109 protein-coding genes, 5 tRNA genes and 1 pseudogene (1 of these 115 only partly in view) are annotated in these 111153 nt (G+C 65.8%); 52 read left to right on the top strand and 63 right to left on the bottom strand.

Going from position 1 to position 111153, the window contains the following annotated elements; translation table 11 throughout:
• The 4 genes from metH to ACGTN6_RS08520 form a co-directional block, all read left to right on the top strand.
• Positions 1-1450, top strand: partial view of a methionine synthase gene (gene metH, locus ACGTN6_RS08535; RefSeq protein WP_394590962.1) — the 3' portion only. 2252 nt of this gene lie to the left of the window's left edge; the window shows 1450 of its 3702 coding nt (coding positions 2253-3702); the start codon falls outside the window, past its left edge; its stop codon occupies positions 1448-1450.
• A 63-nt stretch (positions 1451-1513) separates the two neighbouring features.
• The gene (locus tag ACGTN6_RS08530; protein ID WP_394590961.1) at positions 1514-2842 is read left to right on the top strand and encodes an MATE family efflux transporter; all 1329 of its coding nucleotides are present in this window, start codon (positions 1514-1516) and stop codon (positions 2840-2842) included.
• Positions 2843-2982: 140 nt separating this feature from the next.
• Complete coding sequence (locus ACGTN6_RS08525; RefSeq protein ID WP_394590960.1) at positions 2983-4635, top strand: nitrite/sulfite reductase; 1653 nt, start codon at positions 2983-2985, stop codon at positions 4633-4635.
• Positions 4628-5146, top strand: a complete 519-nt coding sequence (locus tag ACGTN6_RS08520; protein WP_394590959.1) for a DUF934 domain-containing protein — start codon at positions 4628-4630, stop codon at positions 5144-5146. Before ACGTN6_RS08525 ends, ACGTN6_RS08520 begins: the two co-directional genes overlap by 8 nt.
• A 233-nt stretch (positions 5147-5379) precedes the next feature.
• Here ACGTN6_RS08520 and smrA read toward each other — a convergent pair whose 3' ends face one another.
• Positions 5380-5970 carry a DNA endonuclease SmrA gene (gene smrA, locus ACGTN6_RS08515; protein WP_394590958.1) on the bottom strand — a complete coding sequence of 197 codons (591 nt, stop codon included), beginning with the start codon at positions 5968-5970 and terminating at the stop codon, positions 5380-5382.
• Positions 5971-6126: 156 nt separating this feature from the next.
• On the opposite strand from smrA, the gene ACGTN6_RS08510 reads away from it, so the two are divergent.
• From ACGTN6_RS08510 to pdxH, 7 genes are all read left to right on the top strand, one after another.
• Positions 6127-6387: a helix-turn-helix domain-containing protein gene (locus ACGTN6_RS08510; protein ID WP_394590956.1), complete on the top strand. Its 261-nt coding sequence runs from the start codon at positions 6127-6129 to the stop codon at positions 6385-6387.
• 3 nt (positions 6388-6390) lie between these two features.
• A complete protein-coding gene (locus ACGTN6_RS08505; protein ID WP_394590954.1) occupies positions 6391-7695 on the top strand; it encodes a type II toxin-antitoxin system HipA family toxin in 1305 nt (434 codons plus the stop codon).
• Between the two features lie 95 nt (positions 7696-7790).
• Positions 7791-8216, top strand: a complete 426-nt coding sequence (locus tag ACGTN6_RS08500; protein WP_394590953.1) for a gamma-glutamylcyclotransferase family protein — start codon at positions 7791-7793, stop codon at positions 8214-8216.
• A gap of 162 nt (positions 8217-8378) precedes the next feature.
• Positions 8379-8720 carry an arsenate reductase (glutaredoxin) gene (gene arsC, locus ACGTN6_RS08495; RefSeq protein WP_394590952.1) on the top strand — a complete coding sequence of 114 codons (342 nt, stop codon included), beginning with the start codon at positions 8379-8381 and terminating at the stop codon, positions 8718-8720.
• A 29-nt stretch (positions 8721-8749) separates the two neighbouring features.
• Positions 8750-9370, top strand: a complete 621-nt coding sequence (gene wrbA / locus ACGTN6_RS08490; RefSeq protein ID WP_394590950.1) for an NAD(P)H:quinone oxidoreductase — start codon at positions 8750-8752, stop codon at positions 9368-9370.
• The gene (locus ACGTN6_RS08485) at positions 9367-9759 is read left to right on the top strand and encodes a DUF2069 domain-containing protein (RefSeq protein ID WP_394590949.1); all 393 of its coding nucleotides are present in this window, start codon (positions 9367-9369) and stop codon (positions 9757-9759) included. The genes wrbA and ACGTN6_RS08485 overlap by 4 nt, the downstream gene beginning before the upstream one ends.
• 207 nt (positions 9760-9966) lie before the next feature.
• The gene (pdxH, locus tag ACGTN6_RS08480; RefSeq protein ID WP_394590948.1) at positions 9967-10608 is read left to right on the top strand and encodes a pyridoxamine 5'-phosphate oxidase; all 642 of its coding nucleotides are present in this window, start codon (positions 9967-9969) and stop codon (positions 10606-10608) included.
• A 33-nt stretch (positions 10609-10641) separates the two neighbouring features.
• On the opposite strand, the gene ACGTN6_RS08475 is transcribed toward pdxH, so the two are convergent.
• On the bottom strand, positions 10642-13389 hold the full coding sequence (locus ACGTN6_RS08475; protein ID WP_394590947.1) for a bifunctional acetate--CoA ligase family protein/GNAT family N-acetyltransferase: 2748 nt from the start codon (positions 13387-13389) through the stop codon (positions 10642-10644).
• Between the two features lie 106 nt (positions 13390-13495).
• Between ACGTN6_RS08475 and ACGTN6_RS08470 the strand changes: the two genes are divergently transcribed.
• Positions 13496-14428, top strand: coding sequence for a histone deacetylase family protein (locus tag ACGTN6_RS08470; RefSeq protein ID WP_394590946.1), 933 nt, complete (start codon positions 13496-13498; stop codon positions 14426-14428).
• Between the two features lie 171 nt (positions 14429-14599).
• Positions 14600-15232 carry a helix-turn-helix domain-containing protein gene (locus ACGTN6_RS08465; RefSeq protein WP_183387274.1) on the top strand — a complete coding sequence of 211 codons (633 nt, stop codon included), beginning with the start codon at positions 14600-14602 and terminating at the stop codon, positions 15230-15232.
• Positions 15233-15238: 6 nt separating this feature from the next.
• On the opposite strand, the gene ACGTN6_RS08460 is transcribed toward ACGTN6_RS08465, so the two are convergent.
• The gene (locus ACGTN6_RS08460) at positions 15239-16081 is read right to left on the bottom strand and encodes a formate dehydrogenase accessory sulfurtransferase FdhD (RefSeq protein ID WP_394590945.1); all 843 of its coding nucleotides are present in this window, start codon (positions 16079-16081) and stop codon (positions 15239-15241) included.
• Positions 16082-16227: 146 nt separating this feature from the next.
• Between ACGTN6_RS08460 and ACGTN6_RS08455 the strand changes: the two genes are divergently transcribed.
• The 3 genes from ACGTN6_RS08455 to ACGTN6_RS08445 all read left to right on the top strand — a co-directional run bounded on the left by ACGTN6_RS08455 (position 16228) and on the right by ACGTN6_RS08445 (position 18361).
• Positions 16228-16560 (top strand): DUF1244 domain-containing protein, encoded by a 333-nt coding sequence (locus tag ACGTN6_RS08455; RefSeq protein WP_394591068.1) that lies wholly within the window; start codon positions 16228-16230, stop codon positions 16558-16560.
• Positions 16557-17078: a molybdenum cofactor biosynthesis protein B gene (gene moaB, locus ACGTN6_RS08450; protein ID WP_394590944.1), complete on the top strand. Its 522-nt coding sequence runs from the start codon at positions 16557-16559 to the stop codon at positions 17076-17078. The genes ACGTN6_RS08455 and moaB overlap by 4 nt, the downstream gene beginning before the upstream one ends.
• A gap of 77 nt (positions 17079-17155) precedes the next feature.
• Complete coding sequence (locus tag ACGTN6_RS08445; protein WP_394590943.1) at positions 17156-18361, top strand: molybdopterin molybdotransferase MoeA; 1206 nt, start codon at positions 17156-17158, stop codon at positions 18359-18361.
• Here ACGTN6_RS08445 and ACGTN6_RS08440 read toward each other — a convergent pair.
• The 7 genes from ACGTN6_RS08440 to ACGTN6_RS08410 all read right to left on the bottom strand — a co-directional run bounded on the left by ACGTN6_RS08440 (position 18341) and on the right by ACGTN6_RS08410 (position 21438).
• Complete coding sequence (locus ACGTN6_RS08440; protein ID WP_394590942.1) at positions 18341-18925, bottom strand: acyl carrier protein phosphodiesterase; 585 nt, start codon at positions 18923-18925, stop codon at positions 18341-18343. The two genes, ACGTN6_RS08445 and ACGTN6_RS08440, sit on opposite strands and share 21 nt — an antisense overlap.
• 1 nt (position 18926) lies before the next feature.
• Positions 18927-19280 (bottom strand): TusE/DsrC/DsvC family sulfur relay protein, encoded by a 354-nt coding sequence (locus tag ACGTN6_RS08435; protein WP_394590941.1) that lies wholly within the window; start codon positions 19278-19280, stop codon positions 18927-18929.
• 3 nt (positions 19281-19283) lie between these two features.
• Positions 19284-19574: a sulfurtransferase complex subunit TusB gene (gene tusB / locus ACGTN6_RS08430; protein ID WP_394590940.1), complete on the bottom strand. Its 291-nt coding sequence runs from the start codon at positions 19572-19574 to the stop codon at positions 19284-19286.
• A gap of 23 nt (positions 19575-19597) precedes the next feature.
• Positions 19598-19978, bottom strand: coding sequence for a sulfurtransferase complex subunit TusC (tusC, locus tag ACGTN6_RS08425; RefSeq protein WP_394590939.1), 381 nt, complete (start codon positions 19976-19978; stop codon positions 19598-19600).
• Between the two features lie 11 nt (positions 19979-19989).
• Positions 19990-20382: a sulfurtransferase complex subunit TusD gene (gene tusD, locus ACGTN6_RS08420; RefSeq protein WP_394590937.1), complete on the bottom strand. Its 393-nt coding sequence runs from the start codon at positions 20380-20382 to the stop codon at positions 19990-19992.
• 67 nt (positions 20383-20449) lie between these two features.
• A complete protein-coding gene (locus ACGTN6_RS08415) occupies positions 20450-21118 on the bottom strand; it encodes a Bax inhibitor-1/YccA family protein (RefSeq protein WP_394590936.1) in 669 nt (222 codons plus the stop codon).
• 89 nt (positions 21119-21207) lie between these two features.
• Complete coding sequence (locus ACGTN6_RS08410) at positions 21208-21438, bottom strand: NUDIX hydrolase (protein WP_394590935.1); 231 nt, start codon at positions 21436-21438, stop codon at positions 21208-21210.
• 278 nt (positions 21439-21716) lie between these two features.
• Between ACGTN6_RS08410 and ACGTN6_RS08405 the strand changes: the two genes are divergently transcribed.
• The 4 genes from ACGTN6_RS08405 to ACGTN6_RS08390 all read left to right on the top strand — a co-directional run bounded on the left by ACGTN6_RS08405 (position 21717) and on the right by ACGTN6_RS08390 (position 24240).
• Positions 21717-21806, top strand: a tRNA-Ser gene (locus ACGTN6_RS08405).
• 199 nt (positions 21807-22005) lie between these two features.
• On the top strand, positions 22006-22479 hold the full coding sequence (locus tag ACGTN6_RS08400) for an NUDIX hydrolase (protein ID WP_394590934.1): 474 nt from the start codon (positions 22006-22008) through the stop codon (positions 22477-22479).
• A gap of 148 nt (positions 22480-22627) precedes the next feature.
• Positions 22628-23386: a class I SAM-dependent methyltransferase gene (locus ACGTN6_RS08395; protein ID WP_394590933.1), complete on the top strand. Its 759-nt coding sequence runs from the start codon at positions 22628-22630 to the stop codon at positions 23384-23386.
• 269 nt (positions 23387-23655) lie between these two features.
• Positions 23656-24240: a 4'-phosphopantetheinyl transferase family protein gene (locus ACGTN6_RS08390; protein WP_394590932.1), complete on the top strand. Its 585-nt coding sequence runs from the start codon at positions 23656-23658 to the stop codon at positions 24238-24240.
• 119 nt (positions 24241-24359) lie between these two features.
• Here ACGTN6_RS08390 and ACGTN6_RS08385 read toward each other — a convergent pair whose 3' ends face one another.
• From ACGTN6_RS08385 to ACGTN6_RS08365, 5 genes and pseudogenes are all read right to left on the bottom strand, one after another.
• Complete coding sequence (locus ACGTN6_RS08385) at positions 24360-27359, bottom strand: amino acid adenylation domain-containing protein (RefSeq protein ID WP_394590931.1); 3000 nt, start codon at positions 27357-27359, stop codon at positions 24360-24362.
• 332 nt (positions 27360-27691) lie between these two features.
• A pseudogene (locus ACGTN6_RS08380) lies at positions 27692-27904 on the bottom strand (IS5/IS1182 family transposase); the annotation flags it as partial.
• A gap of 108 nt (positions 27905-28012) precedes the next feature.
• Positions 28013-28210, bottom strand: a complete 198-nt coding sequence (locus tag ACGTN6_RS08375; RefSeq protein ID WP_394590930.1) for a hypothetical protein — start codon at positions 28208-28210, stop codon at positions 28013-28015.
• 113 nt (positions 28211-28323) lie between these two features.
• A complete protein-coding gene (locus ACGTN6_RS08370; protein ID WP_394590928.1) occupies positions 28324-28974 on the bottom strand; it encodes a metallophosphoesterase in 651 nt (216 codons plus the stop codon).
• A 105-nt stretch (positions 28975-29079) separates the two neighbouring features.
• On the bottom strand, positions 29080-30786 hold the full coding sequence (locus ACGTN6_RS08365) for a potassium/proton antiporter (protein ID WP_394590925.1): 1707 nt from the start codon (positions 30784-30786) through the stop codon (positions 29080-29082).
• A gap of 178 nt (positions 30787-30964) precedes the next feature.
• Here ACGTN6_RS08365 and ACGTN6_RS08360 point away from each other — a divergent pair, with 178 nt between their 5' ends.
• The gene (locus ACGTN6_RS08360) at positions 30965-32143 is read left to right on the top strand and encodes an ABC transporter substrate-binding protein (protein ID WP_394590924.1); all 1179 of its coding nucleotides are present in this window, start codon (positions 30965-30967) and stop codon (positions 32141-32143) included.
• Positions 32144-32165: 22 nt separating this feature from the next.
• On the opposite strand, the gene ACGTN6_RS08355 is transcribed toward ACGTN6_RS08360, so the two are convergent.
• The 3 genes from ACGTN6_RS08355 to ACGTN6_RS08345 all read right to left on the bottom strand — a co-directional run bounded on the left by ACGTN6_RS08355 (position 32166) and on the right by ACGTN6_RS08345 (position 35711).
• Entirely contained in the window at positions 32166-32942 is a 777-nt protein-coding gene (locus ACGTN6_RS08355) for an alpha/beta fold hydrolase (protein WP_394590923.1), read from the bottom strand.
• Positions 32943-32960: 18 nt separating this feature from the next.
• Complete coding sequence (locus ACGTN6_RS08350) at positions 32961-33641, bottom strand: 7-cyano-7-deazaguanine/7-aminomethyl-7-deazaguanine transporter (RefSeq protein WP_394590922.1); 681 nt, start codon at positions 33639-33641, stop codon at positions 32961-32963.
• 159 nt (positions 33642-33800) lie between these two features.
• Positions 33801-35711 carry a propionyl-CoA synthetase gene (locus ACGTN6_RS08345; protein ID WP_394590921.1) on the bottom strand — a complete coding sequence of 637 codons (1911 nt, stop codon included), beginning with the start codon at positions 35709-35711 and terminating at the stop codon, positions 33801-33803.
• A 319-nt stretch (positions 35712-36030) separates the two neighbouring features.
• Here ACGTN6_RS08345 and ACGTN6_RS08340 point away from each other — a divergent pair, with 319 nt between their 5' ends.
• On the top strand, positions 36031-36357 hold the full coding sequence (locus ACGTN6_RS08340) for an ArsR/SmtB family transcription factor (RefSeq protein WP_394590920.1): 327 nt from the start codon (positions 36031-36033) through the stop codon (positions 36355-36357).
• Between the two features lie 4 nt (positions 36358-36361).
• Here the strand turns inward: ACGTN6_RS08340 and sohB are convergent, their stop codons facing one another.
• Positions 36362-37396, bottom strand: a complete 1035-nt coding sequence (gene sohB, locus ACGTN6_RS08335; RefSeq protein WP_394590919.1) for a protease SohB — start codon at positions 37394-37396, stop codon at positions 36362-36364.
• Between the two features lie 133 nt (positions 37397-37529).
• Here sohB and ACGTN6_RS08330 point away from each other — a divergent pair, with 133 nt between their 5' ends.
• Positions 37530-37844 carry an SCP2 sterol-binding domain-containing protein gene (locus ACGTN6_RS08330; RefSeq protein ID WP_183387255.1) on the top strand — a complete coding sequence of 105 codons (315 nt, stop codon included), beginning with the start codon at positions 37530-37532 and terminating at the stop codon, positions 37842-37844.
• 61 nt (positions 37845-37905) lie between these two features.
• Here ACGTN6_RS08330 and nudC read toward each other — a convergent pair whose 3' ends face one another.
• Genes nudC through ACGTN6_RS08310 form a run of 4 tightly spaced genes read right to left on the bottom strand, consistent with a single transcriptional unit; the run spans position 37906 to position 40715 of the window.
• The gene (gene nudC, locus ACGTN6_RS08325) at positions 37906-38676 is read right to left on the bottom strand and encodes an NAD(+) diphosphatase (RefSeq protein WP_394590917.1); all 771 of its coding nucleotides are present in this window, start codon (positions 38674-38676) and stop codon (positions 37906-37908) included.
• Positions 38676-39440: a DNA polymerase III subunit epsilon gene (gene dnaQ / locus ACGTN6_RS08320; RefSeq protein ID WP_394590916.1), complete on the bottom strand. Its 765-nt coding sequence runs from the start codon at positions 39438-39440 to the stop codon at positions 38676-38678. The genes nudC and dnaQ overlap by 1 nt, the downstream gene beginning before the upstream one ends.
• A 40-nt stretch (positions 39441-39480) precedes the next feature.
• A complete protein-coding gene (gene rnhA / locus ACGTN6_RS08315) occupies positions 39481-39924 on the bottom strand; it encodes a ribonuclease HI (protein WP_394591066.1) in 444 nt (147 codons plus the stop codon).
• A gap of 23 nt (positions 39925-39947) precedes the next feature.
• Entirely contained in the window at positions 39948-40715 is a 768-nt protein-coding gene (locus ACGTN6_RS08310) for a methyltransferase domain-containing protein (protein ID WP_394590915.1), read from the bottom strand.
• A gap of 100 nt (positions 40716-40815) precedes the next feature.
• Here ACGTN6_RS08310 and gloB point away from each other — a divergent pair, with 100 nt between their 5' ends.
• From gloB to ACGTN6_RS08275, 7 genes are all read left to right on the top strand, one after another.
• A complete protein-coding gene (gene gloB / locus ACGTN6_RS08305; RefSeq protein WP_394590914.1) occupies positions 40816-41583 on the top strand; it encodes a hydroxyacylglutathione hydrolase in 768 nt (255 codons plus the stop codon).
• Positions 41584-41652: 69 nt separating this feature from the next.
• Positions 41653-42843 carry a transglycosylase SLT domain-containing protein gene (locus ACGTN6_RS08300; protein ID WP_394590913.1) on the top strand — a complete coding sequence of 397 codons (1191 nt, stop codon included), beginning with the start codon at positions 41653-41655 and terminating at the stop codon, positions 42841-42843.
• A 44-nt stretch (positions 42844-42887) separates the two neighbouring features.
• A complete protein-coding gene (locus ACGTN6_RS08295; RefSeq protein ID WP_394590912.1) occupies positions 42888-44708 on the top strand; it encodes an extracellular solute-binding protein in 1821 nt (606 codons plus the stop codon).
• A 148-nt stretch (positions 44709-44856) separates the two neighbouring features.
• A complete protein-coding gene (locus tag ACGTN6_RS08290) occupies positions 44857-45930 on the top strand; it encodes a microcin C ABC transporter permease YejB (RefSeq protein ID WP_394590910.1) in 1074 nt (357 codons plus the stop codon).
• Between the two features lie 2 nt (positions 45931-45932).
• The gene (locus tag ACGTN6_RS08285) at positions 45933-47030 is read left to right on the top strand and encodes an ABC transporter permease (RefSeq protein ID WP_394590909.1); all 1098 of its coding nucleotides are present in this window, start codon (positions 45933-45935) and stop codon (positions 47028-47030) included.
• A complete protein-coding gene (locus tag ACGTN6_RS08280) occupies positions 47027-48619 on the top strand; it encodes an ABC transporter ATP-binding protein (RefSeq protein ID WP_394590908.1) in 1593 nt (530 codons plus the stop codon). The genes ACGTN6_RS08285 and ACGTN6_RS08280 overlap by 4 nt, the downstream gene beginning before the upstream one ends.
• 211 nt (positions 48620-48830) lie before the next feature.
• On the top strand, positions 48831-50537 hold the full coding sequence (locus ACGTN6_RS08275; RefSeq protein WP_394590906.1) for a GGDEF domain-containing protein: 1707 nt from the start codon (positions 48831-48833) through the stop codon (positions 50535-50537).
• 63 nt (positions 50538-50600) lie between these two features.
• Here ACGTN6_RS08275 and ACGTN6_RS08270 read toward each other — a convergent pair whose 3' ends face one another.
• Positions 50601-51305 carry a pseudouridine synthase gene (locus ACGTN6_RS08270; protein ID WP_394590905.1) on the bottom strand — a complete coding sequence of 235 codons (705 nt, stop codon included), beginning with the start codon at positions 51303-51305 and terminating at the stop codon, positions 50601-50603.
• Positions 51305-52120 carry an amidohydrolase gene (locus ACGTN6_RS08265; RefSeq protein ID WP_394590903.1) on the bottom strand — a complete coding sequence of 272 codons (816 nt, stop codon included), beginning with the start codon at positions 52118-52120 and terminating at the stop codon, positions 51305-51307. The genes ACGTN6_RS08270 and ACGTN6_RS08265 overlap by 1 nt, the downstream gene beginning before the upstream one ends.
• Positions 52121-52247: 127 nt before the next feature.
• Here ACGTN6_RS08265 and rarD point away from each other — a divergent pair, with 127 nt between their 5' ends.
• Both rarD and ACGTN6_RS08255 read left to right on the top strand, forming a co-directional pair.
• Positions 52248-53153, top strand: coding sequence for an EamA family transporter RarD (rarD, locus tag ACGTN6_RS08260; RefSeq protein WP_394590902.1), 906 nt, complete (start codon positions 52248-52250; stop codon positions 53151-53153).
• 88 nt (positions 53154-53241) lie between these two features.
• Complete coding sequence (locus ACGTN6_RS08255; RefSeq protein ID WP_394590901.1) at positions 53242-54387, top strand: NAD(P)/FAD-dependent oxidoreductase; 1146 nt, start codon at positions 53242-53244, stop codon at positions 54385-54387.
• Between the two features lie 9 nt (positions 54388-54396).
• Here the strand turns inward: ACGTN6_RS08255 and ACGTN6_RS08250 are convergent, their stop codons facing one another.
• Entirely contained in the window at positions 54397-55668 is a 1272-nt protein-coding gene (locus ACGTN6_RS08250) for an O-acetylhomoserine aminocarboxypropyltransferase/cysteine synthase family protein (protein ID WP_394590899.1), read from the bottom strand.
• A gap of 124 nt (positions 55669-55792) precedes the next feature.
• Here ACGTN6_RS08250 and ACGTN6_RS08245 point away from each other — a divergent pair, with 124 nt between their 5' ends.
• The 3 genes from ACGTN6_RS08245 to ACGTN6_RS08235 all read left to right on the top strand — a co-directional run bounded on the left by ACGTN6_RS08245 (position 55793) and on the right by ACGTN6_RS08235 (position 58721).
• Complete coding sequence (locus ACGTN6_RS08245) at positions 55793-57505, top strand: SulP family inorganic anion transporter (protein WP_394590898.1); 1713 nt, start codon at positions 55793-55795, stop codon at positions 57503-57505.
• Between the two features lie 171 nt (positions 57506-57676).
• On the top strand, positions 57677-58363 hold the full coding sequence (gene csiR / locus ACGTN6_RS08240; RefSeq protein WP_394590897.1) for a DNA-binding transcriptional regulator CsiR: 687 nt from the start codon (positions 57677-57679) through the stop codon (positions 58361-58363).
• A gap of 139 nt (positions 58364-58502) precedes the next feature.
• Entirely contained in the window at positions 58503-58721 is a 219-nt protein-coding gene (locus ACGTN6_RS08235) for a hypothetical protein (protein ID WP_394590896.1), read from the top strand.
• 24 nt (positions 58722-58745) lie between these two features.
• Here the strand turns inward: ACGTN6_RS08235 and ACGTN6_RS08230 are convergent, their stop codons facing one another.
• The 3 genes from ACGTN6_RS08230 to ACGTN6_RS08220 are packed head-to-tail and all read right to left on the bottom strand — an operon-like array spanning position 58746 to position 61155.
• Entirely contained in the window at positions 58746-59684 is a 939-nt protein-coding gene (locus ACGTN6_RS08230; RefSeq protein ID WP_394590895.1) for a 5-oxoprolinase subunit C family protein, read from the bottom strand.
• Positions 59681-60403 (bottom strand): 5-oxoprolinase subunit PxpB, encoded by a 723-nt coding sequence (gene pxpB / locus ACGTN6_RS08225; RefSeq protein ID WP_394590894.1) that lies wholly within the window; start codon positions 60401-60403, stop codon positions 59681-59683. The genes ACGTN6_RS08230 and pxpB overlap by 4 nt, the downstream gene beginning before the upstream one ends.
• Positions 60403-61155, bottom strand: a complete 753-nt coding sequence (locus ACGTN6_RS08220) for a 5-oxoprolinase subunit PxpA (protein WP_394591065.1) — start codon at positions 61153-61155, stop codon at positions 60403-60405. Before ACGTN6_RS08220 ends, pxpB begins: the two co-directional genes overlap by 1 nt.
• A gap of 223 nt (positions 61156-61378) precedes the next feature.
• Between ACGTN6_RS08220 and ACGTN6_RS08215 the strand changes: the two genes are divergently transcribed.
• The 3 genes from ACGTN6_RS08215 (at position 61379) to ACGTN6_RS08205 (ending at position 64342) form a co-directional block, all read left to right on the top strand.
• Entirely contained in the window at positions 61379-62380 is a 1002-nt protein-coding gene (locus tag ACGTN6_RS08215; RefSeq protein WP_394590893.1) for a TRAP transporter substrate-binding protein, read from the top strand.
• A gap of 105 nt (positions 62381-62485) precedes the next feature.
• On the top strand, positions 62486-63034 hold the full coding sequence (locus tag ACGTN6_RS08210; protein ID WP_394590892.1) for a TRAP transporter small permease: 549 nt from the start codon (positions 62486-62488) through the stop codon (positions 63032-63034).
• A 9-nt stretch (positions 63035-63043) separates the two neighbouring features.
• Positions 63044-64342, top strand: a complete 1299-nt coding sequence (locus ACGTN6_RS08205) for a TRAP transporter large permease (protein WP_394590891.1) — start codon at positions 63044-63046, stop codon at positions 64340-64342.
• A gap of 9 nt (positions 64343-64351) precedes the next feature.
• On the opposite strand, the gene ACGTN6_RS08200 is transcribed toward ACGTN6_RS08205, so the two are convergent.
• The 8 genes from ACGTN6_RS08200 to osmF all read right to left on the bottom strand — a co-directional run bounded on the left by ACGTN6_RS08200 (position 64352) and on the right by osmF (position 74111).
• A complete protein-coding gene (locus tag ACGTN6_RS08200) occupies positions 64352-66211 on the bottom strand; it encodes a protein kinase domain-containing protein (protein WP_394590889.1) in 1860 nt (619 codons plus the stop codon).
• Between the two features lie 88 nt (positions 66212-66299).
• Complete coding sequence (locus tag ACGTN6_RS08195; protein WP_394590888.1) at positions 66300-67919, bottom strand: dihydrolipoyllysine-residue acetyltransferase; 1620 nt, start codon at positions 67917-67919, stop codon at positions 66300-66302.
• Positions 67920-67947: 28 nt separating this feature from the next.
• The gene (locus tag ACGTN6_RS08190; RefSeq protein ID WP_394590887.1) at positions 67948-68925 is read right to left on the bottom strand and encodes an alpha-ketoacid dehydrogenase subunit beta; all 978 of its coding nucleotides are present in this window, start codon (positions 68923-68925) and stop codon (positions 67948-67950) included.
• Position 68926: 1 nt separating this feature from the next.
• Positions 68927-70144 (bottom strand): thiamine pyrophosphate-dependent dehydrogenase E1 component subunit alpha, encoded by a 1218-nt coding sequence (locus ACGTN6_RS08185; RefSeq protein WP_394590886.1) that lies wholly within the window; start codon positions 70142-70144, stop codon positions 68927-68929.
• A gap of 155 nt (positions 70145-70299) precedes the next feature.
• Positions 70300-71064, bottom strand: coding sequence for an ABC transporter permease (locus tag ACGTN6_RS08180; RefSeq protein WP_394590885.1), 765 nt, complete (start codon positions 71062-71064; stop codon positions 70300-70302).
• Entirely contained in the window at positions 71057-72001 is a 945-nt protein-coding gene (locus ACGTN6_RS08175) for an ABC transporter ATP-binding protein (RefSeq protein ID WP_394590883.1), read from the bottom strand. The genes ACGTN6_RS08180 and ACGTN6_RS08175 overlap by 8 nt, the downstream gene beginning before the upstream one ends.
• Positions 71998-73191: an ABC transporter permease gene (locus ACGTN6_RS08170; protein ID WP_394590882.1), complete on the bottom strand. Its 1194-nt coding sequence runs from the start codon at positions 73189-73191 to the stop codon at positions 71998-72000. Before ACGTN6_RS08170 ends, ACGTN6_RS08175 begins: the two co-directional genes overlap by 4 nt.
• Positions 73188-74111, bottom strand: coding sequence for a glycine betaine ABC transporter substrate-binding protein OsmF (gene osmF, locus ACGTN6_RS08165; protein ID WP_394590881.1), 924 nt, complete (start codon positions 74109-74111; stop codon positions 73188-73190). Before osmF ends, ACGTN6_RS08170 begins: the two co-directional genes overlap by 4 nt.
• 95 nt (positions 74112-74206) lie before the next feature.
• Between osmF and ACGTN6_RS08160 the strand changes: the two genes are divergently transcribed.
• Positions 74207-75169: a DUF1853 family protein gene (locus ACGTN6_RS08160; RefSeq protein ID WP_394590880.1), complete on the top strand. Its 963-nt coding sequence runs from the start codon at positions 74207-74209 to the stop codon at positions 75167-75169.
• A 63-nt stretch (positions 75170-75232) separates the two neighbouring features.
• Here ACGTN6_RS08160 and ACGTN6_RS08155 read toward each other — a convergent pair whose 3' ends face one another.
• The 4 genes from ACGTN6_RS08155 to ACGTN6_RS08140 are packed head-to-tail and all read right to left on the bottom strand — an operon-like array spanning position 75233 to position 78357.
• Positions 75233-76012 carry an ABC transporter permease gene (locus tag ACGTN6_RS08155; RefSeq protein WP_394590879.1) on the bottom strand — a complete coding sequence of 260 codons (780 nt, stop codon included), beginning with the start codon at positions 76010-76012 and terminating at the stop codon, positions 75233-75235.
• Complete coding sequence (locus ACGTN6_RS08150) at positions 76005-76727, bottom strand: ABC transporter permease (protein WP_394590878.1); 723 nt, start codon at positions 76725-76727, stop codon at positions 76005-76007. Before ACGTN6_RS08150 ends, ACGTN6_RS08155 begins: the two co-directional genes overlap by 8 nt.
• 44 nt (positions 76728-76771) lie before the next feature.
• The gene (locus tag ACGTN6_RS08145) at positions 76772-77545 is read right to left on the bottom strand and encodes a transporter substrate-binding domain-containing protein (protein ID WP_394590877.1); all 774 of its coding nucleotides are present in this window, start codon (positions 77543-77545) and stop codon (positions 76772-76774) included.
• Between the two features lie 2 nt (positions 77546-77547).
• Positions 77548-78357, bottom strand: coding sequence for an ATP-binding cassette domain-containing protein (locus tag ACGTN6_RS08140; RefSeq protein ID WP_394590875.1), 810 nt, complete (start codon positions 78355-78357; stop codon positions 77548-77550).
• Positions 78358-78456: 99 nt separating this feature from the next.
• On the opposite strand from ACGTN6_RS08140, the gene ACGTN6_RS08135 reads away from it, so the two are divergent.
• Both ACGTN6_RS08135 and ACGTN6_RS08130 read left to right on the top strand, forming a co-directional pair.
• On the top strand, positions 78457-79332 hold the full coding sequence (locus tag ACGTN6_RS08135; protein WP_394590874.1) for a dimethylarginine dimethylaminohydrolase family protein: 876 nt from the start codon (positions 78457-78459) through the stop codon (positions 79330-79332).
• 3 nt (positions 79333-79335) lie between these two features.
• On the top strand, positions 79336-79962 hold the full coding sequence (locus ACGTN6_RS08130; protein ID WP_394590873.1) for a TetR/AcrR family transcriptional regulator: 627 nt from the start codon (positions 79336-79338) through the stop codon (positions 79960-79962).
• A 10-nt stretch (positions 79963-79972) separates the two neighbouring features.
• Here ACGTN6_RS08130 and ACGTN6_RS08125 read toward each other — a convergent pair whose 3' ends face one another.
• Genes ACGTN6_RS08125 through ACGTN6_RS08100 form a run of 6 tightly spaced genes read right to left on the bottom strand, consistent with a single transcriptional unit; the run spans position 79973 to position 85819 of the window.
• The gene (locus ACGTN6_RS08125) at positions 79973-80914 is read right to left on the bottom strand and encodes a CobW family GTP-binding protein (RefSeq protein WP_394590872.1); all 942 of its coding nucleotides are present in this window, start codon (positions 80912-80914) and stop codon (positions 79973-79975) included.
• 4 nt (positions 80915-80918) lie between these two features.
• Complete coding sequence (locus ACGTN6_RS08120) at positions 80919-81227, bottom strand: cupin domain-containing protein (protein WP_394590871.1); 309 nt, start codon at positions 81225-81227, stop codon at positions 80919-80921.
• Positions 81228-81243: 16 nt separating this feature from the next.
• Positions 81244-82566, bottom strand: coding sequence for a TRAP transporter large permease (locus ACGTN6_RS08115; protein WP_394590870.1), 1323 nt, complete (start codon positions 82564-82566; stop codon positions 81244-81246).
• Positions 82553-83122 (bottom strand): TRAP transporter small permease subunit, encoded by a 570-nt coding sequence (locus ACGTN6_RS08110; RefSeq protein WP_394590869.1) that lies wholly within the window; start codon positions 83120-83122, stop codon positions 82553-82555. The genes ACGTN6_RS08115 and ACGTN6_RS08110 overlap by 14 nt, the downstream gene beginning before the upstream one ends.
• 13 nt (positions 83123-83135) lie before the next feature.
• A complete protein-coding gene (gene dctP / locus ACGTN6_RS08105) occupies positions 83136-84179 on the bottom strand; it encodes a TRAP transporter substrate-binding protein DctP (RefSeq protein ID WP_394590868.1) in 1044 nt (347 codons plus the stop codon).
• A gap of 26 nt (positions 84180-84205) precedes the next feature.
• The gene (locus ACGTN6_RS08100; protein ID WP_394590867.1) at positions 84206-85819 is read right to left on the bottom strand and encodes a zinc-binding metallopeptidase family protein; all 1614 of its coding nucleotides are present in this window, start codon (positions 85817-85819) and stop codon (positions 84206-84208) included.
• Positions 85820-85912: 93 nt separating this feature from the next.
• On the opposite strand from ACGTN6_RS08100, the gene ACGTN6_RS08095 reads away from it, so the two are divergent.
• The 4 genes from ACGTN6_RS08095 to ACGTN6_RS08080 all read left to right on the top strand — a co-directional run bounded on the left by ACGTN6_RS08095 (position 85913) and on the right by ACGTN6_RS08080 (position 89377).
• Complete coding sequence (locus tag ACGTN6_RS08095) at positions 85913-86839, top strand: LysR substrate-binding domain-containing protein (RefSeq protein WP_394590866.1); 927 nt, start codon at positions 85913-85915, stop codon at positions 86837-86839.
• Between the two features lie 107 nt (positions 86840-86946).
• On the top strand, positions 86947-88671 hold the full coding sequence (locus ACGTN6_RS08090) for an amidohydrolase (RefSeq protein WP_394590865.1): 1725 nt from the start codon (positions 86947-86949) through the stop codon (positions 88669-88671).
• A 168-nt stretch (positions 88672-88839) separates the two neighbouring features.
• A complete protein-coding gene (locus tag ACGTN6_RS08085) occupies positions 88840-89106 on the top strand; it encodes a hypothetical protein (protein WP_394590864.1) in 267 nt (88 codons plus the stop codon).
• A 40-nt stretch (positions 89107-89146) separates the two neighbouring features.
• Positions 89147-89377 carry a hypothetical protein gene (locus ACGTN6_RS08080; RefSeq protein ID WP_394590863.1) on the top strand — a complete coding sequence of 77 codons (231 nt, stop codon included), beginning with the start codon at positions 89147-89149 and terminating at the stop codon, positions 89375-89377.
• Positions 89378-89522: 145 nt separating this feature from the next.
• Here the strand turns inward: ACGTN6_RS08080 and cysS are convergent, their stop codons facing one another.
• Both cysS and ACGTN6_RS08070 read right to left on the bottom strand, forming a co-directional pair.
• The gene (gene cysS, locus ACGTN6_RS08075; protein WP_394590862.1) at positions 89523-90929 is read right to left on the bottom strand and encodes a cysteine--tRNA ligase; all 1407 of its coding nucleotides are present in this window, start codon (positions 90927-90929) and stop codon (positions 89523-89525) included.
• Between the two features lies 1 nt (position 90930).
• Positions 90931-92610 carry a glutamine--tRNA ligase/YqeY domain fusion protein gene (locus ACGTN6_RS08070; protein ID WP_394590861.1) on the bottom strand — a complete coding sequence of 560 codons (1680 nt, stop codon included), beginning with the start codon at positions 92608-92610 and terminating at the stop codon, positions 90931-90933.
• A 152-nt stretch (positions 92611-92762) separates the two neighbouring features.
• Between ACGTN6_RS08070 and ACGTN6_RS08065 the strand changes: the two genes are divergently transcribed.
• Together ACGTN6_RS08065 and ACGTN6_RS08060 are read left to right on the top strand one after the other, a co-directional pair.
• Positions 92763-93269: a peptidylprolyl isomerase gene (locus ACGTN6_RS08065; protein ID WP_394590860.1), complete on the top strand. Its 507-nt coding sequence runs from the start codon at positions 92763-92765 to the stop codon at positions 93267-93269.
• A 79-nt stretch (positions 93270-93348) separates the two neighbouring features.
• Positions 93349-94113: a UDP-2,3-diacylglucosamine diphosphatase gene (locus ACGTN6_RS08060; protein ID WP_394590858.1), complete on the top strand. Its 765-nt coding sequence runs from the start codon at positions 93349-93351 to the stop codon at positions 94111-94113.
• 128 nt (positions 94114-94241) lie between these two features.
• Here the strand turns inward: ACGTN6_RS08060 and ACGTN6_RS08055 are convergent, their stop codons facing one another.
• Positions 94242-95309 carry a methylenetetrahydrofolate reductase gene (locus ACGTN6_RS08055; RefSeq protein ID WP_394590857.1) on the bottom strand — a complete coding sequence of 356 codons (1068 nt, stop codon included), beginning with the start codon at positions 95307-95309 and terminating at the stop codon, positions 94242-94244.
• A complete protein-coding gene (locus ACGTN6_RS08050) occupies positions 95306-95773 on the bottom strand; it encodes a methylenetetrahydrofolate reductase C-terminal domain-containing protein (RefSeq protein ID WP_394590856.1) in 468 nt (155 codons plus the stop codon). Before ACGTN6_RS08050 ends, ACGTN6_RS08055 begins: the two co-directional genes overlap by 4 nt.
• 229 nt (positions 95774-96002) lie before the next feature.
• On the opposite strand from ACGTN6_RS08050, the gene folD (ACGTN6_RS08045) reads away from it, so the two are divergent.
• Entirely contained in the window at positions 96003-96923 is a 921-nt protein-coding gene (folD, locus tag ACGTN6_RS08045; RefSeq protein ID WP_394590855.1) for a bifunctional methylenetetrahydrofolate dehydrogenase/methenyltetrahydrofolate cyclohydrolase FolD, read from the top strand.
• Positions 96924-96938: 15 nt separating this feature from the next.
• On the opposite strand, the gene ACGTN6_RS08040 is transcribed toward folD (ACGTN6_RS08045), so the two are convergent.
• The 11 genes from ACGTN6_RS08040 to ACGTN6_RS07990 all read right to left on the bottom strand — a co-directional run bounded on the left by ACGTN6_RS08040 (position 96939) and on the right by ACGTN6_RS07990 (position 107342).
• Entirely contained in the window at positions 96939-97958 is a 1020-nt protein-coding gene (locus ACGTN6_RS08040) for a CobW family GTP-binding protein (RefSeq protein WP_394590854.1), read from the bottom strand.
• Positions 97959-98163: 205 nt separating this feature from the next.
• Positions 98164-99984: a SurA N-terminal domain-containing protein gene (locus ACGTN6_RS08035; protein WP_394590853.1), complete on the bottom strand. Its 1821-nt coding sequence runs from the start codon at positions 99982-99984 to the stop codon at positions 98164-98166.
• A 173-nt stretch (positions 99985-100157) separates the two neighbouring features.
• Entirely contained in the window at positions 100158-100430 is a 273-nt protein-coding gene (locus tag ACGTN6_RS08030) for an HU family DNA-binding protein (RefSeq protein ID WP_013332105.1), read from the bottom strand.
• Between the two features lie 177 nt (positions 100431-100607).
• On the bottom strand, positions 100608-103016 hold the full coding sequence (gene lon, locus ACGTN6_RS08025; protein ID WP_394590852.1) for an endopeptidase La: 2409 nt from the start codon (positions 103014-103016) through the stop codon (positions 100608-100610).
• 183 nt (positions 103017-103199) lie between these two features.
• Positions 103200-104477, bottom strand: a complete 1278-nt coding sequence (gene clpX, locus ACGTN6_RS08020) for an ATP-dependent Clp protease ATP-binding subunit ClpX (protein ID WP_394590851.1) — start codon at positions 104475-104477, stop codon at positions 103200-103202.
• Positions 104478-104549: 72 nt separating this feature from the next.
• Complete coding sequence (gene clpP, locus ACGTN6_RS08015) at positions 104550-105170, bottom strand: ATP-dependent Clp endopeptidase proteolytic subunit ClpP (RefSeq protein ID WP_394590850.1); 621 nt, start codon at positions 105168-105170, stop codon at positions 104550-104552.
• Between the two features lie 87 nt (positions 105171-105257).
• Entirely contained in the window at positions 105258-106610 is a 1353-nt protein-coding gene (gene tig, locus ACGTN6_RS08010; RefSeq protein WP_394590849.1) for a trigger factor, read from the bottom strand.
• A 286-nt stretch (positions 106611-106896) separates the two neighbouring features.
• Positions 106897-106971, bottom strand: a tRNA-His gene (locus tag ACGTN6_RS08005).
• A 23-nt stretch (positions 106972-106994) separates the two neighbouring features.
• Positions 106995-107069: transfer RNA gene (locus ACGTN6_RS08000), tRNA-His, on the bottom strand.
• Between the two features lie 51 nt (positions 107070-107120).
• A tRNA-Arg gene (locus tag ACGTN6_RS07995) sits at positions 107121-107197 on the bottom strand.
• Between the two features lie 68 nt (positions 107198-107265).
• Positions 107266-107342 (bottom strand) — tRNA-Pro (locus ACGTN6_RS07990).
• A gap of 265 nt (positions 107343-107607) precedes the next feature.
• On the opposite strand from ACGTN6_RS07990, the gene folD (ACGTN6_RS07985) reads away from it, so the two are divergent.
• The 4 genes from folD (ACGTN6_RS07985) (at position 107608) to ACGTN6_RS07970 (ending at position 110866) form a co-directional block, all read left to right on the top strand.
• Positions 107608-108468 carry a bifunctional methylenetetrahydrofolate dehydrogenase/methenyltetrahydrofolate cyclohydrolase FolD gene (gene folD / locus ACGTN6_RS07985; RefSeq protein WP_394590847.1) on the top strand — a complete coding sequence of 287 codons (861 nt, stop codon included), beginning with the start codon at positions 107608-107610 and terminating at the stop codon, positions 108466-108468.
• Positions 108469-108617: 149 nt separating this feature from the next.
• The gene (locus ACGTN6_RS07980; protein ID WP_394590845.1) at positions 108618-109091 is read left to right on the top strand and encodes an S-ribosylhomocysteine lyase; all 474 of its coding nucleotides are present in this window, start codon (positions 108618-108620) and stop codon (positions 109089-109091) included.
• A gap of 107 nt (positions 109092-109198) precedes the next feature.
• Positions 109199-109933, top strand: a complete 735-nt coding sequence (mtnN, locus tag ACGTN6_RS07975) for a 5'-methylthioadenosine/S-adenosylhomocysteine nucleosidase (RefSeq protein WP_394590843.1) — start codon at positions 109199-109201, stop codon at positions 109931-109933.
• Between the two features lie 3 nt (positions 109934-109936).
• The gene (locus ACGTN6_RS07970; protein ID WP_394590841.1) at positions 109937-110866 is read left to right on the top strand and encodes an alpha/beta hydrolase fold domain-containing protein; all 930 of its coding nucleotides are present in this window, start codon (positions 109937-109939) and stop codon (positions 110864-110866) included.
• Between the two features lie 93 nt (positions 110867-110959).
• Here the strand turns inward: ACGTN6_RS07970 and ACGTN6_RS07965 are convergent.
• A partial coding sequence (locus ACGTN6_RS07965; protein ID WP_394589429.1) for an integrase core domain-containing protein occupies positions 110960-111153 on the bottom strand: 194 nt, incomplete at its 5' end.

Genomic DNA, 111153 nt, shown 5'->3' with positions numbered 1-111153 from the left:
GATCGTCATGGCCACGGTCAAGGGCGATGTCCACGACATCGGCAAGAACATCGTCGGCGTGGTCCTGCAGTGCAACAACTACGAGGTCATCGACCTCGGCGTGATGGTCCCGGCGGAGAAGATCCTGCAAACCGCCCGCGAAGAGAACGCCGACATCATCGGGCTCTCCGGGCTGATCACCCCGTCGCTGGACGAGATGGTCCACGTCGCCAAGGAGATGCAGCGCCAGGGCTTCGAGCTCCCGCTGCTGATCGGCGGCGCCACTACCTCCAAGGCCCACACCGCGGTGAAGATCGAGCCGGGCTACGAGCATCCGGTGATCTACGTCACCGACGCCTCCCGGGCCGTGGGCGTGGCGGGCAAGCTGCTGTCGCCCGCCCAGAAGCCGGCGTACGTGGCCGAGATCCGCGCCGAGTACGAGAAGGTCCGCGAGCGCAACGCCAAGCGCCGCCCCAAGGCGGCGGATCTGTCCTACGCCGAGGCCCGTGCGCGAAAGCCGGTCTACGACTGGAGCGACTATACGCCGCCGGCGCCATGCTTCACCGGCCTCAAGGTGTTCGACGACTACGACCTGAGCACGCTGGTCGAGCGCATCGACTGGACGCCGTTCTTCATGAGCTGGGAGCTGGCCGGCAAGTATCCGAAGATCCTCGACGACGAGGTGGTCGGCGAGGCGGCCAGGAGCCTGTTCGCCGACGCCAAGGCGATGCTCGCCAAGCTGATCGACGAGCATCTCGTCCAGGCCCGCGGGGTGATCGGTCAGTGGCCGGCCAATGTCATCGATGACGATGTCGTCGAGGTCTATGCCGACGAGTCGCGCACTACGGTGATCGAGCGGCTGCATCACATCCGCCAGCAGACCACCAAGAACCGTGAGGGCGTCTGCTACAGCCTGGCCGACTTCATCGCCCCCAAGGATTCGGGCAAACCCGACTGGATCGGCGGCTTTGCCGTCACCACCGGTCATGGCGTCGAGGAACTCGCCAACCGCTACAAGGCGGCCGGCGACGACTACAACGCCATCATGGTCCAGGCACTGGCCGACCGCCTGGCCGAAGCCTTCGCCGAGCATATGCACGAGCGGGTGCGCAAGGAATTCTGGGGCTATGCCGCCGACGAGACCCTCGACAACGAGGCGCTGATCGCCGAGAAGTATCGCGGCATCCGCCCGGCACCGGGCTATCCGGCCTGCCCCGACCACACCGAGAAAGCCACCCTGTTCCGGCTGCTCGATGCCGAGGCCAACACCGGCCTCGAACTCACCGACAGCTTCGCCATGTGGCCCGCCGCCGCGGTCTCCGGCTGGTACTTCGCCCATCCCCAGTCGAAGTACTTCTCGACCGGCAAGATCACCCGCGACCAGGTCGAGGCGCTGGCCAGCCGCAAGGGCATGACGCTGGCCGAGCTGGAGCGCTGGCTGTCGCCGGTGCTGTCCTACGACCCGAGCTGATCGTGGCCGCTCTCGCCCCGGGCCCGCTTGACGGGCCCGGCTTCATCATCGCTGGAAGCCGGCATGCTGCCTGAGTCCTCACGTCGCCAGACCATCCTGCGCCTCGCCCTGCCGATCATCGGCGGCATGCTCACCCAGAGCCTGCTCAATCTCGTCGATGCCGCCCTGGTAGGCTCCCTCGGCGAGGTCCCGCTGGCCGCCGTGGGGATCGGCGGCTATGCCATCTTCCTGATCACCGCGGTCGTGTTCGGGCTGTCATCCGGCGTCCAGGCCCAGGCGGCGCGCCGTCATGGCGAGCAGGACTGGGAGAACCGCGCCGTGTCGCTCAACGCCGGTCTCTTGATCGCGCTGACCGTGGCCGGCCCGTTGACGCTGCTGTGCCTGTGGCAGGCACCGGCCCTGCTGGCGCTGATCAACCAGGACCCGGCGGTGAACGCCGAGGCGGTCGGCTATTTCCAGTGGCGAGTCATCTCGCTTGTGCCGGTGGCCATGATCCTGTGCTTCCGCGGCTACTGGAACGGCATCCAGCAGACCGGCCTCTACCTGCGCATCATCCTGGTCATGCACCTGATCAACGTGGTCACCAGCATCGGGCTGATCTTCGGGCTCGCCGGCCTGCCCGCCATGGGCGCGGCCGGCGCCGGCGCCGGCACCACCCTGTCGCTGTTCGCCGGCCTCGCGCTGTGGGCACTGCACAGCCTGCGCCAGGCACGCAGCAGCGGTTTCCTGACGCGTCGCCCCTGCGCAGTGACCTTCGCCACCACCTTGCGCCTGGCCGTACCGCACTCCTTCCAGCAGATCTGGTTCGCCGCCGGCTATGCGGTGCTGTTCTGGATCCTGGGACAGATCGGTACCGCCAGCGTGGCGGTCGGCCACGTGCTGGTGAATCTCTCGCTGCTGCTGATCCTGCCCGGCGTCGGCATGGGCATGGCGGCGATGAGCCTGGTCGGACAGTCGCTGGGACGCCAGGATCATCTGGACGCCCATCGCTGGGGCTGGGATGTGGTGCGCCTGGCCTGGCCGTGCCTGGCGCTGATCGCGCTGCCGATGGTGCTGTTCCCCGACGCCGTGCTGGGGCTGTTCCTCCACGACGCGCAACTGATTGACCTGGGTCGCCTGCCACTGCAGTTGACGGCGGCCATGATCGTGCTCGACGCTGCGGCCCTGGTATTCGCTCAAGCGCTGCTGGGCGCCGGCGCGCAGCGTACGGTGATGACCACCACCCTGACGCTGCAGTGGCTGGTCTTCCTGCCGCTGGCCTGGTGGGTCGGCGTTTACCAGGACGCCGGCCTGCTCGGTATCTGGTGGGTCCAGCTCGGGTATCGCTGCCTGAATTCCGCCGGCTTCATGCTGATCTGGCAGCGCCGCGGCTGGCAGCGGCTCGCGGTGTGAGGCGGAAAGATCATGCGCGAACGCCCAGCCTCATTCCATTTCGAATATAAACTATGAAGATTTATTCTTTTATAGAATAATTGCGGCCCGTTAAGGTAGTCGCCAAGCTTCACCACTCTCCTGTTGCAGGTAAGCGCTGAATGTATCGCTACGACACCCATGACCAGACCCTGGTCGACGAACGCGTCGCCCAGTTCCGCGACCAGATGCGTCGCTACCTCGAGGGCAAGATCAGCGACGAGGAATTTCTGCCGCTGCGCGTGCAGAACGGTCTTTATATCCAGCGCTATGCGCCGATGCTGCGCATCGCCATTCCCTACGGCATGCTGGCCTCCTACCAGCTGCGCAAGTTGGGAGAGATCGCTGCCCGCTACGACCGCGGCTACGGTCACTTCACCACGCGTACCAATCTGCAGTTGAACTGGCCGAAGCTCGAGGATGTTCCCGACATCCTGGCCGATCTGGCCAGCGTGCAGATGCACGCCATCCAGACCAGCGGCAACGACATCCGCAACACCTCCACCGACCAGTTCTCCGGCATCGCCGCCGACGAACAGGTCGACCCGCGGCCCTGGTGCGAGCTGATTCGTCAGTGGTCCACCTTCCACCCCGAATTCGCCTACCTGCCGCGCAAGTTCAAGATCGCGGTGACCGGCGCCGAGGACGATCGTGCGGCGATCCAGGTTCACGACGTGGGCCTGCGCTTCTGGCGCGACGATGCTGGCGAGGTGCGCGTCAGCGTGCTGGCCGGCGGTGGCCTGGGCCGTACGCCGATGATCGGCAGCGTGGTCTGCGAGGACCTTCCCTGGCAGCACCTGCTGACCTATCTCGAGGCGATCCTGCGGGTCTACAACCAGTTTGGCCGCCGCGACAACAAGTTCAAGGCGCGCATCAAGATCCTGGTCAAGGCGCTGGGCGTCGACGAGTTCCGTCGCCGCGTCGAGGAAGAGTGGGCGCATCTCAAGGATGGCCCCCAGACCCTCACCGACGAGGCCGTGGCCGCCGTGACCGAGCACTTCGTCGACCCCGAGCGTCGCGAGATCGGTGCCGAGGCGATCGAGGCCTATGAGGCATTGCGCGCCGACAACCGCGCCTTCGCCCGCTTCGTGACCAACAACGTCACCGACCACAAGGTTGCTGGCTACAAGGCCGTGACCCTGTCGCTGAAGCGTCGCGAGCACTCGCCGGGCGACGTCACCTCCGAGCAGATGGGCGCCATCGCCGACCTGGCCGACGAGTTCAGCTACGGCGAGCTGCGCGTGACCCACGAGCAGAACCTGGTGCTGACCGATGTGCCGGTAGACCACATCGAGGAGCTCTGGCAGCGTCTCGACGAGCTGGGCCTGGCCAATCCCACCGTGGGCACCCTGGCCGATCTGATCTGCTGCCCCGGTGGCGACTACTGCGGCCTGGCCAACGCCAAGTCGATCCCGGTCGCCCATGCCATCCAGGAGCGCTTCGAGGACCTCGACTTCCTCTACGACCTGGGCCCGCTGGAGCTCAACATCTCCGGCTGCATGAATGCCTGCGGACACCACCACGTCGGCAACATCGGGATCCTGGGCGTCGACAAGAAGGGCGAGGAGTACTATCAGATCTCGCTGGGCGGCAGCCAGGGCAATGCGTCCTCGCTTGGCAAGATCCTCGGCCCCTCCTTCTATCGCGAGGACGTGCCGGGCGTGATCGACAAGCTGCTGCAGGTCTACGTCGGCGAGCGCACCCCCGACGAGACCTTCCTCGACACCTACCGCCGCATCGGCCTCAAACCCTTCAAGGAGCGTGTCTATGCCTGAGCAGATTTCCCGCCCCCTGATCGTCGACCGGCGCGTCGTGACCGATGAGTGGGTCCTCTGCGAGGATGCCGCTCAGCGTCCCGAGGGCCAGCCGGCCCTGCTGCCGCTTGCCGACTGGCAGGCATCGGCCAAGGGCGACGACGTCGCGCCCTGGCTGCCCAGCGACACCGAGATGACCGCTGAACTGGCGCGTGAACTTGAAGCCGCCCCGCTGGTGGCCATCGACTTCCCGAAGTTCACCGACGGCCGCGGCTACAGCATCGCCCGCCTGCTGCGCGAGCGGCACGGCTACAAGGGCCAGATCCGCGCCATCGGCGACGTGCTGATCGACCAGCTGTTCTACATGTCGCGCTGCGGCTTCGACGCCTTCTCGCTGCGCGAGGACCAGGTCGTCGAGGACGCCCTCAACGCTCTGAGCACCTTCAGCCGTAGCTACCAGCCCGGCACCGACGACCCGGAACCGCTATTCCGACGCCGCCTGCGCGAGGCCCACAAGGGCGAAGTTGCCTGACGCGATCGCCTCCCCAGAATGCACGAAGCCGGCCCAAGGGCCGGCTTCGTCGTTTCCAGCAAACAAGATCGGGTGCTGAGCCTGCGAGGCCTCGGGTCCGGCCTCCAGCACGATACTTCGCCGCCTCGCTGCGCATACTTGGGCGCCTGACGGCGCCATTCGTCGAGGCGTCGAACCGGCAGAAGATCTACGCCGCCACTTACATTGGCGGGAGCGCAGCCACGTTGCCGAGCCTAACCCCGGCGCTTCTGCTGGCGCTCGCGATTGGCCGCCCTTGCCCGCTCGCTCTTGCGCAGCATCACCCAGGTGGCGCCCAAGCCACCGTCGGCCTGCGTTGCCGAAGCGAACGCCTGAACCTCGTCAAAGGCAGGCAGCCACTTTGCCAGGTAGGAGCGCAGCACGTTGGCGGGGCTATCGATCTCGCGCCCGCGGCCGTGGACGATCATCACCGAGCGCAGGTCGTGCTCGACGGCCTCGCGCAGGAAAGCCGGCAGCGCCTTGCGGGCCTCCTCCACCGGGCGGCGCAGCAGGTGCAGGCTGGCCTGCATCGGATAGCCGCCCTGGCGCAGTCGCTCCGCTACCCCGCGCTGGATGCCGTCGCGACGGAAATCGAGCGGATCGAAGGGCGGCACCAGATCGACGAAATCGTCGGAGAGGATATCGCGACCCGAGTCGCCGCCGGCGGCGCTTTCGCGCTTGGCGATCTGCGCCTCGGTAGGCACGCGGCGGGTCTGACCGGTATGCGCCCGGCCTTGGCCGCGCGACAGGGGTTTCACGTCGCCCATCAGGGCCTGGAAATCGGCATCGTCGTGAAGGTCCGTCATGGCACACCTCCTGGCCAGCTGGGTAGAACGCTCATCCTAGCAAATGGCTCAGTGCCATCACATGTCGGGATGACGCCATAATATCCGCTATAGAGGATATTGTGCTAATATCCTCTATAGCGGATAAACACACTTTTATCCTCTATAGGGGATATCATGAAAATCACCTCACCCGAGATGCTCGCGCACTCGCTGAAAAACGCGCGCAAGCGTCGCCACCTGACGCAGCAGGCCACCGCCGAGCAGATCGGCATCAAGCAGGCGACCGTCTCCGGCTTCGAACACCACCCGGAGCGCAGCCGGCTCGAGACGCTGTTCAAGCTGCTGTCGGCGCTCGAACTGGAACTGCACGTCACCGAACGCGACCGGCCCGAGAACGCAACCGGCGGCGAGGCGCGCTGGGACCAGGAGTGGTAGGCCATGGCGAACCTCACCGTCGCGATGAATGGTATCGACATCGGCACGCTGGGCATGGCGCGGTCCGGCGCCATGACATTCCAGTACCGGCCGGAATGGGTCGAGCGGCCAGGTGCCCGGGCTATTTCGCTGTCGCTCCCCCTCACCACAGCACCATATCGCGGCCAGGTCGTCTTCAACTTCTTCGACAATCTGCTGCCAGATTCGGAGGCGATACGCGCCCGCATGCAGGCCCGCTTCCGGGTAGCGACGCGGCATCCCTTCGACCTGCTGGCCAGCATCGGCCGCGACTGCGTCGGCGCGATACAGCTCTACCCCGAAGACGCCGCGACCGGCGACGTCCATGCCGTCACCGCCGCACCGCTCGATGAGCGGGCCATAGAGGCGCTGCTATCCGGCTACCAGGACGCCCCTCTGGGCATGGCCGAGGGTCAGGATTTCCGCATCTCGCTGGCTGGCGCCCAGGAAAAGACGGCTCTGCTCTGGCACCAGGGCCAATGGCAGCGCCCCACCGGCAGTACGCCCACCAGCCACATCTTCAAGCTCCCGATCGGTTTTCTGGAACACAGCAACATCGACCTGCGCCAGAGCAACGCCAACGAGTGGCTATGCCTGCACCTGCTGGAGGCCTTCGGACTACCGGTGGCTCGTACCGAACTCGCCCGCTTCGGTGGCCAGGAAGTGCTCGTCGTCGAGCGCTTCGACCGGCGCTGGTCGCGGGACGGCTCCTGGCTGATGCGCCTGCCCCAGGAAGACTTCTGCCAGGCACTGGGGATCGCCCCGGCGCTGAAGTATGAAAGCGATGGCGGCCCGGGTATCGCGCAGGCCATGCGCCTGCTGCGCGGCTCCCAGCAGGCCGGCCTGGACCGGGACCGGTTCTTCAAGGCACAGCTCCTCTTCTGGCTCCTGGCCGCCATCGATGGACATGCCAAGAACTTCAGCCTGTTCCTCGAGCCGGGAAGCGCCTATCGCATGACGCCGATGTATGACGTGATATCGGCCTATCCCCTGATGCGCCAAGGCAGCATGGCCCCTGAACGGGCCAAGATGGCCATGGCATTGAAGGGCAAGAACCGCCACTACCGATGGGCGAGAATGGCGCCACGTCACTTCATCGCCACCGCGACACAGGTCGATTATTCCCCCGAGCGCGTCAGCATGCTGATGGGCGAGATCGCCGGCGCCGCCGAACGCGTCGTCAACGATCTGGCGACTCGCCTTCCCAGCGATTTCCCGACCGCCACCAGCGAGCCCATCTTCGAGGGTGTCCTCCGTCAGGCCGCCGGATTGGCGGCATTCCTCGACTGAGCAATGGGTCGCCGTGTCGGACCGAACAGCGCTGTCGTGCGAACCGCCGGGTATGGCAGCATGGGCGGCGTCATGCCGCCCCGGAGCCCACGCCCATGCCCTCCCCGCGCCTGCTGATCGGCCTACCGTTGCTGGCCTCCCCGCTGGCGGTCGCCGCCTGGCTATGGCTGACGCTGCTCAGCCCCTGGACCTATGAGCGGCCCGATCACCTGGCACCGATCGGCGAGGGTCCGCATGCCCTCTTCGTCTACGGCACCCTGACCCATGCTCCGGTACGCTGGTTGGTCTATGGCCGCACCGGAGAGCCGACAGCGGCAACGTTGGAAGGCTACCGGCGAACCGGCCTCGACCTGACCCCGAGCCCTGGGGATCGAGTGGATGGCTTGCGCCTGACGGTCAGTGCCGACGAACTGGCCCGACTCGATCGCTACGAGCGGCTGGGCGTGCGTTATCGCCGGGTACGGGTGACGCTGTCCGATGGCGATGATGTCTGGGTCTACCGACGACTGCTATCACATTAGCGGAGAGAGCCGTAGCTTAGTTGCCACAAGAAGATAACGGTATAATTTAGTATTTCCATCCCCCTTGTCCCAGTGTCAGTGGGCCTGACCAGCACGGTTGTGGGGGCGTTATGCCGCGGCCTACAATGAGCCGCGTTCATACCAGCAAAACAAGGACCGCCCATGATCACCCTCCTCCATAATCCGCGCTGTTCCAAGTCGCGCCAGGCCTTGGCCCTGCTGGAGGAACGCGGCGTCGATGTCACGGTTCGCCGCTATCTCGACACGCCCCTCGACGGTGCCGAGCTGCGCGCCCTGCTGTCACGCCTGACGGCCGAGCCGCGAGCCCTGGTGCGCTCCAGCGAGGCCGAGTGGAAGGCCCTCGGTGCCGATGCCGACGACCCCGACCAGGTGGTGGATGCCATCGTGGCCCACCCCAAGATCATGCAGCGTCCCATCGCCGACGACGGCAGCCGGGCGATCATCGGCCGCCCGCCGGAAGATATTCTCGCCCTGCTCGACTGAGCTTTCCCGCCCCGGTATCAGGAAGTGACATGACTGCCTCCCTGCCTTATGTACTGATCCTCTACTATTCGCGCCACGGCGCCACCCGGGCCATGGCCGAGCGCCTGGCCGCCGGGGTCGAATCCTGCCGCGGCATCGAGGCACGGCTGCGCACCGTGCCACCGGTCTCGCCGACCTGCGAGGCGGTGGATCCAGAGATCCCCGAGGAGGGCGCGATCTACGCCGATCTCGACGACCTACGCCACTGCGCAGGCCTGGCGCTAGGAAGCCCCACGCGTTTCGGCAACATGGCCGCCCCGCTCAAGCATTTCATCGATACCACCAGCGAGCTGTGGCTGGGCGGCGCCCTGGTGGACAAACCCGCCACCGCCTTCACGTCCACGTCGAGCCTACACGGGGGCCAGGAAACCACCCTGATCAGCATGCTGCTGCCGCTGCTGCACCACGGCATGGTCTATGCCGGGCTGCCCTACAGCGAGACTGTGCTGATGGAGACCCAGGCCGGCGGCACCCCCTATGGCGCCAGCCATCTGGCCGGAAAGCGCAGCGATCGGCCGCTCGACGAGTCGGAGCGCCAGCTGGCCCATGCCCAAGGCCAGCGGATCGCCAGACTGGCCCTGAGCCTGGCCCATACCGGAGGTCGCCCATGAGGCGCTGGTTGGAAGACCTCGAGGCTCGCCGTGGGCTGGATACCCTGACGGCCGAATCGCGACGCCTGGTCATCGTCAGCTATGCCGTACTGATCGCCCTGATGCTCTATCGCGGGGTCGCGGTGCAAAGCGACGGCAGTGCCGTCGGACCTCTGATCGCGTTCGTGCTGCCGCTGGTGCTGTTCCTGCCGTCGATCCTGGCTCGCCGGGCCCGCGGCCATGCCTGGCTGTCCTTCGTCAGCCTGCTCTACTTCGCCCAGGGGGTCATGGTCGCCACCCTGCCCGGCGAGGGGCTGCGCGGTGCCCTGGAGGCGCTGGTCTCGCTAGCGTTGTTCACCGGTTGCATGGGCTATGCGCGTTTTCGCAGCCGACAGGTCAAGGTGAGCTGAGGTCATGGGCTCAGCCCAGTCCCGCGAGGCATCGCAAGGCGATCGTTACAGGCTCTCCGTCGGCGTGAGGCGCCGACCGGGCAACGGCGATGATCCAGCTCAAGGGAATACCCCCCGTCTGGCGTAAGATAATCCCATGCATCCCCACCAACGGTTGAGCTCTCACCGGCAACCGGCGACCATGAGGGGACATTCTAGGAGAACACCATGACACGCAATATCGCCGACATCAGGCGCGACTACGAGGGCGGCCGCCTGGATGAGACCCAGCTGCCCGACCATCCCTTGGCGCTGTTCGACGACTGGCTGGCCCTGGCGCTCGACGCCGAAGGCGAAGACGGCAACGCCATGACGCTGGCCACTGTCGACAGCCAGGGACGCCCCCATGCTCGAGTGGTACTGCTCAAGGCCGCCGATGAACAGGGCCTGGTCTTCTACAGCAACTACCACAGCCACAAGGGCAGCGAGCTGGCCAATGTGCCTTATGCGGCCCTGGTCTTCTGGTGGCCGTCGCTGTCGCGACAGGTTCGCGTGGAAGGGCCGGTCGAGCAGGTGGGGGAAACGGAGTCTGACGCCTACTTCGCCAGCCGCCCTCGCGCCAGCCAGCTGGGTGCCTGGGTCGCCACCCAGAGCGTGGTGATTCCCGACAGGAACTGGCTCGAGGAGCGCGAGGCTCGCTTCGAGCAGGCCTACGAAGGGCAAGAAATCCCGCGCCCCGTGCATTGGGGTGGCTATCGCCTCGTCCCCGAGATGATCGAGTTCTGGCAGGGTCAGCCGAGCCGTCTGCATGATCGCATCCGCTTCGAGCGCCGCGATGACCACTGGCAGCGCTTCCGCCTGGCACCGTGATGGTCTTGGCGTTCCCCGCCGAGGCGGGGAACGTCAGTCCGGCAGACTGTCGAGCCGGTGCCGCTGCCAATCGCTCGCTGGCTCGTTGAGGCGCAGGACCGCATCCACGACCTGCTCTTCCATATTGAAGCGCAGAGTGAAACCGAGCTGTTTCATCAGCGCACGCATCGGCTGGTTATCGATCATGATCTTGCCGATCATCTCCAGCGTCCCCACGCTTCGACAATAGCGGATCATCTTGTCCATCAGCAGGCTACCGATGCCGAGCCCGTGCAGGTCATCACGCACGATGATCGAGAACTCGGTGCGGATGTTGTCCGGGTCATTCCATACCCGCACCACCCCCAGCATCTCCTTGCCGCCCTGGGCCAGAGGATGCTCGGCGATGAAGGCCATCTGGCGATCGTAGTTGATGTGCGAGAGCATCGATAGATCGCGCTGGCTTAGGTCGGCCTTGTTGTGGAAGTAGCGAAAGCGAATGCTCTCCTCGGATAGCTGGCGATGAAAGCCCTCGATCAGCGGGGCATCCTCGGCGCGAATCGGCCGCACCTCGACCTCCCAGCCGTTGTTCAGCGTCACCCACTCACGCAGTTCCTCCGGATAGGGCATGATCGCGAAGCGCGCCGGCGTTCCCAGATCCATGGCGAAATCCACCGCCAGCATGCCGTCACGGTTGAGGACCAGCGGGTTCAGTTCCAGCCCCCGCAGCTCGGTGAGATCGGTGGCTATCTGCGACAGCGTCACCAGCAGCTCACCGATGCGCTCGAGGTCCCGCGACGGATGCCGCGAATGCTCGCGGATCAGCCGCGCGGCATGGGTCCTGTCGACGAGATCCGCCGCCAGGCTCATGTTCAGCGGCGGCAGGGCCACCTGACGATCGGCCAGGATATTGACCTTGTATCCGCCGATCCCGAACACGATCAGCGGGCCGAACACCGGATCCCGGGTGATGCCGGCGCACAGCTGCATCGAGTGCTTGCCACGTTGCATCGACTGCAGGCAATACTCGCGCACCCGAAACTCGGGAAACTTCTCCGCCACCTTGTCACCCAGCCGACGGATGCCGTCGGCTACCCGCTCCGCATCTTCCAGGTCCTGCAACAGCCCGGCAGACAGCTTGTGAGGATGCTGCCGGTAGCGAAAGGGCCGGCAGTTGCCGTCGTGGACCACCTTGAGCGCCAGGGGCCCCTCCAGCTCGCCGGCCGCCTCCGCCGCCTGTTCGGGCGTCGTCACATAGCGGCTGGTCGCCACCGGGATGCCGTACGCCTCGAGCACGCGCGCCGTCTCGGAGTGGTCCAGGCACTCACGCCCTGCGGCTTTCGCTTCATCGATCAGCGCCCGCGACGCCGCCCGGCTCTCGCTAGTGGTCGCAAACGGCAGGCTCGGCGGCGTCTCCTGCAGAAGCGCCTGCACGCGCTGATAATCGACCATGTGCATGAAGGCCTTGACCGCCTTCTCCGGCGAGATATAGGTGGGAATGCCGGCCTCGTTGCAGGCATGACGTGCCGTCAACGCCTCCTCCAGCCCCATCCAGCTGGTCAGCAGGTTACGCCGGAAGCGCTTGCGCGCCTCGATCACCGCACGGGCCGTTTCACCGGAAGGCGCCAACCGAGTCGGCGCATGCACCACCAGCACAGCATCCACGCCGGGATCGGCAGCGACCAGCTCAATGGCCTCGACGAAACGCTCGGGGGTGGCGTTGCCGCCCAGGTCCACCGGATTCTCGCCGGGCTTGCTGACGTCCACGTCATCGCGACACAGCGCGTCGCGGGTCGCCTCAGAGAAACTCGCCAGCCGACCACCGGCGCTGATCAGCTTGTCGATTGCCAGCATCGCCGGGCCCAGGCCATTGGAGACCACTGCAAGACGATCGCGCTTCAGCGGTCTCATGCGCGACAGGGTTTCCAGGGCATCGAACAGTTCATCGGAATCGTCGACCCGGACTACGCCGGCCCGGGCAAAGGCGGCATCGAAGACCTGGTCGCGGTTGGCGACGCCCGGGGTGGGAGGCAGGTTGGAAATGTCCGAGGCAGCGGTACGGCCGCTCTTGATCGCCAGCACCAGGCGATGCCGCGAGGCCTCACGCACCGCGGTCATGAAGTGCTGAGCATCGAGAATGCGCTCCAGGTGCAGCAGCAGTGCCTGGGTCGGAGCATACTGGTTGAGGTAGTCGATCAGGTCGGGCAACAGCACATCGACGCTGTCGCCAACGGTCACCAGATGCGAGAAGCCGATGCCTCGCCCGGCGGCCCAGTCGATCATGGCATTGCCGAGCATGCCCGATTGACCCAGGTAAGCCACCCGCCCCCTGCCGATCGGCTGGCTGGCGTAGGAAGCATTGAGATGCCGCCCAGGCACGATCAAGCCCATGCATTCCGGCCCCAGCACCCGAATGCCGGATTCACGCGCCGCCGTAAGCATGCGTCCGCGAATCGATCCCTTGCCGTCGCGCTCGTCGTCCAGGTGGGCGCCGCCCGATAGCACCAGGGCCGCCCGAACCCCGAAGCGCCCCAGCTCGCCGATCAACCGCGGCACGCGTATGACCGGCGCACAGATGACCGCCAGGTCCGGCACCTGAGGTAGACGTCCCACGCCGGTGACGCAAGGCACGCCGTAGACGGCATCATAGCCCTTGGGATTGACCGCCCACAGCTCACCGCGAAACCCACCCTCCTGCAGGTTACGGATCACCAGCCCACCCATCGAGTGGGGCTTTTCCGAAGCGCCCACGACGGCAATGGTGCACGGTTCGAAGAAATGATGCAGAAAGCGGGTGCTCATCGGGCGACTCCGTGGCGGGCAAACAGTCTCCTGTGTACGACTTATGGCCACTGTTCCGCAAGGCCCCGGCGCGCTTAGGGTAAGGTAACCTGGACGGAGCGCTAGCATGATTACGGCCTATCTTACCCACCCTGACTGCCAACGCCATCACATGGGCCCCGACCACCCCGAAAGCCCGCTACGCCTGGAGGCCATCCATGCTCGGCTGATGCGCGACGGCCTCCTCCAGCAGACCATGCAGGGCGACGCCCCCCTGGCCACCGACGAGCAGCTCTCACGGGTGCATCCCCCCCGCCACCTGAGAGCCCTGGAAGAGTGCCTGCCCGAACGCGGCCTGATGCCGCTCGACGGCGATACCCTGATGAACCCGGACAGCCTGCTGGCCGCACGCCATGCCGCCGGTGCCGTGGTCCGCGGAGTCGACCAGGTATTCCGCCACCAGGCCGACAATGTGTTCTGCGCGGTGCGCCCGCCCGGCCATCACGCCGAAGCGACCGACGCCATGGGCTTTTGCTTCTATAACAACGTGGCGGTGGGCGCAGCCCATGCCAGGGCCAGGTATGGTGCCCGACGGGTCGCCATCCTCGATTTCGACGTCCATCAGTGCAACGGCACCATCGATATATTCCGTGACGATCCCGAAGTGCTGATCTGCACCAGCTACCAGTATCCCTTCTACCCCTGGCGCTACCTGCGCAACGAGCATCGCAACGTGGTCGACACGCCGCTGCCCGCCGGCACCGACGGGGCGGCCTTTCGACGCGCCGTCGAAGACGACTGGTTACCCGCCCTGCATGCCTTCAAGCCCGACCTGGTGCTGGTCTCGGCCGGCTTCGATGCCCACCGCGATGATCCCCTGGCCGAGCTGTGCCTGGACGACGAGGACTACCACTGGGTGACCCGACTCGCCATGGAGATCGCTGCCCTTTACGCCGACAACCGCCTGGTCTCGGTGCTGGAGGGTGGCTATGACCCCGACGCCCTGGGGCGCGGCGCCGCGGCACATCTCAAGGCGCTACTGGGGCTGCCCTTCGCCTGACCCTGACATTGACCATAGCATCAGGTTTCTCGATGACGGGAAACCTCGCTGCCCGCGTCATCGCCCCCGGACGACGTCGCAGCCGGCCTGTTCAGCGTCGCGACGGGAGTCTGCATGCGGTGGCGGATGTGGTAGCCTGTAGGAAAGCTTGTTTCCAATAGTGAATCTTCCATGACCGCCACCAAAGACCAGGAGGCCGCGCTACGCATTGCCTCCGGGCGCAAGCCCTTCGTCGAGCCACTGCGCCTTGGCGAGCGCCTCAAGGAGATCCGCCTGGCCAATCAGTGGACCCTGGGAGACGTCAGCGAACGCACCGGGCTGGCGCGCTCGACCCTGTCCAAGATCGAGAACGATCAGATCTCGCCGACCTTCAGCGCCGTGCAGAAGCTGATCAGCGGACTCGACATCGACCTGCCGCAACTGCTCTCCCAGCCGCGTCCTCAGTCGCGCACCATGGGGCGCCGCGACTTGACGCGCCGCGGCGAGGGGCAGCAGCATCCGACCCCAACCTACGAGCACGAGCTACTCAGCTGCGAGATGGCCCAGAAGCGCATGATCCCCTTCAAGACCATCGTGCGGGCACGCAGCTTCGAGGAATTCTGCCAATGGGTGCGCCATGACGGCGAGGAGTTCCTGATGGTGCTGGAGGGCGAGATCCAGCTGTTTTCGGAGTTCTACGAACCCCTGCACCTAGCCAAGGGTGACAGCATCTACTTCGACAGCGACATGGGCCATGCCCTGGTGTCGGTGAGCGAGGAGGATGCCGTGGTCCTCTCAGTGTGCACGCCGCGCGAGACCCAATAGCCGCGCTCAGCCCGCTCGATCCCCAGGTCGACGCGGGGGAATGGCGTCCAGCTCGAGACGCCCCTCGGCGCCGATGGCCTGAAAATGCTTGCCCTTGGCGCGAGCAATCAGCAGCACCCCGAAACGTTCGGCGAGCTCAACCCCCTTCTGGGTCACCCCGGAGCGCGATACCAGCACGCCGATCCCCAACTGGGCCACCTTGAGTACCATCTCGGAGGTCAGCCGCCCGGTGGTGTAGAAGATATCCGGCGGCTCGTCGCTTCCCTCCCCCAACCACTGGCGTCCCGCCAGGGTATCGACTGCATTATGCCGCCCCACGTCCTCGACGAAATCCAGCACCCTGGCCTGTCGACACAGCGCGCAGCCATGCACCGCCCCGGCGCTGCGGTAGGTGGCGTTATAGGCGCCGAGATTCTCGAGGAGCGAATAGAGCACCGACTGGCGCAAATGGGTCGGCAGCGGCGCGTGCAGGTCGGTGGCCTCGAGCAGCCGGCCGAAGACCGTGCCCTGGCCGCAGCCGGTGGTCACGGTACGCTGGCCCAGGCGCGCCTCGAGGTCGGCGGGTTCGCGACGCGTCACCACGGCCGCCGCTTCGACCTCCCAGTCCACGTGCACCGCCTCGAGATCCTCGAGCCGCTCGATCAGCGCCTGGTTTCGCAGGTAGCCGACCACCAGGGCCTCGGGGTCATCGCCCAGCGTCATCAGGGTGACGATCTCGCGGCGATTGAGATAGATCGTCAAGGCACGCTCGGCGGCGATCGCCTGATGGCGTGGCTCGCCAAACTCGTCGACGACGCGGATTTCCAGGGTGGCCGGCAGGCGGGCGCGGCTAAGCCGAATCGACGACATGGGCGAGACTCCGATGGCGACAGGCTTCCCTCATGATGGCACTCCAGACGCGACGTCGCGACTCGATCTCCGACGCCCCAGCCACCCCGACATTTGGTAAGCTGGACGCCTACCCGATGGGCCAGAACGACAACGGAGTCAATACCATGCAACACCTGGACGACAGCACCCGCATCGAGCTCGAAGCCGCCGCCTTCCGTCGCCTGCTTCGCCACCTGGACGAGCACAAGGAAGTGCAGAATATCGACCTGATGATTCTCGCCGACTTCTGCCGCAACTGCCTTTCCAAATGGCTGGTCGCCGCCGCCGAGGAACGCGGAGAATCCGTGGACTACGAGGCCGCACGGGAATACGTCTACGGCATGCCCTACAGCGAATGGAAGACCAAGTATCAGGCCGACGCCACGCCGGAACAGCAGGCTGCCTTCGAGGCTCGCCAGCAAGAGAAAAAAGCGGCCAGGCAGGACGCCGACTCATGAGCGAGGCAATGATCCCCCTGTCGGTGGCAGTACTGACCGTCTCGGATACCCGCACCGAGGACACCGACCGCAGCGGCCAGGCGCTGGTCGAGCGTGTCACCGCCGCCGGCCATCGCCTGGCCGACAAGCGTATCGTGGCCGATGACATCTACCGCATCCGCGCCGTGGTGGCCGCCTGGATCGCCGACCCCGAGGTTCAGGTGGTATTGACCACCGGCGGCACCGGTTTCACCGGTCGCGACTCCACGCCCGAGGCGGTGTCGGTGCTGCTGGACAAGCGCATCGAGGGCTTCGGTGAACTGTTCCGCCAGCTTTCCTGGCACGAAGTGGGCAGCTCCACGGTGCAGAGTCGCTGCCTGGGCGGGCTGGCCAACGCCACCGTGGTGTTCTGCCTGCCCGGTTCTACCGGCGCTTGCCGCACCGGCTGGGACGGCATTCTCGCCGAGCAGCTCGACAGTCGACACAAGCCGTGTAATTTCGCCAACCTGGTGATTCCGGAGCGAGGCACCCATGGATGACACCAGCACCCGGCGACACACGCCGTGTCACTCTCTGCAAGGTCCTGCCAACCCGATGATTCCGGAGCGAGGCACTCATGGCTGAGCTCAAGCCGGTCGAGGCCGCGCTCACCGCCCTGCTCGAGGACGTCGTGCCGCTCGGAGCCGAACGCCTGCCTACCTCGGAGGCCACGGGACGAGTGCTGGCCGAGGACGTGGCGGCCCAACTCGACGTGCCGCCCTTCGACAACAGCGCCATGGACGGCTATGCGCTCCATCACGACGACGCCGGTCGCTGGCTGCCGGTCCGCCAGCGGATCGCCGCCGGTGCAGTGGCCACGCCGCTCGAGCGCGGAAGCTGCGCACGCATCTTCACCGGTGGCGAGATCCCGCCCGGCGCCGATTGCGTGGTCATGCAGGAAAAGATCGAACTGGACGGCGAGAAGGCCAGGGTTCCCGCCGACGTGCCGGCCGGCGACAACCTGCGCCGTCGCGGCCGCGACGTGGCGGCGGGCGGGTGTCTGCTACAAGCCGGTACGCGCCTCGATGCCGCGGCGCTCGGCCATCTCGCCGGCCAGGGCATCACTGAAGTCTCGGTTCGGCGTCGGCCGCGGGTCGCGCTGCTCTCCACCGGCGACGAGATCGTCGAGCCCGGCCAGCCGCTGGGCCCGGGACAGATCTACAACTCGAATCGCCCCATGCTGCGCGAACTGTTGACCCGCTTCGGCGCCGACGTCATCCAGGTGGCTAGCGTGCCGGATACCGCCGAGGGAACGCGGCGCCTGCTCTCCCAGGCTGCCGAGCAGGCGGACGTGGTCATCACTACCGGTGGCGTCAGCGTGGGGGAAGAGGATCACGTCCGTGGCGCCGTCGAGGCACTGGGCCAGCTCGACCTGTGGCGGCTGGCGATTCGCCCCGGCAAGCCGTTGGCGCTAGGGCGCCTGCCCGGCGCCAACGGCGAGGTGCGCTTCGTGGGACTGCCGGGCAACCCGGTATCCGGCTTCGTCGGCGCCTGGCTATTCCTGCGTCCGCTGATGGGAGCGCTGCTGAACTGCCCGGTTCTTGGCAGCCTGCCCCGCCTCACCGCCCGTACCGCCTTCGAGACGCAAACCGGCCCTCGCCAGCACTACATGCGCGTAACCCTGGATTTCACCGCCGAGGGCATCACCGCCCACGCCTTCCGCGACCAGAACTCCGGCGTACTGTCCTCCTGCGTAGGGGCCGATGCCCTGGCCATCGTGCCGTCCGAGACATCGCTGGCGAAAGGCGATGCCGTGGACTGCCTATGGCTGCGGGTCGACTGACCCCGGCCGGACCCCGAGCCTGGCTTCGAGGTCCGGCCACAGGCGCTCGAAGGCCTCGTCCAGGGCCGTATAGTCTCGCTCGAGCCAGGGCAGCAACTCAGCGAGCCGGTTCGGCCCCGAGAGTCGTCGCCCCAGCCCCGCCACGGCCCGACAGGTGAAGCGAAAGTCCGCATAGCCGCGCAGCCAGTCCTGGCTGACCAGGGCAGGCGTCATCGCCGCCAGGCGAGCCGGGGCCGGCCGCGCCTCCAGCAGTCGGTAGCAGCGGGGAATCAGCCAGTCGCGTTCGGCGGTCGTCAAGCGCCGTGCCAGACAGTGATCCCACATCAGATCGAGGGCGATGCCCGCGACGCGGCGCCCACCCCGTGGAGCCCTGTCCTTCATCTCGCCGATCACCGCATGACCATCGACGAAGGCATCCACACGGCGATGATGGCGAATACCCTCCGCCACTGCCGTCGACCACGCCGACAGGTCGGCGCCCTTGACGCCGTCGGCGATCAAGTTGCCATAGAGGAAGTCGTCGCTGCCGCCGCGCGCGAGCCAGCCGTGGGCCAGGAAGTTCATGTCACAGGCAATTGGTCGGTTTGGGCAATCCCGCCAGGCGCGCCGCCAACTTGGCGGGGCTGCCGGGGAACAGCCGCATCAGATGGATCGAGCGCCCCTTGTCAGGCCCCAGCTCGCGGCCGACGGCCTTGACCAGGGGCCGCATGGCCGGTGCCATCTGGTAACGGGCATAGAATTCGCGCAACACCTCGAGCACTTCCCAGTGCTCGGCTTCCAGCGTCATCCCTTCTTCTTCCGCCAAGGCCTCGGCCACCGTGGATGACCACTGTTCGAGATCGACCAGATAGCCCTCCGGGTCGAGCCCGACATTGCCTTCTGGCACGGATAGATAACGGTATATTTCTGTGCTCGCCATGACTCAATACCAGCTCAATGTCTGTTCGGCTTCTTCGGTCAACTGGACGAAGCCATCCACGTCCACCACCTGCACCGAAGCGTCGCAGTGGCCAAGCAGCCCCCGCGCTTCCAGATCTTCGCGCAGCGCATAGAGTCGTCCGGGGATGTCCTCATAGTAGCGGACCAGTTGGGGCAAGGCCCCCTGCACGCCATCCTCGATCAGCAGCAGTCGGTCTTCCGGTCCCATGGCGGATAGCGCCTGGCCGTAGACGCGACTACTGGCCGGCGAACGATTCACGATATGGAGTTTCATGCTCGTCAGGCTCCAGGCCGAGGCTAGAAGGTCAGCACCCGAGGATGCGTCTCGACCGCATCGGCGATCGCCTCGGCAGTCAGGGCTTGGGGGGCAAGCATCAGCTCATGCTCATCCAGCCCAAAGCGCGTCAGGGCCTCGGCCTCGACCCATAGCGTCTCGATATCATACATCTCGAGCATCTCGAGTGTCGGTGCGGTGCCCTTCTGCCCAAGGGCACCGGAACCCTGGCCCGCGAGCAGGGCCAATACGCCTTCCCCCATGAACAGCAGCGAAACCCGGCGCCCGAAGGCGGCCGCCACCAGGGCCACATCCAGGCCTTCACGCAGCCAGCTGCTGCCATGGGGACCATGGCGAAGGATGACCAGCAGCTCGCCGACAGATGCATCGTTGTCGTGACTCATCGCTCCTCTCCTCAGGGCCCGAAGGTCACCAGGCGGTCGCAGCGCTGGCCCAGGTCGACCAGTTGCCCTACCCCGGTCAGCTCGAACGGAGCGGCGACGCTGTGCCCCTCCTTACCATGACGAGTGGCCTCCCGTGCGTCCATCAGCCCGCGACGAAGCGCGGCGGCAATACAGACCTGTAGAGCGACATCATGCTCGTCGTGTAGCGCCACCCAGCCGTCGACCAGGTGCGGCTCGTCCTGGGGAGGCGCCGCCAGGCGCGCGGCATTGTAGACGCCATCATGGTAGAAGAACACCGCCTCGAGGCGATGCCCTCGCGCCACCAGGGCGCGGGCAAAGCGCAGCGCCGAATGGCTGGCCTGATCGCTGTAAGGGGCTCCCATCAGCAGGATCGCATAGCGCATGATCTTTCTCACAGAAACAGACTGGCCCCGCCATGGCGGGGCCAGCACTCTCGCTTTGCGTGCCGCGTCAGTCCTGGCTCATGATGCCGAGCAGGGAAAGCAGGCTGACGAAGAGGTTGTAGATCGATACGTAGAGCGTGATGGTGGCGAGAATATAGTTGGTCTCGCCGGCGCGGTGAACGATCTCACTGGTCTGATAGAGAATGGCGGCCGAAGCAAACAGCACGAAGCCTGCAGACACCATCAGCGACAGCGTCGGGATCTGGAAGATCAACGCGGCGACCATCGCCAGTACCAGCACGATGGCGCCAGCCATCATGAAATTGGCGAGGAAGCTGAAGTCCTTGCGCGTCACCAGCGCCACGGCGGAAAGACCGAAGAACGTCAGGCCGGTCAGGCCCATAGCGGTCATGATCAGCTCGGCACCATTGGGCAGCGTCAGGTACGCGCTCAGAATCGGACCCAGCGTGAACCCCATGAAGCCAGTGAAGGCGAAGGTCGACAGCAGACCCATGGCGGAGTTGGCTGTCTTGTGCACCAAGAACATCAGTCCGTAGGCACCGATAAAGAAGACCAGGATGTTCATCTGCTGGACGCCCAGAGCCACGGCGGCCCCCGCCATCACGGCGGAGAACAACAAGGTCATCGCCAGCAGGCCGTAGGTATTGCGCAGTACCTTGTTGGCACTGACGGCACCTGTCCGCTGCGTTGTCACTCGTGTGTCTTGATAAGCCATCGATCCAGAGCTCCTTTGGTTGATCCTGGCAATGTGGACACAGGATGCCGCCTGGGGGTTCCCGACGCAAGTATCGCCCCGGGCGCGATTCAACGAACTTCTGGCGCAGCGAAGCCAACCAGCAGCCGCTCGGCAACGGCCAATGTCGTGGCAGTGACATCGCTCGCCACCGCCTCCAGACCCGCCGCATCAAGCCACTGCACGGCCAGAGCATCATCACCCGGGGCCATCGCCCCCGCGAGTTCCGCGCGTTTGACCAGCAGCACATAGTGGCTGAGTAGCCCTCCATCGGCATCCCGATCAACAAGATCCAGTACCATCACCAGCTCTCCGGCCACACCCACAAGGCCGGCCCCCTCGCGCAGCTCACGCACAGCGCCTGGTCCAGGGCCTATCCCACTTCCACCTTGCCCCCGGAAGCGCCAGACGACCGTGGCACACCACCGCGGCAGATATGGCGACGCGAGGATACTCTGGAGGCGTCACGCCCCGCTCCACGATATCGTTCTTAACGGCCTGGAGAGCATTCGATAACACCTTGATCGCACAACGGTCTTGACCTCCGCAAAAAAAATGGTAAAGTAGCTCGCCGTGAGCCGGAGGGATGGCAGAGCGGTTGAATGCACCGGTCTTGAAAACCGGCGTAGGTGAGAGCCTACCCAGGGTTCGAATCCCTGTCCCTCCGCCACCTTAATTCAAAAGGGATCAGCGATTTCGCTGATCCCTTTTTCGTATCCGATGACCTCGAGACATCGCCAAATCTCCCACAATGGCGTTCTGACGCGTTCCATCATCATTCGGCAGGCCGTCACTGTGCTGCGCAAGAACCCTCGGGCTGATATGATCCGAAGGATGTACCGCCTGGCGGGCGCAGCAAGAGACTTCTCATGACCCACCGAGGCACTGGCAGCTTCAGCGCCCACAAGAACCAATATCCCGTGGTGGCAACGATCGCCGTATTGATCCGGGACGACCGAGTCCTGCTAGTACGTCGCGCCAATCCCCCCGACGCCGGCCTGTGGGGCTTTCCGGGTGGAAAGATCGAGCGAGGAGAAAGCATAGAACAGGCTGCCATGCGCGAACTTCACGAAGAAACCGGTATCGTGGCGAGCGCGCACAGGACCTTCAATGCCGTCGATGCGTTCGACGTTGGCGACGACGGCAGGCTTCGGCATCACTTCGTTCTCATCGCCGTGCTCTGTGCCTGGCGCGCGGGGGAACCTGCTGCAGGCGACGATGCCATCGAAGCCGGCTATTTCGATCTTCAGGACCTGGGCAATGGCCACATACCGCTTAGCCGGAACGTGGCGGAGATTGCGCTCCAGGGTGCCAACATCTTCCGAGCAGGGCTCGTCGAATAAATCGCCTTGCGGCTTTCGCCCCTGCACGCGGTATGCTTTCGATGATGCCAGGCCGCTCGCTGGCCCCTCATGCGTCGACAGGCACCCCGTACTTCACTGCCTGGAAAGCCGGCTTGCCACGCTGTCTGCGTTGAGAATGGAGTCTCTCATGCAAAACCGATATGGATCGCTGGCCTCATGGGTCTACCACGTAGACAAACCTGTGGGCCGCTCTTTCGGAGATATCGAATTCTACCTGTCCCGACTCGAGGCCAACCAAGGTCCCATTCTGGAGCCGGCTGTCGGCAACGGCCGATTCTTCATCCCGCTATTGGAGGCGGGTCACATCGCTCATGGTTTCGACGCTTCACAAAGCATGCTGGACATTTGCAAGAAAGAGCTGTCTAGCCGAGGCCTCGCCGATCATGTCAGCCAGCAAGACTTTGCAGGCTTTCACTACAGAAACACGTTCTCTGCAGCAGTAATGCCGGCGGGCTCCATCCAGTTGATCACCTCATCGGCAGAATGCCTGGCATTTCTCAAACGCATCAAACGTTGCCTGTCCCCGGACGGGCAGCTGTTGGTCGACCTGGATTCCCTGGCGTGCATGCATGACCCGGGACCCAGCGTCAGAATGTGGGAGCTTGGCGACAGCACGTTAACCCTGACAGAGTCACGGATAAATACCGATTACCTCAGCCAAACCACGACGTCAGTGCTGAAATACGAGCACTGGAACTCGGGTCAACTAGTGTCATCCGAGATGGAACTGTTCAAGCTTCGCCTATGGGGCGTGGATGAGTTTGCCGCGCTACTGCATCAAGCCGGGTTCGAGAACGTCAGCATCACACTCGACTACGAGACGCCTTACATCCCGCCCCATGAAGAAGGCTCGGCAAACGCCATTACCTTCGAAGCCTCGGCTTGATAAAGCGTGGGTGGGATGGTGCAACGCTATGGCGGGCCGCCACGGCAACACACAATTCAAGGGGGCAGCGAATTCGCTGATCCGCTTTATTGCGTGTTCGATGCCGGAAATATCGTCGAACACCCCACTCGGCCGCCGCTCGCCAGCCTGGGCGGCCGAGTCATAGTGCGGCAAGCTACCGTCCCCTCCCACCTTGTCATGGCAGCCCAATGGGAACAGCGTCACTCAGCAGCCTGATAGCCCGGCATCGGCAGGATTGGCCGGCAGGCGTGGTCCATGCCATTCGCGACCCACGTGAGCCGCATCTATCGCTTTTCGCCGATGAAGAGGTCGCCATCGCGGATATGAGCATCAAACGGCGGATGGAGTTCGCGGCCGGGCGCTCGGCTGGCCACGCCGTGCTGGAAAGCCTCGGCTACCCCGCCACGTCAATTCCAACGGGTCGGGATCGAGCCCCCATCTGGCCATCGGACGTCGTTGGCAGCGTTTCGCATAGCAAGGACGTCTGTGTGGCGGTCGCAGCGTTATCCTGCAATGTCCGGGCGATCGGCATCGATGTCGAAAACCTGATGTCGCTAGACGATGGCCTCCCGGCAGACATAGCGAGCCCCATGGAGCTGGCCTGCATGAATGCCCCCGCCGGAATGGCGTCGCTATGCGCCTTTTCCATGAAAGAGGCCGCTTACAAGGCACAATACCCCATCAGCCGAACGCCCCTAGACTTCTACGCTCTGGAAGTCACGCCACAAGGGTTGCGCTTTCGTTGCCCGGTTCCCGGTTTTCCTCGCGGCACCTTGCTCCCCATACGCCAATGGACCAACGCCGACCTGTGCCTTTCGCTTTGCATACTGTAGCGATCATCGGCAAACGCCTCGACGTCAGTACATGAGCGTCCAGGAGCACCAGCCAATAGCTGGCGCCCGCTGCCTCCAAAAACGAAAGATCGAGGCGTGGTTGCCCACTAGTCAACGGCTTATCCCTGCGGAATCGGCACACCGAGATACGACAGGTAGCTCTCCAGCTCCTCGCGCGCGAATATCGGCTCCTCGATACCGCTGCCACGGAGAAAGTGCTTGGTGTTCCGGCAATCCCAGAGGTAGGTGTTCTGATACAGCTCCACCGTGGACTGATCCTCGTACATGATGTCGTTAAACAGGCTCAGCAAGGGATATAGCGGCGCCTTGTCATCATGCTCCCACTGCGCCTTCCATTGCGCATAGGGAAGCGCCCGAAAGCGATAACCGAAGTGCTCTTCCAGGCGACAGAAGAATTCCTTTAACGTGAGATTGTTGTCTCCCTCGTGTATGAGGTTGAACTTGCGACCCAGGCCCTGCGGATTTCGGGATATGTGCGCGATCGCCGCCGTCATGTAGTCGACGCTGGTCAGCCCTTCACGCAACGCTTCAAGATCCGGGATGCTCTGGTGCATCACGCAGGTCTTCACTAGACGCCCCCACCACTGGTAATCCGCACACACGCCTCGGTCGCTGTGATAGGTGGCATAGCCCAGGCGGAAGGTCATCAGCGGCAAGCCACGCTCGGCGGCCTGATCAGCGATCTTTTCCATGACCCACTTGCTGCGCACGTAGCCGATATCGGTGATCACCGCGTCCAGGTTCTGATCGATATCATCGCTCTCGTACATCACGCGCTTATGGGTATGCAAGTGGCCCCAGCTGTATACGGAAATGGTGGAAAGAAGGATCAAAGGCTTGGTGCGTATGGCCCCGGCGAAATTGAGCAGCTCCAGCAGACCCTGGACGTTATCCCGCTTCATGTAGGAATAGGGCTGGATGAAGTTGACCGCGCTGGCCGAGTGGTAGATCACGTCCACCTGACCGGCGAGCTGCTCATAATGCGTTGCCGTCAGCCCGAGACGCGGTTCTGCCAGGTCGGCCCGATAGACCTCGATGCGCTCACGCTCTGCCTCGGAGAGCGTGATGCCGTAGCGCGCCAGGGTGTCCTCCAGTCTCCGCCAGGGGTCGGCGCCTGAACGCGTCCGGACGGGACAGTGGACGCATGCGTCGGTAGTGGCAAGCAGGTCCGACAGCAGATGGGCACCGACGAAACCGGTGACACCGGTCAGCAGGATGTGACGAGGGTGAGTCAGCGTGTCCGGCGACGCCCAGGGCAAGAACGCCAGCTCATCGGGGAGCGCGGCATCCTCTCGCAAAGGGTGAATACGCTCCCGGTCCAATGAGGTCCGAGGCCGCCCTTCTCCGCGCCGCTCTTCCAGAAGGCCTGCCAGCGAGGCGATGGTATCGTATTCGAAGAGATCGCGGATCCACACCTGAACGGACAATCGCTCACGCACATCCTGCATCAGGCGGGCGGCCAGCAAGGAGTGGCCACCGACGTCGAAGAAGCGGTCGTTGCGGCCGAAGCGTCGATGACCGAGGGCCCTCTCCCAGGCATCGGCGAGGTCAGCTTCAATTCGAGTGGCATATACCTCCTCTGGTGCGCTTTCACTGACGACGTTGTCGGTACTGCCTATCAGCCGATGATACTTCTGCAGCAGCTCCGGCTTGTCCGTCTTGCCATTGGCATTGAGCGGCAAGGCATCGAGGCGCAGAATGGCCGCCGGTGCCATGTAATCCGGGAGGCTGTCCATCAGGCCCCGACGCAGCTCGCTTTCCGCTACCGGCTGCGTATCATCGGGCACGATAAAGGCCAGCAGTTGGTGTTCGCCGCCGGTCTCTGTCGACGCCACTAGCACCACCGCCTCTCGTACGCCGGGCTGTGCGTTCAGGGCTTCCTCGACTTCTGCCAGCTCGACGCGATTGCCGCGAATCTTCACCTGATCGTCCAGGCGACCCAGGAACTGCAGGCGCCCGTCCGGCAGGCAGCGAGCCAGGTCGCCACTGCGGTACAAGCGCTGTCGCCACTGGGGATGGATGATGAATTTCTCCCGCGTCAGCGGTTCATTATGCAGGTATCCCCTGGCCAGATTGTCGCCGCCGATGAAGATCTCGCCGGTCTCGCCTTCCGGTACGGGATCCAGGTGCTCATCGAGCAGGAAAATGTCACTGCCTGCCATGGGTCGGCCAATGGCGGGGCGATCATCCACCTGGCTGCCCGGGACTCGATGGATGGTGGCGAAAATAGTGGCCTCCGCCGGTCCGTAGCAATCCACCAGCTGATAGGGCAAGTGCTCGGTTGGCGGTGGCGTCAGCTTCTCCCCCGCCGTGTAGACATGCGTCAGCGCCAGTTCCTTCGGCTGAGGTCGAGCGGTGATGGCCGGTACCAGGGCGGTGGGGACAAAGGCATGCGAGAGGCACTGGTCGGCGAAGAATCTCAGCAGCCTATCGGGATCCAGTCGCGTTTCCTCATCGGGCAGGATCAGGGTGCCCCCGGCGATCAGCATCGAGGCAACTTCCAACTGCGCCACGTCGAAGCCGGTACCGGCCATCAGCGTGGAGCGGCTGTCCGACGTCACGCCCAGATTGTCGTTGTGGGCGACCACCACGCGGTTGAAGGCATGGTGCTCCACCATTACTCCCTTGGGGTTGCCCGTCGTGCCCGACGTGAAGATCACGTAAGCCAGATCCTGAGACGACGGCAAGATACCCGGGGCATCCTCGACGTCCTGCAGGTCGTCGATCGCATGCAGGCAAAAGGCAGCGTCTCGAGGAGGTTCGGCGCAAGCTGCCAGTGCAAAGGCGGCACCGCTCTGCGACAGGATGCGTTGCTGACGCCGCAGTGGATAGCGAACGTCAACGGGGATATAGGCGGCGCCGCTTTTCATGACGCCCAGAATGGCCGCTACGAAACGGTGCGTTCGATCACACAACAGGGGCACCAGATCGCCCTTACCCACCCCCTTTTCCCTCAAGAAGCTGGCGATGGTATCGCTGCGGCGGTCCAGCTCCCGGTAAGAAAGACGGGAATCCGGGTCGACCAGGGCAATCTCGGTCGGAGTCCGTTCGGCGTGATACAGGAAATGATGAAGCACTGTGGGGCGATTCGTCATCATAATTATTCCTTTTTCTGATGATTAACGACCAATGAGGCACAATTTCCCGATAGAGGGAGGCTATCCCTCGCACCAAGCGTAGGAGAGGGTTGAAGGTTGTAAAGTAAATTCTTATTAAGAAAAAACTTATAAATTAAGTCACGAGCGCCTGAAGCGATCAGAGAGGCTCAAGCATTGAACTTGCAGGCCACCACTGGAGGCCTGTTTTCCCTGGCAGCCGGGGTGTCCGGCCACCAGGCCAGATTCAACACACTGCCACCGTCAGCATGAGCATGACATAGTCCTGCAAACACCAGGTTGCCGTGGGCCAACAGAGTGAAAAGCTGAGCCTGGTTCTTGGTAGAGGGTGCCGCCGCCACGATAGTGGCGTCGGCGATTATGCCCTGTCGCATGAGCAGGCCCTGCTCGGCCAGGCTGGTGTGGATCTCCTCGAAAATCCGCTGGGTCAGGGCATGCTTCTCCAGCAGGTGGCGGAGCGTGGTGGCATCGGGCACGCTCTCCATGGCCAGACCAATACCGATGAAGTCACGCATGGCCAGGCTGTCTTCTCTAAATATTGTCCATCACCTGGCCCCATCAACCTCGGCTTTATAAAGCACCGATCTTGTCACTCATCGCGTCACACCAGCGCCGTTTTTCTGTCTGAATAACGCCTAGCGCCGCCCCCGGAACAGCGACCAGGCGAGGACGAGCACGCCCAGCGCCCCAAAGAGGAAGCTCAAGGGCAAGAAAAAGCTCTCCTGCACGACCAGATCGGTATCCAGGCGCCCTCCGTACAGAATGCGCTCGGCCAAGGCAGAAGCCGCTGCCAGCACCAATAGCACCACTCCCACCAGACACGTTCTGGACATCGTCGCCTCCACCGCTTCAGGCCATAGTAAAGACATCATGGTATCGTCTGCGGTGCCGGGAAGCATTTTCCCGGCCGATCGGCCATGGCCAACGCCAATGCATCCCCAACCGCCTACGCCATGCCAGACAGCAATTCGTGCGCCTCGATCAGCGTCAGGTGGCCGGTGGCGAAAGCCCCGGTATCGATGTAATGCACATTGCCCAGGGTCGTCGGCGACTCGAGGATGGTATGGCCCACCACGACGGCATCGATCCCGACCACGGGCGTATCGTCGCCGCACTGGATGCGACGCCTGCCCCACACCAGCTCATGGCGATCACTATCGTCGATACGTGACCAGTCCGACGGCGGCTCGGCATGCACCAGGCCGATACGCCGATCGTTCACGGCGATCTCACGGGCATAAGGCAGGCGTTGCAATGCGGCTCCGAGCAGGTGCCTGAGCGACTGCTGGTCCTCTGCCAACGCCCAGCCGCCACCGTTGAGCTGCCACAGGGCCATGGCATCGCCACCCCGGGCGAGGGCGTCGCGCGCCAGCAACTCATGATTCCCACGAACACCGAAGAACCAAGGCTCGAGGGTCAGCGTCAGGCAGTCTCGCGAGCGCGGTCCACGATCGATGAGATCGCCGACGGAGAACAGGCGATCACACCGTACGTCGAAGGTGACGCTCTCGAGGAGCATCATCAACCGTTCGTACTCGCCGTGGAGATCGCCCACGAAAAAATCGCGCCCCCACGCATTGGCCGAGTGCCGGATCATGGTGACCGCTCCGCGGATTAGAGTGTCCAACGGGACCACGGCCGCCCCCAGCTGGCAGGCTCGGGGCAGCCCCCGACTGCAGTGTCGACCACCACGGCATGACTGTCAGTAGAGACGCAACCCCACCCGAGTGATGCGATCGCCGTCCATCTCGTTGACGACCCAGTGGATGCCGTGCCAGTCAACGTCATCGCCCACCACCGGATGCCCGCCGACACGCAGCGCAATGAATTCGGCAAGCGTCATCTCCTGCTCACCGGGGCTGAGGGTCAGGCCGTAGGCATCGGCGATATCGCCGAGACGCGCCTCGCCATCGAAGTTGAAGGCGCCGAAGAAAGCGCTCTGCCGCCGCAAGGTGGCATCGCCGTTGAACAGCCGGTTGAGGGCCGGCAGGTCATCCTCCCGGCCGATCACACAGACCGTATCGCCCCGACACAGCCGCGTGCTGCCCTTGGGGTGCAGCATCACGCCATCGCGGAACAAGGAGGCAATCAGCGCCCCGGAGGGAAAGCGCAGCAACCGGATCGGCACGTCCTCGAGGTCCGCGCTCTCCACGCGATAGACGAGCATCTCGTAGTCGTCGGCCGACTGGATACCCAGCGGCCCCCGACGGCTGGGCGTCACGCTGGGCGGTATCTCCACCCGCAGCCGGCGGGCCATCCACGGCAGGCTCCCCCCCTGGATCAGCAATGACAACAGCACCACAGCGAAGGCGACATTGAAGTACAGCGAGGCATTCTCCACCCCGCCGATCACCGGGAAGATCGCCAACACGATCGGTACGGCACCCCGCAGCCCCACCCAGGCAATGAAGCCGACCTCGCGCCAGCGAAAGCGGAAGAACGGTTTGATGGCCACCAGTACCGCCAGCGGACGGGCCACGAAGATCAGCGCCAGGGCCACCACCGCGGCCGGCAGCGCATAGGCCATCATCTCGCTGGGCGTGACCAGCAGCCCCAGCACCAGGAACAAGCCGATCTGACTGAGCCAGGCCAGGCCATCGTGGACCGGCAGAATAAAGTTGAGATGGCGACCCGGCCGGTTGCCGATCATCAGCCCGGTCAGGTAGATGGCCAGGAAGCCGCTGCCCCCTAGTGCGCTGGTCAACCCGAAGACGCAGAACCCCAGCGCCAGCGCCAGCAGCGAATAAAGCCCCGGCGCCAGGTCGACCCAGGTCAGCAGCCGGGCGATCAGCCAACCGGCGCCGAGCCCCAGGGCGATACCCAGTCCGAACTGCTGGAGGAAGAACAGCGAGGTTTCGAGCCACCCGCCGATGTCGCCGACCAACAACTCGACCAGCATCAAGGTCAGGAAAATCGCCATGGGATCGTTGGTGCCCGACTCGATCTCCAGCGTTGCCCCGACCCGCTCGTTGAGGTTGATGCCACGCCCGCCCAACATAGAGAACACAGCAGCGGCGTCGGTGGAACCGACGATAGCCCCTACCAGCAGGCCCTGGACCAGGCTCAGTCCGAAGACCCACATGGCGATCATCCCCACCAGGGCACTGGTGACGAACACGCCAAGGGTCGCAAGCGACAGCGCGGGCTTGAAGCCGACCCGGAAGGTCTTGAGACGGGTGCGCAGCCCGCCGTCGAGCAGAATCATCGCCAGCGCCAGGTGACCGATCAGGAAGGCCAGCGGATAGTCGTCGAACTCGATGCCGAGCAGCCCCTCCTCTCCGGCCAGCATGCCGAGGCCGAGGAAGAGCAGCAACAGCGGCACGCCCACCAGGGTGGAGAGCCGGCTGGCAAGGACGCTCAAGGCAATCAGGAAGCCACTGAGCAAAAAGAGAGTGTTGATCGTGTCCATGGCATCCTGCCTAAGAGATGAGCTGAAGTATCTCATGCCGCACGGCCGCTCGCGACGCCAGACCTACGTTGATCGTGGTGCTGGCCAGGCGGGACCGCTCGCCGCTAGACTAGCCGCGTTCCGCCCCGGCCCCGAGCCTCGCGCCGTCACCACCGGGGCCCCGCTGGAGTCACTGTACATGCCGTCAATGACACGCTATCCGGCCCGGATGCGGCGCTGGACCTCGCCGGCCCTCGCCGTTGCCCTGCTGGTCCTTCCCCTGGCCGGGAATGCCGCCCCGGGAGATGCCTCCGCGTCAGGCTATCCTCCGCTCGGCACCGAGGTCATGGTGCCTGACCTGTCACCGCCGACGGCCGAAGATGTGATGGCTGACTTCGAGGGACGCACCGGAGGGCCGGCCGTGGATACACCCACGCGACCGTCCGCACCGGCCATGGCCAGCGGGCCGGTAGGCCCCATCGCGCCGCCCCCGGTCAGCCGCCTGTCGCTGATGCTCGACTGGTACCCCAGTCCGCGCCATGCAGCACTGTTCGTGGCCCGCGCGCTCGACATGTTCACCAGCCGTGAGCTGGACGTCGATATCCGCACGCCCGCGGATCCCGACGTACCCACCAAGTTGCTCGCCGCCTCGCGGGTCGATCTGGCACTCACCCGGCAGCCACTGCTGCACCTGCTGGTCGACCAGGGAAAGCCCTTGGTACGCGTGGCCACCCTGGTCGGCGTACCCTTGGCAGCGCTGGTGATCGACGACGATGCCGGCATCGAAGGGCCGGCGGACCTCGCCGGCGCACGCATTGGCCACACTGGCCTTGACGGTGAAATCGTGCTGCTGGGCAGCCTGCTGGCCCGACACGAAATGTCCCGCGAGGCGCTGGACAGCCCCGACCTGCATTTCCGCCTCGAACAGGCGATGCGCGAGGGTCGCGTGGACGGCGTGATCGGCGCGGTACGCTACCTGCTGCCTCGTTCTCTGGCCGACGACGGCCTGGCGACTCGCAGCTACACCACCGAGGCCATGGGCGTACCGCGCCACGACGGCCTGATCCTGGTCGCCAATCGCGATCACCTGGCGCAGAAGCGCGATGCCATCGTCCGCCTGGTGGATGCCCTGGAGGAAGCTACCGCCTGGATCCTGGAACACCCCGAGGAGAGCTGGGAGCTGTTGATCACCGTTGAACCCGCGCTCGACACCCCGACAAATCGCAGCGCCTGGCCCGAGGCCATGGCACGCCTCAGCCTGACGCCCGCCGCCCTGCATCGGCAGCGTTACGCCGATCTCGAACGCTTCCTGATGGAACATCACATGGTCTCGGCGACCACGCCGGTAAGTCGGCTGGCCGTCGATCCCAATCAGTAAACGAGCCACCCCACGGACAATGTCAGTCGGCCAGGCGTGCCAGGAAGCGATTGACCACCGCCTGGAACTCGTCCGGTCGCTCGGCATGCAGCCAATGGCCCGCGTCGAGGGTCTCCAGTTCCGCTTGGGGCAGTACGTCACGTAACGCCGGCAACATGGCGTCGGTCACATAGGACGAGCGCGCACCACGCACCACCAGAGTCGGCCCGTCGTAGGCGCCCTGCCCATCCGGCGCGCCACTGATCGAGGCATAGTCATCGGCGATCTCGTCCAGCCCGACGCGCACCGTCATGCCCCCATCGCCTCGCACCAGATTCGTGGCCAGGAACAGGCGCGTGGGGCGTTCATCGATATATTCGGCCATCAGCGCATCCGCCGAACGGCGGTCGGCGGGGCGCTCGTCGCGCACTCGCCTCAGGGCGCCCAGCTCGTTGTGATGACCGTGCCCGTAGGCTTGGGGAGCCACGTCGGCGACGATCAGCGACGCCAGCCTTTCGGGCGCCAGACGCGCCAAGGTGATCGCCACCTTGCCACCCATGGAATGGCCCAGCACGTGGGCCTTCGACACGCTCAGCTGATCCAGCAGCGCCAGCACGTCGCGGGCCATCTCGGCGTAACCCATCCCGGGCGCATGAGGCGAACGCCCGTGGTTGCGCAGGTCCAGGGCAATGACACGACCCCGCTGCTGCCACTGTTTGACGTGGGAACGCCAGTTGTCGGCACTACCCAGCAGACCGTGGATCACCACCAGCGGCGTGCCGTCGCCGCCGGTGTCGAGATGATGGAGAGCAAGCGTCATCGAGAACTCCTTGACGAATTAGCGCGCCTGGGCCCGCTCCGGCGCCAGATCGGATTCACCGGTGGCGGCCACCAGCCGACGCGTCAGCCAGGCCAGCAGCACGCCATAGAGGGGCAGGAAGAACGCCAGGCTGATGCCCAACTTGATCCCGTAGTCCACCCAGGCGATCTCCGGCCAGTGGCTGGCCATGAAGGCGTCGGGCCCCCGGTGGAAGGCGATAGAAAAGAAAGCGAAGGTATCCGCCAGATTGCCCAACAGCGTCGACATGGCAGGCGCCACCCACCATGCACGCAGTCGGCGTAGGCGGTCGAATACCGTGACGTCGAGCAGTTGGCCCAGCACATAGGCCATGAAACTGGCCAGCGCGATGCGCGCCACGAACAGATTCCACTCACCCAAGGCATCGAGGCCGGCGAAGCCGCCGCGGGGAAACACCACCGACACGACGTAGGAGATCGCCAGGGCCGGAAACATCACTCGCAGGATAATCGCCCGCGCCGACTCCTTGCCGAACAGCCGCACGGTCAGGTCGGTGGCCAGGAAGATAAAGGGAAAGCTGAAGGCGCCCCAGGTCGTATGCAGCCCAAACAGGCTGAACGGCAACTGAACCAGATAATTGCTGGCGGCGATCACCAGGATATGAAAGGCGACCAGCCACGACAGGCAGCGGCGGGTCTGGGCGGCGGAGAGCACGAACATCGGGCACCTTTTTGGGGAGAGGGGTGAGGGAACCCTCGTCGAATGGCAAGCCGGAGCTCCGGCGGACGGAGGCGAATTATACGCGCACCTCCGCTCCGGGCCAAACCCCTTGCCCCTCTCGCCGCGCCCTGTGGCAAGCGAAGATATCCCGGGGCGACGCTATCGGGGCCGCGCCTGATCGGCATGGCCCAGCGAGCGGGCCTTCATCGCCTCGTGCACATCGCTCAGGCTCGCCGGATCATCGATCGTCGAAGGCACACCATACTCCTCCCCGTCGGCGATATGGCGAAGCAGCTTGCGCAGGATCTTGCCGGAACGGGTCTTGGGCAATCGATCGACCACGAGTACCTGCTTGAAGCACGCCACCGGGCCGATGAAATCACGCACTCGGGCAATCAGCTCGCGCTCCAGATCGGCCTCGTTGCCATCGAAGCCGTCCTTGGGAATCACCAGGCCCACCGGCACCTGCCCCTTGAGGGCATCGTGGATGCCAATCACCGCGCACTCGGCCACCGCCGGATGGCCGCCAACCACCTCTTCCATCTCCCCGGTGGACAGCCGATGACCAGCGACGTTGATGACATCATCGGTACGCCCCATGATGAACAGATAGCCGTCCTCATCCAGGTAGCCCGCATCGCCGGTCAGGTAGTAGCCCGGGAAGGCCGCCATGTAGGCGGCGTGAAAGCGCTGCGGATCGCGCCAGATGCCGGTCAGGCAGCCCGGCGGCAGCGGCTGCTTGATCACCACGCTGCCCTGTTCGAGCGCCGGGGCATCGCGCCCCTCGCGGTCGAGGATGTGCACGCCGAAGCCTGGCACGGGCACCGTGGCCGATCCCGCCTTCACCGGCATCGGCTCGAGGCCCTGCAAGTTGGCGGCGATCGGCCAGCCAGTTTCGGTCTGCCACCAATGATCAATCACCGGCACCTCGAGCAGATCCTCGAGCCAGTGGAAGGTCGGCGGATCCAGGCGCTCTCCGGCCAGGAACAGCGCCTTCAGGCTGGAAACGTCGTATTCTCGCAGCAGAGTGCCATCGGGATCTTCCTTCTTGATCGCCCTGAAGGCGGTGGGCGCCGTGAAGAAGGCCTTGACGCGATACTCGGCGATCAGCCGCCAGAACGCGCCGGCATCCGGCGTCCGCACCGGCTTGCCTTCGTAGACCACGGTGGTACAACCGCGCAGCAAGGGGCCATAGACGATATAGGAGTGTCCCACGACCCATCCCACGTCGGAGGCCGAAAAGAACACCTCGCCCGGCGCCATGTCGTAGATCGCCTCCATGGAATAATGCAGGGCCACACCGTAGCCCCCGGTATCCCGCACCACGCCCTTGGGCTTGCCGGTGGTACCGGAGGTATAGAGCACATAAAGCGGGTCGGTCGCCTTGACCGGCACGCAAGCCGCCGGCGCCGCGCCGGCTTCCAGCGACACCCAATCGTGATCACGCGCTCCGAGTTCGGCCCTGCACTGCTCGCGCTGCAGCAAGACGCAGGCCTCGGGTTTATAAGAACTCTGCTCGATGGCGGCATCGACGATGGGCTTGTAGGGCAGCACCCGGTCCACCTCGACACCGCAGGAGGCCGCGACCACCACCCGCGGCTCGGCGTCCTCGATACGCACTGCCAGCTCGTGCGGAGCGAAGCCGCCGAACACCACCGAGTGCACCGCTCCCAGCCGCGCACAGGCCAGCATGGCAATCAACGCCTCGGGCACCATCGGCATGTAGACGATCACCCGATCCCCCTGCTCGACCCCGAGCCCCTTCAGTGCACCGGCAAATCGCGCCACTCTATCGCGCAATTCAACGTAGCTGAGACGCCGACGCGATCCAGTGACCGGCGAATCCCACAGCACTGCGGCTTGGTCGCCGCGCCCCTGTTCGACGTGATGGTCGAGGGCGGCATGACAGAGGTTGAGCTCTCCATCGGGATACCAGCGTGCATGCCCCTGGTCGTCGTAGGACAGCATGGTGCGAGGCATGGTGGTCCAGGGTAGGCGATTCGCCTGCTCGGCCCAGAAGGTCTCGGGTTGATCGATGGAACGTCGATACTCACGGGAATAAAGAGACATGAGGGATTTCCTGCTCAATGGGTGATGTCATAATTGTTGACACTTTAGGACAGCAGGAGAGTAAAAACCTCATACAAAGGGCTAACATTCGACAAAAGAACGAAAAGGCAAGCCAAATTGTCGACAAAAACGCGTAGTGATCGTTGAGAAGCCCAGTCACACTGGCCACACTGAGCTATAATTGAGTGATGGCTGAATCAGGAAACGAAAGAGGTACGGCAGCGAGCGACGGGGGCGATCGCTCGGCACACAGCACAGGCCTGATCGGCAAGGGAGGGCCGTCTCAAGCCACCCTGACGACGTCAGAGGGGGTGACATCATGAGCAGCTCACAAGGCCAGGCGGCGCGACTATTGAAAGGCGGAGACGCAGTGATCGACCAGGCCAGCGCCTTGCTCAAGGCGATGGCCAATGACAACCGGCTGCGGATATTGTGCCTGCTGGACGGCCAGGAGCTATCGGTAACCGAGCTCAATCGGCAACTTGCCCTTAGCCAGTCGGCACTATCCCAGCATCTCGCCATCTTGCGACGCGAGGAGCTGGTCAGCACGCGCCGGGCTTCACAAACAATCTACTACTCACTGCAGGGAGAACGCGCCCAGATCATCCTGACGGCACTCGACAAGCTGGGGTTATCCGACGGCTGAGATCTCACCGCTTTTGCCAGCCGCGAGCCTCCAGGCCCTCGACGACCCGCTCGACTCCCCTTTCAATGCCGCGAGATACCGTCAGCCCCAGCCGTTCAACCAGCGGCTGGCGGCGCTCGAGGCGCAGGGTCACAACGCGGGCTGAGGCCATGCGTTCCACCAGGTAGGCTTCGCTGGTTCCGAGTTCGTCGGCCAGCCCACGCGGCAGCGCATCCTGCCCATACCAGATCTCGCCGGTGGCCACTGCCTCGATATCCAGCTCGGGCCGACGCTCCGATACGTAGCGCTTGAACAAGCCATGCACGGTCTCGAGGTCCTCCAGGAATTTCTCCCGCCCCTCTTCGGTATTCTCGCCAAACACCGTCAGGGTGCGCTTGTAGCGCCCGGCGGTCAGCACCTCGACGTCAACGTCATGGCGCTTGAGCAGACGATGCAGGTTGGGCAACTGGGCGACCACCCCGATCGATCCCAGCACCGCGAAGGGGGCGACCCGCAGCCGGTCCGCACAGCAGGCCATCAGGTAACCGCCGCTGGCCGCCACCTTGTCGACGCACACGGTAGTGGAGAGTCCGGCCTGACGCAGGCGATCCAGCTCGGCGGCCGCATGCCCATAGGCGTGCACCAGGCCACCCGCGGACTCCAGGCGCACTACCACCTCATCACGCTCCCCGGCGACATCCAGTACCGCCGACACTTCCTCCGCGAAGCGTCCGGTGACGCTGGCCTTGAGATCGCCGTGAAAATCCAGCACCCAGACCATCGAGGAAGCATCGTCATCGCCTTGACGCTTGCCGCGCAACTTGTCATCGCGCCGAAAGGCCTTGCGCAGGCGTTTGCGAGCACCGGGCTCGCTGGCGGCCAACTGCAATCGACGCCGCCGTCGCCGGCGATCGTCGTTGAGCTCCTCGACACGGAGCCTGACACGCTCGCCGTCTCCACCGCGAGCCCGCATCACTACCAGCACGCCCAGGGTCACGATGACCACCACCGCCACCAGCTGCGCCAGGAACATGCCGAAATCCGTCAGCCACTCGTTCACCTTGTCTCTCCTTCGGGGTGTCTGCCCTCATCCTGCCCAGCGAAGGCTGCCGCGACAAGCCGGCCACTTGATGCGCCCGACGGTTTTCCCTACGCTCGCGGATCGATCCCCAGACGACCTCCGGAGTCACCCGATGACCGACAGCACCCTCGACAAGCTCCATGACCGCTTCGATCCCGAAGCCGCCCGCGGCATGGACGAGGTCTTCCAGTTCCATTTCAGTGACGCCGGGGACTACCACCTGGTGGTCCAGGACGGTCAGCTGGCGGTTCATGAGGGCGTTCACGACGACCCCTCGATCAGCCTCAGCCTCAGCACCGAGACGCTGAAGGGCGTGATGAGCGGCGACATCAGTGGCATGAGCGCCTTCATGAGCGGTAAGCTCAAGGCTACCGGCAACGTCATGCTGGCAACCAAGCTGGGCAGCCTCTTCCCACGACGCCACTGATCCCTTGGCGCGACCGGCCTGCGCGTGACACGCTGTCGCTGGCAGGCCAACGTGCCCTGACCTAGCGCGCCCCTACCTCGGCCAGATGCGTCTCGATCAGCGCCCGTGAGATCGAATAGGGAGGCGGTAGCTGGGGCAGCCGCCGCGGCGAGAACCAGGCGGCATCGGCGATCTCGTGGCCGTCGATGCGAATGCGTCGGCTGGCCGCCTCGGCGAAGTAGCCAAACATCAGCGAATGGGGAAAGGGCCAGGCCTGGCTCAGGAAGTAGCGAAGCCGCCCCACGGTCAGCCCCACCTCCTCGAAGATCTCGCGCCGTACCGCCTCCTCGGCGGACTCCCCCGGCTCGATGAAGCCAGCCAGCGTCGAATAGCGTCCCGGCGGGAAACGCGGACTGCGTGCCAGCAGCAGCGACTCGCCATGGGTCACCAGGGTGATGATGCACGGCGAAATGCGCGGATAGTTGCGGTGACCGCAGCGCTCGCAATGCATGGCGAACTCGTGGTCAAGCCGCGAGGCCGGCGCCCCGCAGCTGCCACAGAACCGATGATGGCGTAGCCAGGCACCGACCTGGAGCGCCGTGGAGACCAGCGCGAACCAGGACTCCGGCAGGCGTGCCAGCCACGCTCGCCCCTCGATCCAGTCGTCGCCGGGCGACGCCTCGAGCGACAAGGCGACCGGCACATCCTGCCACCAGCACAGCGGCTGCATGGCAGGCAACCAGGGCTGCACGGGCTGCAGCGGCCCACCGTCGATCCCCGGCGCGATTCGCCCTTCTGCCAGCCGAATCACGTGGCCCGACATTTCCTCGTGGGGCAGCTCGCGTCGCAGCATCAGGGCGCCTCCTGCCCGGGCCAGCCATTCAGGCCATCCCAACGACACTCACCGCCAGCGTCACGAATCGTTGCCAGCTTGTCGCGATGCGCCTGCCACTCGGCATCGTCGGGTGCCTGGACCCGCAGGGTCCCAGGCGACAGCGACAGCCGGCGTACGTTGAGACCGCCACTGGCCCCGGCCTCACCCTCCTCTTCACCGGAGGCGGAGGCATCCAGCAACAGCGCGGTCTGGCCACCGGTCATCGCCAGGTAGACGTCGGCCAGGATCTCGGCATCCAGCAAGGCGCCGTGCAGCACCCGATGACCGTTGTCGATCTCGTAGCGCTTGCACAGCGCATCGAGATTGTTGCGCTGGCCTGGGTGCTTGTCACGGGCCAGACGCAGGGTATCGAGGATGCGGCAGTGTTCGGCCACCGGCCCCAGACGCGGCTCGCCGCGAGCCTGGTTCAGCATACCCAGCTCGTGGTCGATGAAGCCCACGTCGAAGGGCGCGTTGTGGATCACCAGCTCCGCGCCTTCGATGAAGGCCCAGAAGGCGTCAGCCACGTCGGCGAACAGCGGCTCGTCGGCGACCCGTTCATCGGTGATGCCGTGAACCGCCACCGCCTCGGCGTCGATGGAACGCTCGGGATTGATGTACTGGTGATAGGTGTTGCCGGTCAGTCGGCGATTGACCATCTCCACCGCGCCTATCTCGATCAGGCGATGGCCGTCTCGGGGATCAATGCCGGTGGTCTCGGTATCCAGAATGATCTGGCGCATGGGGCGTCCCCTGTTGGATGACGTTCCAGGTTGGCCGGGCTCACGCCCGTGCCAGCATCTCGTCGATGGCCTCGTTGGCCAGGGCATCGGCGCGCTCGTTGCCGGGATGGCCGCTGTGCCCCTTTACCCAGTGCCACTCGATGGCATGCCGCTGGGCTTCCTCGTGCAGCGCTCGCCACAGCTCGGCATTCTTGACCGGCTGCTTGGAGGCGGTCTTCCAGCCTCGCTTGATCCAACCGTGAATCCACTCGGTAATCCCGCGGCGCAGGTATTCCGAGTCGGTCCACAGCGATACCCGGCAAGGGCGGGTCAGCGCGCGCAGGGCCATGATAGCGGCCATCAGCTCCATACGATTGTTGGTGGTAAGCTCTTCGGCGCCCATCAGGGGCTTTTCGTGAGGCCCACTGCACAGTAGCGCCCCCCAGCCGCCGGGGCCGGGATTTCCGCGGCAAGCGCCGTCGGTATAGATCGTCACTTCGGGCAACGCCCCTGACTGTGGTTGGTCTGTCACCCTCGCTCGCCCTCTCCGGAGGCGGCCCGGCCGGTGGCATTGCCCAGCGTCGACCCGGCGATCGGCGTCGGGAAGACCACCCGGCCGCGCCGGGGCTGGGCCAGCTGAGACCGGCGCCGCGCATGAATCATGAAGCTCTCGCCGAAAGGCAGATTGTGCCGGCGTCCCAGGGTCTCGAGCATGGTGTTGTGCACCAGTCCACCGGGCAGGCGAAAGCCGCAGTAGTCTACCCGCTGCGCCTCGAAGTCGACAAACGCCAGCCAGTCGGCAAGCCGCGCCGGCATGCGCCAGCGACCGCGCCCGGGAAGCCGGCGACGATGTCCCGGCCACCAGCGCAACCAGCCCCCCGGGCCCAGCGGGTGCCAGCAGAACAGGATCAGATGACCATCGTCAGCGGTGACGCGTGCCGCCTCCTGCAGCAGATGATGAGGGTCGGGGACCACCTCGAGCAGATGATGCACCACCACCAGATTCAGGCAGCCGTCGGGCAACGGCAGCGCGTCCGGCGGGCACACCAGGGTATTGTCGGTCTGTGCCAGCTCGAGGGTCGGCGACCAGCGCAGGGCGTGACGAACGGGACACATATCAGTGAGGGTCGGGGCAAGTCCGAGCTCAAGGCCATGGACACCGAACCAGCGCTCACAGAGAGGCCCCAGGCAAGCCCGCTGGGCCTGCCAGACGCCCTGACCAGCGGGGCCAGCCCAGTAACGACGGCCTTCGCGCACTAGCCGCGCCATGATCATCGCATCCTGCGAATTTGACATGATCCGTTCATCTCTCCAAAGTGATCGGCTTTGTGAACAATTTTGAACCAAGATGCCCGCGTCTCCCAGGCCCTCGACCGCGGCGCAAGGACCCGACCCCATGTTGAGCGTGACACCGATTCCCGCCTTTCGCGACAACTATATCTGGCTGCTCCGCCAGGATACGAGCGACGACGTCTGCGTGGTAGATCCAGGTGATGCCGCCCCAGTAATCGAGACCCTCGAGCGGGAAGGTCTGACGCTGGGCAGCGTGCTGATCACTCACCATCACCCGGACCACGTGGGTGGCCTGCCCGAGCTGATCGCACGCTATGCACCGCGCGTGATCGGGCCCCACAACCCGGAAATAGACGGCATCGACGAGCGCGTCGCCGCCGGTGATGAGGTGCGGGTCATGGGACGCCTTTTCGAAGTCCTGGAGGTCCCGGGCCACACCCTGGATCACATCGCTTTTTTCACCGCCGGCATTCCGCCGCTGCTTTTCTGCGGCGACACCCTGTTCAGCGCCGGCTGTGGACGCCTGTTCGAAGGGACACCCGAACAGATGCACGCCTCGCTGTCGCGCCTCACGGCGCTTCCCGAGGACACCCTGGTCTTCGCGGCCCATGAGTACACGCTGGCAAACCTGCGTTTCGCCAAGGCTGCGGATCCCGACAACCCCGACATCGACACCGCCGAGCAGGAGTGCCGGCGGGCCCGGGAGCTCGAGCGCCCTACTCTGCCCAGCACCATCGGGCGAGAACGGCGCATCAACCCTTTCCTGCGCTGCGAAGACGCCAGCGTTCGTCGTGCCGCCGCCACCCAAGGCGACACGTCTGACGCCGTGGCGACCTTCGCCACGCTGCGCGCCTGGAAAGACGACTTCTGAGACCCAGCCGCCGGGCGCCCGACGCCGCTGCCGTGACGGCGGCGACCCTGCGCCCCCGGAGACCCCTGCATGACCTATTACACATCGCGCCGACGTCTCCTCGGATTCGCCAGCACGATCGCCATGGCCGGCGCCCTGATCGCCGGTGCCTACACCAAGGCATCGACCCTGCCCGCCGGCCGTCTAGCGGCCGACATGCCGACCTTTTCGCCCAGCCACCGCGGCGAGCCAGAGGGTCGCCGCACCTTCTGGAGCCATCTCCAGCTGCAGCCCGCCGACGCTTGGTCGCGGCTGCGCGACAGCTTCCACTGGCAGGACCAGTGGCAGAACGGAGCCGGCCACGCCCGGGTCAAGCACTGGATCGACGAATACAGTGCCAAGCCGCACAACATCGTCGAGATCGCCGAGCGTGCCCGTCCATGGCTGGCTTGGATCCTCGAGCGCATCGAAACCCGCGGCCTGCCTGGCGAGCTGGCCCTGGTACCTTTCGTCGAGAGCTCCTTCGATCCCGAGGCCCGCAGCCACTTCGGCGCTGCCGGCCTGTGGCAGATCATGCCGCGCACCGGCGACGCCCTGGGACTGCGCCGCAGCGGCAGCTGGGACGGCCGCCTCGACGTAGTGCGCTCCACCAAGGCCGCGCTGGACTACATCGAGTACCAGGCTGAACAGTGGTACCAAGGCGACATCGAGCTCTCCCTGGCCGCCTACAACGCCGGCGCCGGCACCGTGAACCGGGCCCAGAAACGAGCCCTGGCCAGTGGCCGAGCGGGCAGCTACTGGGACCTCGAGCTGCCCAACGAGACCATGGACTATGTGCCCAAGCTGCTGGCAATCTCTGCCATCGTCAGCGATCCCGAGCGCTACGGCGTCACGCTGCCCGAGATCGAGGGTTCCCCCGCCTTCGAGCGAGTGCCGGTCACACGCACGGTGCACCTCGGCGAGGCCGCGCGCCTGGCCGGTGTCCCGACCGCCCAGTTGGCGGCTCTGAATCCCGGCCTTCGCAGCAGCACCGCCCGTCCGGGCCAGGTCAGCGAACTGCTTGTTCCCGTTGACAATGCCGAGCCACTGCTGGCCGCCATGCGACGCCCCGGTCCGCCCAGCCGCAACACCTCCGAGGTCCACGTGGTACAGAGCGGCGACACCCTGTCCGGTATCGCCTCGGAACACGCCGTGGCGGTCGCCGACCTGGCCCGCTGGAACGGCCTCGACAGCCCCAATGCTTTACAACCCGGCCAGCAGCTGACACTTTCCGGTAGATGATGAGAGGGCGTTCGCCCTCTCCCCTGGTACAAGGATGCTGACCGATGCGATCGACCGTGCTGCTGATGGCAGCCCTGGCGGCAGGCCCAGTCCTGGCCTCAGAACCGGCTGACGTGCCCACTCGCCATGCCCTCGCCCTCTACGGCGCCCCGGCGCTACCGGCGGACTTCGAGCACTTTGCCTACGTCAATCCGGACGCTCCGGTGGGCGGCACCCTGACCCGCAGTGCCAACGGCAGCTTCGACTCCACCAACCCCTTCATCGTCCAGGGCACCCCCGCCGCCGGCCTCGCCGCCATCTACGACACCCTGATGGTGCAGAACCCCGACGAGCCCTTCACCATGTACGGGCTGCTGGCCCAGGGCATTCGACTCGACCCGGACCGCAAATGGATCGAGTTCGATCTCGCGCCCGAGGCCCGTTTCCACGACGGCGAGCCGGTCACCGCCGAAGACGTGATCTTCAGCTTCGAGACCCTGACCAAGCGGGGCCAGCCCTTCTACGCCGCCTACTACGCCGACGTCAGCGACGTGCGTGCGGTCGACGAGGACACCGTTCACTTCGATCTCGCCGACAGCGAGTCCCGAGAGCTGCCGCTGATCCTCGGCCAGCTACCGATCCTGCCGGCCCACTACTGGGAAGGTCGCGACTTCGAACGCCCCACCCGAGACGCCCTGCTCGGCTCCGGCCCCTATCGCATCGCTCAAGTCGATCCGGGGCGGCGCATCGTCTATGAACGCGTAGCGGACTACTGGGGCCACGACCTGCCCGTCAATCGCGGTCGCCACAACATCGCGCGGCTGGCCTTCGACTACTACCGAGACCAGACGGTGGCTCTCGAGGCCTTCAAGGCCGGCAACCTGGACATGCGCATCGAGTCCAGCGCCCGCAACTGGGCCACCGCCTACGACTTTCCCGCTGCAGACGACGGCTTCGTCGAGCTCCTGGAAGTGCCCGACGGCCAGCCGGCGGGCATGCAAGCCTATGTGATGAACATCCGTCGCAACACCTTCCAGGACGTGCGAGTGCGCGAGGCACTCAACCTGGCCTTCGACTTCGAGTGGCTCAACCAGAACCTCTTCTACGGCGCCTATCAGCGCACCCACAGCTATTTCGAGAATTCCGAGATGGCGGCACAGGGTCTGCCCGGCGAGGACGAACTGGCCCTGCTCGAGCCCCATCGCGATGCCCTGCCCGAAGCGGTCTTCGACGAGCCGCTGCCCATCGAGCAGCCGCAGGACATGCGCGCGCGCCTGCGCAAGGCCCTGGGGCTGCTGCACGCGGCCGGCTACGAGAACGCCGAGGACGGCACGCTGGTCGACACCGAGACCGGCGAGCCGCTGACCCTCGAGGTACTGCTTTATGACACCCAGTTCGAGCGAGTGGTGCAGCCGCTGCTGCGCAACCTCTCGCGGCTCGGCGTGCAGGGCGACATCCGCATCGTCGACGTCAACCAGTACTTGAACCGGCTGCGCCGCTTCGACTTCGATATCGTGGTCGGCGGCTTTCCCCAGTCAGCGAATCCCGGTAACGAGCAGCGCGACTTCTGGGGCAGCGAGTATGCCGACGCGCCCCAGAGTCGCAACCTGATCGGCCTCGAAAGCCCGGCGGTCGACGACCTGGTGGATGCCCTGATCGCCGCCGACACCCGCGAGGCTCTGGATACCGCCGCCCAGGCCCTGGACCGGGTGCTGCGCTGGGGCTTCTACGTGATTCCTCAATGGCATCTGGGCAGTACCCGCCTCGCGGTGTGGGACAAGTTCGGCTGGCGAGAACCCTTCCCCGAGTACAACCTTGACCTGGACGCCTGGTGGGTCGAGCCAGAGCGCGCCGCAGAGATCGAGGCCCGCCAGCGTAATCGGTGAGTCCGGGGTGAGGTGCGAGGTACGATATCGGTAAAGAAGCGCCCAGGGATGGGGGTACTGCGTCCTCGCGATGGTCCGACACTTCGGGGCTTGTCGCCGGAAAAGCTCATCACTCGTTGAGATTTCATAGAAGCTCTAAGGACACGCCGTGGCCGCCTACGTACTGCGCCGCATCCTGCTGATGATTCCCACCCTGCTGGGGATCATGCTGCTCAACTTCCTGATCGTCCAGGCCGCCCCGGGCGGCCCCATCGACCAGATGCTGGCCCGCTTCGAGGGCCTCTCCACCCAGGCCAGCACCCGCCTTGAGGGCGGCGGCGGCGACAGCGCCGGCGGCGGGGAATCGCGCGGTGCCCGGGGCGTGCCCCAGCAATTCATCGACCGGCTCGAGACCCAGTTCGGCTTCGACCAGCCGGCCCACGAGCGCTTCTTCGGCATGCTTGCCGACTACGCCACCTTCGACCTCGGCGAGAGCTTCTTCCGCGGCGAAAAGGTCACTACCCTGATGCTCGAGCGACTGCCGGTATCGATCTCGCTGGGGCTCTGGACCACTCTGCTGGTGTATCTGATCTCGATCCCGCTGGGCGTACGCAAGGCACTACGGCATGGGTCGCGCTTCGATGTCTGGACCTCGGGACTGGTGATCGTCGGCTACGCCATCCCCGGCTTCCTGTTCGCCATCCTGTTGATCGTGCTGTTCGCCGGCGGCAGCTACTGGGAGGTCTTCCCGCTGCGCGGACTGACCTCGCCGGACTTCGCCGACCTCTCGGCCTGGGGCAAGGTCAAGGACTACTTCTGGCACATCAGCCTGCCGGTGCTGGCCTCGGCGATCGGCAGCTTCGCCACCCTGACCATGCTGACCAAGAACAGCTTCCTCGACGAGATCCACAAGCAGTACGTGCTCACCGCCCGCGCCAAGGGCGCCAGCGACAGCCGAGTGCTCTATGGCCATGTGTTCCGCAACGCCATGCTGATCATCATCGCCGGGCTGCCCGCGGCGCTGGTGGCCATCTTCTTCACCGGCTCGCTGCTGATCGAGGTGATCTTCTCGCTCAACGGCCTGGGCCTGCTGGGCTTCGAAGCGGTGATGCAGCGCGACTATCCGGTGATCTTCGGCACCCTCTACCTCTATACCCTGATCGGGCTGATCCTGAAGCTGATCTCGGATCTGACCTACGTGTGGGTCGACCCCCGCATCGACTTCGAGACCCGGGAGTCCTGAGCATGGCGCTGAGCGATCGTCTATCCCCCATCACCCGACGCCGGCTGGCGGTGTTCCGCGGCAATCCCCGGGCGCGCCTGTCGCTGTGGATGTTCCTGGCACTGTTCGTGGTCAGCCTCGGCGCCGAACTGGTGGCCAACGACAGACCGCTGCTCGTCCACTACCAGGACCAGTGGTATGCACCGCTGATCGTCGACTATCCGGACAGCGAGTTCGGCGGCTTCCTGCCCACCCCGGCCGACTATCGGGATCCCTATACCCGCGAGGCCATCGAGGCCGAGGGCTGGATACTGTGGCCGCCGATTCCCTTCGCCTACGACACCCTAGACCAGCATCTCGACCATCCCGCGCCCTCGCCGCCCAGCGCCCGCCACTGGCTAGGCACCGACGATCAGGGACGCGACGTGCTGGCCCGGGTGATCTACGGCTTCCGCCTGTCGGTGGTCTTCGCCCTGGTCCTCACCGTCGGCTCGCTGGCGCTCGGGGTGGTCATCGGCGGCGTGCAGGGCTACTTCGGCGGCAACGTCGACCTGATCGGCCAGCGCCTGATCGAGATCTGGTCGGGGCTGCCGGTGCTGTTCCTGCTGATCATCCTCGCCAGTCTGGTCGAACCCGACCTGTGGTGGCTGCTCGCCATCATGCTGCTGTTCTCCTGGCTGGGGCTGGTCGACGTGGTGCGCGCCGAGTTCCTGCGCGCCCGCAACCTGGAATACGTGCGCGCCGCCAAGGCGATGGGCCTGCCCTCGCGAATCATCATGCGTCGCCACGTGCTGCCCAACGCCATGGTCGCCACCCTGACCTTCATCCCGTTCCTGTTCACCGGCGCCATCACCACCCTCACCGCCTTGGATTTCCTCGGCTTCGGCCTGCCGCCGGGCTCGCCGTCGCTGGGCGAGCTGGTGGCCCAGGGCAAGAACAACCTCCAGGCACCGTGGCTGGGCATCGCCGCCTTCTTGACCCTGGCGGTGATGCTGTCGCTGTTGGTATTCATCGGCGAGGGGCTGCGCGACGCCTTCGATCCACGCCATATCCAGCACGCCAGCGGCAAGGCCGAGCCGGCCGGCAGCAAGCACCAGACCGCCACCGGGAGCGCCAGATGAGCGACGAGACCCTGCTTCGCCTCGAGGACCTGACCATCGCCTTCGACGACGCGCCGGTGGTCGAAGGGCTGTCGCTGGAGGTGCGCCGCGGCGAGACCCTGGCGCTGGTCGGCGAGTCCGGCTCCGGCAAGTCGGTGACGGCCCTCGGCGCCCTGGGCCTGCTGCCGCCAGGGACACAAGTGAGCGGCACGCGCCGGCTCGGCGATATCGATCTAGCAAAGATGTCGACACAAGACTGGCGGGCACTGCGCGGCAGCCGGGTCGGCTTCGTGTTCCAGGAACCGATGACCTCGCTGAATCCGCTGCACACCGTGGCCCGCCAGATCGGGGAGACGCTGCGCCTGCACCAGGGGCTTCGCGGGGCGGCCGCACGCCGGCGTTCACGCGAGCTACTCGAGCAGGTCCAGCTACCCCGCGCCGAGGAGCTGCTCGACGCCTGGCCCCACCAGCTCTCCGGCGGCCAGCGCCAGCGAGTGATGATCGCCATGGCCATCGCCAACAACCCGCAGCTGCTGATCGCCGACGAGCCGACCACCGCACTGGACGTCACCGTACAGCAGGAGATCCTGTCGCTGCTCGCCGAACTGCGCGATACCCACGGCATGGGCATGCTGTTCATCACCCATGACCTCAACCTGGTGCGCCGCCACGCCGACCGGGTCTGCGTGATGTGCCACGGACAGGCGCAGGAAAGCGGGCCGGTGTCTCGGGTCTTCGAGCGCCCCGAGAGCCCCTACACCCGGGAGCTGCTGGCCGCCAACCCCACCGGGCGTCCCGAACCGATTGCCCAAGGCGCGCCGCTGCTCAGCGCCCGTGGGCTGGGCATTCGCTTCCAGCGGCCGAAGAAGCTGTTCAGCCGCCGTCCGCCTGCCTTCGAAGCGCTCAAGCCGCTGGACCTGACGATCGCTCCCGGAGAGACGCTCGGCATCGTCGGCGAATCCGGCTCCGGCAAGACCACCCTGGCCCTGGCGCTGCTGCGCCTGCAGCAAAGCCACGGCGAGATCGAGTTCGACGGCGTGCGCCTCGACACCCTTCACGGCGACGCCCTACGCCGCCAGCGGCGACGACTACAGGTGGTGTTCCAGGACCCATACGGCTCGCTGTCCCCGCGCATGCCGGTGGCCGATATCATCAGCGAGGGGTTGCGTTTCCACCACCCCGAACTCGACGACGCCGAGGTGAACCGCCGAGTGCGCGATACCCTGCGCGAGGTCGACCTGCCCGAGGCATGCGGCGCCCGCTATCCGCACGAGTTCTCCGGCGGGCAGCGACAGCGCATCGCCGTGGCCCGGGCCATCATCCTCGAACCGTCGCTGCTGGTGCTCGACGAACCGACCTCGGCGCTGGATCGCACCGTCCAGAAGCAGCTGGTCACCCTACTGCGGGAGCTCCAGCGCAAGCGCGGCCTCAGTTACCTGTTCATCAGCCATGACCTGGCGGTGGTGCGCGCCATGGCCCATCGCTTGCTGGTGCTCAAGGACGGCGAGGTGGTCGAACAAGGCGACTGCCAGAGCGTCCTGACTCACCCCTCCACCGACTATACCCGCGCCCTGGTCGAGGCCGCCGGCCTCTCCCCGACAGCCGGATGATCCTTCCAGGCTAATAGGATGGACGGCAGGCTTCGGAAGCGAAAGATAACGGTATAAGATACGTCGATTCGGCGCTGACAAGACCCGAGCTCGTTGAAATCGAGCAGGCATTCCCGCGCCCGACTCCACGTCTGTTCCGGCTATAATGGGCCCACACGATCTGGTGCCGAGACATGTCATGGGGCAAGCGGGAAAACGGTGTACGGCCGTCATGCTGCTGATCGTGTTGAGCCTGCTGGCCACCACGGTCCTGGCATCGTCTCTCGAGCTGGAGAGCGGCTGGGAATATCGCTGGGGCGACTCGCCGAGGCTCACCGACGGCACGCCAGCCTGGTTACAACCGGGCGACGACGAGGCTTGGCAGCCGATCGACTTCCCCTCCAATCCGCCCCATCGTGCAGGTCGTCATCACGCCTGGTTCCGCGTGACCCTGCCGGCGGGCGACTGGCGCGACCCGGTGCTCTACGTATACAGCATCGACCTGATCGCCGAGGTCTATCTGAGCGGTGAGCGCATCTATCGTCACGGCGCCTTCGATGACGCTGGCGAAGGCCGTTTTGCCGGCTGGCCATGGCACATGATCCCCCTGCCAAAGGGCGCCGCCGGCCAACATCTGTACTTCCGGATATATTCCGACTACACCGACATCGGCCTATGGGGCGAGATCAAGCTGATGGAGCGCGCCGATCTGCTCGGCTACATTCTTAAACACTCCGCCAGCGCCTTGGTCGTCAGCCCATTATGCCTGCTGCTCGCCCTACTGGCCGGCATCTTCGCCGTCATCCAGGCCAACCGTCGCAGCTTCGCCGCCATTGCGCTGTTTGGCCTGGCCGCCGGCACCATGATCCTGGCCGAATCCCAGGCCAGCCAGCTGCTGCTCAACGCCCCGCTGATGTGGGACTTCCTGGCCGCCGGCGGGTACTTCACCCTCCCCATTGCCCTCGGCCTTTTGCTGGAGCACTGGTTCGCCGATACTCGCCCACGGCTGATACGGAGCATCTGGCAGGCACACCTGGCCTACCTGATCGCAGCCCTGGGAGCCGCCGGTCTCGGCTGGGTGGACCTGGCGATCACCTTTCCGGTGTTCGACGCCCTGCTGGTCGTCAGCCTGGTGCTGCTGATGGCCACGATCACCCCGCGGCTGCATCGGCTCGGAGCACGACAGCGTGCCATCCTGGCGACCTTCGCCCTGTTCGGCGCCCTACTGCTGGCCGACATGGCGGTAGCTCACGGTCTGTTGCCCTGGTCACGGGTGCCGGTGAGCGCCGGGGCGCTGGCCTTTGCGTTGGCCATCGTGGTGATCTCGCTGCTCGACTATGCCCATACCCAGCGTGACCTCAAACGACTGAACCAGCGCCTCGAGGCCGAGGTCACCGCCAGAACCCAGCAGCTGCAGACGCTGGTAGAACGCCTGGAGACCTACTCCTACACCGATCCTCTCACCGGACTGCACAATCGCCGTTATTTCGACGAACTGCTGCAGCACGAAGCTCGCCAGGCCCAGCGCGAGGATACGCCGCTGGCCTTGGCGATGATCGATATCGACCACTTCAAGCGTGTCAACGACCGCCACGGCCACGAGGCAGGCGACCGGGTACTTGCCGGCGTGGCCACCATCCTGAACGACCACTTCCGCGATGCCGACGTGGTCTGCCGGCTCGGCGGAGAGGAGTTCGTGGTGCTGTTGCCAGGCGCGGATGCCGACGCGGCCCGAACCAGACTCGAGACGCTGATGACACAGTTGGCGGGGCGCGTCTACTGGCACGGGGAGCGCATGCTGGGCCCCGTCACCATTTCCTGTGGCATCGCCGTCTACCCAACGCATGCCTCAAGCCCCATGGCCCTGGCAGAACTCGCCGACCGTGCCCTCTATGCCGCCAAGCAAGCAGGAAGGGCACGCGTTGCCGTGTACGCCTAGATCAAGTCGCTACTGTCCGGCCCGGACCCTAGCGACGCCGGGACAGCGGCTTGCGGTAACGAGCTAGTAGAAAGCCTTGACCTCGGCATCGTCGAGTTCGCGCCACTCACCGGGCGCAAGATCCTCATCCAGGTGCAACGGGCCCACCGACTCGCGATGCAGAGTCTCGACGTGATTGCCAAGGGCCGCGAACATACGCCGCACCTGATGGTAACGCCCTTCGTGAATGGTCAGCCGGGCATGATGGGCATCGAGCAGCGCCAGTTCCGCCGGCCGGGTCGGCAGCTCGTCCCCCTCCAGCAATATGCCCTCGGCAACGGCAGTCACGGCACGCTCGGCCTCCGCCCCGACCAGGGGCCGGGCTAACTCGGCCCGATAGACCTTGGCGCAGCCGCGTCGCGGCGAACTGACCCGATGGGACCACTGGCCGTCGTCGCTCAGCAGCAGCAGGCCGGTAGTATCGACATCGAGCCGCCCCACCGGCTGCAGCCGCTCGGCCTTGGGCAGGTCGATCAAATCCACCGCCCGCGGATAGAGCCCGCGCCGCGCCGTGCACTCGACCCCGGTCGGCTTGTGCAGCATCACGTAGCGCAGCCCCACCAGCGAGAGCGGCTGACCGTTCCAGGTCACTCGGTCATCGTCATTGATGTGCCGGGCGCCCTTCTTCTCGAGCTCGCCGTTGACATCGACTTCGCCGCGGGACAAGGCTCGCTTGGCCAGGCTGCGGGTCAGCTCGGTACTCTCGGAGAGGAAACGATCCAGCCGCATCAGGCGCCCACCCCGTCGGACAAGCCAAAATGATCGGCATCGCGCCAGGCCGGAAACTTCTCGCGGAAGGCCTCGAGTTCATCCAGCGACAGCGTGCCGGTCTTGATGAAGGGCGTATCCCGCGGTTCATCGATCAAGGGCTCGCCCTTGGCGTCCACCAGCATGGAATCACCGGCATAGGCCAGCCCCTTGGCGTCCTCGCCGACCCGATTGACGCCAATCACCGGACACAGGTTCTCCACTGCCCGGGCCTGCAGCAGCACTCGCCAGGGATGTCGGCGCGGCGCCGGCCAATTGGCCACGCACAGCAGGGCATCGTATTCGAAGTGTTCACCCGGCGCAGGCTGCTGACGCAGCCAGACCGGAAAGCGCAGGTCATAGCAGACGCTGAGCAGAAGGCGAAAACCCTTGAGCTCGACGATCACCCGCTCGTGCCCCATGGCGTAGCGCTCGTGCTCGCCGGCCATACGGAATAGATGACGCTTGTCATAGTGCACGAGGCTGCCATCGGGGCGCGCCCAGACCAGGCGATTGAAATACTCGCCGTCCTCCACCACGGCCACGCTACCGGTCACCACGCAACCGCGGTTTGCCGCCTGGTCGCGCAGCCAGGCCACGGTGGCACTCTCGTCCATGGGCTCGGCCATCTCGCGCGAGTTCATGGTGAAGCCGGTGGCAAACATCTCGGGCAGTACGATCAAATCGGTGTCGTCACCGCCAAGCTCGCCGAGCGCCGACTCCAGCATCCGGCAATTGGCCTCGGGATCTTCCCAGCGCAGATCGGCCTGCACCAGGGTGGTTCTCAGTTCGCTCATCGGGGACTCCATCGGGATCGGGCAACCCCTCCAGCCTACCCGAGACGGCGACGACACGCAGCCACCGAGCCATGACACGCCGCGCCATCGGCGCTAGGCTGTGGCTTTCTTCGTTAGGATGTTAAGCATGAACGCTACGACCACCGATCCCCGGGCCACCCAAGGAGTGGGCTTCGGCCTGGCCGCCTACCTGATGTGGGGCTGTTTTCCGCTGTTCTTCGCCCTCTTCGAGGGCGTTCCGGCCTATGAGATCCTCGTGCACCGGGTGCTGTGGTCCTGCGTGTTCCTGGCCGGCGTGGTGACGCTGCTGCGCCGCTGGCGACCGGTAACCGAAGCGCTTGCCCATCCGCGCCGCCTGGGACGCGTGCTGGCCTGCGCGGTGCTGATCGCCGCCAACTGGGGGCTCTACATCTATGCCGTCGAATCCCACCAGGTGCTACAGGCGAGCCTCGGATACTTCCTGACGCCGCTGGTCAACGTCGCGCTTGGCATGCTGGTGCTGCGCGAGCGCATGAGCCGCTTGCAGGGTCTGGCCGTGGCACTGGCAGGCGGCGCCATCGCGCTGCAGGTGGCACTGATCGGCGCCTTGCCATGGATCAGCCTGGTGCTGGCCCTGACCTTCGGCACCTACGGCCTGTTGCGCAAGCAGGTGCCACTGGACGGCCTCTCGGGCCTGTTCGTGGAAACGCTGTTGCTGATGCCGCTCGGTCTGCTGGCCCTGGCGGGGCTCCAACAGGCCGGCATGTCGCACTTCCTGGGCGAGCCCCATACCACCTGGCTACTGGTGGCCAGCGGCGTGATCACTGCGCTACCCCTGCTCGCCTTTGCCGGGGCCGCGCGTCGTCTGCGCCTGGCCACGCTGGGCTTTCTGATGTACCTGAATCCCAGCCTGCAGTTCCTGCTCGCCCTGCTGGTCTTCGACGAGCCTCTGGATCCGATACGCCTGGGCACCTTCATGCTGATCTGGGTCGGGCTGGCACTCTACAGCTGGACGCTCTGGCCGCGGCGAACGGTGTCGGCGGCGCAGCGCTGAATCATGGTGAGGTGAGCCCTACGGTCCGACGTCGCGAGATATCGTCATCACGCTCGCGACCTGGGCATGGGTCGGCTAATCTCCCGACATGATCGTCGCCCCTCCCCCCCCAGGCGCCCCGCTGCTGCTCGTAGGCGCCGGCCATGCGCACCTGCACCTGATCCGCCAGCGCCGGCAGCTGCCCGCGAAGCGGGTCATACTGCTCGATCCCGGTGGCTTCTGGTACTCCGGCATGGCCAGCGGCATGTTGGGGGGGCAGTTTACGCCACAGGCCGATCGCCTCGACCCCATGCAACTGGCCCGGCGCCATGGCGTGGAAGGCATCCGCGGCCGGCTGTCGGGGCTGGACCTGGGGCGCCGCGAGGCTTTGCTGTCGAACGGACACCGACTGGCCGTCGCCGCCATTTCGCTGAACCTGGGATCGACGCTGCACCTCCCTGCTGCTCAGCCCGAAGGCCCCGCCGTGTGGCCGGTCAAGCCGATTCCGCGCCTCCTGGCACTGCGGCGTCATTTGAGCCGGGCGTTCGATAGCGACCAGCGGCTCAACCTGCTGGTCGTGGGCGGCGGCGCCAGCGGCATCGAGATGGCCTGCCAGCTCCGCGCCTTGGCGGATCGCCACGATGCCACCCCCGAGATCCGCCTGCTGACCCGTGCGCCGGAACTGCTGCCAGGCGCCCCAAGGGGCGCCATCCACTGGCTGAGACGCCGACTCGCCAGACGCGGAATTACCGTCATGACCGGGCTCGAATGCTGCGGGCCAACTCGCGGCGGCGTGATGGTAGCGTCGCTGAACTCGTCCTGGGGCGAAGACAGCTACCGGTTCCTGGCCGCGGATCATGTCGTCCATGCCACCGGGCTGTCGCCTCCCGACATCGTCGGACGGCTCGGACTGCCGATCCTGCCCAGCCGCGGCCTGGCGGTCACCGCCACCCTGCAGAGCCCGGCGGCTCCTTGGGTCTTCGCCGCCGGCGACTGCGCGGCCATGATCGATCATGAACTGCCGCGGCTCGGCGTCTATGGGGTGCGCCAGGCGCCGGTGCTGCTGGCCAACATCGCCGCCTATCTCCAAGGCGACGCGCCGCACCCGTATCATCCCCAGCCTCGGGCACTGTCGATCCTCGACCTCGGCGATGGCCAGGCGCTGGCCATTCGCGGACGCCACTGGTGGGGCGGACGCCTCGCCTGGTGGTGGAAGCGCCGACTGGACGAGCGCTTCCTGTCGGGCTATCGCTGAGGACGCGCCTCAGGCCGAAGCGGCCAGGGCCTGATCCAGGTCGGCGATGAGGTCGTCGATGTGCTCGATGCCGATGGACAACCGCACCATGTCCGCCGTGACACCGGCGGCCTTCAGTTCTTCGTCGTTGAGCTGGCGGTGGGTGGTAGTGGCAGGGATCGACGAGCAGGTCTTGGCGTCACCGATGTTAACCAGTCGCAGGATCAGCCCCAGTGCATCGTAGAAGCGCGCGCCCGCCTCGCGACCGCCCTGAATGCCGAAGCTGAGGATACCCGAGGCGTGCCCGCCCATGTAGTGTCGCGCCAGGCCATGATCCGGGTGACTCTCAAGTCCGGCGTACTGCACCCAGGTTACCCGCGGATGTTGCTCCAGGTACTCCGCCACTCGCTGGGCGTTGTCACAGATGCGCTCGATGCGCAACGCCAGGGTCTCGAGCCCCTGAAGCAGGTTCCAGGCGGACTGGGCGGAAAGCGCCGCACCCATGTTACGCAACGGCACCACCCGGGCGCGGCCGATGAAGGCGGCCTCGCCTAGATCCCGGGTATAGCAGACGCCGTGATAGGAGGGGTCGGGCTCGTTGAGCAGCGGGAAGCGCGCGGCATGATCGGCCCAGGGGAAGCGGCCCGAGTCAACGATTACACCGCCCACGGTGGTGCCGTGCCCGCCGATGTACTTGGTGGCGGAATGGATGACCACATCCGCCCCGTGCTCGATGGGCCGGCACAGGAAGGGCGTAGGCACGGTATTGTCGACCATCAGCGGTACGCCGTGGCGGTGGGCCAGCTCGGCCAGGCCCGCCAGATCCACCACGCCGCCGGAGGGATTGCCGACGCTCTCGCAGAATACCGCCTTGGTTCGGGCGTCGATCAGGCCCTCCATGGCCTCGAGGTCATCCTTGTCGGCGAAACGCACCTCGATGCCCTGACGCGGCAGGGTATGGGCGAAGAGGTTGTAGGTGCCGCCGTAGAGTTCGCTGATCGAGACGATGTTGTCGCCGGCCTCGGCGACGGTCTGGATGGCGTAGGTGATGGCCGCCATGCCGGACGCCACCGCCAGGCCGGCAATACCGCCCTCCAGGGCCGCCAGTCGCTGCTCCAGTACGGCACAGGTGGGGTTCATGATCCGGGAGTAGATATTGCCCTCGACCTTGAGATCGAAGAGATCCGCGGCATGCTGGGCGCTGTCGAAGGCGAAGGACGTGGTCTGATGAATCGGCACGGCGACGGCATGCTGATCATCCGGGGCATAACCGTGATGCAGGGCGAGCGTTTCGCGCTTCATGGCGTATCCTTGATCGAAAGACAATGCGTGAGAAGTGTATCGGCCGATACTAACTCACTGCTGATGCCTCGGCCTCTTATCGTTTAGTCTGCATGAGTTCTCCCTCGACCACGACGGGCACCGGATGCTCAAACGCTACCTGCCGATCCTCTCCTGGCTACCCCATTACAACCGCCGCCTGTGCGGCGCCGATCTGCTGGCCGGCCTGATCGTCACCATCATGGTCATTCCCCAGTCGCTGGCCTATGCCCTGCTGGCCGGACTGCCCGCCGTGGTCGGCCTCTACGCCAGCATCCTGCCACTGGCGGCCTATGCCCTGCTCGGCACCAGTCGCACCCTGGCGGTCGGGCCGGTGGCCATCATCGCGCTGATGACCGGCGCGGCCCTGTCGGGCGTGGCACCGCCGGGCAGCCCGGCCTACCTGGAGGCAGCCCTGGTGCTGTCGCTGCTCTCCGGCGCCATGCTCGCAGTGATGGGCTTGCTGCGAATGGGCTTCTTCGCCAACTTCCTCAGCCATCCGGTCATCGGCGGTTTCCTCTCCGCCTCGGGGCTGCTGATCGCCATCAGCCAGCTCTCCCACCTGCTCGGCATCGACGCCAGCGGCTACACCGCCTTCGCCTTGCTGACCAGCCTGTCGCGCCACCTGCCGACGCTCCACTGGCCGACCCTGGCCGTCGGCGCCGGCAGCCTGATGTTCCTGGTCGCGGTGCGGCGCTGGGGACAACCGGCGCTGCGGGCCATCGGCCTGCCTCGGGGGCTGGCCGCCCTGATCGCCCGCGCCGGCCCGGTGTTCGCGGTGATCGCCACCACGGCGCTGAGCGCCTGGCTCGATCTGGCCAAGCACGGAGTGGCAGTGGTCGGCACCATCCCCGGGGGACTGCCGCCGCTGACCCTGCCCGGCTTCGATGGCTCGCTGTGGCGCCCGCTGATGGTGCCGGCGCTGCTGATCAGCGTGGTGGGCTTCGTCGAGTCGATTTCCATGGCGCAGATGCTCGCCGCCAAGCGCCGCGAGCGGATTTCACCCAACCAGGAGCTGATCGGACTGGGCGGGGCCAACCTGCTGGCGGCCGTCTCCGGAGGCATGCCCGTCACCGGCGGCCTTTCACGCACCGTGATCAACTTCGAATCCGGCGCCCGCACCCCCATGGCCGGGCTATTCGCGGCACTCGGCATCGGGCTGGTGACCCTGGCGCTGACCCCACTGCTTGCCCACCTGCCGGTAGCCACCCTGGCGGCTACCATCACCGTGGCCATCCTGACCCTGGTCGACGTACCACTGATCCGCCGGACCTGGCGCTACTCGCGCAGCGATTTCTCGGCCATGGCGCTGACCATGGCGTTAACCCTGGGGGAAGGCGTCGAAGCGGGGATCATCGGGGGTGTGATGCTGTCGATCATGCTGTTCCTGTACCGCACCAGCCGCCCCCATAGCGCGGTGGTCGGCCGCATTCAGGGCACCGAGCACTTCCGCAGCGTGACCCGCCACGACACCGAAACGGTCAGCCACCTGGCTCTGCTGCGGATCGATGAAAGTCTCTACTTCGCCAACGCCCGCTACCTGGAGGACACCCTCTACGCCCTGGTGGCAAGCCGACCGGAGCTGGAGCACGTGGTGCTGATCTGCTCGGCGGTCAACCTGATCGATGCCTCGGCCCTGGAAAGCCTGGATGCCATCAACGCCCGTCTCAAGGACTCCCGGGTCACCCTGCACCTCGCCGAGGTCAAGGGCCCGGTGATGGACCAGCTCAAGAAGAGCACCTTCCTCGACGACCTCGCCGGACGCGTTTTCCTCAGCACCTATTCGGCCTGGAGCGAGCTCAGCCGGCCGTCGTCTTGACTCCGAACGACCGACAACCGACATGAGCTTTGGACCCGGCGTCGGAACCGGACGCCAGTAGAAAATATCCACTATTTGCCGGGATGACGATCGTCCTGGGAAGTGGCCACGATTCTCGACAGTGGCGATGATCGGGTATCATGATCGCCCATTCACGGGAACGGCCACACCATGGACAGCACGCCCAAGCAGAATCTCGGCATCAGCGCCTACAGCTGGCTCAAGCACGACATCATCCGCGGGGTCTTCCAACCCGGCGAGAAGCTGCTGATGAGCCGCCTGAAGGAACGCTACGACCTGGGCATCGGCCCGCTGCGCGAGGCGCTGTCCCAGCTGGTCGCCGAACGCCTGGTGGTGGCCATCAGCCAGCGCGGCTATCGGGTCGCGCCGATGTCCCGGGAAGAGCTCGCCGACCTCTACGATGCCCGCGCGCAGTTGGAGGGGCTGGTGCTGGAACTGGCCATCCAGCGCGGCGACGATGCCTGGGAGGCCGATATCCTGGCCAAGGCCCACACCCTGGCCAAGGTCATGGAGGTCCACTCCGCCGAGGAGATGCTCGACGTCTGGGACGCCCGTCACAAGGCCTTCCACACCGCCATCGCGACCGGCTGCAACTCGCCCCACCTGATGCAGCTGCGCCAGCATCTGTTCGACCAGGTCGAGCGCTATCGCCACCTGTGGCTATGCGAGACGGTGTTCTCCGAACAGGCCCTGGAGAGCAAACGCCAGGAGCATGCCGCCCTGGTCGAGGTCATCCTGGCCCGTGATGCCGAGCGCGCGCGGCCCATGATGCGCGACCACCTGATGACGCCAGTACCCATCATCCTCGAGGTCATGCAGCAGCGCGGGCTAGCCTGACCGGCGACGGCGCACCGACGCCCCGAGCCGAACCGGGCGGTCGAATCCGGCACGCCGATGTCGCTCACCGTCATGGTCCTGTCACGGCCCGATGCGACACTCGGAAACGTCATAGAGAGCCCAGAGAGGAGTGCTCGCCATGCCCATGCCCCATCTGCTGCGCCTGACCCGCGACCAGGAGCTACGCCTAGACCGTCTGGCCGACCGCTGCGGCCTGTCGCGCGCCGAACTGCTCGAGCGCCTGGTGGCCGAGGGCCTCGCCGGCCTCGAGACCGAACTGATGATCGAGGGCGCCGGCCTGCGCCGGACCGAGCGCAGCATCGACCAGCTGCTGCGCGAGAGCGGGCTGGGGGCCTGAGCTGCGGGCTGCGGGATTCCAGCTTCAGGCAAAGAGGCTGCGAAAGCGACGATACTCATCCAGTGCCCGTTCGGCCGACACCGCCGCCAGGCGCACCTCCCGCCCGGGAAGGCACTGGGCCAGCCTTGCACAGGCCAACGGCGTCAGGGCCCCCAGGCGGGGGTAGCCGCCGATGGTCTGACGATCGTTGAGCAGCGCGATGGGCTGGCCGTCCGGCGGCACCTGAACCGCCCCCAGCCCCAAACCCTCCGAGACCATGCTCGTCAACCGGCACGCAAGCCGCGGCCCCTTGAGCCGAATCCCCATGCGATCGGCACGATCGTCGACCGTCCAGGCCGCGTTGAAGGCCGCGAACAGGCTGGCGCCTTCGAAGTCGGCGATCTGGGCGCCAGGTATCAGCCCCAGTCGTGGTACCGCCTCGTAGTCGGGCCGCCGATCGACGGGCACTTCAGGTTCGCCCCCTTCCCGCCCCGCCTCCGGGGCAACTACCAGGCGATCGTCCGCGTCCAGCGGACGCCCATGGCCATCGTGGCCCCCCAGGCCCTCGCGTGCCACGGCGCTGACGCTGCCCAGCACAGGCGCGGCCCGAAAGCCGCCGGCCACGGCCAGGTAGGCGCGCAGGCCACTCACCGGCTGGGCGAAGGCCAGGCACTGGCCGGCACGCATGGGGAAACGCCGCCAGGGCGCCAGGGGGGCATCGTCCAGGGTCGCGCCCAGGTCGGCGCCACACACCGCCAGGGTCAGGTCACGCTCGGCCTCGAGCGTCAAGCCGCCAAGGGTCACCTCAAGCGCCGCCGCGCCCCAAGCGTTGCCCGCCAGGCGATTGGCCCAGGCCCAGGCGTGCAGGTCGGCAGGCCCGCCCTGGGTCACACCCAGGCGTCGCACGCCGAAGCGGCCGGCGTCCTGTAGCAGTGCCAGGGGACCGGCGTGCACCACCCGCAGCCCCGTTATCGCGTCGCTCATGGGGGCGCCTCCATGGGGCTGGTGTCACCGCCCAGCCGCGCGAACTCGTCCCGGCTGACCGCCACGAAACGCACCCGATCGCCCAGCGCCAGCAGGCCGAAGCCGTCTCGGTGGCGATCGAAGAGTCGCGCCGAGGTGCGCCCGATCAGGTTCCAGCCGCCCGGCGAGACGGCCGGATAGGCCGCCGTCTGGCGCCCGGCGATACCCACGCTGCCGGCGGGTACTTTCTTGCGCGGCGTCTCGAGTCGAGGGCATTCGAGGCATTCGGCCACACTGCCCATAAAGGCGAAGCCCGGCGCAAAGCCCAGCGCATAGACCCGGTAGGTGGTTCCGGCATGGCAGGCAACGGTATCGGCCACGCTCATCCCTGCCCGCTCGGCCAGGCTCTCCAGTTCCGGCCCTACCCGTGGGTCATACCAGGTCGGCAGCTCGCGCAAGGGCGCCTCGCGATCCGCGTCATCGTCGGGCGTCAGGCTCGCCAGTACAGCGGATAGGCGCTGCCGCGCCTCGGCGGGCGTCAGCGCGAGCGGGTCGAAGACCACCAGCAGGGTGGTGTAGGACGGCACCAGGTCGACCAGCGCCTCGCCGAAGGCGGTCTCGCAGTCGCGCACCAGGGCCGTCAGCCAGGGCAGGTTGGCCTCGTCGATGGCCGCGAACAATCGCACCAGCCAGCCGTCCAGTCCGGCGGCCTCCAGGCGCGGCAGGGCCGGCTCCGCCATCAGCTGGCCTCCGGATCGTGCAGCGCCGCCCGGATCGCCTTGATGGCGGCGATCGACTCGGCATTGTCGCCGTGCACGCAGAGGGTATCGGCGCTCAGCACCAGCTCGCTGCCATCGCGGGCGATCAGCGGCTGGCCGTGGGCGATGCGCCGCGCCTGGTCGACGATCGTCTCGGGATCGTGATGCACCGCCCCCGGCTCGCGCCGCGAGACCAGGCGCCCCTCGGCGTCGTAGGCGCGATCGGCGAAGGCCTCGAACCATAGGGTGACGCCGTGCTCGGCGGCCAGCGCCCCGGCCTGAGAGTTGTCGCGAGTGGCCATGACCATCAGCGGAAGCGCGGGATCGAAGGCGACCAGCGCCCGCATCACGCCGGCCAGAACCTCTGGATCACGCATCATGTCGTTGTAGAGCGCCCCGTGGGGCTTGATGTAGCCCAGCGACAGGCCCTCGGCGCGGCATACGCCCGCCAGGGCCCCGGCCTGATAGAGCACCAGGTTCTCGATTTCCTCAGGGGTACAGGACATGGAACGTCGACCGAAGCCCGCCATGTCGGGGTAGGCCGGATGCGCCCCTACGGTGACGCCGTGCTTGCGCGCCAGACGCACCGTCATGCGGATCACGTCCGGATCGGAGGCATGGAAGCCACAGGCCACGTTGGCCAGGTCCACATGCGGCATCACCTCGGCATCCATGCCCATGGTCCAGGCGCCGAAGCTTTCGCCCATGTCGGCATTGAGCAGCAGGGTCTTCATCGCTACCTCGACGGAAAAGGGTTCATCGGCCATAACCTATCAGGCCACCGGCGCCATGGCATCACCAGGGCGGGGGCAAAGCGTTGATTCATCGCCTCGCCGATCGCTGCCGTGTCCATGGCCTTACCCGCTATGCTCATGGCATCGCCATATCATTCGACAATGCTCGCGGCCGGGACGTCGAGGGATCATCGTCCCGACCCCACCATGGGAGGATTCGCCAATGCCCCTGCGCCATACCCTGCCCCGCCTGGCGACCGCCGTCGCCCTCGGCGTCGGCCTTGCCCCCCAGGCCGCCACCGTCCAGGCCGCCACCGAGTGGGACATGCCCACCCCCTACGGCGACCGCACCTTCCACACCGTCAACATCCGCGAGTTCACCGACGACGTGCGCGAGGCCACCGACGGCGAACTGGATATCACCGTGCACGCCAACGGCTCGCTGATCGGCCACGCCGAGATCAAGAACTCCGTGCGCCGCGGCATCGTGCCGATCGGAGAGCTGATCATGTCGCGGCTGGCCAACGAGAATCCGATCTTCGAGGTCGACTCCGTGCCCTATCTGGCGGCCAGCTACGACGACGCCCGGGCCCTATGGGACGCCTCACGGGAGGTCATCGCCGAGGAGCTGTCCGCCCAGGGCCTGCGCCTGCTGTTCGCCGTGCCCTGGCCGCCCCAGGGCATCTATACCCAGCAGGAGATCGAGGCACCGGAGGACCTGCAGAACCTCAGCATGCGCGCCTACAACGCCGCCAGCGAGCGGCTCGCCCAGCTGGCCGGGGCGGTGCCCACCCAGGTCGAGGTGCCGGACATCCCCACCGCCTTCAGCACCGGACGGGTGGATGCCATGATCACCTCGCCGGCCACCGGCGCCGATACCAAGGCCTGGGACTACCTGAGCCACTTCAACCACGCCCAGCTGTGGCTGCCCAAGAACATGGTGATCGTCAGCGAACGTGCCTTCTCGCGGCTCGACGACGCCACCCGGGAGGCGGTGATCGACGCCGCCGACGCCGCCGAGCAGCGCGGCTGGGAGATGAGCCGCCAGGAGACCGACGAGGCACTGTCGGTACTGCAGGACAACGGCATCGAGGTGTCCACCCCGACGCCGGCGCTGGCCGCCAAGCTCGAGGAGATCGGCGCCACCATGACGGATGAATGGGCCGAGCGCGCCGGCGAACAGGGTGCGGCCATCCTCGAGGCCTATCGCGCCGGCGAGGAATGAAGCATCGACCGTGGCGGCCCGCGAGCGCTTCGGGCCGCACCGCCCCTCCCGCAGGGTGGGAGCCTCACACCCCGCCCAGAAGGCACGCGACAGGGAGCCGACGCCATGACCTATCGACTCAGGCCCCTCTACACCCTGGGCGGCTACCTGTCCGCCGCCTGCCTGGTGCTGATCTGCACCCTGATCAGCGCCCAGATCGTCGGGCGGCTCATCGACATCCTGGCCACCGCCCTGGGCGGCGAGCGGATCGGCCTGGCCATTCCGGGGCTGGCCGAGATCTCCGGCTTCCTGCTGGTCGGCGCCACCTTCCTGGGGCTGTCCTACACCTTCATCCATGGCGCCCACATTCGCGTGACCCTGCTGATCGGCCGGCTGCCGGTCCGCTACCGGGTCGTCGTCGAGGTGGCCTGCCTGAGCGTTGCCCTGGCGCTGTGCCTCTACCTGGCGTACTACCTCTACCGGCTGCTGGCCGACAGCATCGCCTTCGGCGAGACCTCCTACGGCCTGCTGAGTATCCCGCTGTGGCTGCCGCAATCGGCCATGCTGGCCGGCATCGTGCTGTTCTGCCTGGCGCTGGGCGAGGCCTGGTGGCAGGCCCTGGTGGCCGCGGTACGCCACCCGGAGGCCTTCAGCCTCGACGACAGCCAGGAATGAGGCCTCGCCATGCTGATGCTGACCACCACCCTGTTCGTGACCCTGCTGGTGCTGCTGGGCAGCGGCGTCTGGGTCGCCTTCTCGCTGCTCGGCCTGGGCTGGCTGGCACTCAGCCAGTTCACCACGATTCCCACCGGCGACGTCATGGCCTCCGACATCTGGGGCGCCAGCTACAGCTGGGAGCTTACCGCCCTGCCGATGTTCATCTGGATGGGCGAGATCCTGTTCCGTTCGCGTCTGGCCGACGACATGTTCACCGGGCTCTCGCCCTGGATGCAGCGCATCCCCGGCCGGCTGCTGCACACCAACGTGGTGGGCTGCGGACTGTTCGCCGCAGTGTCCGGCTCCTCGGCGGCCACCTGCGCCACCATGGGCCGCATGACCATCCCCGAACTCACTCGCCGCGGCTATGACGAGCAACTGGTGATCGGTACACTGGCCGGCTCGGCCACCCTGGGTCTGCTGATCCCGCCCTCGATCATCCTGATCGTCTATGGCGTGGCCACCGATCAGTCGATCGCCCGTCTGTTCATCGCCGGCATCTTTCCCGGGCTGCTGCTGATCGGCCTGTTCGCCGGCTACCTGATGCTGTGGGCCTGGCGGCATCCCGACCGCGTGCCGGCGGCCGATGCCCGGCTGTCCTGGGGCGAGCGCCTGCGCCGCTCGCGGCGGCTGATGCCGCTGCTGGCGCTGATCGTGGGCGTGATCGGCTCGATCTACGCCGGCCTGGCCTCGCCCACCGAGGCCGCGGCGGTGGGCGTGGTGCTGTCGCTGCTGCTGGCCAGGGTGCAAGGCAGCATGGACCGCGGGGTGTTCCGCGACGCCCTGCTCGGCGCGGTGCGCACCTCCTGCATGATCGCCTTCATCCTCGCCGGCGCCTCCTTTCTCACCGCCGCCATGGGCTTCACCGGGCTGCCCAGCGACCTGGCGGCCTGGATCGGCACCCTGGGGCTGTCGCCGGTGATGCTGCTGGGGGCGCTGACGCTGCTGTTCATCCTGCTGGGCTGCTTCCTGGACGGCATCTCGGTGGTGGTGCTCACCACCTCCATCCTGCTGCCCATGGTGGAGGCCGCCGGCATCGACCTGATCTGGTTCGGCATCTACCTGGTGATCGTGGTGGAGATGTCGCAGATCACCCCGCCGATCGGCTTCAACCTGTTCGTGCTGCAGGGCATGACCGGCCGCAACATCCTCAGCATCGCCTGGGCGGCGCTGCCGTTCTTCTTCCTGATGATGCTCGGGGTGCTGCTGATCGGCCTCTTCCCGGGGATCGTCACCTACCTGCCCGGCCTGATGGGGAACCGCTGACGGCGTGGTTCAAGCTTGCCGCCCCGCCTCGGCCTCCCGCCGGGCCACCGCCAAGGCAGCCCGCGGGTCACGGGGGTAGAAACGCTCCGGCTGGCGTGCCACATGGGCGAAGACCCGGGTGTCCTTGTAGGGCATCTTCATGAACCCCGACACCCCGAGCCCCTCGATCAGCGCGACGGCGTCGAGGATGTCGTCGAGGCGGCGGCGGAATTCCTCCTCCCGGGACGGGTCGAGCAGCCGGTAGTGGCTATGGATCTTGAGGTGCTCGGGCAACGCCTCGAAGATGATCATGCCGGTGTGGTGGATGTCGTTGAGCGCCTCGAGGGAGGTGATGATGGCCTCGGGCAGCACCAGGAACTCCTCGGGGTCCGGTCCATCCTCGAAATAGCTGTGCAGTCGCGAGCGGTCTTCAAGCTCCGGCACTGCGCTGACCTCGTACTCGAGCCGCATGTCCGGGGTGATCACGAAGGGGCGTTCCGGCCCCTCACGCTCCAGGTGCAGGGTATCGCGGGCGTTGAACAGGCAGCTCTTGAAGATGCCCTGGCGATGGATGGCCCGGGCCAGGGTCACCATATTGTTGACCGCCGCCACGAAGGCCGGCTTGAGGGTCGAGTCGTGCAGGTTGAGCGAGGAGTCGATGTAGACGCCGTCGGCCTCCCAGCGCACCGCCAGCCCACCCACCACCGGATACTTGCCGAGCCGGCTCACCGCCGCCAGGAAGGCCTTCTCGGTCTCGCCCATGCCCTGCATGAAGTTCTTGTAGTAGCGATCGAGCTGAACGTCGTTGACGTCGTTGAGGGTCTCGCGCACGCCCTCCTCGCGCAGGAAGGACTTGCGCGAGCTGTAGACCACGGTGTCGATCTCGCGACCGGCGGGCCGGGTCCACACCGGCACCAGCGGGGACTCCGGCGGGCTTGGCAGGTCGAGCATCACCAGCTTGCCCAGCCGCGGCATCTCGCGGAGGAAATGGTCGCCGGCCCTGAGGCGCACTCGCGGGTCGGGATCGAGCATGCCATCGAGCATGCGGGCGAACTCCATGGGCAGGCCGAGCGAGGTGGCCGGCATGGCACGGTGTCCGAAGCGGCACGACTGCGCCGAGGCCAGGGCATAGAGGGTGCCCGCGGCGCCCTGCTCGTCGAAGCGCGGCGACGACAGCGCGCCGTTGAGTTGGTCGTCGCCGATGAAGTAGACGTCGCCCAGCCGGGCGTTGGTCTGCTGCAGGTTGTCCGACATCAGTTCCATGACGTTGGCGGCCACGAACTGCTGGTTGGCATCGAGCTGGGCGAACACCGAGGAGCCCCAGTCGATCAGGGCGACGGTCTCGTTCCGGCCGTCGAACACCAGGTTGGAGGGCTTGATGTCGCCGTGCACCACGGGCCTGCCGGCGGGCCCGGACTCGCGACGCAGCGCGCCCAGGATATCGGCCAGCTGGGCGGCGATGCGCACGATCAGCCGCGGCGACAGCCGCCCCTCACGCAGCGAGACCTCCTCCAGGTTCTCGCCGGGAGCACGCTGCATGACCAGGATCGACTGGTTGCGCACCCGCTGGAAGACGATCAGTCGCGGCACCCGGGGATGGGCGACCTGCTCCAGCATGAAGGCCTCCTCCTCGAGGCGATCCTGCAGGTGCTGGGGCAGGTTGACCCGGGTGAACTTGAACACGTACTCCTCGCCGCTGGCGGTCAGACCGGCGAACACGAAGCCATAGGCGCCCTTGCCGATCAGCTCGATGCGGCGATAGCCCAGCTGCTCGAGCTGGGCCCGGCACAGCGCCACCCATTCCTTGAGCTTGCGCGCGTCGTGGTGGCTCAGCAGATAGACCGACTGGTCTTCCGGGATATAGAACTGCTGCAGCGGCGCCTGTGTCATGTCGTCGATCTGCCTTCAGCGGACGCATAGCGGCCCCGGACGATGCCGCCGCGTGATCCGAGCATCGTGGCCACGCGGCGGCACCGACTCAGGAGAGTTCCAGAAGCATGGTCTCCGGCTCTTCCAGGTAGCCCTTCCAGGCATTGCAGAATCGGGCGATGGTGCCGCCGTCGAGCAGGCGATGATCGCCGGCCCAGGTCACGGTCATGATCGCCCGCCGGGTGACATCGCCTGCCGCATCGAAGCGCGGTAGCCACTGGCTCTTGCCGATGGCCACGATCGCCACTTCCGGGGCGTTGATGATCGGCGCGGCATAGGTGCCGCCCAGGGCCCCGATGTTGGAGATGCTGATGGTGCCGTCCCGCAGGTCGGCCTGGGCCACCCGCCCTTCCCGGGCCTCACCGGTGAGCCGCTGGATCTCGTGGGCCACGTCCAGCAGGCTGCGATGCTCCACGCCCTTGACGTTGGGCACCATCAGCCCCGCCTTGCCGTCCACCGCCATGCCGATGTTGCAGGACGGCAGGTAGTGGATCTCGTCGGCGGCGTCGTTGAGCCGGCTGTTGAGCAGCGGGAAGTCCTGGATCGCCAGCGCCATGGCCTTCATGAAGAACGGCATCAGCGTGAGCCGGGTGTCCCTGGCCTCGGCGCGGGGCTTGAGCCGTTCGCGCAGCGCCAGCAGCTCGGTGACATCGATCTCCTCGCCGTACTGGAAATGCGGGATGGTCGAGGCCGAGGCCACCATCTGCCGCGCCATGGCAGCGCGCACGCCGCGCAGCGGCTCGACGCGGACCTCGCCCGGCTCGGTCGCCGCCGGCGTCGCCTCAGGAGCCGGCCTGGCCGGCGCTGCGGCTGAACGCGTCCCGTCGCCCTCGACGAAGGCCATCACATCGCCCTTGAGTACCCGTCCGTCCTTGCCGGAGCCGGAGATGTCCTCGAGGCGCAGTTCGTGCTCGCGCACCAGGCGGCGTACCGCCGGGCTGGCCGGAATCCGCCCGTGGGGCCCCTTGCCCGTTCCACCCGGCGACACCGAACGCGGCTCAGGCGTCTCGGCCTTGGGCGTCTGGGCGGTCGACGTGCCGCCTCTCGATGCCGCCTGGGCGGACGCACCGCCCTCTGCCGCGGCGTCTTCGGGCACGTAGGCGAACAGCGGGGCATGGACCTTGGCGATCTCGCCCTTGGCCACGTGCAGCCGGGTGACTCGGCCGGCCTCGGGGGCGGTGATCTCGACCATCGCCTTGTCGGTCATGACGTCGACCACCGGCTGATCCTCGGCGAGCGTCTCGCCCTCGGCCACGCGCCACTCGACCACCTCGCACTCGACGATGCCTTCGCCGATATCCGGCAGGATAAAGTCCTTTGTCTGGCCCGACGGCGCAGAGGCTCCGTCTGGACTCGACGGTGCGGCCTGGGCCTCAGGGGCGGCCGTCGCCGTCGTCGCGCTTGACCTCGCCTCGTCGGGCGCACCGGCACTCCCCTCGGCCTCGTAGGCGAACAGCGGCGCATGCACCTTGGCGATCTCGCCCTTGGCCACGTGCAGCCGGGTGACCCGGCCGGTCTCCGGCGCGGTGATCTCGACCAGCGCCTTGTCGGTCATCACCTCGACCACCGGCTGGTCTTCTTCGATGGCGTCGCCCTCGGCGACCCGCCATTCCACGACTTCGCACTCCACGATACCCTCGCCGATATCGGGCAGCTTGAACTCGGTCATTTTCCTTCTCCCGTCCTGATATCGGTCGTCAAAAGTTCACGCTTTCGCGAATGGCCTCGAAGACCTTGAGGTGGTCCGCCAGGTACTCCTTCTCCAGGGTCAGCGGGAAGGGCGTATCCAGGCCGGTCACGCGCAGGATCGGCGATTCCAGGTACAGGAAGCAGCGCTCCTGGATGGTGGCGGCGATCTCGCCGGCGAACCCGCCGGTGAGTGGTGCCTCGTGGGTCACCACCAGTCGGCCCGTCTTGAGCACGGACTCCGCGACGGTGTCGGCGTCCCAGGGCAGGATCGAGCGCAGGTCGATGACCTCGCAGGAGATGCCCTCCTTCTCGGCCAGCTCCACCGCCTTGTCGATGATCTCCATCTGGGCGCCCCAACCCACCAGGGTGACGTCGGCGCCCTCCTTGGTAACCTCGGCCTCGCCCAGTGGCAGCTGATAGTCCTCCTCCGGCACCTCGCCGGTGGACGCCCGGTAGAGACGCTTGGGCTCGAAGAACAGCACCGGGTCCGGGTCGCGGATCGACGCCAGCAGCAGTCCCTTGGCCTCGTAGGGGTTACGCGGCACCACGATCTTGAGCCCCGGCGTATGGGCGAAGTAGGCCTCCGGCGACTGGGAATGGTAGTGGCCGCCGGAAATGCCGCCGCCGTAGGGCGCGCGAATGGTCAGCCCGCCGACGTTGAACAGGTCGCCGGAGCGATAGCGGAACTTGGCGGTCTCGTTGACGATCTGGTCGAAGGCCGGAAAGATGTAGTCGGCGAATTGGATCTCCGCCACCGGCACCGAGCCCTGGGCGGCCAGGCCGTTGGCGAAGCCGATGATGCCCTGCTCCACCAGCGGCGTATTGAAGCAGCGGGCCTTGCCGTAGCGCTCCTGGAGATGGCTGGTGGCACGAAAGACGCCACCGAAGCTCCCCACGTCCTCGCCGAAGCACAGCACCTTCTCGTCCTCGGCCATGGCGATGTCCAGGGCGTTATTGATCGCCTGCAGCATGTTCATGGTCGGCATCTCAGGACTCTCCCTCGTCGTTGGCCTCGGTGCGACTCAGTTCGGGGTCCAGGAAGCGAGCGCCCCTGGGATAGGCATCGGGGTGGCGGCGGATATGCGCCTTGAGGGCATCGAGCTGCTGCTGCAGGGCCGGCGTAACCTCGGCGTAGACATCGCTGACCAGGGTATCCAGGGCAGGCGGCGGACGCTTCTCGGCGCGCTTCATGGTATCCAGCACCTCGCGCCGCAGCTGCTCCTGGAGCGTCTTCTCCTCGTCGTCGTCCCACCAGCCCTGGGCGTTCATCCAGCGCTGCATGCGCAGGATCGGATCCTTCTCCCGCCAGGCCTCCTCCTCCTTGCGCGAACGGTAGCCGGAAGGGTCATCCGAGGAGGAGTGAGCGGCCAGGCGGTAGGTCATGGCCTCGATCAGCACCGGCTTGTTGTGCTCGACGGCGATGCGTCGCGCCTCCTCGGTGGCACGATGCACCGCCAGGATGTCGTTGCCGTCGACGCGGATCACGTGCATGCGATAGCCGAAGGCCCGCGGCGCCACGCCATCGGCGGCGAACTGCTCGATGGCCGGGGTGGAGATGGCATAACCGTTGTTGCGGCAGAAGAAGATCACCGGCACCTCGTGCACCGCGGCCATGTTCAGGGCGGCGTGGAAATCCCCCTCCGAGGCGGCCCCCTCGCCGAAGAACACCAGGGTGCACAGGCCCTCGCCGGCCAGCTTCTGGCCATAGGCATAGCCGGTGGCCTGGGGAATCTGGGTGGCCAGCGGCGAGGAGATGGTCATGTAGTGCAGCTTGCGCGACCCGTAGTGGATCGGCATCTGACGGCCCTTGCCGTAGTCCAGCTCGTTGCCGAACAGCTGGTTCATGAACTCGTCGAAGCTGAAGCCGCGGTAGACCAGCGCCCCCTGCTCTCGGTACTGGGCCATGATCATGTCGGCGTCGTCCAGCGCCGCGGTGGCGCCGATCACGGCGGCCTCCTCGCCGGTGCACTGCATGTAGAACGACAGCCGACCCTGTCGCTGGGCCGCCATCATCCGCTCATCGAGCACTCGGGTGGCGATCATCGCCCGGTAGATGGCGCGGGCCTGGTCTCTATCCAGCGTCGGCGCCTCGGCTCCCTCGTGGAGGGTGCCCTCCTGGGTGAGGACGCGATAGGTGGGAATGCTGAACTCGTCCCCGGCCAGGAATTCCGGCGCGTGGATGTCTCGCGTTGTGGTCATCGTCATGATCCTTACCCCTTTTGGGGGCAGTGTTGTCTCTATTCTTTCGGACCGCCAGGGGATTGCCCCGACGCCGATCAACGCACACCATTGACGTTAACGTAAACTGCGATAGCTGGATAGTCCTCGATTGGTCGCATGCCAGCTCTTCGTCGCCTGCGCTAGCCGGTCACCGACGCCGACGCCGGCTGCAGGCGAGCAAAGACGCTGTCGACGGTCAGCGCCAGCAGGCCGATCAGCAGTGCCCCCTGGAGCACGTAGGCGGTGTTGCCGTTGACGATGCCCGAGATGATGGGATCGCCCAGGTTGCTCGCGCCCACGGTGGCGCCGATCGCCGCCGTGGCGATGTTGATGGTGACCGAGGTGCGGATGCCGGCCAGGATTACCGGCGCGGCCAGCGGCAGCTCCACCTGGCGAAGTAGCTGGCCGTCGGTCATGCCCATGCCACGGGCCGCCTCGCTCACCCCGGGGTCGATGCCCTGGAGCCCCGCCAGGGTATTGCGCACGATCGGCAGCAGGCCGTAGAGCAGCAGCGCCACGATGATCGGCAGCGTGCCGAAGCCCAGCACCGGCACCGCCAGCGCCAGCACCGCCACCGGCGGGAAGGTCTGGCCGATGGAGGCCAGCTGGGCGACCAGCGGCAGGAAGTCGCGCCCGACGCGGCGCGTCACCGCCACCGCCGCCCCGACGCCAATGACCACCGCGGCAAGCGCCGCCACCCCGACCACCAGCAGGTGACGGCCGAGCAGGGTCAGGAAATCGGCGCGCGCGTAGATGACGCTACGGCTGTCGGTCTCTACCAGGCGAAACAGGCCCTCGAGTTGCTCCATGCCAAGACAGGCGCCAAGCAAAAGGCCGCCCCACAGCAGCGGCGCGAGCCAGCGCCGCACACCACGCACCGCGACTTCGCTTGCCGCCTCAGTCATGGGCCTTGGCTCCCACCAGCTTGCGCAGCGACAGCTCGCCGACCGGCATGTCCTCGTCGTCGACGACCGCCAGGCGCTCGGCATGGCGCCACAGCATGATCGATAGCGCCTCGCGCAGCGTGGCATGCTGGGAGACGCGCTCTCGCGGCAGCAGTCGCGGGCTGAGCGGCAGCATGCGCTCGCTGACCGAGAGCAACGCCGCTTCCTTGAGGCCGCGATCCTCGCCGCCGAGCAGCGACTCGACGAAATCGTCGGCGGGCTCGCGCAGCAGTTCGAGCGGATGCCCCTGCTGCTTGATGCGTCCCTGGTCCATGACCACCAATCGGTCAGCCAGGCGCAGCGCCTCGTCCATGTCGTGGGTGACGAAGACAATGGTCTTCTGCAGCCGGGACTGGAGGTCGCGCAGCTCTTCCTGAAGGGTCTCGCGGGTGATCGGGTCGAGCGCCCCGAAGGGCTCGTCCATCAGCAGGATATCGGGATCGGCGGCCAGCGCACGTGCCACCCCGACCCGCTGGGCCTGACCGCCGGACAGCTGGCGCGGATACTTGCCGGCGAACTCGTCCATGGACAGGCCGAGCATCGCCATCAACTCCTCCACCCGCTCTCGGATCCTAGCCTGGGGCCATTTGAGGAGCCGGGGCACGAGCCCGATATTGCGCTCCACGGTCCAATGCGGAAACAGGCCGGTGCTCTGGATGGCATAGCCCATGCGCCGGCGAAGCGACTCCTCGCGAAATTCACGGATCTGCTGGCCGTCGATATGGATCTCACCGTCACTGTGCTCGATCAACCGATTGATCATGCGCAGGGTCGTCGACTTTCCGCATCCGGAGGTGCCCACCAGCACGCATAGTTCGCCGCGCTCCACGCGCAGCGAGATGTCGTCCACCGCGGTCGTCTCGCCGAAGCGCTTGGTCACGTGGATGAGTTCGATCATGTCGCCCCTCCTGGGCGCAGCAGGTCGGTCAAGGCGCCCAGCAGGGCATCGGCGACGAGCGCCATGACCAGGATCGGCAGGGCCCCGAGCAGCACCAGGTCCATGGCGGCCTGCCCAAGGCCTTGAAAGATGAAGGTGCCGAGACCGCCGGCACCGATCAGCGCGGCCACGGCGGTGAGCCCGATCGCCTGCACCGTGGTAATGCGGCCCCCCTCCAGAATCACCGGCAGCGCCAGCGGCAACCGCACCTGGCGAAACACCTGAGCCCGGCTCATGCCCATGCCCCGCGCGGCGTCGATGACACCGGGGTCCACTTCATCGAGGGCCACGTAAGTATTGCGCACCATGGGCAGCAGGCTGTAGCCGACCAGTGCCAGCAGCGCCGGCGCCCAACCGATACCGCTGATCCCCAGCGCCGCCAGCCAGCCGACATGGGCCGACAGCCAGGCCAGCGGTGCCAGCAGCAGCCCGAACAGCGCCAGGCTGGGAATGGTCTGGAGGAAGTTGAGCACCGCGAACCCCAGGGTGCGAAGCCGCTCCCAGCGTCGCATGGTCAGCGCCAGGCACACGCCGAGCACCAGGCTGATGCCCACCGCGGCGCCGACCAGCAGCAGGTGCTCGCCGATGGCGGCGATGAAAGCCGCACTGCGCCCCTCGAACTCCTGGCGCAGCGCCAGCGGTTCGAGCCCGAACGTCAGCCAGGCGGCCAGGCTCACCAGCGGTGCCAGCAGCAGCGACCATCCCAGCGGACGCGACAGCGACAGGCGCGTACGCAGCTCGATCATCGCCAGGAGCAGCAGGAACAGCGCGACCCAGACGCCGGCGCCAACGCCCATGCGCGCCTGGGGAAGGTCGGCGTCGACCAGCCTGGCCGCCGCCAGGGCCAGCCAGGCCGGCAGCGCCACCAGCATGACCACCACCAGCCCCAGCGCCAGGCGCAGCCGCTCGCGCGACGGGCGCCAGGCCAGCCACAGCACGGCCAGCATCGGCAGCAGGCTGATCGCAAGCCCCGGCAGGCCGACAACGCCCCAGGCGGCATGGCCCTGCCCCGGCACGATGCGATTGGGTGCCACGCTGACCGCATCGAGCCCCAACCAGCCGACCAGCGTCGCCAGCAGCAGGCTCACCAGCACCACATTGGGGCGAGTCGCGTCCCTGCTCACGCTGCCCTTGATCTGCCCATCACTCATTCGTCCAGGGTATCGAGGAAGTCGCTGGCCACCTTGGCCGGATCGAGGCCATTGACGGCCACGTCGCCGTTGAGGCGCTGCAGGGTATCGCGGTCCAGGGCTTCGAAGACCGGCGCCAGCAGCGTCTCGATCTCGGGGTGTGCCTCGAGGACACTGGCACGCACCACCGGCGCGGGCTGGTAGACGGGCTGTACGCCCAGAGTGTCGTCCATCACCACCAGGTCCAGCGCCTTGAGCCCGCCGTCGGTGCCATAGGTCATGGCAGCATTGACGCCGCTGGTCTGCTGGGCGGCAGCACGCATGGTCGCCGCGGTGTTGCCGCCGGACAGCACCAGCAGTTCGTCGTCGGAGAGCTCGAAGCCATAGGCCTGCTGGAAGGCCGGTAGCGCCTGGGGCGACTCGACGAATTCGGCACTCGCCGCCAGCTTGAAGTCGCCACCCTCGTTCAGGTAGCCAGCCAGGTCCTCGAGACTGGTCAAGCCATGCTCTCGGGCCAGCTCCCCGCGCACACTGATCGCCCAGGTATTGTTGGCCTCGGCAGGCGTCAACCACACCAGATCGTTGTGCTCGAGATCCTTCTGCTTGACGGTGTCATAGGCCTGCTCGGCGTCCTTCCATACCGGGCTGTCGGCCATGTCGAAGAAGAAGGCGCCGTTGCCGGTGTACTCTGGATACAGATCGATCTCACCGGCGGTCAGCGCACCACGCACGATGCTGGTGGCGCCCAGCTGCAGGCGGTTCTCCACCTCGATGCCGCCGGCCTCCAGGCGCTGGAGGACCAGCTGGCCCAGCACCGACCCTTCGGTATCGATCTTGGAAGCGACCACCACCGGCGCTCCCGAATCCTGGGCCTGGGCCGTGGCCAGGGACATCAAGGTGCCGGCCGCCACGGCGGCGAGACGCGTCAATGCTGGCTTCATGGTTACCACCCGCTTCCTTGTTGAATGTATGCTGATTATAAGGCCCGTACAGCTTGGCTGTCAGAACGGCATCTCAACGCCAGGAACCCGAACGTATGCCGCCATTCCACGACGATCACCTCGCCTGGCGCCATCCCCTGGTACGGGACCTGGCCTGGCTGCTGCAGGCCCCCGACCTGCTCACGCTGGAGCGGCCCGGTCGCCCCGCTCCCGCGGAGCTTGGCCTGCCGGACGACGACGCCCTGGCCGACTATCTGGGCCGGCTGGAGACTGCCCCCGAACGGCTGGAGCGTTATGTCGGCGGCACGCTGCAGGGCAGGATGGGGCATTATCACGAACGCCTGTGGCAGTTCCTGCTCGACACCGCGCCGGGCACCCGCCTGCTGACCCACAACCTGGCCGTCCTGCGGGATCGGCGCACCCTGGGCGAGCTCGACATGCTCTACGCCGTGGCGGCCGACCCTACGCCGGTGCATTTCGAGGTTGCCATCAAGTACTACCTGGGGCTTCCCGAAGGGCCTGGCGACGAGTGCGACCAGGCGCGCTGGATCGGTCCGGGCGGACTGGACAGCCTGGCCATCAAGCGCCGTCATCTCGAGACTCATCAGCTGCCGCTGGCCCATACCCCGGCGGCCCGCGAGGCGCTGGCCGAGCGCTTGGGCGCTCCGGTTCCCCACCTCCGGCAGCGCCTGGCCATGCCCGGCGTACTGTTCTATCCCTGGCACGCGTCACTGCCCTCGCCCCGCGCCGCCGGTACCGATCACCACCGGGGCCACTGGCTGCACTGGCGAGACTGGCCACAGCTGCGCGCGACCTATCCACGCACCGCCGGGGGCGTCTGGCTATGCAAGCCCCATTGGCTGGCCCTTCCCCATCCTCAGCGCCTGCCCCCGCTGGAGGTACTCGAACACCGGCTGCGAGCGCACTTCGCCAGCGGCGGTGCACCGGTCCAGCTGGCGTTGAGGCACTCGAAGGACACGGCGGCCACCTGGCAGCGGGTGTTCGTTGTCGATGACGACTGGCCGAGACAGATGCCTCTGCCGCCCGCCGAGACATGAAATACCCGGCACTCGGCCGGGCGCACAGGGTTGGCAGGAACCTCGAGGGCTATCGGCCAGCCGCTAACGACGACCGTTGTCGTCCGACCAGCCGCGTTCGAGGGCCGCGCAGGCCAGCGTGATCAGGCCGGCCAGTACCAGGTAGATCAGGGCCATCAGCAGCAGCGGCTCATAGACCATGTAGGTTTCCTGACGAATGCGCCCGAACACGGCATAGGTATCCACGGCGGCAATGGTGGCGACCAGCGGGGTGGCCTTGAGCTGGATGATCAGTTCGCCATTGAGGGTCGGCAATACGCGCTGAACGGCCCGAGGCAGCCAGATGCGCCGCAGGATCGTCAGCGGATGCATGCCCAGGGCCCTGGCCGCTTCCAGCTCGCCCTTCGGCACGCCGGCGAATCCCCCGCGCATCACCTCGCCCTCGTAGCCGGCGAATGACAGCGTCAGGGCCGCGAAGGCGTAGGGCCAGGACTCGATGAGGTAGGGCCACAGCCAGCTCTGGCGCATCCCCGGCAAGTAGGGGAACAGCGAGCCGAGACCGTAGTACAGCAGCCAGATCTGTAGCAGCAGCGGGGTGCCGCGAATCAGGGTGCAGAACCCCCGGGCAGCCCATGCCAGGGGTCGCGGCCCCGTCACCTGCACCAGCCCGAGCGGAATCGCCAGCAGGAAGCCCGCAACGCTCGTCGTCACCAGCAGCACCAGGGTCAGCCAGAGCCCATCGAGGATCGCATCGCGATAATCGACCAGCCAATCCCAACGCATGTGCAGCGCCATCAGCGTGATGGCCAGCGAGGCGACGGCGATCAGCAACAGACGATGCGGCGGCAGGCGTCGTTCAGCCATGTGGCATCCCCCTGGTCGCGCGGCGCTCCAGCGCCTTGAAGAAGAGATTCGAGACCAGCGAGACGAGCAGATAGAGCACCCCCGCCGCACACAGGAACAACAGGTGATGCTTGGTGGCGCCGGCCGCCTGACGCGCGGCCAGCGTCAGTTCGGTAAAGCCGACCACGGCCAGCAGCGCGGTGTCCTTGGTGGCGATCAGCCACAGGTTGGAGAGCCCAGGCAGCGCTCCCGGCAGCATGGCCGGCAGGGTGATGCGGCGAAAGGTCTTGGCGGGTGACATGCCAAGCGAATGGGCCGCCTCGATCTGGCCGCGGGGAATGGCGCGAATCGCCCCGCGTATCACCTCGGTGGCGTAGGCGCCCTGGACCAGGGCAATCACCGCGATGCCGGAGGCGAAGGGGCCGATACTCACCTCGCCGAGGCCGATCATGGCCGACACCCGGTTGAGCGCCTCGGGCACGGCGAAATAGAGCAGCAGGATCAACACCAGCTCCGGCACCGCGCGTATGACGGTGGTATAGCACGCCAGCAGGTCACGGATGACCGGGCCGCCGGAGAGTTTGCCGGCCGCACCGGCCATGCCGATCATCAGTCCCAACAGATAGCCGCCGCCCGCAACCTGCAGTGATAGCCAGAGCCCGTCAAGCAAGGCACCTCCCCAGCCGGGCGGCGCCAGCGCGAGCAATTCACTGATGCCCATGTCGCGATAGTTCATGACGCCGGACCACGCCCTGCCAGCTCCCTCATCGCCCTCTCCTCTCAGGTGTCTGGCTCACCGTAGATATCGAAATCGAAATAGCGCGCGGTGATCTCGTCGTAGGTGCCATCGGCACGCACCTCGGCGATCGCCGCGTTGAGCCGCTCGCGCAAGGCATCGTCGCCCTGGCGAATGCCGAAGCCGATTCCTTCCCCCAGGGTCTCGGGATCCTGGATGACAGCGCCCTTCATCTCGCAGCACAGCTGCCCTTCCCGGCTTTCCAGGAACTGCTCGATGATCAGGCGATCCGCCAGGGTGGCATCCAGGCGGCCGGCAAACAGGTCCTGGTTGGCTTCGTCCTGGGTCTGGTATTGGCGCAGAGTCGCCTCGGGATAGTGCGTCTGGGCGTAGGCCTGGTGGATGGAGGCGGACTGCACTCCGAGGGACTTGCCGGCAAGCCCTTCCGGCGAGGCCTCGAGTTCGGCCCCCTTGGCCACGGCCAGGGCGGCGGGCGTCTGGTAGTACTTGTCCGAGAAGGCGATGGTCTCGCGACGCTTGTCGGTGATGCTCAGCGACGCGGCGATGACGTCGATCTTGTCGCCGGTCAAGGCAGGGATCAGACCGTCCCAGGAGGTGGTGACGAACTCGCACTCCAGGTCGGCGGCCTCGCAGATCGCCCGGGTGATATCCACCTCCCAGCCGTGCAGCTCACCGCTGGCGTCCGGCGTGGCAAAGGGCGGATAAGGTTCGGTGGCAAAACCGACCCGGGTGACCTCGGCCTGTGCCACGGGCGCCAGGCAGAGGGTCGTCAGGGTAGCCGTCAGTACGCGTTTCATTGTCATTCTCCTCGAGATGGGCTGACCGAGCCCAGGAAGCGCTGCAGTCGCTGGACGCTGGGCGCGCCGAACACTCGTTCGGGCGGCCCCTGTTCGGCGATCTCCCCCTGGTCGAGGAAGACGACCCGGCTCGCCACATCAGCGGCGAACGCCATTTCATGGGTCACGATGATCATGGTGCGCCCCTCATCCGCGAGATCGCGCATCACCGCCAGCACCTCGCCCACGAGTTCGGGGTCCAGCGCCGAGGTGGGCTCGTCGAACAGCAGCGCCTCGGGGCCCATCGCCAGCGCACGGGCAATGGCGCCGCGCTGCTGCTGGCCGCCGGATAGCGTCGCCGGATAGGCCTCACGCAGATGATGGAGACCGACGCGCTCCAGCAAGGCCCTGGCCTCATCGCGCGCCTCGGCACGCGAACGCTTGAGCACCTGGATCGGCCCCTCCATGACGTTGGCTTCCAGGGTCATGTGCGGCCACAGGTTGAAACCCTGAAAGACCATGCCCAGGCGCGCCCTCAGACGACGCAGCTGCCGACGGTCGGCGGGGACGCGTTGCTCGCCCTCGCCGCGAAAGGGGATGGATTCTCCCAGCAGGCGCAGCGCACCGGACGAAGGCGTTTCGAGCAGGTTGAGGCAGCGCAGCAGCGTGGATTTTCCCGAGCCGCTACTGCCGATCAGCGCTACCACGTCGCCACGGCCGGCGGAAAGGTCGATGCCCTTTAGGACCCGAGCGCTGCCGTAGGCCTTGTGCAGGTTCTTGACCTCGATGACGGCGTCGTCGCGGGGAACGCTGGAAGTCGATGCATCGCTCACGGGGAGGCTCCAGATCGCACTTGTTGTTATGCGGTTGCATAAACTATGCATCTGTATAAGATGCGAGTCAACGATCCTCACCCGCCACGGAGCCAGCCCATGTCCCGCTACGGATGCCAGTCGATGGCCGCCCCCATGACCCGCGTACTGATGCGCCGCCCCGGGGCGAGCCTGAAGCGCGCCGATCCCGCCGAATGGCACTACAACGACCACTTCGACGCCGACAAGGCGATCGCCCAGTACGACGCATTCGTCGAACTGGTCGAGGCGTCCGGCGCCGAGATCGTGTGGTTCGAGGACGACGATGACGGCCTCTCCGACGCCATGTTCACCCGCGATGCCTCACTGATCACGCGGGCAGGTGCCGTCTTGCTCAAGATGGGCAAGCCACTGCGCGCCGCGGAGCCCGAACTGCACGGGCGACATTACGAGGCGGCGGGCATTCCGGTGCTCGGACGACTGACCGGCGATGCGTGCATCGAGGGTGGCGATACCCTCTGGCTGGACGACACCACCCTGGTGGTGGGCATGGGCTTTCGCTCCAATCGCGAAGGCGTGCGTCAGTTGAATGCGCTGCTCAACCCGCACGGCATCGAGGTGCTGGGGTTCGATCTGCCGGTGTGGGACGGCGAGGCGGCCTGCCTGCATCTGATGTCGGTCATCTCGCCGCTGACTGACGAGATGTACCTGGTGCACCCCAGGCTGATTCCGGCCGCCCTGTGGACCCTGATGAAGGCCCGTGGTATCACCCTGGTGGCGGCGCCCGAGGCCGAGTTCCATGATTCCCTGGGCCTGAACCTGAACGTGATGCCGCTCTCGCCCGGCGATTGCCTGATGATCGACGGCTTCCCGGGCACCAAGGCGGTCATGGAACAGCACGGCATCCGGGTGCGCACCTTCGCCGGCGACGCCCTGTGCATGGCCTGCGAGGGCGGCCCCACCTGCCTGACCAACCCAATCCTGCGCGAGACCTGAGCCATGACGACACGGCGTGCCAGCAACGACCGCGAAAGTGCCCTGATCGATGCCACTCTCACGTGCATCGCCCGGGAAGGCATTTCTGCGGCCACGGTACGCAACATCGCCGACTACGCCGGCGTCACCAACGGCTTGATACGCTTCTACTTCAAGAGCAAGGACGGGATTCTCCAGGCCGCCTACCGGCGCTTCCTGGAGCGTCTCTTCGAGGCAGCCCACGGCACCATCGATGGCCACGACACCACGGCATGCGAACGGCTGGAGCGCTATCTGCTGGCCAATCTATCGCCCCCCATCGTCACCCCGGACAGCCTGCTGCTGTGGGCCAACTTTCTGCCGCTGGCCCACCACGATGCGGCCATGGCCGACATTCGCCGACACTGGTACACCCGCACCACCCAGGCCTTCCAGGAGCTCATCCACGGGGCCCTGGCGGAGCATGGCCTGGCACCGGGCGAGACCGAGCTGCGCCGGCTGTCGGTCGCCGTCAACGGGCTGATCGATGGGCTATGGATCGAAGGCGCGCTATCTGCCGAGACCCTCGACACCCGCGAACTCCAGGCGATCGGGCTCGACGCAGCCTCGCGACTGCTGGGCATTGCGGTCTCTCGCCCTTCGCTCGGCTAGCCAACGCGCGTCACGACGCCAGGCGTTCGAGCCGGTGTGCGAGCCACTCCCAGGGCGCAGGCGCCTGTTCGCCGATGAATACCAGGCGACTTCCGCCCTGCCCTGAGGCATCCAGTTCCTGGCTGGTCAGGCGCCCAGCGGCCCGCTGGAGGACCAGTCGCCTTCCGTCATCCAGCCGCACCACGCCCTTGAAGCGCAGGATTTCCCGAGGCATGCCGTCGAGCAGCTCACGCAACGGTTCCGTGGCCACCGCCCCCTCGCATTCCCAACTGAGACTCCTGAGCCCCAGCGCTTCCAGGCTGGTCGCCGCGCCGTCACTGCCATCGCGGGGGCGCTTGGCCGGCTGCGTCGACAAACGCGGCAGGAACACCGCATCCGGCGGCAAGGTCGCCTGAGTGGTGCGCAGATGGCGGCTGTCGGGCAGCAGCAAGGCGGCCTCCAGTGCCGTCACGCTCGCCTCGTCCACCAGGTCGACCTTGTTGATCAGTACCAGGTCGGCATGCTCGATCTGGGAGGCCACCAGGTGGCGCAGGGCAGGCGCGAGAGCCTCGCGGTCGAGGGCGGCATCGACCAGGGTGATGACGCCCTCGAGGCGCGCCCGGGCACGGATCCGCGGATAGCCCAGCACGTTCACCACCCGCGCCGGATCCGACACTCCGCTGCACTCGATCAGCAGATGGTCGAGTCGTCCGGCGCGCTGCGCCAGCAGCGACTCGATCGCCGAGGACAGTTCGCCCTGCAGGCTGCAGCATACGCAGCCGTTGCTCAGCGTGATCAGGTCTTCACGTCGCTCGTCGATCAGCGCTTCGTCGATGTTGAGCGCGCCGAAGTCGTTGACCATGACCCCAAGGCGTCGCCCCCCGGCATGGGCCAGCAGGTGATTCACCAGGGTCGTCTTGCCGGCGCCTAGAAAGCCGGCCACCACGGTCACGCCCAACGTACTTGCCGTCATCTCGTCAGCTCCCTTCATGGGTTCCCTTGAGCTCGATCTCGACGAAGGCGAACGCATCCTCCCCCGCGTTGATCACGTTGTGCTCGACGCCGGCCGGCCGACGATAGGAGACACCGGCGGATACTCGCGTCTGCTCGCTGCCCGTGTCGGTCTCCAGCCTCATCACGCCGTCTACCAGGGGCACCACGACATAGTCCAGGGCGTGTCGATGCCAGCCGGTCTGCGCGCCGGGCGCAAAGTCCCAGCGGGTGACGATCACGCCACCGTCCTCGAGCTGTCGCGTCGCGACGGCGGATATCGCCGAATGGGGCATGTAGATCTCCTGCTTGCTAGTCGAAGATGAGCTCGGGCAGCCACAGCGCGATCTGCGGGAACATCACCAGCAGCACGATGCCCAGGATCTGCATGGCGAGGAACGGCAATACCGAGCGGTAGAGGTCTCCAGTGGTGACCTCGGGCGGCGCGACGGAGCGCATGTAGAAGAGGTTGTAGCCGAACGGCGGCGTCAGGTAGGCGGTCTGCATGGCCAGCACGAAAAGCGTCGCGAACCAGATCGGATCGAAGCCCAGCGCCTTGATGATCGGTACGTATAGCGGCACCGTGATGAACAGGATCGCCGAGTCGTCCAGAAACATGCCCAGGATCAGGTAGCTGAGCAGGATCACCGTCAGCACCAGATAGGGACTCAACTCGGCCGCCATCACCTGGCCCACGATCGCCTGCCCGGCCCCCAGCGCGATGTAGATCTTGGAGAAGATCACCGCGCCGATCATGATCCACATCAGCATGCCCATGATCCGGGCCGTGCGGTACAGGGCGCCGCTGAGCATGGTCAGGTTGAGCTTGCCGTGCGCCAAGGCACAAAGCATGGCGCCGCTGGCCCCGAGGGCCGAGGCCTCGGTAGGCGACGCCACCCCGGTGGCCATGGTGCCAAGCACCACGGCGATGAGCGAACCCGGCAGCACCATGGCATTCAGCGCCTTGAGCTTGTCGAGCCCGCCGATACGCTCGGCGGCCTCGATGGGCGGCCCCAGGTGCGGCGACCGATAGCAGCGAATGCCGATGTAGACGATGTAGATGCCGGCCAGCATAAGGCCAGGCATGACGCCGGCGGCGAACAGCTTGCCCACCGACTCCCGGGTCAGGAAGGCATAGAGGATCATCACCAGCGACGGCGGGATCAGGAACCCCAGGGCACCGCCGGCCATGATGGCCCCGGCGGAGAGCTGCTTGCTGTAGCCCCGCTTGAGCATGGCCGGCAGCGCGATCAGCCCCAGGCTCACAGTGGCGGCGCCGGTGATCCCAACCATGGCCGCGATCAGCGCGCAGATCACCACGGTGCCCATGCCCAGCCCGCCGCGAATGCCGCCCATGACCTTGTAGATCATCTCGAACAGGCCGTCGGCGATGCCCGATCGCTCCAGGATCATGCCCATCAGGATGAACAGCGGCAACGCGACCAGTATGAACTCGTTCATCAGGCCGAACACCGACGGCATCATGATGCCCAGGCTATCCGGCCCCCAGATCCAGTAGCCGAAGCCCACGCCGACGCCCATCAGCGTCCAGGCCAGCGGGACGCCGAAGAACATCAGGGTCAGCATGGCCCCGAACATCAGCAGCGTCAGCAGGATCGGATCAATGCTTCCCATCGGCATCCTCCCGGGTCTCGGTGGCGTGACGGCCCGCGTCGTCGGACGCGACGGGGTGTCCCAGCAGGGTGCACAGGTGTCGGGCGGCGTTGGTCAGCATCTGCAGCATGATCAGCAGCACGGCCACCGGAATCATGACCTTGAACGGCCAGATGATCGGCGCCCAGGTGCTGCGGAAGGAACGCTCCTGGATGGCCACCGACTGCATGGCGAACTCGAAGGCGCTGCGTAGCAGCAGCGCCAGCAGCAGGAGCACCAGCAGGTTGATGACCATCGACAGCAGCGCCTGGTGGCGAGGCGACAGGCGCTGGGAAAAGATGTCGATGCGCACGTGGCCGTGCCATTTCTCGGTGTAGGCCCCGGCCAGGATGGCGTAGACGCCATAGGTCAGCGTCGAGGCCTCGTGCGCCCAGCTGGTCGGGGAACTCAGCAGCTGGCGCGCCACCACTTCGAACACCAGCATGCCGACCAGAGCGAAGCCGAGCCAGGCGACCAGCCGCCCGAGCCACTCGCTCAGGCGGTCCTGCCAGCGGATCCAGGCATGAAGCCATTGCATGGCGCGCTCCCGTTCAGTCGAGGCGACCCTTGTCGCGGGCCATCTGGCGGATCATCTCGATGGCCTCGGCGGCCACCTCGGATTTCTCGGCCTCGGTGTCCCAGACGTCCTGCGCCGCCTCGGTCATCGCCAGGATGTCGTCCTCCGGCAGTTGGGTGATGTCGAAGCGATGGGCCGCCTCCTCGTTCCACTCGACGAACTTTTGGTGGCGATAGTCGGCCCACTCGGCGGTCACCTCGGTGAAGACCGCCTGGAGATCCTCAGGCATCTGCTCCCAGAAACGCTGATTGACCAGCACGTTGTCGACGAAGCCCGGATAGAGCATGTTCATCTCGGTATAGTGCGTCGCCACTTCATCGAGCTTGAGCACCGAATAGTCGTAGGGCCCGCCATAGATCAGGCCATCGATGGTGTTGGTGCTCAGCGCGATGTAGAACTCCTGGGGCGGTATGTAGACGGTCGGAATGTCGAAGTGCTCGAGCACCGCGGCGACCGATGGCGTGGCGCGGATCTTGAGCTCGCTCATGTCCGCCAGGCTCTCCACCGGCTCCTTGGTCAGAAGGTCGAACTTGCCGCCGAAGACCGGGACCGTGTAGTGGATGCCCTGCTGCGCATAGTTCTCGGCCAGCAGCTCGCCGAGGCCCCGCTCGTTCCACAGCTCCTTGGCCTCCTCGAGGCTGGTCCAGGCCATGGGAATGCCGGATTCCAGCACCCCGGTATCCATCTGGCCGCCCCAGTACCCGCCGTAGCCATAGATGGCCTGCAGGGTGCCGCTGCGCAGCGTGGTGAACATCTGGTCGTTGGGCACCAGCTCGCCACCGCGGAAGATCGACAGCTGGATCCGGCCATCGCTGGCCTCGGCCAGCATGTCCTTGTAGCGCTGGAAGATCGCGTCCTCCTCGGTGCCGGTGTAGCGCTGCATGCGAATCTGTACGACCTCGCCGTCCTGGGCCTGCACGGCGACGGGAAACGCCAGTGCGCTGCCGGCCAGCGCGAGGCTCGCCAGGGCGACCTTGAGGGGCTTGAGGTGGTGACGTTCGACGTTGTTGTTGTGCATTGCGATGTCTCCTGAGGAGGGATGCGTCATGCGTTCCGCTGCGTGTCTGTGGAACGTTCGGTGGGTGCCGGAATCACCCAGTCGTGCTCGCCGCGAGGCGTACTGACATACTCGGGCCAGCGAAAATCGATCGGCGGGTCGTAGTCGCACAGCGGGGCCAGCCATTCGTCGCCCCCGATACCGCCAGCGGTGCGCGCCTCGAACTCTCCCCGGGCAGCCGCCAGGGCTCCCGGTTCCTGGAGAAGGTCGAGCAGCGTCAGCCCCACCGTCTTGGCCGCGGTCTCGATCATCGGGTCGATGCAGGGGGCCAGGCCGCCCAGGGCGTTCATCACCCAGGCCGGGTAGCCGGCGCCGTCTTCGCGTGGCGCCAGCGCCGGGCGGCCGATATACAGGCGCACCGTCGGCGCATGCCAGCTGTACTCGGTGTAGTCGTCGGAAGTGAAGTGGGTCTGGGTGGGCGCCAGGATACGACGCAGCTCCCGCTCGGCCTCCTGCGGCGGCCGCAGCCTCTCGACGTCGGCAAGGAACGGGCGCTCCATGGGCGTCATGCCCAGGTTGGCCTGTATCTTGCGTGCCAGCTCGATGGCCTCCTCGCCGAGACGCGGCGGGCCGACCCGCTCCAGGTTGCGATAGGTCAGCTCGGCCAGCGCATGGTTCGCCAACCCGGGGCGAGACTTGGCGACCCAGTGTCGCTCCACCCGGCAGTGCGACAGCCGGGCGACGCATTCGGCGATATGATCGAGCCCGCGTACCACGTGCTCCGCCTGCTCCACCGTGGCCACGCGAATGAAATACTGGATCTGGGCCATCTGGGCCGGGAGGTTGTCGGCGGTGGCCTGGCCGGCGTTGAGAATCGCCTCGTTCATCGACCAGTTCAGGCCGCTGGCCAGCACGTGCTCGCGCAACGCCTTGGCATTGGCGTACATCTGAGTGACCGCATCGTTGGCCCCCGGCGCACGAGCACTGGCATGCGACGCCGCAATAGGCGAGCTGTGGTCGCCGGTCAGCCAGGTCTCGGGGCTATCGCAGGTGAAGGTATAGATGACGCCGTAGGCGGCACCGCAATGGGTGTCCCAGCGCGTCGTGTTGCACAGCGGCAGCATATAGAACGGGTGGAAGCTGATGGCCGCATCCAGGTCATCGTAGTACCCCCGGGCCGCGTGGATCGGCTTGGAGCCGCGAACCTTCTCGGCCGGCTCGCCGAAGAACTTCAGGGTGCCGGGAATGCACTGCTCCTTCATCAGCGCCTGGATGGCCAGGAAACCGCCCAACGAGCCGATGCCCAGTGCCGCGTGGGGGTCGGTGTGACCGCCGGCCCAGGGGCTCAGGCCATCGCGGGGGCGCTGGACCACGTCGGCCGCCTGGCAGTTGCCCGGCACGGCGTCATACTCGGCATAGCCGCCAAGCGTAGGTCCCTCTCCGTTGGACCAGGTCGCACAGAAGGCGGTCGGCATGCCGCCGGATCCCTCCTCAACCTCGAAGCCATACTCGCGCAGCAGGTCAACATAGAAACGCGCCGAGCGATATTCCCGCCAGGCGGTCTCGGCATAGTGCCAGATGGTCTGGTTCCACTCGGATAGGCGGGGCATCATCCCCTCGACGCCCCGGTTGAGGGCATCGCGCTGGGTCTGGGTGGTCATGTGGGCTCCTCGGAGGAGTGTTATTGCTTTGCCACCCACTATAAATCAAACTCAACTCATCAAAAGTCAGAAATAATCATCCGATTGGCAAAAATGACTCAACAAAAAGCCCGTCATCTTCCCTCACTGCAGGCGCTGCGCGCCTTCGAGGCCCTGGCCAGACTGGGCAGTCTCACCGATGCGGCGGACTACTTGAACCTCACTCGCAGCGCCATCAGCCACCAGCTACGGTTGCTGGAAACCCAGCTGAACCTGCGCCTCTACGAACGCCGTGGGCGCGGAGTCACTCTGACCCCCGCCGGCCAACTCTATGCCGGGGAAGTCCGCGACGTGTTGCAGCACCTGGAACGCATCCACGCCAACCTTCCCGATCAGGAATACAACGGCCATCTTCACGTGTGCATGCCGCCGGGGTTCGCCGCCAGCGTCGTCAGCCGCCACATCAACGACTTCTATCGCAGCTACCCCACCATCCACTTGCACCTCAGCACCAATCGCGAAAACGAGACCATTCACCAGCCCAACTTCGATCTTTTCGTGGTGTTCGGCGACGGCGCCTATACCGATCACCACGTCGAGATGCTGGCCCAGCCGATGTATCAACCGGTGTGCAGCCCGACCCTGCTGAACGAACTCAACATCACCCAGACACGCGACCTGGAGCGCGCCACCCTGTTGCACCTGCACGATGCCCACGACTGGCAACTGTGGATGGCGGGCTGCGGCGGCAAGCATCCCATCAAGGTGGATGCGGGACTGTACTTCTCGAACATCCTGCTGGTGTTGCAGGCGGCGTTGTCCGGCCAAGGGGTGGCGATCGGCGACGATGTGGTGTGCGGCGACAGCCTGCGCCACGGGCAGCTCGTGCGCCCGTTCGGCGAGCGCATCCCGAGCGACCGCTCCTACTATCTGGTCACGCCGCACAGTCGCCTGGACGATCCCAACGTCCAGGCCTTCAGCGATTGGCTGAAGAAACTGCTGGAGCGGCTGCTCGGCGCCTCGACGGCCGCCGCCGGCTGAAGCCGCCGATGCGCCAAGATCGTTCACCTTAGGCGCAAGAAAATACCACCTCCCTGCCGTTTTACCTGGCTTATGGTGAATTCGGCACAACAATGGAGGTGATACCGATGCTCGACCCCTGGCGTTCCAGCCATGCCCCACGCCCGTCGCATGCCGACATCGTCCTGCTGGACGGCACCATCTATACGCTTGATCCGGCACGTCCATGGGCCGAAGCACTGGCCATGGCGGGCGGTCGGCTATGCGCCGTGGGGGATGCCGACAGCGTGGCCGAGTGGATCGGTCCCGCGACCCGGGTCATGTCGCTGAACGGCCGCTTCGTGATGCCAGGCCTGCATGACATGCATACCCACCCGGATCTCGGCCTGGCCGCCAAGTACGACGACTCGCTCAAGATCGGCATCGAAGATCCCACGCCGGATCAGGTCGAGCAGGCCATCCTCGACTACGCCGCCCGTCACCCCGGCGACGGCTGGATACATGGCGCCTACTTCGTACGTTACACCTTCCGCCAGGCCGGACTGACTCCCGGTCGTGCCTGGCTCGACGACATCATGCCCGATCGCCCGGTGGCCATCCTCGACCGCATGTGGGGCACCATGATGGTCAACAGCAAGGCGCTGGCCATGGCCGGTATCGATCGGCATACCTCCGATCCGCGAAACGGCTACATGGAACGCGACCCGCTGACCGGCGAGCCCACCGGGCTGATGATCGACGGTGCCTACGCCATGATCCACGCCGCCATGCCGCCGACTCCGGTGGCCGTGCTGCGTCGTGCCTACGAGGAGGGCATGCATTTCCAGACCAGCCGCGGCGTCACGGCCACCAAATACGTGCACGTCTGCGAACAGCGCCTGGCCGCCCTCAAGCAGCTCGACGACACCGGACGTTTGAGCCTTCGCGTGGAAGCTGCGATCAGCTGGCAGGACGACATCTTCCCGGTCAAACGGCGCTGGGAACTGCTCGGCGGCGAACGCCACTACTATGCCAGCAGCCGCCTCAACGCCAACGCCGTGAAGTTCCATTTCGACGGGACCGTGGAGCCTCGCTCCTCCTTCCTCCTCACCCCCTGGGACAGCAACGACGAGTGGCGCGGCAAGATCAACCTGACCCCCGAGCACCTGCGCGACATGCTGATCGACATGGACCGCCGCGGCATCAGGGTAATCGCACACTGTACCGGCGACGGCGCCTCCGACCTGTTCCTGGATGCCGTCGCCGCCACCCGGCGGGCCAACGGGCCCGGCGTGCGCCACCAGTGTGCCCACAGCACGATCTTGCACGAGGGTAATCTCGCCCGCTTCGCCGAGCTGGACGTGATCGCCGAGTTTTCGCCGGCCGCCTGGTATCCCTCGCGTTTCACCTCCGGGGCTCGCGCCGGCTACGGTGCCGAGAGGCTGTCGCGGGCCTACGATCTGCGCGGCGTGCTGGACGCCGAGGGCGTGGCGGTGTTCGGCACCGACTTCCCGGTAGCCTCCATCGATCCCTGGCTGGCCCTGGAGACCCTGGTCACGCGGCAGAATCCCTGGGAAACCGGGGAGGAACGCTTCGGCACCCCGATCACCCTGGAGGAGGCGCTCCGGGTGGCCACCCTCAACGGGGCCTATGCCATGGGTCTGGAAGACGACACCGGCTCTTTGGAGGTCGGCAAGTCGGCCGATCTGATCGTGCTCGACCACGACCCGTTCTCCCGCGAAGTCCGCGGCAACCTGCATCGCACTGAGGTCGAGATGAGTTTCCTGCAGGGGCAGCCGGTCTACGATCGCCAGGGCGAGCTGGCCGCCGCCGGCCTGGACGCAACTTGGCGAGGCCGACCATCCGAGCCGTGAACAGCGAGATTTTGAACAAAGTTAAAGAACGCTGTTTTAAAACAGCGTTCTTCTACTATGCTCAGGATAAGAGCCGAGTCGGGAAGCTAATGCAGGCCGCCCACTCACCTGGATCACCAGCGACAGTGAGTCGTTTCATGCGGCCGACATGCCGTTCGGAGGGATGCCATGAACCAGGTACTGCTGTTGACCCATACCCCCATTGAGCGACGCCCCTACCATGCATCGCGACTGGCGCGCCGGGCAGAGCGCATCGGGCAGCGCTTTCGAAAACACCCTGGTGGCCGCGAGAAAGTGGAAGTCGGGTGCCTTTCCCATGCACCACACGAGGAACTGGGGCCCGTGGATCTGGCCAATGCCAGACGCCGGCTCGACTTCTACTCACGCTGGCACGGACTGACCGAACCCCACTTGCAGATCTGGAGAGCCCCCTGAGCCATGAAACGACTCGGGTGGCCAATGGAGGGATGATGCCATGACCATCGGCATTCAACTCATCACGGGCTGGCAGCATGTGCACGCCGACTGGTGGCAAGACGATCAGGGCAACCACATCCATCGTGTCGACATCGATGGCGATGCGCTCTATCACTGCCATCTCGCCGGCTCGTCGCTACCCTGGAATGCGGTGGCCGGAAGCCTGGACGAAGCCATGGCAGTCGTAGAAGGCACTACGCCGGAAACTGGACACAACGGCGATCGCTAGACGAGTGAGGCTTTCAAGCTCGGTGACGACGGCCAACAGCAAAACGCCCGGCATGAGCCGGGCGTTTTGTTGATCGACCACAGGGGGCGGCGTCGGGCTTGATGCCGTCTCGGTCGAAAGTTCCAAGGCCTACCCCGAAACGGGCTCAGCCACGCGGCGCTTCGAACACCCAGCCGGTGCCTTCGCGGCTGTCCTTGAGCAAGATGCCCAGCGCCGCCAGCTCGTCGCGAATGCCATCGGCGGTGGCGAAGTCCCGCGCCTTCTTGGCCTCAGCGCGCTCGGCGATCTTGGCCTCGATCTCGGCCTCGGTCATCGGCAACTCGCCGCTGGCACCCTTGAGGAACGCCTCGGGCGATTGCTGGAGCAGGCCGAGCACGCCGCCCAGACGCTTGAGTTCCACCGCCAGCGCCAGCGCCTCGTCCGATGCTTCCTTCTTGGCGCGATTGAGCTCACGGGCCAGGTCGAACAGCACCGACACCGCCTCGGCGGTGTTGAAGTCGTCGTCCATGGCCTCTGTGAAGCGGGTGTCGAAACGATCGTCCACCCTACCCTGCTGCTCCTCGACGTCGTCGAGAGCCAGCCCGTCGAGAGCATTGTAGAAGCGCTCCAGCGACTTGCGGGCGTCGGCCAGCGATTCCGGCGCGTAGTTGATCGGGCTGCGGTAATGGCTCGACACCAGCAGATAGCGCACCACCTCGGCGTCGTGATGCTCGAGCACCTCACGGATGGTGAAGAAGTTGCCCAGCGACTTGGACATCTTCTCCTGGTTCACCCGCACCGCCCCGGCGTGCATCCAGGTGTTGACGTAGGGCTTGCCGGTAGCGGCCTCGCTCTGGGCGATCTCGTTTTCGTGGTGCGGGAACGTGAGGTCAGGGCCGCCACCGTGAATGTCGAAGGTTTCACCGAGACAGCAGGTGGACATCGCCGAGCACTCGATGTGCCAGCCGGGACGGCCGTCTCCCCACGGCGAGCGCCAGTTGACCTCACCGGGCTTCGCGGCCTTCCACAGTACGAAGTCGAGCGGATCTTCCTTGTGCTCGTCAACATCGACCCGGGCGCCGGAGCGCATCTCGTCCAGGTCGCGGTTGTTGAGCTTGCCGTAGCCTTCGAACTTGCGCACCCGGTAATAGACGTCGCCGTTGTCCGCGGCATAGGCATAGCCCTTGCTGATCAGCGTCTCGATCATGCGCACGATATCGTCAAGATGCTGGGTCGCGCGGGGCTCGGCGTCAGGGCGCAGAACGCCGAGGCGGCCTTCATCCTCATGCATGGCGTCGATCATGCGATCGGTCAGCGCCTCGATGGTCTCGCCGTTCTCCTCGGCACGCTTGAGGATCTTGTCGTCGATATCGGTGATATTGCGAACATAGGTGACGTCGTAGCCACGAGCGCGCAGGTAGCGGGTGATGACGTCGAACGCCACCATCACCCGGGCATGGCCCAGGTGGCAGTAGTCGTAGACGGTCATCCCGCAGACATACATGCGGACCTTGCCCGGCTCGATGGGGGTGAAGGTTTCCTTACGACGCGTCAGGGTGTTGTAGATCTGCATGTCAGCCCTTCTTTTTGGCCTTGGCCCAGCCATCCTTGAGTCCCACGGTGCGGTTGAACACCAGCTTGCCGTCCTGGCAGGCGTGGCGATCGGCGCAGAAATAGCCGACCCGCTCGAACTGGAAGCGACTCTCGGGCGCTGCCTCGGCGAGGCTCGGCTCGCCCATCGCCTGCACCACGGTCAACGACTCGGGGTTCAGGTGCTCGAGGAAATCGGCGTCCTTGTCCTTGTCCGGCTGCTCGACGGTAAACAGGTTGTCGTAGAGGCGCACTTCCATCGGCACCGCCTGGGCGGCGCTGACCCAGTGGATCACGCCCTTGACCTTGCGGCCTTCGGGGTTCTTGCCCAGGGTGTCGAAGTCGACCGAGCAGCGCAGCTCAGCGATCTCGCCGGCCTCGTTCTTGATCACCTCATCGCAGCAGATCACATAGGAGTTGCGCAGCCGCACCTCCTTGCCCGGTGCCAGGCGGAAGAACTTCTTCGGCGGCTCTTCCATGAAGTCGTCTTGATCGATGTAGATTTCCCGACCAAAGGGAATCTGGCGCACGCCCATGTCCTCGCGGGCCGGATGCCCCGCCACCTCATAGGTCTCCTCGAAGTCCTCGGGAACATTGGTCAGCACTACCTTGAGAGGCTTGAGCACGCACATGGCCCGAGGCGCGTTGTCCTCGAGGTCGGCGCGGATCGCGTGATACAGCATCGCGATGTCGACCAGGCCACCGTCGGCGCGGGTCACGCCGATCATCTCGCAGAACTTGCGGATCGAGGCCGGCGTATAGCCACGGCGACGCATCCCGGAGAGGGTCGGCAGGCGCGGATCGTCCCAGCCATCGACGATGTGCTCGTCCACCAGCAGCTTGAGCTTGCGCTTGGAGGTCAGTGTGTAGTTGAGGTTGAGCCGCGCGAACTCGATCTGACGCGGCTTGGCCGGCACCGGCAGGTTGTCCAGGAACCATTCGTAGAGCGGCCGGTGATCCTCGAACTCCAGGGTGCACACCGAGTGAGTCACGCCTTCCAGGGCATCGGACTGGCCATGGGTGAAGTCGTAGGACGGATAGATCTTCCACTTGTCGCCGGTCTGGTGATGGGAAGCATGACGAATGCGGTATAGGATCGGATCGCGCAGGTTGATATTGGGCGCGGCCATGTCGATCCTGGCACGCAGCACCTTCTCACCCTCGGCGAACTCACCGGCTCGCATGCGCTCCAGCAGGTCAAGGTTCTCATCCACGCCACGCTCGCGATAGGGGCTCGGCCGTCCCGGCTCGGTGAGGGTGCCGCGGTACTCGCGCATCTCTTCCGGCGAGAGGTCGTCGACATAGGCCTTGCCCTCGCGCACCAGGTGCTGGGCCCACTCGTAGAGGGTATCGAAATAGTCCGAGGCGAAGCGCACCGGCCCCGCCCACTCGTAACCCAGCCAGCTGACATCTTCCTTGATGGCGTCGATATAGGCCTGCTCTTCCTTCGCCGGATTGGTGTCGTCGAAGCGTAGATGACAGTCGCCACCGAACTGCTCGGCGAGCCCGAAATTCAGACAGATCGACTTGGCATGGCCGATGTGCAGGAAGCCGTTGGGCTCCGGCGGAAAACGGGTAACGATCTTCCCCTGTCGGCCTGCCTCGATCTCTTCGCGGATCTGGTTGCGAATGAAGTTCGGCGCGCTGGTGGTCTCGCTGGTCATGTTGATTGGGCAACCTCTGGTTGAACGCGGGCCTGTCGTCGCGAAGCCACGGGCCTGGCCACGGCTTCGCGCATCGACGCAAAACGGCTATTATAGCGCCACCTGCCCATAGGGCGCCAAGGCATCCCGCTTCGAGAAGACAGGACACCGTGATGATCATCTTGCAGACCAATTTCGGCGATATTCACGTCGCCTTGAACCACGACAAGGCGCCGAAGACCGCCGCCAATTTCGAGCAGTACGTGCGCGACGGCTTCTACGACAACACCCTATTCCACCGCGTCATCGACGGATTCATGGTGCAGGGCGGCGGTTTCGACCTCGACTTCGAGCAGAAGCCGACCCGTGACCCGATCGACAATGAGGCCGACAACGGCCTGGTCAACGCCCGCGGCACGCTGGCCATGGCGCGCACCCAGGACCCGCACTCGGCCACCGCCCAGTTCTTCATCAACGTGGCCGACAACGATTTCCTCAACCATCGCGGCAAGAACCTTCAGGGCTGGGGCTACTGCGTGTTCGGCGAGGTCGTCGAGGGCATGGACGTGGTGGAGCGCATCAAGGCGGTGCCAACCACGCGACGCGGCATGCACGCCGACGTGCCGGCCGAGGACGTGATCATCCAGCGCGCCTACGTCCAGGACGACGCCGACGCCTGACCGCTTCGAGAGCTCGCCCCCTCCGCACCCGCCTCTCGGCGGGTGCGACGTCTTCAATCCGTTGTCCGAGAGAGACGCCATGTCGACCCTGCTGATCTCAGACCTCCATTTGCATCCGGGTGCCCCGGCCATCACAGAGGGCTTCCTCACCTGGCTGGAAGAGCACGCAGCACGCGCCGAGGCGCTCTATATCCTTGGCGACTTCTTCGAGGCCTGGATCGGCGATGACCTGCTGGACCTCGGCGCCGCCGATCCCACCGGCACCGCCACCCTCGCCGCGCGCATCGCCGAGGCCCTGAAGCGCCGCTCCGAGGCCGGCACCGCCATTTTCCTGATGCACGGCAACCGCGATTTCCTGCTCGGGGAACGCTTCGCCGAGGCCGCCGGTGCGACCCTGCTAGCCGACCCCAGCGTGGTCACCCTCGGCGACGAGCGCGTGCTGTTGATGCACGGCGACAGCCTGTGCACCCGCGACGAAGCCTATATGGCCTTCCGCACCCAGGCTCGCGATCCGCAATGGCAGGCACAGATTCTCGCCATGCCGATTCCCGATCGTCTGGCGCTGGCCAGACAGCTGCGCGACCAGTCCGGTGAGGCCAATTCCAACAAGGCCGAGGACATCATGGATGTGACGCCTGAGGAAGTGGTCGAGTCGCTGCGCGAGCACGGCGTGACCACGATGATCCACGGTCACACCCATCGCCCTGCGGTTCACGACCTCGATGTCGATGGCGCCCCAGCTCGCCGCTACGTACTGGGCGACTGGCAGCCGGACCGGGGCTGGGAAATCGAGATCGACGCCGGGCAGCCGCCGATGCTGCGGGACTTTCCGCTGAAAGACTGAGGAGCCAGGAGGTCAGCGAAAGCGCCTCTACCGGTTATCGGATGAGGCGCGAGGGGATCACAGGAGAAAGCGTCAACGCATCCACCGCGGCCATGCCCCGGCGCGTCGCCATCGGCGCGGATGCCGGCTTATCCGGAGTCGGCGGCGGTGAGATGGCAAGGGGCGGCATCAGGTGCCTCGGGGTTGAGTTCGGCCGGGTCGTCGCGCCCGGGATACCAGGGCACACGTCCCTCGAGCACGCCGGTCTCCTCGATGATCCGCGCCACCGTGGACTCCTGGCGATAGGCCATGATGTGGGCGCCGCTCACCCCCTCAACTTCACGCACCTCCGCGAGAATATCACGGCACAGTCGTGCGCCCTCGGCCCGCTGGTCCCGGGCCCCTTCCAGGCGCCGGATCACCGTATCGGGGATGTGCACCCCGGGTACGTTATCGCGAATCCAGCGGGCACTGCGCGCCGAGGCAAGCGGCCCCATTCCCACCAGCACGAAGGCCCGATCGGGCCCTTCCAGCACGCCCGTGTCGACGACCTCGGCCATGAATTCGCGCAGTCTCTGTACATCGAAGCAGTACTGGGTCTGGATGAAACGCGCCCCGGCGGCGACCTTCTTGGCCAGGCGTTCTGCCCGCCAGGCAGCCGGCGGCACGAAGGGATTCTCGGCGGCACCGAGGAAAATGCGTGGCGGCGACGTGATCGCCCGCCCGCTCTCGAAGCGTGCCTCGTCACGCATGCGGCGAGCCAGGCCCAGCAGCGACATGGAGTCCAGATCGAAAACCGGACGTGCCTCGGGATGATCGCCGGCCTGGACCCCATCGCCGGTCAGACACAGCAGATTGCAGGCCCCCATGGCCGCGGCCCCCAGAATCTCGCCCTGCATGGCGATGCGATTGCGGTCACGGCAGGACATCTGCAGGATCGTGGCATAGCCGACCCGCGTCAGCAGCGAGCACACCCCGACGCTGGACATGTGGCAGTTGGCTCCCGAACCGTCGGTGGCATTGATGGCATCCACATAGCCGTCGAAGATGGCCGCTCGCTGCAGCACTTCGGCCGGGTCGGCGGAGTCGGGCGGATCGATTTCCGTGGTCACCGCGAAGCGGCCGGCGCGCAGTACCCGTTCCAGCCGCCCGGGAGACACATGGCCGGGCAGGATCGGTAGTGAGTAGCCGGGGACAGGCTCATCGTCGAACTTCATGTGCGTGCCTCGCGGTCCCTGCCGTGTTCGCCCTGCACCACCTTGAGCCAGGAGGAGGCGCCCTGATCGGCATCGTCCACGGGTAGCTGCACTACCTGGATGCGGTCGCCGTGCTTCATGCGTCGACTGCCCTCCCAGGCCTCCACCCACACGCAGCGCATCGACGGCTTGACCTCGCAGCCACCGTCGGGGCGAACCCCACCACAGGGCCCGTTGCGAAGCCGCTTGGGGCAGTTCATCGGGCAGGCCATGCCAGTGGAGCTCAGCACACAGTGGCCGCACATACGGCAGTCGAACAGAAACCCCTTGATCCACCGCTCGAACGCTGCGACCGGTCGTTCGAGACGCTCGGGGCCGAGACGCGCCACCAGCGGCGCAAGCGCGCGAAGCAGCGGCTCGAAACCGTCATAGAGCAACTCGAAGGCCCGAGCATGACGGACCACCCAGCGACGCACTGCATACATGGGACCGTCCTCGCCGTTGCGCATTACCCCCCGGCCAACGGGGCTTTCTGTCAGGCTATGCAGCCATGCCGTTCGCCACTTCCATCAGGACGACAGCGACATAGCGCAGGACGACCGTCGCGTCCATGACACCCGGCGTCGTCGCGGGAACAGTGGCCGTGGCTGCCTGCCCTAGACTCGGGCAGGATAGGCCCATCGGCCAAGAGCCTTCACCAAGAGCGAACATGCCATGGCGACGCTGATCGACGGCAAGACACAGGCCAGGGAACTGCGCGACGCAGTAGGCGGCGAGGTGCGACGTCTTGCCGACACACAAGGGGTGATCCCCGGTCTGGCCGTGGTTCTGGTCGGCGAGGATCCGGCCAGCCAGGTCTATGTAAGGCGCAAGGGGCAGCATGCCCGCGAGGTCGGCATGCGTTCCGTCGAGCATACCCTTCCGGCCACCACGCTCCAGCACGAACTGCTGGCCCTGATCGCCGCGCTGAACGCCGATCCCGGCGTTCACGGTATCCTGGTCCAGCTACCTCTCCCGACACATATCGATCCGGAAGCGGTGATTCACGCCATTGATCCGGCCAAGGACGTCGACGGCTTCCATCCGCTGAATGTCGGCGCCCTGGCGGCGGGTGGCCAGGGCCTGGCCCCCTGCACCCCGCTGGGCTGCGTCCGGCTGCTCGCCTCTCACCTCGGCGAACTCGCCGGACGGCACGCCGTGATCCTGGGCCGCTCGCGCATCGTCGGCCGCCCCCTCGCGAGCCTGCTGCTGCGCGAGGACTGCACCGTCACCGTGGCACACTCGCGAACCGCCAACCTGCCCAAGGTATGCCGGCAGGCGGACATCCTGGTGGCCGCGGTCGGCAAGCCAGGCCTGGTACAGGGCGACTGGGTCAAGGCGGGAGCGACCGTGATCGATGTGGGCATCACACGCCTGGGTGATGGCGACGAGCGCCGCCTGGTAGGAGACGTGGATGCCGCCAGCGTATCTCGCGTGGCCGAGGCACTCACGCCAGTGCCGGGAGGCGTCGGCCCCATGACCATCGCCTGCCTGCTGCACAACACCCTGATCGCGGCCTGTCGCCAGCACGGCTTGCCCGAACCGCCCGCCGCCTCGACCGGCAAGGCGCAGCCGCTGGCCCACCCCCACGCCTGACATTGCTGGCGGCGGTCACACGCGACAGGCGGCCAGCCCGGCATCCAGCGCGTCGGCGTCCGGCAGGTTACCCGACGCGCCGATCACCTCCAGTCGTGAGTCGCGTCGCCACTCGCTAGCGCTCGCCGGCTCGTTACCCACGACACGGTTGACGGCAATCCAGCCGCCGACGACGTGGAATACTCCCTTGACCCGCAGCCCGGCCGGCAGGCCATCCAGGCAACGCTCGAGAGCCTCGCGCTCGAAGGTCTCCTCTGCATGCCAGCGCCACCCCAGGCTGACGTGGCCAAGCGACTCCTCCCGCTCACGCACTGGCGCACCCGGCATCGGCGCCCGGGCATCCAGATCCAGCCAGGGGACCGGACGATCCGCCTGCACCGGGTGGGTCGACGGGCGAGCCACCGGCTCCGCTGCCCGATGCAGGCCGCCCTCCAGCACTCGTCCAACGGCCAGCCGGCCGTATGGCGCCTCCTCCACCCAGGGCGTGCCGGGCAGCTGCGCGGCCAGCCACTCACGGGCCGCATCGAGGCGCTCCGGCGCGACCATATCGGTCATGCTCAGGGCAATGCCATCCGCCAGAGCCAACTGGTCGCGAAAGGTGGCATGGTCGAGCGCGCGACGGTCATCCAGACGTCGCGGATCCAGCACCGTTATGACCTCACGCAGTTCGAGGACGCCGACGAAGGCCTCGCCCTGCAACAGATCGAGCAGCCCGGCGGGGTGACCGAGACCCGACGGCTCGATGATCAGTCGATCGGGACGCTGACGGCACAGCAACTGTACCAGGCTCGTCTGAAGCACGGTGGCAAGCTGACAGCACAGGCAGCCGCCCGGCAGAGCCTGGACCGCCACATCGTCACGCCCGGCGAAGAAGGTCTGATCGATCCCGACCCGACCGAATTCGTTGACCAGGATGGCCCAGCGCTCGGATGCCGGCTTGTGATCGATCAGGTGACGTATCAGCGAGCTCTTGCCGCTGCCCAGGAAACCGGTAATCAGATGAACGGGGATATCGGCTAGCGGCGCCTTGGTCATGAACCCTCCTCCACGGTGAAGATGCCACTATCCTGGCACGTGCCGGCAACGAGGGGCCTGCCTAACACGACTTGCCTCGACGCCTCACGATGAAAATTCGAGCACGAAGCACCAAGATCCACCTTTAGCTTAAGATAACGGTATAAAAATGCGGCCGGAAAAAGGGGGCTCTCGCCCCCTCCCTCGTAATACCCTTCTTCCACCATCAGGGCCGGGTGATATCGGCCTGTTCGCGCAGGTAGGTCTGCAGGCCGTTGACCGCGGACTGTGAGCGCAGCTGCTGGGCCATGCGCGCCACGAAGGACTCGATCTGTTCATTGGCTTCGCCGGCCGTCACCGACTCGAGACCGATCAGCACGACACGCTCGCCGTCGGCCGCACGGCCATAGACGGTCTCGCCGCCCTCCGGATGCGGCAGGCGGAAGGCCTCCTCGACCACCGGCTGGCTGAGCTGGCTATCGCCTTGGCGACTGAGCGACTCGGCACGCTGCCAGTCGAGCCCCAGCGATTCGCCGCTGCGCAGCGATGCCAGCATTTCGTCGGCACGGGACTGCAGGGCATCCCGAGTCTTTTCAGACTCGACGGCGGCGGCCACGTCCTCGCGCACCTCGTCGAGCGGCAAGGTCGTCGCCTCGCGGTGATCCAGCACGCGCAGCACCATCCGGCGATTCTCGTCGAGCTCGATGACCTCACTGTTGAAGCCCTCCTCCAGCACATCGGGGCTGAAGGCCTGTCGCATCACGCCAGGTTCGGCCAGCACGCCCTCGGCCTGGCCGCGGCCGACCCAGTCGCTCTCCTGGCGCTCGAGGCCAAGGCTGTCGGCCACACTGGCCAGGTCTTCGGCGGCGAAGCTCTGGTCGATCAGCTGCTGCGCCTTGTCGTTGAAGTCGTCGCGCACGCGTTGCATGGCCACTTGGCGCTTCAGGCGTTCGCGCGCCTGCTCGAACGGCGGACGATCGAGCTCGGTGACCTGGATCAGGTGCAGGCCGTTGTCGGTCTCGACGATGTCCGACACCTGGCCTTGCTGAAGCGCGAAGGCCGCCTCCTCGAAAGCCTCGCCGAAGAAGCCACGACTGATCACGCCCAGGTCACCGCCTTCGTCACTGGTCGAGGTGTCGTCGGAATATTCGGCGGCCAGTTCGGCGAAGTCCTTGCCCTCGGCCAACTGCGTCTTGACGTCCTCGAGGCGCGCCCTGGCCTCCTCACGGGTACGCTCGTCGCCGAAGGACACCATGATGTGGGAAACGCGCCGATCGGCATCGGAGGCCTCGGCCTGCCAAGCCTCGTGGAGCGCCGACTCACCGACCTCCACCTCGTCGGCCATGGCCTGCTTGTCGAGCACCACATAGGCCAGCTTGACCTGTTCGGGACGCTGATAGTCCTCCCCATGGGCCTCGTAATAGGACTGAAGATCAGCCTCACTGACCTCCGGGGCCTGCGTCAGATCGGCCGGCGTCAAGGCGTAGTGGTGGAAGCTGCGAGTCTGGCGCTGCAGTTCGGCGAGGCGCGCCTGCTCGCTCGGCAGGCTGAACTCGCTGGCGGCCAGTCCCTGCTGAATCTGGCGACGCTTCATGTCCTGGCGAAGCTGATCGCGAAAGGCCAGCGGAGTGAAGCCGGCGCTGGCCAGGCGATTGCGAAACAGGTCCTGATCGAAGCGACCGTCGGCGTCCTGAAACTCGGGCAGGGTGACGATCAATTGGTCTAGCTGTGCTTCGGACAGGTGCAGACCACCCTCTTCCGCGTATTGAGCCAGAAGGCGATCGCCGATCAGCGCATCGAGCATCTGGGCACGCAGCTGGCGCTCCTGTTCGGGCGGCACCTGGCCACTGCGAATGGCTCGCTGCACCTGCAGCTCGAGCTGCTGACGCGTAATCGGCTCGCCGTTGACCTTGGCAACCTCCTCGCCGTCGCTGCCCAGCAGCCCCACCAGGGACTCCACGCCGAACAGCGCCATGGTCACCACCACGGCACCGACCAGGATCTTGGCGCCCCAACTGGTGGAGCGGTCACGAATACTTTGCAGCATGCAGGCCTCTGTGGATCTTGTGGATCGGGACGCGCCACATTATACGCATCCTTGCTGGCCTCGCGACGGGGACGGATCGACCGGCCCCACCGGGGCCCCGAAAACAAAACAGGCGCACCGCGACAGCGGTGCGCCTGTAGGGATACGTCATCGAGGACGGCGAAGACGCCTCCTCAGTTGACGGAATCCTTGAGCGCCTTGCCGGCCTTGAAGCTCGGCACCTTGGCGGCGCTGATCTGAATCGGCTCACCGGTCTGCGGATTGCGACCGGTGCGGGCCGCACGCTCCTTGACGGTGAAGGTGCCGAAACCCACCAGGGAAACGCTGTCGCCCTTCTTCAGGCTGTCTGCCACGGCATCGACCATGGCGTCCAGCGCGCGGGAAGCGGCCGCCTTGGGAATATCGGCAGACGCGGCAATGGCTTCGATCAGCTCGGACTTGTTCACACTTCACCCCTTGACTGTTACGTAAATTGGCTCTAATCGGCGAGACTTACGGCTGACTGACGCGATCACAGCATGGCGGTAATTTATAGCAATGCGATGAAACGCCTGTCAAGCAACTATCCCTGACAATCCCCATCATACCGGGGTTTCGTCCTCGGCATCATGGGGAAAAAGTCGTCAGTGCGTACTAATCATCGAGTGAGAAGATGCCGTATCTTCCGCTCGAGATTCACCCTCTTGGCTCCCCAGCTTTTCACTCAGAGCCACCTCAAGAACTTCGTCGATCCAGCGCACCGGCCGGATATCGAGCGCGTCCTTGATGTTGTCCGGAACCTCCTTCAAGTCACGGCGGTTCTCTTCCGGAATGAGAACCGTCTTTATACCACCGCGCCTGGCGGCCAGCAATTTCTCCTTGAGGCCGCCGATCGGCAACACCTCGCCGCGCAGATTGACCTCCCCGGTCATGGCCACGTCGCAGCGTATCGGCCGACCAGTGTAGGCGGAGATCATGGCGGTGACCATGGCGATGCCGGCACTGGGGCCATCCTTGGGCGTGGCACCCTCAGGCACGTGAATGTGAAGGTCTTCCTTCTCGAAGCGCTCGGGATCGATGCCAAAGGACGTCGCCCTCGCCCGCACCACGGTCTGAGCCGCACTCACTGACTCTTTCATGACGTCGCCCAGCGAGCCGGTCTTGTTGATACGCCCCTTGCCAGGCGTCACCACCGACTCGATGTTGAGCAACTCGCCGCCCACGGAGGTCCAGGCCAGGCCGGTGACGCGCCCCACCTGATCTTGTTGATCGGCCAACCCATAGCTGTAACGCCGTACGCCGGCATAGCCCTCGATATCGGCAGCGGTCAGCGCGACCGGCGCCTGAGCGCCCTCCTTGCCCTCCTTTTCGAGGCGCTCGCGCAGCACCTTGCGGCAGACCTTGGCGATCTGGCGCTCGAGCTCGCGCACCCCGGCTTCACGGCTGTAGTAACGGATCAGCTCCAGCAGCGCCTCGTCGGCGAAGCTGAGCTCGTCCTCCTTGAAACCATTGGCCTTGAGCTGCTTGGGCACCAGGTAGCGCTTGGCGATGGCCAGCTTCTCGTCCTCGGTATAGCCAGGCAGACGGATCACTTCCATGCGATCGAGCAACGGGCCGGGAATGTTCATCGAGTTCGCGGTACAGATGAACAGCGTCTCGGACAGATCGTAGTCGAGCTCCAGGTAATGGTCGCTGAACTTGTCGTTCTGCTCCGGATCGAGCACCTCGAGCAGCGCCGAGGCCGGGTCGCCGCGGTGATCCATGCCGATCTTGTCGACCTCGTCGAGCAGGAACAGCGGGTTCTTGACCCCCGCCTTGCTCATCCGCTGGATCATCTTGCCGGGCAGCGAGCCGATGTAGGTGCGACGGTGACCGCGGATCTCCGACTCGTCGCGAACCCCGCCAAGCGCCAGGCGCACATACTTGCGGTTGGTGGCCCTGGCGATGGACTGCCCAAGCGAGGTCTTGCCGACCCCGGGCGGCCCCACCAGGCAAAGCACCGGTCCCTTGAGCTTCTTGACCCGCTTGTGTACCGCCAGGTACTCGAGGATGCGCTCCTTGACCTCCTCCAGGCCGTAATGGTCCTCGTCCAGCACCTGCTGGGCGTGGGCCAGATCGTGACGCACCCGGGTGCGCTTCTTCCACGGCACCGAGATGAGCCAATCCAGGTAGGAGCGGACCACCGTGGCCTCGGCGGAGGACGGCGCCATCATGCGCAGCTTGCCGAGCTCCTGCTTGGCCTTGTCGGCGGCTTCCTTGGGCATCCCCGAGCTTTCGATGGCCTGCTCATACTTGTCGGCCTCGTTGGGCGCATTCTCGAGCTCGCCCATCTCTTTCTGGATGGCCTTCATCTGCTCGTTCAGATAGTACTCGCGCTGGGACTTTTCCATCTGGTCCTTGACCCGCGAGCGGATGCGCTTCTCCACCTGGAGCAGGTCGATCTCGGACTCGATCAGCGCCATCAGGTGTTCAATGCGGTCGCGCACCCGATCCATCTCGAGCAGCTGTTGCTTGTCGTCGATCTTCAGCGACAGGTGGGCGCAGATGGTGTCCACCAGCCGGCTCGGATCCTCGATGCCCGACAGCGAGTTGAGCACCTCGTTGGGCACCTTCTTGGACATCTTGACGTACTGCTCGAACTGGTTGAGCAGCACCCGCACCAGGGCATCCTGCTCTCGCTCGGTGAGCGGCTCGCTCTCGCGCAGCACCACTTCGGCGCGACTATAGCCGTCATCGACGGCCAGGATGTCGCGAATGTCAGCCCGGGACTCGCCCTCGATCAACACCTTGACGGTACCGTCGGGGAGCTTGAGCAGCTGCATGATCTCGGCCACGGTGCCGATGGCGAACAGGTCCTCGTTATCGGGATCGTCCTTGCTGGCCTCGCGTTGCGCCACCAGCAGCACGCGCTTGTCGGCCTCCATAGCGGCTTCCAGCGCCTGGATGGACTTCTCGCGGCCGACGAACAGCGGGATGACCATCTGCGGGTAGACGACCACGTCCCGCAGCGGCAAAAGGGGCAGACTCAAGGTCTGTTCGGCGTTCTGCTGCATCGCAGACGTTCCTCAAACGATCGGATGGATACCTAGGGAGTGGGGGCGGCGGTCGCGCATTGCAAGACCGAGGCCGGCGCCACGGCAAACAAAAGGGCCGCCGGGGCGGCCCTTTCGTTGCAAGCCTGTTGCAACTCCCGCTCGTGCGCCTCGACGCGGCGAGGCGCACGTGACGGGGACCCGCTAGCCGTCAGTGCCGTCGACCCGCGGCTGCTCCTGCTGGGAGTAGATCAGCAACGGTTCGCTTTCTCCGGCGATCACCGACGCATCGATCACCACCTTGGACACCCCCTCCAGGGACGGGATCTCGTACATGGTGTCGAGCAGCACCGACTCGAGGATCGAGCGCAGTCCGCGGGCACCGGTCTTGCGAGCCATGGCCTTGCCGGCCACCGCGCGCAGAGCATCCTCACGGAAGTCCAGCTCCACGCCTTCCATCTCGAACAGCCGACCGTACTGCTTGATCAGCGAGTTCTTGGGCTCGGTCAGGATCTGGATCAGCGCATCCTCGGTCAGCTCGGTGAGGGTCGCGATCACCGGCAGGCGGCCGACGAACTCCGGGATCAGACCGAACTTGACCAGATCCTCGGGCTCCACGTCGAGCAGCAGGTCGCCTACCCCCTTGGTCTCGTCCTTGCTCTTCACCTCAGCGTTGAAGCCAATGCCACCCTTCTCGGCACGGTCACGGATGACCTTGTCGAGGCCGGCAAAGGCGCCGCCAACGATGAACAGCATGTTGGTGGTATCGACCTGCACGAACTCCTGCTGCGGATGCTTGCGCCCGCCCTGCGGCGGCACCGAAGCGGTGGTGCCCTCGATCAGCTTGAGCAGTGCCTGCTGAACCCCCTCACCGGACACGTCACGGGTGATGGACGGGTTGTCCGACTTGCGCGAGATCTTGTCGATCTCGTCGATGTAGACGATGCCGCGCTGGGCCTTGTCCACGTCGTAGTCGCACTTCTGGAGCAGCTTCTGGATGATGTTCTCGACATCCTCACCGACATAGCCCGCCTCGGTAAGAGTCGTGGCATCGGCGATGGTGAACGGAACGTTGAGCAGTCTCGCCAGCGTTTCGGCCAGCAGCGTCTTGCCGCTACCGGTCGGACCGATCAGCAGGATGTTGGACTTGCCCAGCTCCACGTCGTCCTTGGTGCCGTGACGAAGCCGCTTGTAGTGATTGTAGACCGCCACAGACAGCACCATCTTGGCGCGGTCCTGGCCGATCACATAGTCGTCGAGGGTGTGACGAATCTCGCGGGGGGCAGGCAGACGCTCCTCGTCGCTCTCGGCATCGGCATCGAGCACCTCCTCGCGAATGATGTCGTTGCACAGATCGACACACTCATCGCAGATATAGACGGATGGGCCGGCAATCAGCTTGCGCACCTCGTTCTGGTTCTTGCCGCAGAACGAGCAGTACAGCAGCTTGCCGCCTTCGTCCTTGCCTTTGCCGTCGGCCATTCGCGTACCTCTCTCGCAGCGGCGACCCGAGGGCCGCCGGGAATCAATCAGAGCGTGGTTGATTTCACGCTATCAGGATGTCGGCCGCTTATCCAGCACGGCGTCGATCAGACCATATTCCGCAGCCTGAGCGCCGTTCATGAAGTTGTCGCGGTCGGTATCCTTGGCAATGGTCTCGATGTCCTGGCCGGTGTGATGCGCCAGGATCTGGTTGAGCCGCTCGCGGATGCCGAGGATCTCGCGGGTATGGATCTCGATGTCCGACGCCTGGCCCTGGTAACCACCCAGCGGCTGGTGGATCATCATCCGCGAATTGGGCAGGCAGTAGCGCTTGCCTGCCGCGCCCCCGGCCAGCAGCAGCGCGCCCATGCTCGCCGCCTGACCGATGCACACGGTAGAGACGTCGGGCTTGATGAACTGCATGGTGTCATAGATCGACATGCCTGCCGTCACCGAACCACCCGGCGAGTTGATGTAGAGGTGGATGTCCTTGTCCGGGTTCTCGGACTCGAGGAACAGCAGCTGGGCCACCAGCAGGTTGGCCATGTAGTCCTCCACCGGCCCCACCAGGAAGATCACACGCTCCTTGAGCAGGCGGGAGTAGATGTCGTAGGCCCGCTCGCCGCGTGCGCTCTGTTCGACCACCATCGGCACCAGGCCGCCAGCGGATTGAATATCGAACTCGTTGCTCATGGGTGATGTCCTTGCATCCGGTGTATGGAAGCGACGTCTGGCATCCCGCCCGACCTGCACGATCGGGCGGGAAGACCGGAACAGGTATCAGGCCTGCTCTTCAGCCTCGTCGGCGTCTTCCTCGGCTTCGCCACCCTGCTGCTGGGCGGCCGCCAGGGCGTCCTGATAGCTCATCTCGACGTCCTTGACACTGGCCTGGCCGAGCAGCACGTCGACGGCCTTCTCTTCCAGAATGGCCGACTTGACCTGGTTCTTCATCTGATCGTTGCTCAGATAGTACTCGACCACCTGCTCCGGCTCCTGGTACTGCTGAGCCAGCTCCTCGACCTTGGCCTTGATCTCGTCGTCGGAAGCGTCGAGCTCGTTGACCTTGATCACCTCGGCCAGCAGCAGGCCGATCTGCACCCGACTCTTGGCCTGTTCGGCAAACAGCTCGTTGGGCAGCTGGCTGACGTCGAAGTCTTCGCCGAGACCGAACTGCTGGGCAGCCTGGCGCTTGAGGCCATCGGTCTCCTGCTGGATCAGCGCCTGCGGCACCGGAATATCGTTGACCTTCTTGAGGGCTTCGAGCACCTGCTGCTTGACGCGATTCTCGACGGCCTGACCGGCCTCGCGGTTCATGTTCTTGGTGATCTCGTCACGGAACTTGGCCAGATCACCGTCCTCGACGCCGAACTTCTCGACGAAGGCCGCGTCGATCTCGGGCAGGGCCTGGCCCTTGATGGCATTGACCTTGACCTTGAAGGTCGCTTCCTGGCCAGCCAGTTGCTCGGCCTGGTAGTCCTCGGGGAAAGTGACCTTGAGTTCCTTGTCCTCACCGGCCTTGGCACCGACCAGCTGCTCCTCGAAGCCGGGAATGAAGCTGCCGGATCCGATCACCAGGTCGTGACCTTCGGCGCTGCCACCTTCGAAGGGCTCATCGCCCAGGAAGCCCTGGAAGTCGATATTGATCTGGTCGCCGTCTTCGGCGGCACGCTCGACCTCTTCCCAGGCAGCGTTCTGCTTGCGCAAGGTCTCGATCATTTCGTCGACGTCGGCATCGGTCACTTCGACCACCGGACGCTCGACCTCGGTACCGTCTATGGAAGCCAGCTCGACTTCCGGGTAGACCTCCAGCGTCGCGGTAAACTCCAGATCCTTGCCAGCTTCATTGACGCTGGCCTCGATCTCGGGATAGCCGGCCGGGTTCAGGTTCTCGTCGGTGATCGCCTTGACGTAGCGCTCGCGCATCACTTCGCCGACCACTTCATCGCGCACGCCACGACCGTAGCGTTGGCGAATCACGGACATCGGCACCTTGCCCTGGCGGAAGCCGTCCAGGCGAACGTTCTTGGCGGCATCCTTGAGGCGAGCGGCGACGGCCTCGTCGATTTCGGCGGCCGGCACCTGCACCTTGATGCGGCGTTCAATCTGGGAGGTCGTATCGACGGAAACTTGCATGAAATGTCCTCTACCGACTGGGGCGTGTTCTGTGTGGAAAGCGTGAAACGTTCAAAGGCGAGAATTCTATGAATCCCGCCGGGCAGTGGCAAGCACCATGGGCCTACATATTGGGACGCGGCACCGGTTAGACAAGGGCTTGGCATCGATTCTCCGCAAATTGTCCCATCCAGACGCAAAACGAAAGAGCCATAGACATGACAAAATCTCGCCTTCCGCCATCGGAATCGAGAATGAATCGATACAATTGCTTGATAACAGGAGAAAACCAAAGGAAGGAAGGCAATGGGGTGGATGATGGGGATCGAACCCACGACCACCGGAGCCACAATCCGGGGCTCTACCACTGAGCTACATCCACCACTGCCTGGGGTGATATCGAAATGGGGTGGATGATGGGGATCGAACCCACGACCACCGGAGCCACAATCCGGGGCTCTACCACTGAGCTACATCCACCATTTCGATTTTGCTCGACCGCACCGAGTCAGCCGCGACACCACTGATACGTGGCACGCCCAGCAGGACTCGAACCTGCAACCTACGGCTTAGAAGGCCGTTGCTCTATCCGGTTGAGCTATGGGCGCATTCTACGTACCCGAATGCCTGACCGCAAGCCCTCGACCGAAATTCTTTCAATTCAATCAATAGCTTGTGGTCGGGGTGGAGGGATTTGAACCCCCGACATCCTGCTCCCAAAGCAGGCGCGCTACCAGACTGCGCTACACCCCGCCGGCTCTTGCACGGCCTTGACGCCGCCGCAGGGGCCTCGCCAAGCGCTGCGTATTCTACGGAACTCTCCGCCGCCGTCAAGCCACAATGCCCAAAGGTCAATCATTTAGCTTACGCACCACTCACCTCGAAGCCCGAAGCCCGAAGCCCGAAGCTCGAAGCCCGAAGCCCGAAGCCCGAAGCCCGAAGCCCCCTCACTTTGCCTGGACGCCGGGGCATGCGAAAATCGCGGCTCTTTTCCATCCGACCACCAGAGGGAAGTTCGATGACCGCCCAACTGATCGATGGCAAGTCCATTGCCGCCCGAGTCCGCCAGCAGGTCGCACGCCAAGTGCAGGCACGTCGCGAGGCCGGCGGACGGGTGCCCGGACTGGCCGTTGTGCTGGTGGGCGAGGACCCGGCCTCGGCGGTATATGTGCGCAACAAGCACCGCGCCTGCGAAGAAGCCGGCATCCAATCGATCAAGCACCAATTGCCCGCCGAGACGACCCAGGCCGAGCTCGAGGCACTGGTCGATCGCCTCAATGACGATCCGGCCATCGACGGTATTCTGGTCCAGCTGCCACTGCCCGAGCACCTGGATTCCCGGCCGATCCTCGAGCGCATCCTGCCTCACAAGGACGTCGACGGCTTCCATCCCTATAACCTGGGACGACTGGCCCAGCGCCTGCCCCTGCTGCGGCCCTGCACGCCCAAGGGCATCATCACACTGCTGCAGGATACCGGCATCAACCTGCGCGGCCTGGACGCCACCGTGGTCGGCGCTTCCAACATCGTCGGCCGGCCCATGGCACTGGAGCTGATGCTGGCCGGCTGCACCACCACCGTTTGCCATCGCTTCACCCGCAACCTCGAGGAGCACGTGCGCCGCGCCGAGCTGCTGGTCGTTGCCGTGGGCCGCCCCGGGCTGGTCAAGGGCGAATGGGTTCGCGACGACGCCGTGGTCATCGATGTGGGCATCAACCGCCAGCCAGACGGCCGCCTGGTCGGCGACGTGGAGTTCGAGCCCGCTGCCGCCCGCGCCAGCCACATCACGCCGGTGCCGGGAGGCGTGGGACCAATGACTGTCGCCTCGCTGCTCGAGAACACCCTGCTCGCCGCCGAGGTACATGACGCCATGGCGTAAGAAAAGCGAGGAGTGAGGCTCCCCGTGGGAGCTCGGTTGACTGAGCGATTGCCCCCGACAGACGCCCGGGCGGCCAGAGCCTCCGTGCACCATGCGCCCCACTCCGTTAGAATGCGCAACCGTTTCCCACCGACTCGCGAGGCCCGTCGATGAGCGACAAGATGAACGTCGAAAGCTTCAACCTGGATCACAACAAGGTGAAGGCCCCCTATGTTCGTCTGGCCGACATCAAGACCGGCGAGCATGGCGACAGCATCCACAAGTACGACATGCGCATCTGCCAGCCCAACCGGGACCACATGGAGATGCCCGGGCTGCACTCCCTCGAGCACTTGATGGCCGAACTGTCGCGCAACCACTCCGACAAGGTGGTCGACATCAGCCCCATGGGCTGCCAGACCGGCTTCTACATAGCCATGATCAACCACGACGACTACCGGGGCGTCCTCGACTTGCTCGAAGGCACCCTCAAGGACGTGCTGGAGGCCACCGAAGTCCCGGCCTGCAACGAGATGCAGTGCGGCTGGGCCGCCAGCCACAGCCTGGAAGGCGCCCAGGAGATCGCCCGCGGCTTTCTGGCCAAACGGGACGAGTGGACCCAGGTATTCGGCGAAGAAGGCTGATTGGCTGTTGCGCTCGCTACGCCAATCCGCGCTTCTTGCCAGGCGCCAGGCGGTGAGCAGCCCCTGAACTTTCCACCCTTTTACGCGCTTACGCGGAGAACGGATAGATGAAACGCATCGGTATCATCGGCGCCATGGCCCAGGAAGTCTCACGACTCGCGGCCATGCTGGAAGACCGCGAGACCCACACCCACGTGGGGTCCACCTTCCACAAAGGCCGGCTGCATGGCGTCGAGGTGGTGATCCTGCAGTCTGGTATCGGCAAGGTGAACGCCGCCATCGGCACCACCCTGCTACTGGACACCTACCAGCCCGAGGCGATCATCAACACCGGCTCCGCCGGCGGCTTCGGCGAAGGACTCGAGATCGGCGATGTGGTGGTCTCCAGCGAAGTGCGCCACCACGACGTCGACGCCGTGGTATTTGGCTACGAACACGGCCAGGTGCCCCAGATGCCGGCGGCCTATCTGCCCGATCCACGCCTGGTACGCGTGGCCCGCGAGTGCGTCGAGGCAATGAACGAAGTGAAGGTGGTCGAAGGCCTGATCGCCACCGGCGATGTCTTCATGGCCTGCCCCGACCTGGTCGCCACGACCCGTTCACGCTTTCCCACCATGCTCGCTGCCGAGATGGAAGCGGCGGCCATCGCTCAGACCTGCCACCTTTACGGCTGCCCGTTCGTGGTGATCCGCGCGCTGTCCGATATCGCTGGCGGCGGCGACAACCATCTCTCCTTCGAGGAATTCCTGGACCAGGCTGCCGATCACTCGACCCGCATGGTCACCGCTATGGTGACGCGCCTCGCCGAGCCCGCGACCACCAAAGCTCCCGCCGAGGGCTGAACCATGTTCGGCCGCCGCGCTTGCCTGCTGGGGCTGGTGCTGTGCCTGTCGCTGCTCGCCGGGGGCTGCGCCAGCCAGCGCAGTACCGATGGCGAACCGGCCAGCGCTTCGACCCAGACCAAAAGCCTCATCGACGCTCCCTTCCGGCGGCTGCCTGAACGCTCCTATACTCCCACTGACTGGCCGGAATCCCTCGCCGCCCGGGTCTACCTTCCCGACACCCCGGGCGATGCCCGGCGTCCGGCAGCGCTGCTGGTTCATGGCGGCGGCTGGCAGCGCCGCAGCCCCGAGGACATGGCGCCGATCGCCGAACGGCTGGCCGCCAAGGGCTTCGTGGTTGCCAACATCGCCTACCGCTTCGCTCCGGAATACCGCTTCCCCGCCCAGTTGCACGACCTGCAGGTGGCCATGGCCTGGCTGCACGATCACGCTGATGACTGGCGCATCGACACCGAGCGCATCGTCGGGGTGGGCTACTCCAGTGGAGCCCACCTGGTCAGCCTGCTCAGCGTTCAGCGCGACGGGGCCCCGCTGGATACCCCCTACGGCGGCGACGCGACGCGCCTGGCCGCGGTGGTGGCCGGCGGCCTGCCGAGCGACCTGCTCAAGTTCGACGACGGCCGGCTGGTGGTAGAGTTCATCGGCGGCACCCGAGCCGAGAAGCCAGAGGCCTACCGCCTGGCCTCTCCCGCCCGTCAGGTAACTCCGGACACGCCGCCGCACTTCTTCTTCCACGGCGGCGTGGACGGCCTGGTCCCGGTGGACCATGCCACCGACATGTATGACCGCCTGGCTGAGGCTGGCGTGCCCGCCGAGCTCTACCTGCAGCGGCTGCGCGGCCATTTCACCGCCTTTTTGACCCGCAACGGTGCGATGGACGCCGCCCTGGCCTTCCTCGACGAACAGCTCGCCAGCTTGAAGAGGGAGGAGTGAATCAAGGCGCTACGCGCCTCGAAGAGGGAAGCAAAAGCCCACTCCCTGCTTCATTCCGGCTCTGAAGTGACCCTGAAAAAGTAGACACCTCGATCAGGCTGCGGCTTCAAACGCCTCGGGCGACAACCCGCCCAAGGCACCATGAAGCCGCACCTTGTCATAATACTCTTCGATATAATATTCCGCCTCGGCCTGCAGGTCGGTGCGACTCTGCTTCTCCAAACGACGGAGCCACTCTTCCTTCAACTGGGCAAAGAAGCTCTCGGAGCAGGCATTATCCCAACAAT

It is taken from the genome of Halomonas sp. B23F22_20 (assembly GCF_043496985.1).
GTDB lineage: Bacteria > Pseudomonadota > Gammaproteobacteria > Pseudomonadales > Halomonadaceae > Halomonas.
This window is presented reverse-complemented; position numbering and strand designations above follow the sequence as displayed.

What these genes read in the sequence shown, in the direction of transcription:
- ACGTN6_RS08445 (WP_394590943.1), top strand. Translation starts at nt 17,156, where the DNA reads ATGGCTGAGCTCAAGCCGGTCGAGGCCGCGCTCACCGCCCTGCTCGAG.
- tig (WP_394590849.1), bottom strand. Translation starts at nt 106,610, where the DNA reads ATGCAAGTTTCCGTCGATACGACCTCCCAGATTGAACGCCGCATCAAG.
- smrA (WP_394590958.1), bottom strand. Translation starts at nt 5,970, where the DNA reads ATGACGGACCTTCACGACGATGCCGATTTCCAGGCCCTGATGGGCGAC.
- ACGTN6_RS08415 (WP_394590936.1), bottom strand. Translation starts at nt 21,118, where the DNA reads ATGGCTTATCAAGACACACGAGTGACAACGCAGCGGACAGGTGCCGTC.
- osmF (WP_394590881.1), bottom strand. Translation starts at nt 74,111, where the DNA reads ATGAAGCCAGCATTGACGCGTCTCGCCGCCGTGGCGGCCGGCACCTTG.
- ACGTN6_RS08190 (WP_394590887.1), bottom strand. Translation starts at nt 68,925, where the DNA reads ATGCCGACCATGAACATGCTGCAGGCGATCAATAACGCCCTGGACATC.
- ACGTN6_RS08275 (WP_394590906.1), top strand. Translation starts at nt 48,831, where the DNA reads ATGCTGCTGATCGTGTTGAGCCTGCTGGCCACCACGGTCCTGGCATCG.
- ACGTN6_RS08300 (WP_394590913.1), top strand. Translation starts at nt 41,653, where the DNA reads ATGACCTATTACACATCGCGCCGACGTCTCCTCGGATTCGCCAGCACG.
- tusD (WP_394590937.1), bottom strand. Translation starts at nt 20,382, where the DNA reads ATGCGCTATGCGATCCTGCTGATGGGAGCCCCTTACAGCGATCAGGCC.
- ACGTN6_RS08440 (WP_394590942.1), bottom strand. Translation starts at nt 18,925, where the DNA reads ATGAACTTCCTGGCCCACGGCTGGCTCGCGCGCGGCGGCAGCGACGAC.
- ACGTN6_RS08465 (WP_183387274.1), top strand. Translation starts at nt 14,600, where the DNA reads ATGACCGCCACCAAAGACCAGGAGGCCGCGCTACGCATTGCCTCCGGG.
- ACGTN6_RS08060 (WP_394590858.1), top strand. Translation starts at nt 93,349, where the DNA reads ATGTCGACCCTGCTGATCTCAGACCTCCATTTGCATCCGGGTGCCCCG.
- ACGTN6_RS08125 (WP_394590872.1), bottom strand. Translation starts at nt 80,914, where the DNA reads ATGACGGCAAGTACGTTGGGCGTGACCGTGGTGGCCGGCTTTCTAGGC.
- ACGTN6_RS08185 (WP_394590886.1), bottom strand. Translation starts at nt 70,144, where the DNA reads ATGACGATGACCACAACGCGAGACATCCACGCGCCGGAATTCCTGGCC.
- ACGTN6_RS08330 (WP_183387255.1), top strand. Translation starts at nt 37,530, where the DNA reads ATGACCGACAGCACCCTCGACAAGCTCCATGACCGCTTCGATCCCGAA.
- ACGTN6_RS08270 (WP_394590905.1), bottom strand. Translation starts at nt 51,305, where the DNA reads ATGCGGCTGGATCGTTTCCTCTCCGAGAGTACCGAGCTGACCCGCAGC.
- ACGTN6_RS08070 (WP_394590861.1), bottom strand. Translation starts at nt 92,610, where the DNA reads ATGACCAGCGAGACCACCAGCGCGCCGAACTTCATTCGCAACCAGATC.
- rarD (WP_394590902.1), top strand. Translation starts at nt 52,248, where the DNA reads ATGAACGCTACGACCACCGATCCCCGGGCCACCCAAGGAGTGGGCTTC.
- ACGTN6_RS08530 (WP_394590961.1), top strand. Translation starts at nt 1,514, where the DNA reads ATGCTGCCTGAGTCCTCACGTCGCCAGACCATCCTGCGCCTCGCCCTG.
- ACGTN6_RS08395 (WP_394590933.1), top strand. Translation starts at nt 22,628, where the DNA reads ATGCAAAACCGATATGGATCGCTGGCCTCATGGGTCTACCACGTAGAC.
- ACGTN6_RS08050 (WP_394590856.1), bottom strand. Translation starts at nt 95,773, where the DNA reads ATGTATGCAGTGCGTCGCTGGGTGGTCCGTCATGCTCGGGCCTTCGAG.
- ACGTN6_RS08500 (WP_394590953.1), top strand. Translation starts at nt 7,791, where the DNA reads ATGCCCTCCCCGCGCCTGCTGATCGGCCTACCGTTGCTGGCCTCCCCG.
- ACGTN6_RS08470 (WP_394590946.1), top strand. Translation starts at nt 13,496, where the DNA reads ATGATTACGGCCTATCTTACCCACCCTGACTGCCAACGCCATCACATG.
- ACGTN6_RS08180 (WP_394590885.1), bottom strand. Translation starts at nt 71,064, where the DNA reads ATGACTGAGGCGGCAAGCGAAGTCGCGGTGCGTGGTGTGCGGCGCTGG.
- clpX (WP_394590851.1), bottom strand. Translation starts at nt 104,477, where the DNA reads ATGGCCGACGGCAAAGGCAAGGACGAAGGCGGCAAGCTGCTGTACTGC.
- ACGTN6_RS08455 (WP_394591068.1), top strand. Translation starts at nt 16,228, where the DNA reads ATGCAACACCTGGACGACAGCACCCGCATCGAGCTCGAAGCCGCCGCC.
- ACGTN6_RS08280 (WP_394590908.1), top strand. Translation starts at nt 47,027, where the DNA reads ATGAGCGACGAGACCCTGCTTCGCCTCGAGGACCTGACCATCGCCTTC.
- ACGTN6_RS08520 (WP_394590959.1), top strand. Translation starts at nt 4,628, where the DNA reads ATGCCTGAGCAGATTTCCCGCCCCCTGATCGTCGACCGGCGCGTCGTG.
- ACGTN6_RS08370 (WP_394590928.1), bottom strand. Translation starts at nt 28,974, where the DNA reads ATGATCCGGCACTCGGCCAATGCGTGGGGGCGCGATTTTTTCGTGGGC.
- ACGTN6_RS08460 (WP_394590945.1), bottom strand. Translation starts at nt 16,081, where the DNA reads ATGTCGTCGATTCGGCTTAGCCGCGCCCGCCTGCCGGCCACCCTGGAA.
- arsC (WP_394590952.1), top strand. Translation starts at nt 8,379, where the DNA reads ATGATCACCCTCCTCCATAATCCGCGCTGTTCCAAGTCGCGCCAGGCC.
- ACGTN6_RS08265 (WP_394590903.1), bottom strand. Translation starts at nt 52,120, where the DNA reads ATGAGCGAACTGAGAACCACCCTGGTGCAGGCCGATCTGCGCTGGGAA.
- nudC (WP_394590917.1), bottom strand. Translation starts at nt 38,676, where the DNA reads ATGCTGCGACGCGAGCTGCCCCACGAGGAAATGTCGGGCCACGTGATT.
- ACGTN6_RS08230 (WP_394590895.1), bottom strand. Translation starts at nt 59,684, where the DNA reads ATGAGCGACGCGATAACGGGGCTGCGGGTGGTGCACGCCGGTCCCCTG.
- ACGTN6_RS08510 (WP_394590956.1), top strand. Translation starts at nt 6,127, where the DNA reads ATGAAAATCACCTCACCCGAGATGCTCGCGCACTCGCTGAAAAACGCG.
- ACGTN6_RS08130 (WP_394590873.1), top strand. Translation starts at nt 79,336, where the DNA reads ATGACGACACGGCGTGCCAGCAACGACCGCGAAAGTGCCCTGATCGAT.
- mtnN (WP_394590843.1), top strand. Translation starts at nt 109,199, where the DNA reads ATGAAACGCATCGGTATCATCGGCGCCATGGCCCAGGAAGTCTCACGA.
- ACGTN6_RS08255 (WP_394590901.1), top strand. Translation starts at nt 53,242, where the DNA reads ATGATCGTCGCCCCTCCCCCCCCAGGCGCCCCGCTGCTGCTCGTAGGC.
- ACGTN6_RS08195 (WP_394590888.1), bottom strand. Translation starts at nt 67,919, where the DNA reads ATGACCGAGTTCAAGCTGCCCGATATCGGCGAGGGTATCGTGGAGTGC.
- ACGTN6_RS08400 (WP_394590934.1), top strand. Translation starts at nt 22,006, where the DNA reads ATGACCCACCGAGGCACTGGCAGCTTCAGCGCCCACAAGAACCAATAT.
- gloB (WP_394590914.1), top strand. Translation starts at nt 40,816, where the DNA reads ATGTTGAGCGTGACACCGATTCCCGCCTTTCGCGACAACTATATCTGG.
- ACGTN6_RS08090 (WP_394590865.1), top strand. Translation starts at nt 86,947, where the DNA reads ATGCTCGACCCCTGGCGTTCCAGCCATGCCCCACGCCCGTCGCATGCC.
- ACGTN6_RS08065 (WP_394590860.1), top strand. Translation starts at nt 92,763, where the DNA reads ATGATCATCTTGCAGACCAATTTCGGCGATATTCACGTCGCCTTGAAC.
- ACGTN6_RS08095 (WP_394590866.1), top strand. Translation starts at nt 85,913, where the DNA reads ATGACTCAACAAAAAGCCCGTCATCTTCCCTCACTGCAGGCGCTGCGC.
- ACGTN6_RS08040 (WP_394590854.1), bottom strand. Translation starts at nt 97,958, where the DNA reads ATGACCAAGGCGCCGCTAGCCGATATCCCCGTTCATCTGATTACCGGT.
- ACGTN6_RS08250 (WP_394590899.1), bottom strand. Translation starts at nt 55,668, where the DNA reads ATGAAGCGCGAAACGCTCGCCCTGCATCACGGTTATGCCCCGGATGAT.
- wrbA (WP_394590950.1), top strand. Translation starts at nt 8,750, where the DNA reads ATGACTGCCTCCCTGCCTTATGTACTGATCCTCTACTATTCGCGCCAC.
- ACGTN6_RS08145 (WP_394590877.1), bottom strand. Translation starts at nt 77,545, where the DNA reads ATGAAACGCGTACTGACGGCTACCCTGACGACCCTCTGCCTGGCGCCC.
- folD (WP_394590847.1), top strand. Translation starts at nt 107,608, where the DNA reads ATGACCGCCCAACTGATCGATGGCAAGTCCATTGCCGCCCGAGTCCGC.
- ACGTN6_RS08365 (WP_394590925.1), bottom strand. Translation starts at nt 30,786, where the DNA reads ATGGACACGATCAACACTCTCTTTTTGCTCAGTGGCTTCCTGATTGCC.
- pxpB (WP_394590894.1), bottom strand. Translation starts at nt 60,403, where the DNA reads ATGGCGGAGCCGGCCCTGCCGCGCCTGGAGGCCGCCGGACTGGACGGC.
- ACGTN6_RS08340 (WP_394590920.1), top strand. Translation starts at nt 36,031, where the DNA reads ATGAGCAGCTCACAAGGCCAGGCGGCGCGACTATTGAAAGGCGGAGAC.
- ACGTN6_RS08175 (WP_394590883.1), bottom strand. Translation starts at nt 72,001, where the DNA reads ATGATCGAACTCATCCACGTGACCAAGCGCTTCGGCGAGACGACCGCG.
- ACGTN6_RS08205 (WP_394590891.1), top strand. Translation starts at nt 63,044, where the DNA reads ATGCTGATGCTGACCACCACCCTGTTCGTGACCCTGCTGGTGCTGCTG.
- ACGTN6_RS08345 (WP_394590921.1), bottom strand. Translation starts at nt 35,711, where the DNA reads ATGTCTCTTTATTCCCGTGAGTATCGACGTTCCATCGATCAACCCGAG.
- ACGTN6_RS08170 (WP_394590882.1), bottom strand. Translation starts at nt 73,191, where the DNA reads ATGAGTGATGGGCAGATCAAGGGCAGCGTGAGCAGGGACGCGACTCGC.
- ACGTN6_RS08310 (WP_394590915.1), bottom strand. Translation starts at nt 40,715, where the DNA reads ATGTCAAATTCGCAGGATGCGATGATCATGGCGCGGCTAGTGCGCGAA.
- lon (WP_394590852.1), bottom strand. Translation starts at nt 103,016, where the DNA reads ATGCAGCAGAACGCCGAACAGACCTTGAGTCTGCCCCTTTTGCCGCTG.
- ACGTN6_RS08525 (WP_394590960.1), top strand. Translation starts at nt 2,983, where the DNA reads ATGTATCGCTACGACACCCATGACCAGACCCTGGTCGACGAACGCGTC.
- ACGTN6_RS08150 (WP_394590878.1), bottom strand. Translation starts at nt 76,727, where the DNA reads ATGAACTATCGCGACATGGGCATCAGTGAATTGCTCGCGCTGGCGCCG.
- ACGTN6_RS08505 (WP_394590954.1), top strand. Translation starts at nt 6,391, where the DNA reads ATGGCGAACCTCACCGTCGCGATGAATGGTATCGACATCGGCACGCTG.
- ACGTN6_RS08200 (WP_394590889.1), bottom strand. Translation starts at nt 66,211, where the DNA reads ATGACACAGGCGCCGCTGCAGCAGTTCTATATCCCGGAAGACCAGTCG.
- ACGTN6_RS08085 (WP_394590864.1), top strand. Translation starts at nt 88,840, where the DNA reads ATGAACCAGGTACTGCTGTTGACCCATACCCCCATTGAGCGACGCCCC.
- ACGTN6_RS08485 (WP_394590949.1), top strand. Translation starts at nt 9,367, where the DNA reads ATGAGGCGCTGGTTGGAAGACCTCGAGGCTCGCCGTGGGCTGGATACC.
- ACGTN6_RS08160 (WP_394590880.1), top strand. Translation starts at nt 74,207, where the DNA reads ATGCCGCCATTCCACGACGATCACCTCGCCTGGCGCCATCCCCTGGTA.
- ACGTN6_RS08100 (WP_394590867.1), bottom strand. Translation starts at nt 85,819, where the DNA reads ATGACCACCCAGACCCAGCGCGATGCCCTCAACCGGGGCGTCGAGGGG.
- dnaQ (WP_394590916.1), bottom strand. Translation starts at nt 39,440, where the DNA reads ATGCGCCAGATCATTCTGGATACCGAGACCACCGGCATTGATCCCCGA.
- moaB (WP_394590944.1), top strand. Translation starts at nt 16,557, where the DNA reads ATGAGCGAGGCAATGATCCCCCTGTCGGTGGCAGTACTGACCGTCTCG.
- ACGTN6_RS08355 (WP_394590923.1), bottom strand. Translation starts at nt 32,942, where the DNA reads ATGACGCTTGCTCTCCATCATCTCGACACCGGCGGCGACGGCACGCCG.
- ACGTN6_RS08215 (WP_394590893.1), top strand. Translation starts at nt 61,379, where the DNA reads ATGCCCCTGCGCCATACCCTGCCCCGCCTGGCGACCGCCGTCGCCCTC.
- ACGTN6_RS08285 (WP_394590909.1), top strand. Translation starts at nt 45,933, where the DNA reads ATGGCGCTGAGCGATCGTCTATCCCCCATCACCCGACGCCGGCTGGCG.
- ACGTN6_RS08055 (WP_394590857.1), bottom strand. Translation starts at nt 95,309, where the DNA reads ATGAAGTTCGACGATGAGCCTGTCCCCGGCTACTCACTACCGATCCTG.
- ACGTN6_RS08410 (WP_394590935.1), bottom strand. Translation starts at nt 21,438, where the DNA reads ATGGTACTGGATCTTGTTGATCGGGATGCCGATGGAGGGCTACTCAGC.
- ACGTN6_RS08110 (WP_394590869.1), bottom strand. Translation starts at nt 83,122, where the DNA reads ATGCAATGGCTTCATGCCTGGATCCGCTGGCAGGACCGCCTGAGCGAG.
- ACGTN6_RS08360 (WP_394590924.1), top strand. Translation starts at nt 30,965, where the DNA reads ATGCCGTCAATGACACGCTATCCGGCCCGGATGCGGCGCTGGACCTCG.
- cysS (WP_394590862.1), bottom strand. Translation starts at nt 90,929, where the DNA reads ATGCAGATCTACAACACCCTGACGCGTCGTAAGGAAACCTTCACCCCC.
- ACGTN6_RS08350 (WP_394590922.1), bottom strand. Translation starts at nt 33,641, where the DNA reads ATGTTCGTGCTCTCCGCCGCCCAGACCCGCCGCTGCCTGTCGTGGCTG.
- ACGTN6_RS08385 (WP_394590931.1), bottom strand. Translation starts at nt 27,359, where the DNA reads ATGATGACGAATCGCCCCACAGTGCTTCATCATTTCCTGTATCACGCC.
- ACGTN6_RS08135 (WP_394590874.1), top strand. Translation starts at nt 78,457, where the DNA reads ATGTCCCGCTACGGATGCCAGTCGATGGCCGCCCCCATGACCCGCGTA.
- tusB (WP_394590940.1), bottom strand. Translation starts at nt 19,574, where the DNA reads ATGAAACTCCATATCGTGAATCGTTCGCCGGCCAGTAGTCGCGTCTAC.
- ACGTN6_RS07970 (WP_394590841.1), top strand. Translation starts at nt 109,937, where the DNA reads ATGTTCGGCCGCCGCGCTTGCCTGCTGGGGCTGGTGCTGTGCCTGTCG.
- ACGTN6_RS08295 (WP_394590912.1), top strand. Translation starts at nt 42,888, where the DNA reads ATGCGATCGACCGTGCTGCTGATGGCAGCCCTGGCGGCAGGCCCAGTC.
- ACGTN6_RS08080 (WP_394590863.1), top strand. Translation starts at nt 89,147, where the DNA reads ATGACCATCGGCATTCAACTCATCACGGGCTGGCAGCATGTGCACGCC.
- ACGTN6_RS08035 (WP_394590853.1), bottom strand. Translation starts at nt 99,984, where the DNA reads ATGCTGCAAAGTATTCGTGACCGCTCCACCAGTTGGGGCGCCAAGATC.
- ACGTN6_RS08245 (WP_394590898.1), top strand. Translation starts at nt 55,793, where the DNA reads ATGCTCAAACGCTACCTGCCGATCCTCTCCTGGCTACCCCATTACAAC.
- ACGTN6_RS08120 (WP_394590871.1), bottom strand. Translation starts at nt 81,227, where the DNA reads ATGCCCCATTCGGCGATATCCGCCGTCGCGACGCGACAGCTCGAGGAC.
- ACGTN6_RS08375 (WP_394590930.1), bottom strand. Translation starts at nt 28,210, where the DNA reads ATGTCCAGAACGTGTCTGGTGGGAGTGGTGCTATTGGTGCTGGCAGCG.
- ACGTN6_RS08155 (WP_394590879.1), bottom strand. Translation starts at nt 76,012, where the DNA reads ATGGCTGAACGACGCCTGCCGCCGCATCGTCTGTTGCTGATCGCCGTC.
- pdxH (WP_394590948.1), top strand. Translation starts at nt 9,967, where the DNA reads ATGACACGCAATATCGCCGACATCAGGCGCGACTACGAGGGCGGCCGC.
- ACGTN6_RS08210 (WP_394590892.1), top strand. Translation starts at nt 62,486, where the DNA reads ATGACCTATCGACTCAGGCCCCTCTACACCCTGGGCGGCTACCTGTCC.
- ACGTN6_RS08235 (WP_394590896.1), top strand. Translation starts at nt 58,503, where the DNA reads ATGCCCATGCCCCATCTGCTGCGCCTGACCCGCGACCAGGAGCTACGC.
- ACGTN6_RS08220 (WP_394591065.1), bottom strand. Translation starts at nt 61,155, where the DNA reads ATGAAGACCCTGCTGCTCAATGCCGACATGGGCGAAAGCTTCGGCGCC.
- csiR (WP_394590897.1), top strand. Translation starts at nt 57,677, where the DNA reads ATGGACAGCACGCCCAAGCAGAATCTCGGCATCAGCGCCTACAGCTGG.
- ACGTN6_RS07980 (WP_394590845.1), top strand. Translation starts at nt 108,618, where the DNA reads ATGAGCGACAAGATGAACGTCGAAAGCTTCAACCTGGATCACAACAAG.
- dctP (WP_394590868.1), bottom strand. Translation starts at nt 84,179, where the DNA reads ATGCACAACAACAACGTCGAACGTCACCACCTCAAGCCCCTCAAGGTC.
- tusC (WP_394590939.1), bottom strand. Translation starts at nt 19,978, where the DNA reads ATGAGTCACGACAACGATGCATCTGTCGGCGAGCTGCTGGTCATCCTT.
- ACGTN6_RS08115 (WP_394590870.1), bottom strand. Translation starts at nt 82,566, where the DNA reads ATGGGAAGCATTGATCCGATCCTGCTGACGCTGCTGATGTTCGGGGCC.
- folD (WP_394590855.1), top strand. Translation starts at nt 96,003, where the DNA reads ATGGCGACGCTGATCGACGGCAAGACACAGGCCAGGGAACTGCGCGAC.
- ACGTN6_RS08435 (WP_394590941.1), bottom strand. Translation starts at nt 19,280, where the DNA reads ATGGCGAGCACAGAAATATACCGTTATCTATCCGTGCCAGAAGGCAAT.
- clpP (WP_394590850.1), bottom strand. Translation starts at nt 105,170, where the DNA reads ATGAGCAACGAGTTCGATATTCAATCCGCTGGCGGCCTGGTGCCGATG.
- ACGTN6_RS08475 (WP_394590947.1), bottom strand. Translation starts at nt 13,389, where the DNA reads ATGAGCACCCGCTTTCTGCATCATTTCTTCGAACCGTGCACCATTGCC.